General features: G+C 33.0%; 120 protein-coding genes and 1 tRNA gene (2 of these 121 running past the window's edge). 47 read left to right on the forward strand and 74 right to left on the reverse strand.

The window, feature by feature from the left end; all coding sequences use genetic code 11:
* From ACT53I_RS11285 to ACT53I_RS11295, 3 genes are all read right to left on the reverse strand, one after another.
* Window positions 1–485: the 5' portion of a type III pantothenate kinase gene (locus ACT53I_RS11285; RefSeq protein ID WP_476079731.1), read on the reverse strand. 274 nt of this gene lie to the left of the window's left edge; 485 of the gene's 759 nt are visible here — the first part of the coding sequence; the start codon lies at window positions 483–485; its stop codon lies off the left edge, out of view.
* Window positions 486–560: 75 nt separating this feature from the next.
* Window positions 561–2,402, reverse strand: coding sequence for a M1 family metallopeptidase (locus tag ACT53I_RS11290; RefSeq protein ID WP_476079732.1), 1,842 nt, complete (start codon window positions 2,400–2,402; stop codon window positions 561–563).
* 104 nt (window positions 2,403–2,506) lie between these two features.
* Window positions 2,507–4,195, reverse strand: a complete 1,689-nt coding sequence (locus tag ACT53I_RS11295) for a DUF6909 family protein (protein WP_476079733.1) — start codon at window positions 4,193–4,195, stop codon at window positions 2,507–2,509.
* A gap of 307 nt (window positions 4,196–4,502) precedes the next feature.
* Between ACT53I_RS11295 and ACT53I_RS11300 the strand changes: the two genes are divergently transcribed.
* The 3 genes from ACT53I_RS11300 (at window position 4,503) to ACT53I_RS11310 (ending at window position 8,171) form a co-directional block, all read left to right on the forward strand.
* On the forward strand, window positions 4,503–6,698 hold the full coding sequence (locus ACT53I_RS11300; RefSeq protein WP_104792967.1) for a glutamine synthetase III family protein: 2,196 nt from the start codon (window positions 4,503–4,505) through the stop codon (window positions 6,696–6,698).
* A 47-nt stretch (window positions 6,699–6,745) separates the two neighbouring features.
* Window positions 6,746–7,204, forward strand: a complete 459-nt coding sequence (locus tag ACT53I_RS11305; RefSeq protein WP_104792966.1) for a GNAT family N-acetyltransferase — start codon at window positions 6,746–6,748, stop codon at window positions 7,202–7,204.
* Window positions 7,205–7,508: 304 nt separating this feature from the next.
* Window positions 7,509–8,171, forward strand: a complete 663-nt coding sequence (locus tag ACT53I_RS11310; protein ID WP_476079734.1) for a C40 family peptidase — start codon at window positions 7,509–7,511, stop codon at window positions 8,169–8,171.
* 52 nt (window positions 8,172–8,223) lie between these two features.
* On the opposite strand, the gene rodA is transcribed toward ACT53I_RS11310, so the two are convergent.
* From rodA to ACT53I_RS11335, 5 genes are read right to left on the reverse strand one after another with little or no spacing between them, the layout of a single operon-like run.
* Window positions 8,224–9,453 (reverse strand): rod shape-determining protein RodA, encoded by a 1,230-nt coding sequence (gene rodA / locus ACT53I_RS11315; RefSeq protein WP_476079735.1) that lies wholly within the window; start codon window positions 9,451–9,453, stop codon window positions 8,224–8,226.
* Window positions 9,454–9,456: 3 nt separating this feature from the next.
* Window positions 9,457–11,454: a peptidoglycan D,D-transpeptidase FtsI family protein gene (locus tag ACT53I_RS11320; protein WP_476079736.1), complete on the reverse strand. Its 1,998-nt coding sequence runs from the start codon at window positions 11,452–11,454 to the stop codon at window positions 9,457–9,459.
* The gene (locus ACT53I_RS11325; protein ID WP_069797432.1) at window positions 11,451–11,957 is read right to left on the reverse strand and encodes a rod shape-determining protein MreD; all 507 of its coding nucleotides are present in this window, start codon (window positions 11,955–11,957) and stop codon (window positions 11,451–11,453) included. The genes ACT53I_RS11320 and ACT53I_RS11325 overlap by 4 nt, the downstream gene beginning before the upstream one ends.
* The gene (gene mreC, locus ACT53I_RS11330; protein ID WP_069797430.1) at window positions 11,947–12,798 is read right to left on the reverse strand and encodes a rod shape-determining protein MreC; all 852 of its coding nucleotides are present in this window, start codon (window positions 12,796–12,798) and stop codon (window positions 11,947–11,949) included. Before mreC ends, ACT53I_RS11325 begins: the two co-directional genes overlap by 11 nt.
* A gap of 19 nt (window positions 12,799–12,817) precedes the next feature.
* Complete coding sequence (locus ACT53I_RS11335) at window positions 12,818–13,843, reverse strand: rod shape-determining protein (protein ID WP_213197195.1); 1,026 nt, start codon at window positions 13,841–13,843, stop codon at window positions 12,818–12,820.
* Window positions 13,844–14,044: 201 nt separating this feature from the next.
* On the opposite strand from ACT53I_RS11335, the gene ACT53I_RS11340 reads away from it, so the two are divergent.
* From ACT53I_RS11340 to hemE, 5 genes are all read left to right on the forward strand, one after another.
* Window positions 14,045–14,461: a GNAT family N-acetyltransferase gene (locus tag ACT53I_RS11340; protein ID WP_476079737.1), complete on the forward strand. Its 417-nt coding sequence runs from the start codon at window positions 14,045–14,047 to the stop codon at window positions 14,459–14,461.
* Between the two features lie 68 nt (window positions 14,462–14,529).
* Window positions 14,530–15,807, forward strand: coding sequence for a glutamyl-tRNA reductase (gene hemA / locus ACT53I_RS11345; protein ID WP_476079738.1), 1,278 nt, complete (start codon window positions 14,530–14,532; stop codon window positions 15,805–15,807).
* A gap of 55 nt (window positions 15,808–15,862) precedes the next feature.
* Window positions 15,863–16,771, forward strand: coding sequence for a hydroxymethylbilane synthase (hemC, locus tag ACT53I_RS11350; RefSeq protein WP_476079739.1), 909 nt, complete (start codon window positions 15,863–15,865; stop codon window positions 16,769–16,771).
* A gap of 7 nt (window positions 16,772–16,778) precedes the next feature.
* Window positions 16,779–17,456: a uroporphyrinogen-III synthase gene (locus ACT53I_RS11355; protein WP_476079740.1), complete on the forward strand. Its 678-nt coding sequence runs from the start codon at window positions 16,779–16,781 to the stop codon at window positions 17,454–17,456.
* A 22-nt stretch (window positions 17,457–17,478) separates the two neighbouring features.
* The gene (gene hemE, locus ACT53I_RS11360; protein ID WP_476079741.1) at window positions 17,479–18,504 is read left to right on the forward strand and encodes a uroporphyrinogen decarboxylase; all 1,026 of its coding nucleotides are present in this window, start codon (window positions 17,479–17,481) and stop codon (window positions 18,502–18,504) included.
* A gap of 52 nt (window positions 18,505–18,556) precedes the next feature.
* Here hemE and ACT53I_RS11365 read toward each other — a convergent pair whose 3' ends face one another.
* The 21 genes from ACT53I_RS11365 to mraZ form a co-directional block, all read right to left on the reverse strand.
* Complete coding sequence (locus tag ACT53I_RS11365) at window positions 18,557–19,189, reverse strand: nitroreductase family protein (RefSeq protein WP_069797415.1); 633 nt, start codon at window positions 19,187–19,189, stop codon at window positions 18,557–18,559.
* 106 nt (window positions 19,190–19,295) lie between these two features.
* Entirely contained in the window at window positions 19,296–19,619 is a 324-nt protein-coding gene (locus tag ACT53I_RS11370) for a type II toxin-antitoxin system PemK/MazF family toxin (RefSeq protein ID WP_476079742.1), read from the reverse strand.
* The gene (locus ACT53I_RS11375) at window positions 19,610–19,855 is read right to left on the reverse strand and encodes an AbrB/MazE/SpoVT family DNA-binding domain-containing protein (protein ID WP_461376267.1); all 246 of its coding nucleotides are present in this window, start codon (window positions 19,853–19,855) and stop codon (window positions 19,610–19,612) included. Before ACT53I_RS11375 ends, ACT53I_RS11370 begins: the two co-directional genes overlap by 10 nt.
* Before the next feature lie 254 nt (window positions 19,856–20,109).
* Window positions 20,110–20,613, reverse strand: a complete 504-nt coding sequence (locus tag ACT53I_RS11380) for a hypothetical protein (RefSeq protein WP_476079743.1) — start codon at window positions 20,611–20,613, stop codon at window positions 20,110–20,112.
* Window positions 20,613–22,130, reverse strand: a complete 1,518-nt coding sequence (locus ACT53I_RS11385) for a GH3 auxin-responsive promoter family protein (RefSeq protein WP_476079744.1) — start codon at window positions 22,128–22,130, stop codon at window positions 20,613–20,615. The genes ACT53I_RS11380 and ACT53I_RS11385 overlap by 1 nt, the downstream gene beginning before the upstream one ends.
* A 101-nt stretch (window positions 22,131–22,231) precedes the next feature.
* Complete coding sequence (locus ACT53I_RS11390) at window positions 22,232–22,642, reverse strand: BrxA/BrxB family bacilliredoxin (RefSeq protein ID WP_069797407.1); 411 nt, start codon at window positions 22,640–22,642, stop codon at window positions 22,232–22,234.
* Window positions 22,643–22,834: 192 nt separating this feature from the next.
* Window positions 22,835–23,281: a GatB/YqeY domain-containing protein gene (locus ACT53I_RS11395; protein ID WP_476079745.1), complete on the reverse strand. Its 447-nt coding sequence runs from the start codon at window positions 23,279–23,281 to the stop codon at window positions 22,835–22,837.
* 21 nt (window positions 23,282–23,302) lie between these two features.
* Window positions 23,303–25,222, reverse strand: a complete 1,920-nt coding sequence (gene ftsZ / locus ACT53I_RS11400) for a cell division protein FtsZ (protein ID WP_476079746.1) — start codon at window positions 25,220–25,222, stop codon at window positions 23,303–23,305.
* 52 nt (window positions 25,223–25,274) lie between these two features.
* The gene (ftsA, locus tag ACT53I_RS11405; protein WP_104792953.1) at window positions 25,275–26,630 is read right to left on the reverse strand and encodes a cell division protein FtsA; all 1,356 of its coding nucleotides are present in this window, start codon (window positions 26,628–26,630) and stop codon (window positions 25,275–25,277) included.
* A 20-nt stretch (window positions 26,631–26,650) separates the two neighbouring features.
* The gene (locus ACT53I_RS11410; RefSeq protein ID WP_476079747.1) at window positions 26,651–27,472 is read right to left on the reverse strand and encodes a cell division protein FtsQ/DivIB; all 822 of its coding nucleotides are present in this window, start codon (window positions 27,470–27,472) and stop codon (window positions 26,651–26,653) included.
* A gap of 28 nt (window positions 27,473–27,500) precedes the next feature.
* Window positions 27,501–28,853 (reverse strand): UDP-N-acetylmuramate--L-alanine ligase, encoded by a 1,353-nt coding sequence (gene murC / locus ACT53I_RS11415; RefSeq protein WP_476079748.1) that lies wholly within the window; start codon window positions 28,851–28,853, stop codon window positions 27,501–27,503.
* Between the two features lie 104 nt (window positions 28,854–28,957).
* Window positions 28,958–30,070, reverse strand: coding sequence for an undecaprenyldiphospho-muramoylpentapeptide beta-N-acetylglucosaminyltransferase (murG, locus tag ACT53I_RS11420; RefSeq protein ID WP_476079749.1), 1,113 nt, complete (start codon window positions 30,068–30,070; stop codon window positions 28,958–28,960).
* A 36-nt stretch (window positions 30,071–30,106) separates the two neighbouring features.
* Window positions 30,107–31,336, reverse strand: coding sequence for an FtsW/RodA/SpoVE family cell cycle protein (locus tag ACT53I_RS11425; RefSeq protein WP_476079750.1), 1,230 nt, complete (start codon window positions 31,334–31,336; stop codon window positions 30,107–30,109).
* Window positions 31,337–31,395: 59 nt separating this feature from the next.
* Window positions 31,396–32,727 carry a UDP-N-acetylmuramoyl-L-alanine--D-glutamate ligase gene (murD, locus tag ACT53I_RS11430; RefSeq protein WP_476079751.1) on the reverse strand — a complete coding sequence of 444 codons (1,332 nt, stop codon included), beginning with the start codon at window positions 32,725–32,727 and terminating at the stop codon, window positions 31,396–31,398.
* Between the two features lie 92 nt (window positions 32,728–32,819).
* The gene (gene mraY / locus ACT53I_RS11435; RefSeq protein ID WP_371460724.1) at window positions 32,820–34,058 is read right to left on the reverse strand and encodes a phospho-N-acetylmuramoyl-pentapeptide-transferase; all 1,239 of its coding nucleotides are present in this window, start codon (window positions 34,056–34,058) and stop codon (window positions 32,820–32,822) included.
* A 17-nt stretch (window positions 34,059–34,075) separates the two neighbouring features.
* Entirely contained in the window at window positions 34,076–34,453 is a 378-nt protein-coding gene (locus ACT53I_RS11440) for a hypothetical protein (protein WP_476079752.1), read from the reverse strand.
* 4 nt (window positions 34,454–34,457) lie between these two features.
* Window positions 34,458–35,918, reverse strand: a complete 1,461-nt coding sequence (locus tag ACT53I_RS11445; protein ID WP_476079753.1) for a UDP-N-acetylmuramoyl-L-alanyl-D-glutamate--2,6-diaminopimelate ligase — start codon at window positions 35,916–35,918, stop codon at window positions 34,458–34,460.
* Window positions 35,919–36,100: 182 nt separating this feature from the next.
* Window positions 36,101–38,116, reverse strand: coding sequence for a penicillin-binding transpeptidase domain-containing protein (locus ACT53I_RS11450; RefSeq protein WP_213190299.1), 2,016 nt, complete (start codon window positions 38,114–38,116; stop codon window positions 36,101–36,103).
* Complete coding sequence (locus tag ACT53I_RS11455) at window positions 38,103–38,471, reverse strand: FtsL-like putative cell division protein (protein WP_069797387.1); 369 nt, start codon at window positions 38,469–38,471, stop codon at window positions 38,103–38,105. The genes ACT53I_RS11450 and ACT53I_RS11455 overlap by 14 nt, the downstream gene beginning before the upstream one ends.
* Before the next feature lie 19 nt (window positions 38,472–38,490).
* Window positions 38,491–39,384, reverse strand: a complete 894-nt coding sequence (rsmH, locus tag ACT53I_RS11460; protein ID WP_476079754.1) for a 16S rRNA (cytosine(1402)-N(4))-methyltransferase RsmH — start codon at window positions 39,382–39,384, stop codon at window positions 38,491–38,493.
* A 41-nt stretch (window positions 39,385–39,425) separates the two neighbouring features.
* Complete coding sequence (gene mraZ, locus ACT53I_RS11465; RefSeq protein WP_371460718.1) at window positions 39,426–39,890, reverse strand: division/cell wall cluster transcriptional repressor MraZ; 465 nt, start codon at window positions 39,888–39,890, stop codon at window positions 39,426–39,428.
* A 245-nt stretch (window positions 39,891–40,135) separates the two neighbouring features.
* On the opposite strand from mraZ, the gene ACT53I_RS11470 reads away from it, so the two are divergent.
* From ACT53I_RS11470 to ACT53I_RS11485, 4 genes are read left to right on the forward strand one after another with little or no spacing between them, the layout of a single operon-like run.
* Complete coding sequence (locus ACT53I_RS11470; protein WP_476079755.1) at window positions 40,136–40,897, forward strand: alpha/beta fold hydrolase; 762 nt, start codon at window positions 40,136–40,138, stop codon at window positions 40,895–40,897.
* A 52-nt stretch (window positions 40,898–40,949) separates the two neighbouring features.
* Window positions 40,950–41,570: a ribosome biogenesis GTP-binding protein YihA/YsxC gene (gene yihA / locus ACT53I_RS11475; protein ID WP_104792942.1), complete on the forward strand. Its 621-nt coding sequence runs from the start codon at window positions 40,950–40,952 to the stop codon at window positions 41,568–41,570.
* 2 nt (window positions 41,571–41,572) lie between these two features.
* On the forward strand, window positions 41,573–42,088 hold the full coding sequence (locus ACT53I_RS11480; RefSeq protein ID WP_104792941.1) for a hypothetical protein: 516 nt from the start codon (window positions 41,573–41,575) through the stop codon (window positions 42,086–42,088).
* On the forward strand, window positions 42,081–42,539 hold the full coding sequence (locus ACT53I_RS11485; protein WP_476079756.1) for a GNAT family N-acetyltransferase: 459 nt from the start codon (window positions 42,081–42,083) through the stop codon (window positions 42,537–42,539). Before ACT53I_RS11480 ends, ACT53I_RS11485 begins: the two co-directional genes overlap by 8 nt.
* Before the next feature lie 318 nt (window positions 42,540–42,857).
* Here ACT53I_RS11485 and ACT53I_RS11490 read toward each other — a convergent pair whose 3' ends face one another.
* From ACT53I_RS11490 to ACT53I_RS11525, 8 genes are all read right to left on the reverse strand, one after another.
* Window positions 42,858–43,070, reverse strand: a complete 213-nt coding sequence (locus ACT53I_RS11490; RefSeq protein ID WP_374450489.1) for a hypothetical protein — start codon at window positions 43,068–43,070, stop codon at window positions 42,858–42,860.
* A 135-nt stretch (window positions 43,071–43,205) separates the two neighbouring features.
* Window positions 43,206–43,871 (reverse strand): response regulator, encoded by a 666-nt coding sequence (locus tag ACT53I_RS11495; RefSeq protein WP_476079757.1) that lies wholly within the window; start codon window positions 43,869–43,871, stop codon window positions 43,206–43,208.
* A gap of 3 nt (window positions 43,872–43,874) precedes the next feature.
* Window positions 43,875–45,518: a tetratricopeptide repeat-containing sensor histidine kinase gene (locus ACT53I_RS11500; RefSeq protein WP_476079758.1), complete on the reverse strand. Its 1,644-nt coding sequence runs from the start codon at window positions 45,516–45,518 to the stop codon at window positions 43,875–43,877.
* Window positions 45,519–45,594: 76 nt separating this feature from the next.
* Complete coding sequence (gene msrA / locus ACT53I_RS11505) at window positions 45,595–46,233, reverse strand: peptide-methionine (S)-S-oxide reductase MsrA (RefSeq protein WP_476079759.1); 639 nt, start codon at window positions 46,231–46,233, stop codon at window positions 45,595–45,597.
* A gap of 42 nt (window positions 46,234–46,275) precedes the next feature.
* The gene (locus ACT53I_RS11510; protein ID WP_476079760.1) at window positions 46,276–46,770 is read right to left on the reverse strand and encodes a DUF3575 domain-containing protein; all 495 of its coding nucleotides are present in this window, start codon (window positions 46,768–46,770) and stop codon (window positions 46,276–46,278) included.
* A 124-nt stretch (window positions 46,771–46,894) separates the two neighbouring features.
* On the reverse strand, window positions 46,895–49,969 hold the full coding sequence (secA, locus tag ACT53I_RS11515; RefSeq protein ID WP_476079761.1) for a preprotein translocase subunit SecA: 3,075 nt from the start codon (window positions 49,967–49,969) through the stop codon (window positions 46,895–46,897).
* 107 nt (window positions 49,970–50,076) lie between these two features.
* On the reverse strand, window positions 50,077–50,298 hold the full coding sequence (locus ACT53I_RS11520) for a DUF2795 domain-containing protein (protein WP_002662059.1): 222 nt from the start codon (window positions 50,296–50,298) through the stop codon (window positions 50,077–50,079).
* A 120-nt stretch (window positions 50,299–50,418) separates the two neighbouring features.
* The gene (locus ACT53I_RS11525) at window positions 50,419–51,444 is read right to left on the reverse strand and encodes a GDP-mannose 4,6-dehydratase (protein ID WP_476079762.1); all 1,026 of its coding nucleotides are present in this window, start codon (window positions 51,442–51,444) and stop codon (window positions 50,419–50,421) included.
* A 177-nt stretch (window positions 51,445–51,621) separates the two neighbouring features.
* On the opposite strand from ACT53I_RS11525, the gene ACT53I_RS11530 reads away from it, so the two are divergent.
* Window positions 51,622–52,416 (forward strand): DUF2797 domain-containing protein, encoded by a 795-nt coding sequence (locus tag ACT53I_RS11530; protein WP_476079763.1) that lies wholly within the window; start codon window positions 51,622–51,624, stop codon window positions 52,414–52,416.
* 87 nt (window positions 52,417–52,503) lie between these two features.
* Entirely contained in the window at window positions 52,504–54,621 is a 2,118-nt protein-coding gene (locus ACT53I_RS11535; RefSeq protein ID WP_476079764.1) for a hypothetical protein, read from the forward strand.
* A 43-nt stretch (window positions 54,622–54,664) separates the two neighbouring features.
* On the opposite strand, the gene ACT53I_RS11540 is transcribed toward ACT53I_RS11535, so the two are convergent.
* The 4 genes from ACT53I_RS11540 to rplU all read right to left on the reverse strand — a co-directional run bounded on the left by ACT53I_RS11540 (window position 54,665) and on the right by rplU (window position 58,871).
* Window positions 54,665–56,779, reverse strand: a complete 2,115-nt coding sequence (locus tag ACT53I_RS11540; protein ID WP_476079765.1) for a prolyl oligopeptidase family serine peptidase — start codon at window positions 56,777–56,779, stop codon at window positions 54,665–54,667.
* A gap of 63 nt (window positions 56,780–56,842) precedes the next feature.
* Window positions 56,843–58,021, reverse strand: coding sequence for a T9SS type A sorting domain-containing protein (locus ACT53I_RS11545; RefSeq protein WP_476079766.1), 1,179 nt, complete (start codon window positions 58,019–58,021; stop codon window positions 56,843–56,845).
* A 134-nt stretch (window positions 58,022–58,155) separates the two neighbouring features.
* Window positions 58,156–58,413 carry a 50S ribosomal protein L27 gene (gene rpmA / locus ACT53I_RS11550; protein ID WP_069800488.1) on the reverse strand — a complete coding sequence of 86 codons (258 nt, stop codon included), beginning with the start codon at window positions 58,411–58,413 and terminating at the stop codon, window positions 58,156–58,158.
* Window positions 58,414–58,442: 29 nt separating this feature from the next.
* Entirely contained in the window at window positions 58,443–58,871 is a 429-nt protein-coding gene (rplU, locus tag ACT53I_RS11555) for a 50S ribosomal protein L21 (RefSeq protein WP_104792930.1), read from the reverse strand.
* A 126-nt stretch (window positions 58,872–58,997) separates the two neighbouring features.
* Here rplU and ACT53I_RS11560 point away from each other — a divergent pair, with 126 nt between their 5' ends.
* Window positions 58,998–60,110, forward strand: coding sequence for an acyltransferase family protein (locus ACT53I_RS11560; RefSeq protein ID WP_476079767.1), 1,113 nt, complete (start codon window positions 58,998–59,000; stop codon window positions 60,108–60,110).
* A 28-nt stretch (window positions 60,111–60,138) separates the two neighbouring features.
* Window positions 60,139–60,717: a MiaE family protein gene (locus ACT53I_RS11565; RefSeq protein ID WP_476079768.1), complete on the forward strand. Its 579-nt coding sequence runs from the start codon at window positions 60,139–60,141 to the stop codon at window positions 60,715–60,717.
* 54 nt (window positions 60,718–60,771) lie between these two features.
* Here the strand turns inward: ACT53I_RS11565 and ACT53I_RS11570 are convergent, their stop codons facing one another.
* Complete coding sequence (locus ACT53I_RS11570) at window positions 60,772–60,978, reverse strand: hypothetical protein (RefSeq protein ID WP_476079769.1); 207 nt, start codon at window positions 60,976–60,978, stop codon at window positions 60,772–60,774.
* 135 nt (window positions 60,979–61,113) lie between these two features.
* On the opposite strand from ACT53I_RS11570, the gene ACT53I_RS11575 reads away from it, so the two are divergent.
* Both ACT53I_RS11575 and ACT53I_RS11580 read left to right on the forward strand, forming a co-directional pair.
* Window positions 61,114–61,743, forward strand: a complete 630-nt coding sequence (locus ACT53I_RS11575) for a DUF502 domain-containing protein (RefSeq protein WP_104793209.1) — start codon at window positions 61,114–61,116, stop codon at window positions 61,741–61,743.
* Window positions 61,744–61,835: 92 nt separating this feature from the next.
* The gene (locus ACT53I_RS11580) at window positions 61,836–63,212 is read left to right on the forward strand and encodes a tryptophanase (protein ID WP_476079770.1); all 1,377 of its coding nucleotides are present in this window, start codon (window positions 61,836–61,838) and stop codon (window positions 63,210–63,212) included.
* A gap of 45 nt (window positions 63,213–63,257) precedes the next feature.
* Here the strand turns inward: ACT53I_RS11580 and ACT53I_RS11585 are convergent, their stop codons facing one another.
* Together ACT53I_RS11585 and ACT53I_RS11590 are read right to left on the reverse strand one after the other, a co-directional pair.
* Window positions 63,258–63,764 carry a DUF6646 family protein gene (locus ACT53I_RS11585; protein ID WP_069800475.1) on the reverse strand — a complete coding sequence of 169 codons (507 nt, stop codon included), beginning with the start codon at window positions 63,762–63,764 and terminating at the stop codon, window positions 63,258–63,260.
* A 45-nt stretch (window positions 63,765–63,809) separates the two neighbouring features.
* Entirely contained in the window at window positions 63,810–64,184 is a 375-nt protein-coding gene (locus ACT53I_RS11590) for a hypothetical protein (protein ID WP_476079771.1), read from the reverse strand.
* A 39-nt stretch (window positions 64,185–64,223) separates the two neighbouring features.
* On the opposite strand from ACT53I_RS11590, the gene ACT53I_RS11595 reads away from it, so the two are divergent.
* The 4 genes from ACT53I_RS11595 (at window position 64,224) to uvrB (ending at window position 69,646) form a co-directional block, all read left to right on the forward strand.
* A complete protein-coding gene (locus ACT53I_RS11595) occupies window positions 64,224–65,705 on the forward strand; it encodes a S41 family peptidase (protein ID WP_476079772.1) in 1,482 nt (493 codons plus the stop codon).
* 126 nt (window positions 65,706–65,831) lie between these two features.
* Window positions 65,832–66,206 (forward strand): BlaI/MecI/CopY family transcriptional regulator, encoded by a 375-nt coding sequence (locus ACT53I_RS11600; protein ID WP_104792923.1) that lies wholly within the window; start codon window positions 65,832–65,834, stop codon window positions 66,204–66,206.
* A complete protein-coding gene (locus tag ACT53I_RS11605; RefSeq protein ID WP_476079773.1) occupies window positions 66,206–67,582 on the forward strand; it encodes a M56 family metallopeptidase in 1,377 nt (458 codons plus the stop codon). The genes ACT53I_RS11600 and ACT53I_RS11605 overlap by 1 nt, the downstream gene beginning before the upstream one ends.
* Window positions 67,583–67,654: 72 nt before the next feature.
* A complete protein-coding gene (gene uvrB, locus ACT53I_RS11610; protein ID WP_476079774.1) occupies window positions 67,655–69,646 on the forward strand; it encodes an excinuclease ABC subunit UvrB in 1,992 nt (663 codons plus the stop codon).
* Between the two features lie 209 nt (window positions 69,647–69,855).
* Here the strand turns inward: uvrB and tnpA are convergent, their stop codons facing one another.
* The 6 genes from tnpA to ACT53I_RS11640 all read right to left on the reverse strand — a co-directional run bounded on the left by tnpA (window position 69,856) and on the right by ACT53I_RS11640 (window position 73,643).
* The gene (gene tnpA / locus ACT53I_RS11615; RefSeq protein WP_476079775.1) at window positions 69,856–70,320 is read right to left on the reverse strand and encodes an IS200/IS605 family transposase; all 465 of its coding nucleotides are present in this window, start codon (window positions 70,318–70,320) and stop codon (window positions 69,856–69,858) included.
* Window positions 70,321–70,408: 88 nt separating this feature from the next.
* A complete protein-coding gene (locus tag ACT53I_RS11620; protein ID WP_476079776.1) occupies window positions 70,409–70,627 on the reverse strand; it encodes a hypothetical protein in 219 nt (72 codons plus the stop codon).
* 3 nt (window positions 70,628–70,630) lie between these two features.
* On the reverse strand, window positions 70,631–70,882 hold the full coding sequence (locus ACT53I_RS11625; protein WP_476079893.1) for a DUF3820 family protein: 252 nt from the start codon (window positions 70,880–70,882) through the stop codon (window positions 70,631–70,633).
* A 13-nt stretch (window positions 70,883–70,895) separates the two neighbouring features.
* Window positions 70,896–71,987: an AI-2E family transporter gene (locus ACT53I_RS11630; RefSeq protein WP_476079777.1), complete on the reverse strand. Its 1,092-nt coding sequence runs from the start codon at window positions 71,985–71,987 to the stop codon at window positions 70,896–70,898.
* A 77-nt stretch (window positions 71,988–72,064) separates the two neighbouring features.
* Window positions 72,065–72,850, reverse strand: coding sequence for a DUF2189 domain-containing protein (locus tag ACT53I_RS11635; RefSeq protein ID WP_476079778.1), 786 nt, complete (start codon window positions 72,848–72,850; stop codon window positions 72,065–72,067).
* 58 nt (window positions 72,851–72,908) lie between these two features.
* The gene (locus ACT53I_RS11640; RefSeq protein WP_476079779.1) at window positions 72,909–73,643 is read right to left on the reverse strand and encodes a hypothetical protein; all 735 of its coding nucleotides are present in this window, start codon (window positions 73,641–73,643) and stop codon (window positions 72,909–72,911) included.
* Window positions 73,644–73,761: 118 nt separating this feature from the next.
* On the opposite strand from ACT53I_RS11640, the gene ACT53I_RS11645 reads away from it, so the two are divergent.
* Both ACT53I_RS11645 and ACT53I_RS11650 read left to right on the forward strand, forming a co-directional pair.
* The gene (locus ACT53I_RS11645) at window positions 73,762–74,739 is read left to right on the forward strand and encodes an aminodeoxychorismate synthase component I (protein WP_476079780.1); all 978 of its coding nucleotides are present in this window, start codon (window positions 73,762–73,764) and stop codon (window positions 74,737–74,739) included.
* Window positions 74,723–75,349, forward strand: a complete 627-nt coding sequence (locus tag ACT53I_RS11650; RefSeq protein WP_371488170.1) for an aminotransferase class IV — start codon at window positions 74,723–74,725, stop codon at window positions 75,347–75,349. Before ACT53I_RS11645 ends, ACT53I_RS11650 begins: the two co-directional genes overlap by 17 nt.
* Before the next feature lie 13 nt (window positions 75,350–75,362).
* On the opposite strand, the gene menD is transcribed toward ACT53I_RS11650, so the two are convergent.
* The 4 genes from menD to ACT53I_RS11670 form a co-directional block, all read right to left on the reverse strand.
* Window positions 75,363–77,030, reverse strand: coding sequence for a 2-succinyl-5-enolpyruvyl-6-hydroxy-3-cyclohexene-1-carboxylic-acid synthase (gene menD / locus ACT53I_RS11655; RefSeq protein ID WP_476079781.1), 1,668 nt, complete (start codon window positions 77,028–77,030; stop codon window positions 75,363–75,365).
* Window positions 77,031–77,287: 257 nt separating this feature from the next.
* Window positions 77,288–77,364: transfer RNA gene (locus ACT53I_RS11660), tRNA-Asn, on the reverse strand.
* A 77-nt stretch (window positions 77,365–77,441) separates the two neighbouring features.
* Window positions 77,442–78,785, reverse strand: a complete 1,344-nt coding sequence (gene rseP / locus ACT53I_RS11665) for an RIP metalloprotease RseP (RefSeq protein ID WP_476079782.1) — start codon at window positions 78,783–78,785, stop codon at window positions 77,442–77,444.
* 117 nt (window positions 78,786–78,902) lie between these two features.
* The gene (locus ACT53I_RS11670; protein ID WP_069800447.1) at window positions 78,903–79,343 is read right to left on the reverse strand and encodes a DUF6646 family protein; all 441 of its coding nucleotides are present in this window, start codon (window positions 79,341–79,343) and stop codon (window positions 78,903–78,905) included.
* 122 nt (window positions 79,344–79,465) lie between these two features.
* Here ACT53I_RS11670 and ACT53I_RS11675 point away from each other — a divergent pair, with 122 nt between their 5' ends.
* Entirely contained in the window at window positions 79,466–80,233 is a 768-nt protein-coding gene (locus tag ACT53I_RS11675; RefSeq protein WP_476079894.1) for an amidohydrolase, read from the forward strand.
* Here ACT53I_RS11675 and ACT53I_RS11680 read toward each other — a convergent pair.
* A complete protein-coding gene (locus ACT53I_RS11680; RefSeq protein WP_476079783.1) occupies window positions 80,211–80,624 on the reverse strand; it encodes a YybH family protein in 414 nt (137 codons plus the stop codon). The genes ACT53I_RS11675 and ACT53I_RS11680 overlap by 23 nt on opposite strands.
* A 77-nt stretch (window positions 80,625–80,701) precedes the next feature.
* On the opposite strand from ACT53I_RS11680, the gene ACT53I_RS11685 reads away from it, so the two are divergent.
* Window positions 80,702–81,280: a Tll0287-like domain-containing protein gene (locus ACT53I_RS11685; RefSeq protein ID WP_476079784.1), complete on the forward strand. Its 579-nt coding sequence runs from the start codon at window positions 80,702–80,704 to the stop codon at window positions 81,278–81,280.
* Window positions 81,281–81,359: 79 nt separating this feature from the next.
* Here ACT53I_RS11685 and ACT53I_RS11690 read toward each other — a convergent pair whose 3' ends face one another.
* From ACT53I_RS11690 to ACT53I_RS11760, 15 genes are all read right to left on the reverse strand, one after another.
* Complete coding sequence (locus tag ACT53I_RS11690) at window positions 81,360–82,265, reverse strand: DUF4476 domain-containing protein (RefSeq protein ID WP_476079785.1); 906 nt, start codon at window positions 82,263–82,265, stop codon at window positions 81,360–81,362.
* A 282-nt stretch (window positions 82,266–82,547) separates the two neighbouring features.
* Entirely contained in the window at window positions 82,548–83,429 is an 882-nt protein-coding gene (locus ACT53I_RS11695) for a helix-turn-helix domain-containing protein (protein WP_213190336.1), read from the reverse strand.
* Between the two features lie 8 nt (window positions 83,430–83,437).
* Window positions 83,438–83,737 (reverse strand): thioredoxin family protein, encoded by a 300-nt coding sequence (locus tag ACT53I_RS11700; protein ID WP_069800441.1) that lies wholly within the window; start codon window positions 83,735–83,737, stop codon window positions 83,438–83,440.
* Between the two features lie 54 nt (window positions 83,738–83,791).
* Entirely contained in the window at window positions 83,792–83,989 is a 198-nt protein-coding gene (locus ACT53I_RS11705) for a hypothetical protein (protein ID WP_069800439.1), read from the reverse strand.
* A gap of 1 nt (window position 83,990) precedes the next feature.
* Window positions 83,991–84,302: a rhodanese-like domain-containing protein gene (locus ACT53I_RS11710; protein WP_476079786.1), complete on the reverse strand. Its 312-nt coding sequence runs from the start codon at window positions 84,300–84,302 to the stop codon at window positions 83,991–83,993.
* Between the two features lie 3 nt (window positions 84,303–84,305).
* Window positions 84,306–84,509, reverse strand: a complete 204-nt coding sequence (locus tag ACT53I_RS11715) for a DUF6132 family protein (protein WP_476079787.1) — start codon at window positions 84,507–84,509, stop codon at window positions 84,306–84,308.
* A gap of 59 nt (window positions 84,510–84,568) precedes the next feature.
* Window positions 84,569–84,772: a YgaP family membrane protein gene (locus ACT53I_RS11720; protein ID WP_476079788.1), complete on the reverse strand. Its 204-nt coding sequence runs from the start codon at window positions 84,770–84,772 to the stop codon at window positions 84,569–84,571.
* A gap of 23 nt (window positions 84,773–84,795) precedes the next feature.
* Window positions 84,796–85,377: a methyltransferase gene (locus tag ACT53I_RS11725; RefSeq protein WP_476079789.1), complete on the reverse strand. Its 582-nt coding sequence runs from the start codon at window positions 85,375–85,377 to the stop codon at window positions 84,796–84,798.
* A 2-nt stretch (window positions 85,378–85,379) separates the two neighbouring features.
* Window positions 85,380–85,676 carry a cupin domain-containing protein gene (locus ACT53I_RS11730; protein WP_476079790.1) on the reverse strand — a complete coding sequence of 99 codons (297 nt, stop codon included), beginning with the start codon at window positions 85,674–85,676 and terminating at the stop codon, window positions 85,380–85,382.
* Entirely contained in the window at window positions 85,676–87,088 is a 1,413-nt protein-coding gene (locus ACT53I_RS11735) for an MBL fold metallo-hydrolase (RefSeq protein WP_476079791.1), read from the reverse strand. The genes ACT53I_RS11730 and ACT53I_RS11735 overlap by 1 nt, the downstream gene beginning before the upstream one ends.
* A gap of 154 nt (window positions 87,089–87,242) precedes the next feature.
* Window positions 87,243–88,028, reverse strand: a complete 786-nt coding sequence (locus ACT53I_RS11740) for a sulfite exporter TauE/SafE family protein (RefSeq protein WP_476079792.1) — start codon at window positions 88,026–88,028, stop codon at window positions 87,243–87,245.
* A gap of 62 nt (window positions 88,029–88,090) precedes the next feature.
* Window positions 88,091–88,708, reverse strand: a complete 618-nt coding sequence (locus ACT53I_RS11745) for a Crp/Fnr family transcriptional regulator (RefSeq protein ID WP_104792901.1) — start codon at window positions 88,706–88,708, stop codon at window positions 88,091–88,093.
* A complete protein-coding gene (locus tag ACT53I_RS11750) occupies window positions 88,709–89,152 on the reverse strand; it encodes a hypothetical protein (protein ID WP_476079794.1) in 444 nt (147 codons plus the stop codon).
* 182 nt (window positions 89,153–89,334) lie between these two features.
* The gene (locus ACT53I_RS11755; protein ID WP_476079795.1) at window positions 89,335–91,335 is read right to left on the reverse strand and encodes a TonB-dependent receptor domain-containing protein; all 2,001 of its coding nucleotides are present in this window, start codon (window positions 91,333–91,335) and stop codon (window positions 89,335–89,337) included.
* Window positions 91,336–91,428: 93 nt separating this feature from the next.
* Window positions 91,429–91,797, reverse strand: coding sequence for a hypothetical protein (locus ACT53I_RS11760; RefSeq protein ID WP_476079796.1), 369 nt, complete (start codon window positions 91,795–91,797; stop codon window positions 91,429–91,431).
* Window positions 91,798–91,930: 133 nt separating this feature from the next.
* Between ACT53I_RS11760 and ACT53I_RS11765 the strand changes: the two genes are divergently transcribed.
* The 15 genes from ACT53I_RS11765 to ACT53I_RS11835 all read left to right on the forward strand — a co-directional run bounded on the left by ACT53I_RS11765 (window position 91,931) and on the right by ACT53I_RS11835 (window position 107,580).
* Window positions 91,931–93,466: a helicase HerA-like domain-containing protein gene (locus ACT53I_RS11765; protein WP_476079797.1), complete on the forward strand. Its 1,536-nt coding sequence runs from the start codon at window positions 91,931–91,933 to the stop codon at window positions 93,464–93,466.
* An 82-nt stretch (window positions 93,467–93,548) separates the two neighbouring features.
* Window positions 93,549–94,034, forward strand: a complete 486-nt coding sequence (locus ACT53I_RS11770) for a hypothetical protein (protein ID WP_374361991.1) — start codon at window positions 93,549–93,551, stop codon at window positions 94,032–94,034.
* A gap of 456 nt (window positions 94,035–94,490) precedes the next feature.
* Window positions 94,491–94,850, forward strand: coding sequence for a transcriptional regulator (locus tag ACT53I_RS11775; RefSeq protein ID WP_476079798.1), 360 nt, complete (start codon window positions 94,491–94,493; stop codon window positions 94,848–94,850).
* A 39-nt stretch (window positions 94,851–94,889) separates the two neighbouring features.
* Complete coding sequence (locus ACT53I_RS11780) at window positions 94,890–96,914, forward strand: HsdM family class I SAM-dependent methyltransferase (RefSeq protein WP_476079799.1); 2,025 nt, start codon at window positions 94,890–94,892, stop codon at window positions 96,912–96,914.
* A gap of 59 nt (window positions 96,915–96,973) precedes the next feature.
* A complete protein-coding gene (locus tag ACT53I_RS11785; RefSeq protein WP_476079800.1) occupies window positions 96,974–97,585 on the forward strand; it encodes a restriction endonuclease subunit S in 612 nt (203 codons plus the stop codon).
* Between the two features lie 31 nt (window positions 97,586–97,616).
* The gene (locus tag ACT53I_RS11790; RefSeq protein WP_476079801.1) at window positions 97,617–98,117 is read left to right on the forward strand and encodes a restriction endonuclease subunit S; all 501 of its coding nucleotides are present in this window, start codon (window positions 97,617–97,619) and stop codon (window positions 98,115–98,117) included.
* Between the two features lie 62 nt (window positions 98,118–98,179).
* Entirely contained in the window at window positions 98,180–99,400 is a 1,221-nt protein-coding gene (locus ACT53I_RS11795; RefSeq protein ID WP_476079895.1) for a 3'-5' exonuclease, read from the forward strand.
* 98 nt (window positions 99,401–99,498) lie between these two features.
* Complete coding sequence (gene lysA, locus ACT53I_RS11800) at window positions 99,499–100,698, forward strand: diaminopimelate decarboxylase (protein ID WP_476079802.1); 1,200 nt, start codon at window positions 99,499–99,501, stop codon at window positions 100,696–100,698.
* Between the two features lie 67 nt (window positions 100,699–100,765).
* A complete protein-coding gene (locus ACT53I_RS11805) occupies window positions 100,766–101,254 on the forward strand; it encodes an energy transducer TonB (RefSeq protein WP_104792895.1) in 489 nt (162 codons plus the stop codon).
* A gap of 64 nt (window positions 101,255–101,318) precedes the next feature.
* A complete protein-coding gene (locus ACT53I_RS11810; protein ID WP_476079803.1) occupies window positions 101,319–101,738 on the forward strand; it encodes an energy transducer TonB in 420 nt (139 codons plus the stop codon).
* A 1-nt stretch (window position 101,739) separates the two neighbouring features.
* Entirely contained in the window at window positions 101,740–102,513 is a 774-nt protein-coding gene (locus ACT53I_RS11815) for an energy transducer TonB (RefSeq protein ID WP_476079805.1), read from the forward strand.
* A gap of 55 nt (window positions 102,514–102,568) precedes the next feature.
* Window positions 102,569–104,002 carry a tRNA (N6-isopentenyl adenosine(37)-C2)-methylthiotransferase MiaB gene (gene miaB, locus ACT53I_RS11820; RefSeq protein ID WP_374450416.1) on the forward strand — a complete coding sequence of 478 codons (1,434 nt, stop codon included), beginning with the start codon at window positions 102,569–102,571 and terminating at the stop codon, window positions 104,000–104,002.
* A 57-nt stretch (window positions 104,003–104,059) separates the two neighbouring features.
* Window positions 104,060–105,343: a sigma-54 interaction domain-containing protein gene (locus tag ACT53I_RS11825; protein ID WP_374450418.1), complete on the forward strand. Its 1,284-nt coding sequence runs from the start codon at window positions 104,060–104,062 to the stop codon at window positions 105,341–105,343.
* A complete protein-coding gene (locus tag ACT53I_RS11830) occupies window positions 105,343–105,909 on the forward strand; it encodes an LptE family protein (protein ID WP_104792890.1) in 567 nt (188 codons plus the stop codon). The genes ACT53I_RS11825 and ACT53I_RS11830 overlap by 1 nt, the downstream gene beginning before the upstream one ends.
* A gap of 3 nt (window positions 105,910–105,912) precedes the next feature.
* The gene (locus tag ACT53I_RS11835) at window positions 105,913–107,580 is read left to right on the forward strand and encodes a hypothetical protein (RefSeq protein WP_476079806.1); all 1,668 of its coding nucleotides are present in this window, start codon (window positions 105,913–105,915) and stop codon (window positions 107,578–107,580) included.
* Between the two features lie 58 nt (window positions 107,581–107,638).
* Here ACT53I_RS11835 and ACT53I_RS11840 read toward each other — a convergent pair whose 3' ends face one another.
* The 4 genes from ACT53I_RS11840 to ACT53I_RS11855 are packed head-to-tail and all read right to left on the reverse strand — an operon-like array spanning window position 107,639 to window position 110,121.
* Entirely contained in the window at window positions 107,639–108,247 is a 609-nt protein-coding gene (locus ACT53I_RS11840; RefSeq protein WP_476079807.1) for a DUF4126 domain-containing protein, read from the reverse strand.
* Window positions 108,248–108,305: 58 nt separating this feature from the next.
* Entirely contained in the window at window positions 108,306–108,674 is a 369-nt protein-coding gene (rnpA, locus tag ACT53I_RS11845) for a ribonuclease P protein component (RefSeq protein ID WP_476079808.1), read from the reverse strand.
* Between the two features lie 16 nt (window positions 108,675–108,690).
* The gene (locus ACT53I_RS11850; protein ID WP_213190358.1) at window positions 108,691–109,437 is read right to left on the reverse strand and encodes a tRNA threonylcarbamoyladenosine dehydratase; all 747 of its coding nucleotides are present in this window, start codon (window positions 109,435–109,437) and stop codon (window positions 108,691–108,693) included.
* A 54-nt stretch (window positions 109,438–109,491) separates the two neighbouring features.
* Window positions 109,492–110,121: a TatD family hydrolase gene (locus ACT53I_RS11855; protein ID WP_476079809.1), complete on the reverse strand. Its 630-nt coding sequence runs from the start codon at window positions 110,119–110,121 to the stop codon at window positions 109,492–109,494.
* Window positions 110,122–110,222: 101 nt separating this feature from the next.
* On the opposite strand from ACT53I_RS11855, the gene ACT53I_RS11860 reads away from it, so the two are divergent.
* From ACT53I_RS11860 to recN, 6 genes are all read left to right on the forward strand, one after another.
* Window positions 110,223–110,846, forward strand: a complete 624-nt coding sequence (locus ACT53I_RS11860; protein ID WP_104792886.1) for a TetR/AcrR family transcriptional regulator — start codon at window positions 110,223–110,225, stop codon at window positions 110,844–110,846.
* A gap of 106 nt (window positions 110,847–110,952) precedes the next feature.
* Window positions 110,953–111,927: an outer membrane protein assembly factor BamD gene (locus ACT53I_RS11865; protein WP_461375983.1), complete on the forward strand. Its 975-nt coding sequence runs from the start codon at window positions 110,953–110,955 to the stop codon at window positions 111,925–111,927.
* 38 nt (window positions 111,928–111,965) lie between these two features.
* Window positions 111,966–112,286, forward strand: a complete 321-nt coding sequence (locus ACT53I_RS11870) for a DNA-directed RNA polymerase subunit omega (RefSeq protein WP_476079810.1) — start codon at window positions 111,966–111,968, stop codon at window positions 112,284–112,286.
* Between the two features lie 212 nt (window positions 112,287–112,498).
* Window positions 112,499–113,707, forward strand: coding sequence for a bifunctional phosphopantothenoylcysteine decarboxylase/phosphopantothenate--cysteine ligase CoaBC (gene coaBC / locus ACT53I_RS11875; protein WP_476079811.1), 1,209 nt, complete (start codon window positions 112,499–112,501; stop codon window positions 113,705–113,707).
* 27 nt (window positions 113,708–113,734) lie between these two features.
* A complete protein-coding gene (porD, locus tag ACT53I_RS11880) occupies window positions 113,735–114,637 on the forward strand; it encodes a type IX secretion system protein PorD (protein WP_476079812.1) in 903 nt (300 codons plus the stop codon).
* A 100-nt stretch (window positions 114,638–114,737) separates the two neighbouring features.
* Window positions 114,738–115,343, forward strand: partial view of a DNA repair protein RecN gene (recN, locus tag ACT53I_RS11885; RefSeq protein WP_476079813.1) — the 5' portion only. Its footprint extends 1,044 nt past the window's final position; 606 of the gene's 1,650 nt are visible here — the first part of the coding sequence; the start codon lies at window positions 114,738–114,740; its stop codon lies beyond the right edge, outside the window.

Genomic DNA, 115,343 nt, shown 5'->3' on the forward strand with positions numbered 1-115,343 from the left:
TTTACCAAAGAATTAAGAGAAGTGATAATTCCTGGAGCGATGATTACTCCCAAAACTTCTCCATCTTCGGCTACACAACTTGCAGTAAGCGCAGTTCCGAAATCTAAAATAATTTTCTTTTTGTTGGGATAGAGAAAATGAGCTGCCACTAAATTGGCAAAAATATCAGTTCCCATTTGATTGGACTTGTGATGAATAGGAGAGTGCGTTTTTCTATCTACCACTATGGCTTCTATTCCGTGAATTTTATACAAAGCACTGCTGATAATGTGTGTAAGCTGAGGTACCACAGAACCAATAATGATTTTATCTACCTTTTCTACATCTACATTGTACGTTTGGTACAGCATAGAAAATTGGGCGAAAAGTTCGTCTCGGGTTCCGTAAGGTTTGGTGTTAATAATCCAAGAAACATCACATTTACCATCAATAAAATGGCCAAATCTAATATTGGTGTTGCCAATGTTTATTACAATGCTCGTCATTGATTTTTAAAAGAAAAATTAGAGCCGAAAGTTAAGCATTTTCTGCATAAAAAAAGTTGAGAAATTTCTCAACTTTTATTTCACTTCTAAAAAATTATTTTCGGGGTTTACATCTGCCAATCTTTGTGAGAAATCTATTCCTAAAATATGTAAATCAGATTTTTTGTAAGGAATGGTCAAAGTGTATTCTTTGGTAGTCCAGTTCCAATAATTTAAGGTTTGGAAATCTCCAAAATAATCTTTGGTTTTAGGAGTTCTCATCATATTCAGCGGAATCTGATAGTTCACCGTTTTTTTGTCTTTGGTAAAAATGCTAAAATCAATTGGCATAGGAACTTCACCGTTGTTTACGAGCGTAATTGTAGTAGAATCGTCATTGTATTTTACATCTTTTATCGCGTAATCAATGGTTTTGGTCGTGTTGATCCAATAATGATGGAACCATTTCAAATCCATGCCAGAAATTTGCTGTGCAATATGGATAAAATCTCTATCTGTAGGATGTTTAAGGTTCCAGTCTTGGTAATATTTTTTCAAAATTTTAGATAAATTTTCTTCGCCCACAATGTAGCCTAGTTCTACTAAGAATAATTCGCCTTTGGTGTAAGAAGCTACGGTATAAGCCGTTCCGTTATCGTGATGGTCTGCTAACCAAACTGCTGGTTCTTCTTTGCCAGATTTTACGAATCTTACATAAGACTGAATTGCATTGTAAAAAGGATTTGGCATATCATCTTTCGGGAAAAGTGCATTCATCACGAAATCTTCTGCATAACTGGTAAAGCCTTCATCTAACCAAGGTTTTGTGCTTTCATTGGTGGCAAGCATTTGCTGATACCAAGAGTGCGCTCCTTCGTGAATCATCAATCCTAATAAATTTTCTAAACTTCTAGCTTCGCCTAGAATCATGGTACACATTCCGTATTCCATTCCGCCATCTCCACCTTGTACAAAACTGTAGGTAGGATAAACGTATCTGCCAAAAGTGGCATTCATCAGTTGGAAATATTTGGTAATGTAGGGTTGTGCTTCGCTCCAAAATTGTGTTCTTTCAGATTTTTGGTAGACAAAATTCACTTTTGGTCCATCTGGAACGATGAAGGTTTCTACGGAATAGTCTTTATCTGCAGCCCAAGCAAAATCTAAAATATTTTTTGCGGTAAAACGCCAAGTTGCCTTGTCGTTTTTATCTGTTTTTATCGTAGGATTTTCTGTGTAGCCTTTTACTTCTGTAGGATTTTCTAAAACGCCACCTGCGCCAATTACGTAATTTTTATCAATCTTTATGGTCACATCAAAATTGGAAAAAGGAGCGTGAAATTCTCTACCGATGTAATCAAAAGTTGCCCAACCATCATAATCATATTCTGCTAGTTTTGGGAACCATTGCGTCATAGTCATGTCTACACCTTCTCTGTTATTTCTTCCGCTTCTACGGATTTGTTTAGGAACTACAGAATCCCAATCCATCGTAAAAGTAGTGGTAGAGTTTGGTTTTATTTTTTCGTTGAGGTAAACCTTCATAATGGTTTCTTGAACTTCAAATTTTATAATTTTTCCGTTTTGTTTAATCCAGTTTACGGTTTGTGAGCCTTCTTCGTTTTTAGGAATAGTAGCTAATTTAGAATTTCCGAATTCAGTTAATCTTCCGTCTGCATTTTTTCCTTGGTTTTGCACTCTTTGATCCATCAAAGAATTGGGTTTAAAAGCATTCCAATACAAGTGAAAGTACACTACTGAAAGTTCATCAGGAGAATTATTGGTATATTTTATTTCTTGGTTACCGTGATAAGAAAAATTAGCAGCATCTACATCGATTTCCATTTTGTAAGAAGCTTCTTGTTGGTAGTAAGCTTGTTGTTGTGCTGTAATTAATCCTACGATTAAAGAAAATATAGCAACGAGTCTATTCTTCATATCATAAATTTTTTCAAAGATAAATCAAATTTTAGACTGCTATATTAAATAAAAATCCTTCCAAAAGCAAAGTTTGAAAGGATTTTATTAAAAGTTTATGATTTTTACTTCTTTGTCTTGTTTTTAGCAGAAGATTGTAAAATCTTTTCTAAAATTCTTAACGTGATTAAATAAGTTGGTTTTACACCCGTTAATCCTAATCCGCCTGAAGAAAGGGTAGAACCTGTTTCTAAAGGGTTATCAGAAGCGTAATATGCATACATTACAAATAAATCTTCTGAAATGTGTTTTCTGATTTTAGAAGCTACTTGAATCGCTTTTTGGTAATGAGCTCCTTCCATTTCTAGACCGATGGATTTCCAAGAAGTAGTCATGAAATAGGTTAAAATATCTTTATTCTGAAGAGAAGTTCCTAGAACCGTAATCATGCTTCCTTCAAAAGCTCTTAATTCATCATCTTGGAAATCTTCTAATTTCAAAGCGTTTTCAAATGGATAATTATCTGCAGTTCCTTCGAAAATGTGAGAAGTAGGAATCATAATGTCTCCTTTTTCACCGGTAAGAATCCCTGCTTTACCCATGATAGAAACAGATTTTACATTCATGGTGTACACATTTCCTTCGTATTCGAATGGTCTTAATAACTCATCCATCACTTCATAAGCTTGTTCACCGAAAGCGTAATCGAAAACCATTAAAACATCATCTCCTTTGTAACCAGAATTAGCAAATGGAGAGTTTTTAAGGTCAACTTTTGATAAATCAATTAACTGAACGTCTATATTACTTCCAGAATTATCGTCTATGTAAATCATTTCTTTAGAAATTGCATAGTCTAGAACTTTGTCTCTAAGTTCCTTTTTGTTAGAAATTTCTTCGTAAAGTGAATAATCTACATCTTTAGTATTCTTTTTCTTCAATGCGTCATTGGCAAAAAGCATGTTTTTCACCGAGTGCATATTCGCAGAAATAATATGTAAAGGTCTGTTTAATAAATTGTTATCTCCTAAAACTTGTTTTACGTGATTCGCCCATTTTTCACCGAAATAATGGTGACCAACTCTTTCTTTTAGAATAGCACTGAAATGAATTTCTCTTTCTCTCACTTGTTTCAAGTCGTCAAAACTTACTTTTCCTAAGTGATAAATAATTTTGAAAAGTCTATCAGGATTATTGTCTTCGCCGAAATTATTATAAGCATTAAGCGTTTCTTCAAAAGTTCTTCCCAAAAGCGAAGAAAGATGAATAAGGGCTACTTCTTTTTCTTTTCTACTGAATTTTTTCTCACCTTTTGCTACTTGTTCTATAATTTTCCAAGAGCGTTTTGGTTCTCCGTCTTCATCTATTAAGAAAGCAATGTTTCTTATTTTGTCTGCTTCTATATATAAAAAAGTAAGGTGAGTTAGAATATCATAAATTTCTGAACGACCGAGTAGAACTTCTATGTTCATTTGGTGTTCGTCTATTCTATAGCAATTTCTTCTACGTTTTTTAGGAACTATAGGTTCAAAACTTCCTTTGTCAAAACCTTCGTCTGAAGTAAGGTGAATAAATGCGCATTCTTCTATACCTTCTGGTAATCTGTCTAATACATATAATAAACCATCTAGTTCTACTTTATTAGGAACATTCATGGTTCCGTAGATTTCTGGATTGATGATTTTTAGAAGGCTTCTAATGCTATCCCCTGAAACTCCTGAAGGTTTAAAAAATCCTCTGTAAAACAAATGTCTCATAGAGACATAAATTCTTTCGATTGCTTCTGTTGTTTCTCTTGCTCTAGAGTTTGCCATATATATTTTGTTTTTAAAAAAGTCTACAAAGATACAACTTTTATTTTGAATTTATAATAAGAGTACTTAATTGTATTGATTTTGAGACGTTTAAGTTCCTTTTTGTTCACTTGATTTTGCTTCTCTAAAATATGAAAAATAGCCTAAACTCAAATTAATTTTATATTAAAATAGATTTAAGTTATCGGTTTTATCAATTTTCTACTTTAAAATCTATATAAAATTTATGAATACCCTTAAAATTTTAGGGGTGTTTTATAAAAGTTTCGATTTTTTACTTAAATTTGCTGAAAATTTTAACACCTATATGTCAACATTAAGATTTAAAGCGTTAGAAACGCTTCCTTTTAAAAACTTTAGAAAAGATAATCACGTAGAAGTTCCTGCGAAATTATCAGAATTGTATTGCGAAAATGTTTTCTCTGAAGAAACCATGAGAGAATATTTAACGAAAGAAGCATTTCAGTCTATCTTAGATGCTATAAGAAAAGGAACAAAAATCCAAAGACATATTGCAGATCAGGTTGCTGTAGCAATGAAAGATTGGGCTTTGTCTAAAGGAGTGACTCACTACACTCACTGGTTTCAGCCATTAACAGGAGCTACTGCAGAAAAGCACGATTCATTTTTTACTCCAATTGAAGGGGGAAGAGCTATCGAAAGATTTAATGGTGGGATGCTAATTCAGCAAGAACCAGACGCTTCTTCTTTCCCGAATGGTGGAATTAGAAATACTTTTGAAGCGAGAGGTTATACAGCTTGGGATCCTACTTCTCCAGCTTTTATAATGGGAACTACACTTTGTATTCCTTCTATTTTTATTTCTTATACAGGTGAAACATTAGATTACAAAGCACCATTATTAAGAGCTTTACATGCTGTAGACGAAGCCGCAACAGAAGTAATGCAATATTTTGACAAAAATGTAACGAAAGTGGTTCCTACTCTAGGTTGGGAACAAGAATACTTTTTAGTTGATTCTGCATTATATCAATCAAGACCAGACTTAGTATTAACTGGTAAAACGTTATTAGGACATTCTCCTGCAAAAGGTCAACAGTTAGATGATCATTATTTCGGTTCTATTCCTACTAGAGTGATGAATTTTATGAAGGAGCTAGAAATAGAATGTATGAAATTGGGAATTCCTGTTACAACTAGACATAATGAAGTTGCTCCAAACCAGTTTGAGTTGGCTCCAATGTTTGAAGAAGCAAACGTAGCAGTAGACCACAATTCACTTTTGATGGATGTAATGGCAAGAGTAGCTCACAAACATCATTTCCATATTTTACTACACGAAAAACCATTTGCTGGAGTAAACGGAAGTGGAAAACACAATAACTGGTCACTTTCTACAGATACTGGCGAAAATTTACTAAGCCCAGGGAAAAATCCTAAGAAAAACTTACAGTTTTTGACTTTCTTCGTGAATACGATTAAAGCAGTTCATGAATATGCAGATTTATTAAGAGCAAGTATTGCTTCTGCAAGTAATGACCACAGATTAGGAGCAAACGAAGCGCCACCAGCAATTATCTCTGTTTTCATCGGTTCTCAATTATACAGTGTACTTTCTGAATTAGAAAAAGTGACTAATGGAAAACTTTCTCCAGAAGAAAAGACAGAACTAAAACTAAATGTAGTAGGTAAAATTCCAGAAATTTTATTAGACAATACAGATAGAAACAGAACTTCGCCTTTTGCATTTACAGGAAATAAATTTGAAATTAGAGCAGTAGGTTCTTCTGCAAACTGTGCAGAATCTATGACGGTAATGAACACCATCGCTGCAAAACAATTAAAAGAATTTAAAAAAGAAGTAGATGCTTTAATTGAAAAAGGTCTTAAAAAAGATGAAGCTATTTTCAATGTGTTAAGAGAATACATTAAGCAATCGAAAAACATTATGTTTGAAGGAGATGGATATTCTGATGACTGGGCAAAAGAAGCTCAGAAAAGAGGTTTATCTAACCTTAAAACTACTCCAGAAGCTTTAGAAAGAGAAATGGACAAAAAGTTCGTGAAACTTTACGAAGAAATGGGCGTTTTCTCTCATGTAGAAGTAGAAGCTAGAAACGAAATTAAGTTAGAAAAATATTCTACTGTAATTGATATTGAAGCTAGAGTTTTGGCAGATATTGCTAGAAATCACATCATTCCAGCTGCATTAAACTATCAGAACAGATTGATAGACAATGTAAAAGGATTAAAAGAAATTTTCGGAGATAAAGAATTCAAAGCTTTGGCAAAAGAACAAATGAGTTTAATTACTCAGATTTCTGAAAACGTTTCTATTATTAAGTTAGGAGTAGAAGAGTTGTTAAAAGCGAAAGATAAAGCAAAATCCACTACCAACTCACAGAAACAGGCAGAAGCCTATTGTAACGAAGTGAAGCCATTGTTTGATAAAATTAGGGAAGCATCAGACGCATTAGAAATGATGGTAGATGATGAGCTTTGGCCACTCACAAAATACAGAGAATTATTATTCACCAGATAATCACCACTTCCCTCTCCTTTTCGAGAGGGATTTTTTTTAATATAAATATGAAAATAGATATCCTAAAAACCGAATCGCATCACAAAGATTTCCAAAAATTAGTTTACGAATTAGATCTTTATCTTGCAGAAATAGATGGAGAAGACCATTCTTTTTATGCTCAATATAATAAGCTAGACGCGATTAAAAACTGTATTATTATTTATATAGACAAAGAACCCATTGCTTGTGGAGCATATAAAAAATATGATGACCAAACCATCGAAGTTAAAAGAATGTTTACCAAAGAACACTATAGAGGAAAAGGATATGCTAAAATGGTTCTATTGCTTCTTGAAAAATGGGCAAAAGAAGAAGGTTACAATTTTTCTGTTTTAGAAACTGGAGTTCAGCAAGTTTCGGCGGTTCATCTTTATGAAAAGTCTGGCTATTCACGTATTCCTAATTATGAACCTTATGAAAATGTAGAAAATAGCATTTGTTTTCTAAAACAGTTAGTGTATTGATTTTAAGAAATTTACATAATAAATTTAATAATAAAGAATTTCCTTCGTTAAAGTTTACATCATTATAGACTAGCGTTATATAATTTATAGATTTTGACAATATTTTGTTAAAAAGTCTTAAAAAAAAATTCCGCAGGATTTCCAAAATAGGAGCCTCGCGGAAATTTTTTTTTAACATATGAAAGACAAATGTTAAAAAATGTTAAATTTTTTGATTAGCTGACAATTATCAAGTCCTAAAAAACTTGTATGATATACTTTTGTCTTGTCTAAAAAAGAAATCTACACAGATAATCAAATAAATATGAAGAAAAGAGTTTTGCTAAGTTTGGTTGCAATTATTTCCATCTTCTCGATGCAATCTTGTGTAACAAACTACGTTGTTTCTACACCTACAAAATACAAATCTAGTACCAAACTAGATAAAATAAATACTAGAAATCTAAATTCTGCAAGCAAAAGTTCTTATGATAGCTATAATGCAACTTTTGAAATGGCAAAAAAATCAGAAATGGCTGCTTTGATTACAGGAGCGATTTCTCATGCTAAAACGATTGATGATATTCTAAGTGAAGCGAATACTTATTTAGGAACTCCTTACAGATTTGGTGGTTCTACCAGAAGTGGAATAGATTGTTCAGCATTCGTTTTAAATGTTTATGAAGAAACTACAGGTTTAGAATTGCCAAGAGTTGCTGCAGAACAAGCTGAGCTAGGAGAAAGAGTAGAGAGACAGCAATTGCAAAAAGGAGATTTAGTTTTCTTTGCGCACAACAGAAGAATCTCTCACGTAGGAATAGTACAAGAAGTTACACCAGAAGGAGAAATTAAATTTATTCATGCAGCTACATCTAAAGGCGTTATGGTTTCTTCACTTAATGATTCTTATTGGGGACCAAAATATAGATTTGCCAAAAGAATTTTAAAAGAAGATCAAAATATTGCTACAGCAGAAGCAACGAATTAATATTTAAATAGTGATAAAAAACCTCCGCAACTAGTTGCGGAGGTTTTTTTATTTATACGAGTGAATTCTTATCTGCGTAATTTAATTTAAAGAAAATAGCGGTCATAATAGAGAAAGCTAAAAGAGAACTCCCTCCATAACTGAAATAAGGCAGTGGAATTCCCACTGTAGGAAATAGTCCCATTACCATTCCTAAATTGATGGAAAAGTGCATGAGTAATATTCCAGCAAAACAATAACCGAAAACTCTATTAAAAGTATTTTTTTGAGTTTCGGCTAAGTAAAATATTCTGCCAATATAAATAGCATAAAATAACACCAAAAGAAAACTCCCGAAGAAACCCCATTCTTCTCCCACTGTACAGAAAATGTAATCTGTCTCTTGTTCAGGAACGAATTTTCCTTGAGTTACCGAACCTTGTTTATAACCTTTTCCCCAAAATCCGCCAGAACCAATTGCCGTTTTAGAATACAATAAGTTATAACCAGAAGTATCTCGGAAAGCTTTTTCACCTTTGTAGAGAACTTCTATTCTTTCTCTCTGGTGATTTGGCAATTTCTCCATGATTTTTGGAGTTCCAAAACTGATTCCGGCTAAAATTCCTAAGCTTCCGACAATGGTGACTATAGTAGGAACGCTCCAATGAATTTTTTGATAATTAAAGAGAATAAAAATGAGGACTAAACCTACTAGAACTCCAGTTATGTATAGAGGATTAAAAGCAATCGACAAAAGAAAAACAGCTGCTAAAACAAATCCTACTATAAATAACCAACCATTTAATCCTTCTCTGTATAAAGCAATCGCAAACGCAGTAAATACTAATAATGAACCTACATCTGGAATGGATAAAACAACTAAAGCTGGCACTCCAATAATTGCCAGAACTGTCAACTGTGATTTTCTCATTTTCAGATTAAAATCTGGTCCAGAAACGTAATTGGCAAGCATAAGTGCTGTTCCGATTTTGGCAAATTCTACGGGTTGCATGGTAAAACCGCCAAACTTGTACCAGTTTTTTTGACCTAAAATTTCAGTTCCAAAAACATGTAAACCTGCTAATGAAAGGACGCCCAATATGAAAAAAATTCCCGCAAAGTTTTCAAAAAACTTTGTTCTCATGGTGAAAATTACAAGTCCTACCACGAGTGAAATTCCAAAAAATATAAATTGTTTGGTTCCTAATCCTTCATCTACACTATAAATATTTGCTATTGCAAAAAGTGAAATAGCCAAGTATAGAAAAATGCCAAGTTTATCAATTCCTTCTGCCCATTTCATCTTTTACGTTTTATTATTTTTAGTGGTGTCTTTTAATTTTTTTGGATTTTGTGCTGCCTTTTTTTCATTGAGTAATCTTAGGCTGTCTTCTAGTTTTTTCAATTGAATAGGGTCTGGTTTAGGCGCGGTATACCAACCTTTTTTGGTAAGATGATTGATGTACATACGCTTGTATTCTCCCATAAAACTAGATTGTATCATTCTATCGTAGAGATAAGTTCTCTTAATATCTCCTAACAAATATTTTTCGGCGATGATGGTAGAAGCTGGACCTGCCCAAGTTGCACCAAAACCAGCGTGTTCTATAACCGCAACCACCACAATTTTTGGTTTATCAGCAGGTGCTGCCATTACAAAAATAGAGTTATCTCTTCCTCCTGGAACCTGAGCCGTTCCTGTTTTTCCGAGTTGTGTGAATTCTTTAGAAGCAAGTCCTCTAGCTGTTCCGCCAATGAAAACGTCTTTCATTCCTTTTAGAACCACATCAAAATATCTAGGTTCTACTTTGGTCACATGTTTTTTCTTAAATCTTTCGTCTGGATTAGGTTTTCCGTCAATAGATTTTACAATATGTGGCGTAAAGTACCAACCTCTATTAACAATAGCGGCAGTAAAATTTGCCATTTGAAGCGGAGTAAGTAAAACGTCTCCTTGTCCCATTCCATTAAAAATAGCAGATTGATATGGATGCCATTTTTCTCCTAATCTTTTGGTGTAAAATTCTCCAGAAGGAATTTTTCCTTTAGCACCAACTGCTAAGTCATTATTCATGAATTCTCCTAAACCGAAGCTATTCATGATTTCTTTCCATTCGTCTATGGCTCTGTTTCTTCCTTTTGGACCATATTTTTCGGTGATTTTATAATAAACACTAGAAAAATAATTGTTGCAAGATTTTTCTATGGCTTTTTCCATTCCGATTGGCCAAAAAGTTCCACAGTGACAACCGATGGTGTGTCTTCCCATTCTATAACCATGTCTACAAGTAAATTTTGTAGAATCACTGATGACTTTCATCTGATAGCCAGCTAGTGCAGTCAATAATTTAAATGGCGAACCTGGAGGATAAGCTGCTTGAACTGAACGGTCATAGGTAGGTTTGTTATCATAGATGGTGTCATTTGCTAATCTATAAATATTTCTTTTTTTGTTAGGTCCTGTAAAAAGATTTGGATCTATGTCTGGCCCAGTTGCGAGCGCTAAAATTTCTCCATTATTTGGGTCAAGTGCTACAATTGCACCATGCTTATTCACGAGCATTTCTTCGGCGATTCTTTGCAAATCATAGTCTATGGTAAGCGTTAAATCTTTACCAGAAACCACTTCTTTATCTAACTCACCGTTTTTATAAGGGCCTACATTTCTCAGTTTAATGTCTTTCTGAATGTAGCGCATTCCTTTTTCACCACGCAATTGTTTTTCGTAGGCGCGCTCTATTCCTGTAATTCCAGCAATATCACCAGGCAAATAATAAAGAGAATCTTTTTTGATGTAATTTTCGTTGACCTGATTTGTATAGCCAAGTAAATTTCCTGAAGTAGAAACTTCATACTTACGTTGAGGTCTTTCTACAATGTTAAAAGCAGGGTATTTGAAGATAATTTCTTGAATTCTAGCGATTTCTTCTCTACTCATATCACTTTTGAAAGTCATAGGAGTCAGCTTAGAGTAATATTTTTCCTTTTTAATGGACTCTATTTTTTTGATGAAATCTTTTTTGTTGATTTTTAATAAATTACAAAAACCCAAAGTGTCAAAATCTGGCGTCATTTGACTTTGGGTAAAAGAAATTTCATAAGAAGGCTGGTTACCTACTAAAATTTTTCCGTTTCGGTCAAAGATAATTCCGCGTTGGGGAATAACATAGTCTATTTTGATAGATGTATTGGCTGCATTGAGCGCATATCTATCTGTAAGCAACTGTAAATAGACCAATCTTGCCACAAAAATTGCGGCAATGAGAAAGAGAAATAAGGTAATTTTATAATAGGCTGTTTTCAAACTTTTTCTTTGATTTTAAATGCTAACGAATAGAGGAGTACAAATATTATAGAAATAACACTGGTTACTAAAATATTAAGTATTACTTCAAAAAACCTGTCGAATTTAAAAAATTCTATACTCTGAACTAATAGTTGATGCACAAAAATACTTGAAAAAATATAAAATAGAAACTGTGACCACTGAAGATTATGGAAAGAAAATACATCCGAAGAGACTTCTGTGGAAGTTTTGAAAATAATGGTTCTAAAATAGGCGATAAGTGTAGTTGCAAATGCATTGATACCCCAAGTTCCTAAAAATGCGTCTATAGATAATCCTAAAATAAAACTAGCCGATAGGAAAATGTAGAGATTTCTGTAAAAAGGATAAAACAAAACAAAAATAATGTAGATGACAGGAGTATATTTACCAGCAATATCTATTCTGTTAAATAAAAATATTTGCAATGTGACTAACATTGCGATTAATAAAACATCTGTAAATAAATTTCTACTGATCATTGTTTATTGTGGCGTCAAGGGTATCTTGAATTTGTTTTACTTCTAATTTTTTTAAATTTCTTACAACATAAACCTTGTTAAGTTGTCCCATTTTTTGGCTTAATTCTACAGAAATATCCCAATATCCTGTTTTAGAATCTACTTCGTAGCCAGCGACTCTACCAATCATAATTCCTTGTGGGAAAATTGCAGATTTGCCATCTGTAACTACGGTGTCGCCAACTTTTATCGGCACATATTTCGGAATGTCTGATAAATGCATGGTTCTAGAATTTTCGCCTCTCCAAGTAAGCGTCCCGAAAAATCCAGAATCTTTGAGCGATGCATTAATTCTAATTTTGTTCATGCTGAGTACAGATTGTACCAATGCATAATTATTAGTGGTATTGATCACAATTCCTGCAATTCCTTGCGGTGCAATTACACCCATTTTTGGGAAAACACCATGTCGTTTTCCTCTGTTAATGGTAAAATAATTATCTTTTCTAATAATAGAATTATTTACAATTTCACCATCTACGAAAGTGTAAATTTGTCCACCACCAATCGTGTCTGTAACTCTTACAAAACTTGGATTTTTAATTTTTTCTTTACCGTATAATTCTTGCATCAGCGTTTTGTTCTGAGCAACTAATTCTTCATTAATTTGCTTCAGTTTTAAGTAGCTGGTTCCTTCGTCTATGTAACCAGAAACCCAAGCATTAAACGCGGTAGTCTGTGCTGCAATAAAAGATTGTTGCATTGAGTTTCTACTGAAAATCAATGTTACGGCAATTATTTGTAAAAAAAGAAAGAACAGAAATAATCCGTTCTTGCTAAATAATCTTATCAAAAACCCCATTCTATAACTAGGTTTTTACTTATTTTATAAGGAAGTTAAATTTATCCATGTTTTTAAGAGCAATACCTGTTCCACGAACAACTGCTCTTAATGGGTCTTCTGCTACGAAAACTGGTAATCCTGTTTTCTTGTGAAGTCTGTCGGCTAAACCTCTTAATAAAGCACCACCACCAGCTAAATAAATACCAGTTTTGTAAATATCTGCTGCTAATTCTGGAGGAGTAAGAGAAAGCGTTTCCATTACTGCATCTTCTATTCTGATGATAGATTTATCTAGAGCTCTTGCGATTTCTTTATAACCTACCATAATTTCTTTTGGCTTACCAGTAATTAAATCTCTACCTTGTACTGGAATATCTTCCACCTCTACATCTAAATCTTCTACTGCAGAACCTACTTCTATTTTCACTCTTTCTGCTGTTCTTTCTCCGATGTATAAGTTGTGATGCGTTCTTAAGTAATAAGCAATATCATTCGTGAAAACATCACCTGCAATTTTCACAGATTTATCACAAACAATACCACCAAGTGCAACTACTGCAATTTCTGTAGTACCACCACCTATATCGATAATCATGTTACCTTCAGGTTTTTGTACATCAATTCCTACACCTATTGCTGCAGCCATTGGTTCATAAATTAATCTTACTTCTTTAGCATTTACTTTTTGAGCAGAATCTCTTACCGCTCTTTTTTCTACTTCTGTAATACCAGAAGGAATACAAATTACAATTCTAAGAGAAGGCTGAATTAATTTTCCTTTGATACCCGGAATTTGTTTAATAAATTCCTTAATCATGTGTTCAGATGCAGCAAAATCTGCAATTACACCATCTTTTAGCGGACGAATCGTTTTAATATCTTCGTGCGTTTTTCCTTGCATGTGTTTCGCTTGTTCTCCTACAGCAATTGCCTTTCCAGTTGAACGCTCGATAGCCACGATTGACGGCTGGTCAATCACGATTTTATTATTATGTATGATAAGTGTGTTCGCTGTTCCTAAGTCTATCGCAATTTCTTGCGTGAACATATCAAATAACCCCATTTTCTTCTATAAATTTTTAAGTGACAAAGATATAAATTTCAGAGCATTTAAAAATAATGAAAAACAAAAAATATCGTTAAAATTTTATTAATTTTTAAATGCTTGTTGTAACTTTAAACTCGAAACGTTAAAAATTATTTTTCTCTGTTGAGAATTTAATGAATTTCAATTCTTAAAACAATTTAACGTTCAGATTTTCAAATGATTAAAAGAATTAGCCCACAAGAGACCTATCTTCTTAGGCGAGAAATCCTTAGAAAAAATCTTCCTCAAGAATCTCATGAGTTCAGTGGTGATTTTGATGACCAAACTTTTCATCTAGGGTATTTCGTGGAAGATAGAATTGTGGGAATTATCACGGTCTTGAAAAATGGAGAAATTGCTCAAATTAGAGGAATGGCAGTTTCAGAAGATTATCAAGGAAAAGGAATAGGGAAAAAATTGGTAGAAAAAGCTGAGGGAATTTTGAGAGAAGCTCAAATTCAAAAAATTTGGATGAATGCCAGAGAAACAGCTGCCGAATTTTATGAAAAATTAGGGTATAAAATTGAAGGTGAATTGTTTAACATAAACCCTATCGGGTTTCATTATGTAATGACTAAATATTTCAATTCATAACATCTATTAAAATATGATGAAAATTAGAAATTTTATATCATAATAATGATTAAATTTGCAGACCTGAAATGAATTCTCTTGCGAAGACATATAATACACAGAACTTCACTGTTTTAAGCATTAGTTTTGAAAAAGCCAATGCCGAAATCAGAGGGAAATTTGCGTTTTTTGATGAACACGTAAAACAGTTCGTAAAAGAAATTCATGAAAAGAAACTCGGTGATGCATTTGTAGTTTCTACTTGTAACAGAACCGAAATCTACACTACTTCTCATAATTATATTGCGATTGCAGAGATGTATTGCAAGAGTGTAGACGTAAGTTTGATGGATTTCATGCAGTTTGTGAATGTGATGAAAAACGAAGAAGCGCTTTATCATCTCTTCAGGGTTTCTGCAGGTTTAGAAAGTCAGATTTTAGGAGACTTCGAAATTATTGGTCAGATAAAAAATGCTTACCATCGATTCAAAAAACATAAAAGTTTTAGCAATCCTTACTTAGAAAGAGCCATCAACTCGGCGATTCAGATTTCTAAAAGAATTAAAAACGAAACCGCACTTTCAAACGGAGCAGCTTCCGTTTCTTATGCAGCGGTTCATTATATCTTAAAAACTCAAAAACAGATTTCAGAAAAGAATATTCTTCTTTTGGGAACTGGCGAAATCGGTCAAAATACTGTAGAAAATTTGGTGAAACATGTTTATCAGCCAAAAGTAAAAATCGCCAACCGTTCTTATGAAAAAGCAGAGAAAATTGCAGAAAAGTACAGCATTCCACAAATTGCTTTTGAAAATTTTGAAGAAGAACTAAAATCTACAGATATTCTTATCGTTGCAACTGGCGCTTCGCACCCGATTATTCACCGAAAACATTTTCCAAATGGAAAAGAAACATTGGTGATAGACCTTTCTATTCCGAATAATGTAGATAAAAAAGTGGCGGAAAATAAAGCGGTGCAATTGGTAGATGTAGACGAATTGTCTAAGCATATTCAGGAAACCATTGAGCAACGCAAGAAAGAAATTCCTAAAGCGGAGAAAATCATCAAGGAAATGACCAAAGAATTTTTGGCTTGGGAAAGAAAAAGAAAATTCGCACCGAATATTCATCAGTTCAAAGCTGCACTGAAACATATAGAAGACCATGAAATGCATAATTTCCACAGAAAACATAGATATGTGGATATAGAAGACATGGAACTCACCGAAAAATTGATTCAAAAAATCACCAATAGATTTGCGAAATATATCATCGAAAATCCGCTTCGTGCCGAAGAAGTTACTAAGTTGATGAACGAAATTTTGGTAGAACAACCTAAAGAAGAGTTCAACAAAAAACATCAGTAATTTTAGAATTTACGATTTAGGATTTATGAAGTTTTCAAGAAAATAAATTTTTATAATGATTAGAATAGGTACCAGAAATTCGCCTCTTGCAATGTGGCAAGCAAAAGAAGTAGAACAGAAATTACAAAATTTAGGCTACGAAACAGTACTGGTTCCTGTGCTTTCTTCTGGTGATAAAAATCTTAATCAACCGCTTTATTCTCTAGGAATTACTGGCGTTTTTACCAAAGATTTAGATATCGCTTTACTCAATAATGAAATAGATATTGCAGTACATTCTCTGAAAGATGTTCCTACTATTTTACCTCAAAATATAGAAGTTTCTGCCGTTTTGGAAAGAGATTTCCCACAAGATGTTTTGGTGAGAAAATCTTCTTCTAAAAATAAAGATTTAGCAGAACTTAAAATCGCAACCAGCAGTTTAAGAAGAAGAGCTTTTTGGTCAGAAAAATTCCCGAACACTCAGTTTTCAGATATCAGAGGAAACGTACAAACGCGTTTAAAGAAATTAGAGGAAGGAGATTTTGATGCTACGCTTTTTTCTTTGGCAGGTATTAAAAGAATGGAAATGGAGTTGGAGTATGAAATGCTTGATTTTATGATTTCTGCACCTAGTCAGGGAGTTGTGGCGATTTCGAGTAGAGTAGATGATGTAGAAACCAAAGCAATTTTGCAAAAAATCAATCATAAAACCACTCAAATTTGCGTTGAAATAGAACGTAATTTCCTCAGAACTTTAGAAGGTGGATGTACTGCGCCAATTGGAGCAATAGCTATTTTTGAAGAAAATAAAATCAAATTTTCGGGAAGATTAAATTCTTTAGACGGAAGTAAAACGATAAATGTAGTTGAAGAATTTGAATATGATGATTCTGAAAATTACGGTAAAAAATTTGCAGAATTTGTGCTTGAAAACGGAGGCAAAGAAATGATGGAGGAGATTAAGAAACAAATAAAGGAATAGAGTCATCATGAAAATCCTTTTCACTAAAACAGGAATCGAACATGAGGTTTCAGAGAAATTAGAAACCGGTTTTTCTTGTGATTTTAAGGATTTTATCGCGATTGAAAAAATTAAAACCAAACCTTTTCCACTTAAGAATTCTTCACTTATTTTCACGAGCGTAAATGCTGTAAAAGCTTTCTTTGACAATGGCTTTAAGCCAAATGAAAACTTTCAAGAAGCCCATTATAATAAAATCTACGCAGTAGGTCTTAAAACCAAAAAAGAATTGAGAAATAATGGTTTTGGAACCTTTAAAGTGAAGAAACATCTTAATGATTTGTCTGAATTTATTCTCAAGCATAGCCAAAAAGAAAATTTTATTCACTTCTGTGGAAATTTAGCACTTGATATTTTAGATAAAGCATTACCACTTCAGAATATTTCTTACAAAAAAGTGGTGCTTTACAATACTAAAATTCTCTACCCAGAAATTCATGAAAAATATGAGGCTATAGTTTTTTTTAGTCCAAGTGGAGTTCGTAGTTTTGCAAAGTTTAATTCTTTAGAAAATTTGAAAATCTTTTCTATCGGACAAACCACAGAAAAGGAACTGAGAAAATTTACACAAAATAAAATTTTTACCAGTGAAGAAAGCAATTTAGAAGATTTGTTAACCATTATAAAGCAAAACGCTCATTCTTAAAAGCCGATTGCAAACAAGAAAAATGATAAAAAACGACCTATATTTAAGAGCATTACGTGGCGAAACTGTTGAAAGACCACCAGTTTGGATGATGAGACAAGCCGGGAGATATTTGCCGGAATTTATCGCACTTCGTGATCAGTACGATTTTTTTACCCGTTGTCAAACTCCAGAATTGGCAGCAGAAATTACAGTTCAACCGATTAGAAGATTTCCGCTAGATGCAGCGATTTTATTTTCAGATATTTTGGTAGTTCCACAAGCGATGGGAATTGATTTCAAAATGAAAGAATCCGTTGGTCCTTGGTTAGATACACCCATCAGAACTTTAGAACAAGTTGAAAATCTGCAAGTTTCTGGTGCGGAAGAAAATCTAAAATACGTTTATGATGCGATTGACATCACTTTACAAAAATTAGAAAACGAAATTCCTTTGATTGGCTTTGCTGGTTCACCTTGGACTTTGCTTTGCTATTGTGTTGAAGGGAAAGGCTCTAAATCTTTTGACATTGCGAAGTCATTTTGCTTTACTCAACCAGAAGCAGCACATTTGCTTTTACAAAAAATTACAGACGTAACTATTGCCTATTTAAAGAGAAAAGTACAAAGCGGAGTTTCTGCGGTACAAATTTTTGATTCTTGGGGCGGAATGCTTTCTCCAGAAGATTATCAAGAATTTTCTTGGAAATACATTAACCAAATTGTAGAATCTCTAGCTCCAGAAGCTCACGTTGTAGTTTTTGCGAAAGGTTGTTGGTATGCTCTAGAAGAAATGACGAAATCTAAAGTTTCTGCTCTTGGTGTAGATTGGACGATTACACCAGAATTGGCAAGAAAATTTACCAATAATTCTATAACTTTACAAGGAAATTTTGATCCTGCAAGATTACATTCTTCACCAGAAGTGATTAGAAAAATGGTTCATGAAATGATTGATAGATTTGGCAAAGACAAATACATTGCTAATCTAGGTCACGGAATTTTGCCAAACATTCCTTTAGAAAACGCCGAAGCTTTTATTAGAGCGGTGGTAGAATGGAAAGGTTAAAATCCTTCTTTATATCAACTAAAAATCCTCAGAATTTTCTGAGGATTTTTTATTATTTCACTTCTGTGATAAATTTATCTTTTGGTTTTCTTACTTTTTCAAGTTTTTCTAACCAGTCTTTTTCAGTGTCTCTGTAACCAAGAGGTAAAAGTAAAACACTTCTTAATCCTTTTTCTCTTAAACCTAGAATTTCGTCTACTTTTTCTGGGCTGAAACCTTCCATTGGAGTAGCGTCTACACCTTCGAAAGCAGCTGCAATAATTGCAGCACCGAAAGCAATGTACGCTTGTTTTGCAGTGTGTACGAAGTTTTCTTCAGCAGATTTAGGAACATAAGTGTTCAATAAAAATTGTCTGTAGTTTTCCCAACCATCATTAGTAAAACCTCTTACTTCATTCGTTAAATCAAACATATAGTTGATTCTTTCTGCAGTATAAGTGTCCCAAGCTGCGAAAACCAAAACATGAGAAGCATCTGCAACTTGCGGTTGATTACTTGCTGCTTCTTTCAATTGATTTTTAACCTCTTGATTAGACACCACGAAAATTTCGAAAGGCTGTAAACCGCTAGAAGTAGGAGCAAGACGTGCTGCTTCTAAAATTCTTTCAAGTTTTTCATCACTTACTTTTTCTCCGTTCATCGCTTTTGCAGCGTATCTCCACTTTAATTTATCTAATAATTCCATATTATAAAAATTTTTTACAAAGATAAGTTATCATGAGCGGTTTTGTCATTGATTTATGTTAAGAAAAGCATAGAAAAAATAAACCGCTCAATTGTTTTGAACGGTTTTAATCTACGAAAGTTTCTTTTAGAACCTCCTTTATTTTTAAAATTTCTTTTTCTGAAATCTTTCCAAAATTTTTAGTAATTCTTCTTCTATCAACCGTTCTTATTTGATCTATAACTACCCAACCTTTTGTTTCTTTTCCTTTTATTTCAATTCTTGTAGGATAAGGTTTTGATGTATTTGTGATGGGAGCAATGATAATGGTTTGGAGAAATTTATTCATTTCGTTGGGAGAAATGATAAGACAAGGTCTGGTTTTTTTAATCTCACTTCCTATAGTTGGGTCAAGATTTACCAAAACAATTTCGTATTGATTTAGTTCCATTCTTCAAAATTTTCGTCATCAAAAACATCATCAATAAGCAATTGGTCATCACCGTTTTTGTGCATTTCTTGGAAGGCTTTTTCCCAATCTTTTCTTGGTTCTGCTTTAGGTTTTAAAACAATGAAGTCTTTATCTAAAATTAATTCTATTTTATCTTGAATATTATATTTCTCTAGAATAGTTTTAGAAAGTCTTATTCCTTTAGAATTTCCTATATTGATGATTGATAGTTCCATGAGCTAAATTTTGTAATTACAAAGTAATAACAAAAATCATTCCTTTCCAAAAATTATTGATTATATTTTTTATAAATTTTGAAAGCAAGAAAAATTAAAAAGGCAATAAAAACAAAAATTAAAGTTTGTATCAAAAACAAACTAGAACTAAATTCTGATATTTCCATAGTTATATTTTTAGTTTTTATTCAACTCCAAAAGTGAGAAACAATATATGTTAAGAAAGAAATAGAAAAATAATTAAAAAATGTGATTTAAAATTCTAACCTATCTGTTTTACAATACCAATTTGGCATACAATAAGAAAGTTCGCAGCCAGCAAAATGATATTTTTTCTTATTTTTCTTCATGAAATCTAAAGTCGTTAATCCATAAAATATAGGAACGACTTTTTCGGAAGATTTACATTTTGGGCAAACAGAAGTTTTATTTTCATGATATTGGCAGAACTTTTTGACAAAAATATTTAAAGAGGTGTCTCCGTTTATTTTGATGAGAAAAAGATTTTTGTCGTAAAATTCATTGTTGATTGTGAATTGATAATCCCCATTTTCAATATTTGAAAATCTGAAATTTCCATCCATATCAGAGGTTGAAAAGTATTCTTTTTCAGAATTGATTTTTTTAAGTTTTATTTCAAATAGAACTCGGTCATACTTTCTACTAATGATAGTATCACGTATTTTTCCGCTTAAACTTTGCGCATAAGAATTTATTGAGAATAGGCTTAAAACAAAAATTAGAAGAAGTCTTTTCATTAGTTTTTATTCAACTCCAAAAGTGGATCAATGTATTCTCTGTCGTTGCTCAATCGTGGCACTTTGTTTTGTCCGCCCAGTTTTCCTCTAGATTCCATCCATTGATAGAAAAGTTTTTCTTTTGCCATGTGAATAATTGGCGGATTCAGCGTCATGTTGAGGTAACGCTTCGCTTCGTAATCTGAATTGATAGATTTCAAAGTATCATCAAAAATTTTAGAAAACGCTTCGAAATTATTCGGATGTTTGGCAAATTCAATCAACCATTCATGTGCTCCAGATTTTCCTTCGCTCATAAAAACGGGGGCTCCTGTATAATCTAAAACGTGAGCTTCTGTAGCTTCACAGGCTTTTTTAAGCGCAGTTTCTACATTGTCTATCATTAATTCTTCGCCAAAAGCATTGATATAATGTTTAGTTCTGCCAGAAATCTGAATTCTATGCGGAGAAAGAGATGTAAATTTTACGGTATCACCGATTAAGTAACGCCAAAGTCCACCATTGGTAGAAATAACGACTGCATAATTTTTGCCGAGTTCTACTTCTTCCAAAGGAATCGCTTGAAGGTTATTGCGGTCAAATTTATCCATCGGAATAAATTCGTAGAAAATTCCGTAATCCAGCATCAGAAGCATTTCGTCACTACCACTTCTGTCTTGAATCCCGAAGAAACCTTCAGAAGCGTTGTAAATTTCGTAGTAATTAATGTCTTTACCGATGATTTTTTTATACTGTTCTCTGTAAGGCTTAAAACTGATTCCGCCATGGAAAAATACTTCTAAATTTGGGAAAATTTCAGAAATATTGCCTTTTCCTGTTTCGGTTAAAATTCTTTGAAGCAAAACCATCATCCAACTTGGAACACCGGTTAAACTTCCTACATCTTGGTTTTTAACTTCTGAAACGATGGCTTTCAGTTTGGTTTCCCATTCTGACATTAGGGAAGTTTTTTTGCTGGGAACCGTGGTAATTTCTACCCAAAAAGGAAGGTTTTCTATCAAAATAGCAGATAAATCTCCGAACTTAGTATTGAAACTTTCGTACAATTCTGCACTTCCGCCTAATCTTAAATTTTTATTGAGAAATAATTGATTATCAGGATGATTGTTTGCATAAATGGAAATTAAATCCTTTCCTGCTTTGTAATGGCACTCTTCTAAACTTTCGTCTGAAATAGGGATGAATTTGCTTTTGGCATTGGTCGTTCCAGAAGATTTCGCAAACTGACGAATAACTCCTGGCCAAGAAATATCTTTTTGACCTTGTCTTGCTTTTTCAATGTAAGGCTCGAACTCTTCATAGTTTACGATAGGAACTTGTTGTTGAAAATCTCGGTAAGAAGAAATGTCTTTGAACCCGAATTTTTTGCCGTATTCTGTTTCTTCTGCATGAAAAAGTTGAGAAAATAAAACTCCGTTTTGAGTTTCAATAGGATGTTTCATAAAATTCTGAATTTGGTCTATTCTTTGTCGAATAAACCAATTTACAGCCATATTGAAGAGAGCTTTTGTTGCCATTGCTCAAATTTAATAAATTTTTTGAGAATTTTGTAATTTGAATGCAACAAAAATCCGCTCTAAAAATTTAGAACGGATTGAGGATTATTTTAGAGAAAATTTTAGCAAAATTCTTCGTAAGCTGCTTGTAAATTCGCTGCAATAGCACCTGCAGGATTTCCTTCGATGTGGTGTCTTTCTAACATGTGAACTAATTCGCCATCTTTGAAAAGTGCTACACAAGGTGAACTTGGTGGGAACGGCGCAAAATGTTTTCTAGCTTCTGCTACCGCTTCTGTGTCAAAACCTGCAAAAACAGTAGTCAAATGGTCTGGTTTTTTATCACCAGTTAAAGAATAAATAACGCCTGGTCTTGCTGCTCCTGCTGCGCAACCACAAACCGAATTTACCATAACTAGGGTAGTTCCCGGTTGTTTAAGTGCATCATTTACTTGTTCTGCTGAGGTAAGGTCTTGGAAACCTTTATCTGTGAGTTCTGCCTTCATTGGCATTACTAAATCTGCTGGATACATAATATATATTTTATTTAATGATTAGAAAATTCAAGATTTTGTAGTGCAAATTTATAATTAAAATTTGGAAAATTCTATTTAATTCTATTATCAAAAATATGCCAAAAATCTATTAAGACAAAATGACTCCTTTTTAATGAAAAAAGCCGATGAATTTTTCATCGGCTCTTTATCGTTAATATGAAAATTTAATTATGATAATAGTTTTTTCACCATTTCAGAGATGGATTTTCCATCTGATTTTCCTGCCAAAGCTTTAGAAGCAGTTCCCATAACTTTTCCTAAGTCTTTAAGAGATTCTGCGCCTACTTCGGCAATAATTTTTTTAATTTCTGCTTCCAATTCTTCCGCAGAAAGTTGAGCAGGTAAAAATTGTTCAATCACTTTCATTTGTGCCAATTCTACCTCTGCCAAATCATTTCTATTTTGAGCAACAAATTGTTCGTAAGAATCTTTTCTTTGCTTAATCATTCTTTGAAGAATGGCAATTTCTTGTTCTGCAGAAACATCAGCTCCTTTTGCTTCAGTTTTGAGCAGGAGAATTTGAGATTTTACGGCTCTTAGAGAGTCAAGAGCAACTTTGTCTTTTTCTCTCATTGCGGTTTTAATCGCTTCGTTTATGGTAAGTTCTAAACTCATTTTTTTTAAATTTTAAAAATTTTAATCTACGTCTTTGTTTAAAAACTTGTTTTCTCTAAGTTGTACTCTTCCGTTGTTTTCAGAAAGGAAACTAGAAATCTGCTGTTGAGAAGCATTTTCGTGACCAATATTGATGTTTTTTCTTCTGAAAGCAGGAATGTTTTCGAATTCATTTTCGTTTTCTATCGTCTGATAACGAGAGTTGAACTCTTTTAATTTATCTCTTCTTGCCTGAACTTTTTCTGTAGCAGTATTTTTTTCGATAAATTTAAATTCCTCTTCAATTTTAGTTTCTGTAAAAGTGATTTTTTCTTCAGTGTGATTTTCAAACACGGTTTTTACTTCTTCTATTTCTTCTGCAATTTTAAAGGTAAACTCAATTGGTTTTTCTTCAACTAAAGTTTTCGTTTCTGATTTTGGTCTATACGTTTCTACCGTTTTTTCCTCTACAATGAAAGAAATTTCTTCTTTGGTTTCTTCCACAGAAAGTTTCATATTTTCTACTTCTTGTGCAGCATTAAACTGAGTTTCTTCAATAATAGTTGTTTTCTTTTCTTCTGTTTCAAAAGTGAAAGATTGAGATTCTAAAACGTCTTCATCATCAAATGAAAATAATTCTAAAACATTATTTTCTTGTTCTTCCACTTCAAAAGTTTGATGACTGCTTTCGATGCTTAAACTTTCGTCTTCAAAAAATCTAAGTTCCTCAATTCTTTCTTCCATTACAGCTGCTTGTGTTTCTGCAAATTGATTTACAGAATTGCTAGGAAAGTCTGGAGTGTTGTTATCATTAGAATCATCTAAGAAAAACATGCTTTTTGATGAATTTTGCATTGGATTTTCTTGAGATTTCTCAGAAGAAGTTCTACCAAAAGGAGATTCTCTCTTAGGTTTTGGAGAAGAAGGAGTGTCTTCTAATGAATATCTGATTTTTTCAGTCGGACCTGCATATTTTTGATCATCCGCTGCAAAACCAGTGGCAATAACCAATACACTGATAGAATCTCCCAATTCTGCATCTGTTCCTACACCGAAAATAATATCTGCAGTGTTTCCTGCTTCGCGCTGAATGTGGTCATTAATTAAGCCGATTTCATCCATAGTAGCTTCTTCGTTTCCACTTCTGATCAAGAGAAGAACGTTTTTAGCGCCTGTGATTTTATTATCATTTAATAATGGAGAATCGAGTGCTTTTTTCACGGCTTCTTCAGCTTTGTTTTCGCCAGAAGCGGTTCCTGTAGACATGAGAGCGGTTCCTGAATTTTGTAAAACTGAACGCGCATCACGGAAGTCTATATTTACATCGAAATAACCAGTAATCACTTCTGCCATACCTTTTGCAGCATTGGCTAACACTTCATCTGCCTTAGCAAAACCAGATTTGAAGCCTAGGTTACCAAATTGCTGACGAAGTTTATCGTTATTAATAACAATTAAGGAATCTACATTATTGCGAAGTTTTTCTAAGCCATTTTCGGCTTGCTCTAGTCTTCTTTTTCCTTCAAAACTAAAAGGAACGGTAACTATACCAATGGTTAAAATTCCCATTTCTTTGGCAATTTTTGCAATAACAGGAGCAGCACCAGTACCAGTTCCGCCACCCATTCCTGCGGTTATGAAAACCATTTTGGTATTATGACCTAGAACAGCTTTGATTTCATCAATACTTTCTAAGGCAGATTTTTCTCCAACTTCTGGGTCTGCTCCAGCTCCTAAACCTTCTGTAATGGCAGCTCCTAACTGAACTTTTGTAGAAATTGGGTTATTATCTAGTGTTTGTGCATCGGTGTTACAAATGATAAAATCTACTCCATGAATTCCTTTCTCGTACATGTGTTTCAACGCATTATTACCTCCACCACCTACACCAATTACTTTTATGATAGATGAATTTCCTTTTGGTAAATCGAATGAAAACCCTGTATTTAATGTATTTTCCATATATTTTCGATGTATAAAAGTTACTTACTTATTTTAGTGTTATTCGTTTTAATTATTCTACTTCTTCGAAGAATTTTTTTACTTTTTCAAGGATGGATTGTCCAAAAGTAGGTTTGTTCTTCTTCACTTCCTCGATGTGTTGTGTAATTTCTTGCTCCTCAGTTTTTACTTCTTCTACTGTATTTTCTGTTTGAGGAACTTCTATAACTTTTGGCTCTTCTACAGGTTTTTCTACAGGTTTTTTATCATGAATTTTTAAACTTTCCATCAATAAACCAATTGAAGTGGCAAACTCTGGAGATTTCAAATATTGGTTTTTGTCATTGGCAATATATTCATTGGCAAAACCAATTCTTGCATCAAATCCTGTTACATAATTGGCTAACTGGCGAAGGTTTTTAAGATTAGAACCGCCACCTGTTAACACAATTCCTGCGATGAGTTTGCGTTTTTGTTCATAAGCTCCATAGGCTTTTAATTCTGTATTTACCATTTCGAGAATTTCTTCTACTCTTGCATTGATAATACTTGCCAAAGATTTAAGAGAAATTTCTTTGTCTGGTCTTCCGTGTAAACCTGGAATGGTAACAAACGTAGAGTCTTTTTCTAAATCTGGAACGGCAGATCCGAATTTTACTTTCAGTTGCTCTGCGTGTTTTTCTATAATAGAACAGCCTTCTTTAATATCATCTGTAATAATACCGCCACCATAAGGAATAACGCAAGTATGACGAATGATGTTATCTTTAAAAATAGCAATATCTGTAGTACCACCACCTATGTCTACGATGGCAACTCCTGCTTCTTTTTCTTCAGTAGTAAGAACAGCTTCTGAAGAGGCAAGAGGTTCTAGTGTAAGTGCTTCCATTTCTAAACCAGCTTCGCGAACGCAACGTGCGATATTTCTGATGCTTCCCATTTGACCAACAACAACATGGAAATTTGCTTCCAGACGTTTTCCGTGCATACCGATTGGTTCTTGGATTTCGCCTTCAGAATCTACTTTGTACTCTTGTGGAAGCACGTGAATGATTTCTTCACCAGGAAGCATGACCAGTTTTTTTACTTGGTCTTTTAAGATTTCTATATCTTCATCTGTGATATATTTATCTGGGTTTTCTCTCATGATGTAATCTGAGTGTTGCAGACTACGAATGTGTTTGCCTGCGATACCTACGGTTACTCTATGAATAGGAACTCCTGAAGATTTTTCTGCTTCTGAAATAGCAGCTTTGATAGAGCTTATTGTTTGAGAAATATTATTCACAATTCCTTTGTGAACGCCCAAACTTTTGGCTTTACCTACGCCTAAAACTTCAATTTTTCCGTGGGCATTTTTTCTGCCTACAATGGCAACAATTTTCGTGGTACCAATGTCTAAACCTACTGAATAATCATGTGTTTCCATATATTGCTGTTCTCTTTTTTTTAATTAATTGTTTTTTCTTCGGGTTTTTGTGTTCCTGTTACGGTGTTTATTGGGGTTTGTTCATTTGTTTGTAAACTATCTTCTTCGGGTTTATAACCAGAATTAAGAGTGGTTACGATTTGGTTATCATATTTCACAGAAATTTTAGAATATTTTTCTGGAGCTTGATATACCAAATATTTTTCAACAAATGTTTTAAAACCTTTTACTTTAAAATCTATTCTATCTAAATCACCGATTTCTACTTTATAATTTCCATCGCTGGTTGCAAGATTGAAGTTTCCGTTTTCTTTTGTAATGCCTACAAAGAAATTTTTGCAGAAACTGTCTTTGTTTATTTTTTCTATTAACTCAATGAGTTTTTTATACTCTTTCTTCTTCACGTCGCCAGAAACGAGCATGCAAGGATGAGAGTATGTTTTAGAAATTGGGAATTCTATTCCTTTTTTGTCTACATAAAATCCTTTTCCGCCATTATTTAATCTAAAAACAGGAACTCTTTGTTTGATGTCTACATTCAGTTTTCCGTTCAGATTGAGGTAAACGTTTGCGCTATCTACAGCAGGCAATTCGTTTAATTTTTTTTCTAAACTCGGGATATCTACATCGCCCACTTTTTTTGTAGTATTATATCTTTCTACAATGGTTCTAATGTCTTTTTCGTCTACAAAATAAACAGGAGAGGAGCTATCATTTAATTTTACGATGATAGATTGCTCATCAATTTTTCGGTCATTGAATCTCTTCAAAGAGAAGCTCAATAGAAATCCGAAGATGACTACTGTGACAAAAATTTTGAGAATTCTCCACTTGTTTTTCATAAACTTACGTCCGAGTTTTTTTCTAATTTTAATGTTTCAATGTACCAATCCAATTCATAATTGGGTCATACAAAGTGTCTATGTTTCCAGCACCTACTGTAAGCAAAATATCAAAATCTTTTTCTTTGATTTTGTCAAAAGCTTCGCTCAAACTGCACACTTCTTTTTTTTCTAACTGTACTTTTTCTAGTAACCAATCAGAATTTACCCCTTCAAAATCTTTTTGTAATTCTCTTGCTGGATAAATGTCTAATAATAACAATTCATCTGCTGCCGCTAAACTTTCTGCAAAACCATCTGCAAAATCTCTGGTTCTGCTGAATAAATGTGGCTGAAACGCTACCAACAGTTTTTTATTTGGGTTAAAAGTTCTGATGGAACCAATTACCGCATTCAGTTCTGTAGGATGGTGCGCATAATCATCTACATAAATCTTACCGTTTTCAAAAGTATGTTTGGTATAACGTCTTTTAATTCCTTTAAAGCTAGAAATCCCTTCTTGTAATGCTGTAAAATCTGCTCCTAAATTGTGCAAAACAGCAATCGCAGCAGTTGCATTTTCCACATTATGCGTTCCCGGAATTTGCCATGCAAATTCTACGGTTTGTTCGCCCGCATGAAAATCAAACATCATCCAACCGTCTACAATGTGTAGATTATCAGAATAATAATCAGCTTCTTCATTCACTGCATACGTTTTACAAGGTCTCCCAATATTTACGCCTTTTCTCACGAAAAGTTGGTCGTTTTCCGGTACTAAATCTGCAAAATCTCTGAATCCTTGTTCTATGGTTTCTGTATCGCCATAAATATCAAGATGGTCTGCATCAATAGAAGTAATAATCGCCCAATCTGGTGAAAGATTTAGGAAACTTCTGTCATATTCATCAGCTTCTAAAACAGACATTTCTGTTCCGTTAAAGATGAAATTTGACTTGTAATTTTCTGCAATTCCACCTAAAAATCCTGAAAATGGAAGATCAGCCACTTTGCAAAGATGTGCTACCAAACTAGAAGTTGTGGTTTTGCCATGTGTTCCAGCTACTGCAATACAATTGGTATCTTCGGTAATCATGCCGAGAACTTTTGCGCGTTTTAGAACTTCAAAGCCATTTTCATTAAAATAATCTAAAATTCCCAAAACTTTAATCGCAGGTGTATAAATCACTAATGTTTCTTCTTTCTTCAAAGACGAAATTTTCTCATCTACCACATCTTCAAAAGTGATAGAAATTCCTTCCTTTTGAAGCTCTGTAGTGAGTTTGGTTTCGGTTTTATCATAGCCCAAAACATTTTTCCCGGCAGCATGGAAATATCTTGCCAAAGCAGACATCCCGATTCCACCGATTCCTACGAAGTAAAAGTTTTGATAGTTTTTCATTTCTTTTATGTTTTACGTTTTGTCATTTTGAATGGAGTGAAACGGAATGAAAAATCTTTAGTAGATTTTTCACTACACTTTGTTTCGTTCAGAATGACAGACGTTTACTCTTTAATATTCAAATTCTTAAAAATCTCATTCACAATTTCTTCTGTCGCTTTTGGTTTTGCAAAAAAGTCTAAATTTTGAGACATTTCTTTTCTCAAACCTTCGTTTTCGCAAATTTCTGAAAGCGTGTTCCAGAATTTCTCTTTCATCTCAGTGTCTTTCACCATTTTAGCAGCGTTTTTTTCAACCAAGGTCTGAGCGTTTTTGGTTTGATGATCTTCTGCCGCAAAAGGAAAAGGAACCAGCAAAACTGGCTTTTTAGCAATGGCTAATTCAGAAATCGCAATCGCTCCAGCTCTAGAAACAATTACATCTGCCGCAGAATAAGCCATTTCCATGTTTTTAATGAATTCTACAATTTGCAAGTTTCTGCTGCTAATATCTTTTGTTTCTTCTAAAATATTTTTATAATCTAGTTTACCCGTTTGCCAAATGAGTTGGTAATCTTTTTCTAAAACTTGATTAATGTTTTCTTTCCAGCCGTTATTCAAAGTTCTAGAACCTAATGAACCGCCAACAGAAAGTATTGTTAATTTTCCTCTTTCTAAACCTAATTTTTCTTTCGCTAAATCGCTGTCAATGATATCAGTAATAATGTTTTTTCTGATAGGATTTCCTAAAAATAATGTTTTCGTTCCGTTGAAGAATTTTTCCATATTTGGATAGGCGGTGAAAACAGTTTTTGCCTTTTTAGCATTGAAAATATTGGTTTTCCCAGGAAGAGAATTCTGTTCCTGAATAAAAGTAGGAATTCCCATTCTCGCAGCGATGAATAAAGCGGGACCGCTTGCAAAACCTCCTGTTCCTACCGCAAAATCTGGTTGGAATTCTTTAATGATTTTTCTAGCTTTAAGCAAACTAGAAATCACCTTAAACGGTAAATTAATATTAGCCAAAAGATTTCCTCTGTCAAATCCTGCAATGTTTAATCCTTCAATTTTGAAGCCAGCTTGCGGAACTTTTTCCATCTCCATTTTTCCATTGGCACCCATGAACAAAAATTCTGCATCAGGAAAACGTTTTTGTATTTCCTGCGCAATGGCAACAGCAGGAAAGATGTGACCACCAGTTCCACCACCACTCATTAAAACTTTTATTTTTTTGCTCATATTTTTATCATTTTTTTGACAAGTCGAGACTTGTCACTACGCTATATCATTTATTTCTTCTACATTTTGTTTTTTGCCCATTCCTTCTTCTTCGAAAGTGAGAATCCTTGAACTTACATTCAGAATAATTCCTAATTGAAGATAAGTCACCAACATTGAAGTTCCTCCATAACTTATTAAAGGCAAAGGTTGTCCTGTTACGGGAATTAAATTCACCGCAACTGCAATATTTACTGCCAGTTGCACGAAAATCATAATTCCTAAACTCAGCACCAATAGACTCCCGAAAAATGCTCGCATTTTACTGGCAATCATCACGATTCTAATCATCATAATCATGTATAAAGTGATGAGTGCGAATGCTCCAAAAAAACCATATTCTTCTACAATAATGGCGAAAATAAAATCTGAAGCGGACTGAGGAAGCATTTGTTTTAATGCAGATTTTCCTGGTCCCATTCCTGTAATTCCGCCATGAACTATGGCTGCTTTTGCTTGGTTGACTTGGTAATTTTTTGCTTTTACAGTTTCGTCTTCTACATTGGCATTTTTCTTAGAATTGGCAAAAGTTTCTATTCTACTTACCCAAGTATGAACACGATTGCTGCCAATTAAATCTGTTTTTAAAGCCAAAAACAAGAAAATTCCCACAAAAAGTCCTGAAATTCCTAAAAATCCTAAAATGTATTTTGCGGAAAGTTGACCAACCAACATTACTGCTAATGAAACCATTAGAATCATCAAAGCAGTAGAACCATTGTCTTTAGCAACCAAAATGAAAACCAATAAAACTGGCCCGAAAATGTAAAATATGTTTTCTATCGGAAGTCTTTCTCTTTTAATTTTTTTAGTTAAATATCTGCACAAATAGATAATTAACATGAGGTATGCAAAGCTTGATGGCTGAAAAGAAATAGGGGTTCCTGGAATTTTTAACCAACGAGAAGCAGACGCTCCGTCGATTTTTTGTCCTGTAAACATTGTGACAATCAGTAAAATCACCATAAATCCGAGAAGGATACTGCTCAGTTTTCCGATATGTTCGTATTTTACTGTTCCTACAGCTCTCATAATGGCTAAACCTAAGAAAACAAAAAACATGTGCTTGATAACGTGTCCCGTAGTTGTACCATTCTGCACAATGTATTCTAAGTTAGAACTTGCAGAATATACAGGGAACACGGAAAAGAAGGAGATTAAAATAATCACCATCCAAAGCACTTTGTCGCCTTTTAAAAGTTCAAATTTGTTTTCTTGTTGTTCCATTCTTTATTTATAGGATTGAAATCCTATTTTATTTCTTATCGCCACTTCGTGGCTTTTTTTTAATTGTTTTTTAAAACTTCTTCTTTAAATAATTGTCCTCTGTGTTCATAGTTATTGAATAAATCAAAACTTGCACAACAAGGAGAAAGTAAAACGGTATCACCTTTTTCTGATAGAGATTTCGCAGTTTTCACCGCTTCTTCCATGCTAGAAGTATCTACGATAATGTCTTTTTTGTCTTTGAAAAATTCTATAATTTTAGAATTATCTAATCCAAGACAAACAATCGCTTTTACTTTTCTTTTTACTAAATCTTCTATTTCTGTATAATCATTTCCTTTGTCTGTTCCACCTACAATCCAAACCGTTGGTGTTTTCATGCTTTCTAAAGCATAGTACGTAGCGTTTACATTGGTTGCTTTAGAATCGTTAATGAATTTTACACCATTAATTTCTGCCACACCTTCTAATCTGTGTTCTACCGCTTGAAAAGTCATCAAAGAATTTCTAATACTTTCATTGCTGATATTCAATAATTTACTAGCGATAGAGGCAGCTAAACTATTGGCAACATTATGCGTTCCCATCAGAGATAAATCTTCAATTTTCATAGAAAACTCATCGTGAAGTTTTACCACAATTTTTTCCTCTTCTGTATAACCTCCTTCTTCAAGTTTTTCCTTCATTGAGAAAGGAATTTGCTTCACTCGCAAATCTAATTCTTGAAGCAGTTTTTGACTCATTTCATCATCTTTATTGTAGATGAAATAGTTGTCATTTTCTTGATTTTCGGCAATTCTAAATTTTGCCAATGCATATTCTTCGTAGTTGTAATTGTATTGGTCAAGATGGTCTGGACTCAAATTCAACAATAAAGAAATATATGGTCTAAAATTCTGAATGTCATCTAATTGGAAGCTGCTTACTTCTAACACATAATAGTCAAAATTCTCTTGCGCAACTTGCATTGCGAAACTTTTGCCGATGTTTCCACCTAAACCTACATTCAAATTGTCATTTTTCAGAATGTGATAAATGAGCGATGTAGTAGTGGTTTTCCCATTACTTCCTGTGATGGCGATGATTTTGGCATTGGTAAATTCTGCACCGAATTCTATCTCCGAAGAAAGTCTGATTCCTTTTGCTTTGATTTTTTGAACCATTTCAGCTTTTTTAGGAACTCCTGGAGATTTTATGACCCAATCTGCAGCAAGAATTCTTTCTTCATCGTGGTTTTTTTCTTCAAACTCGATACCGTTTTCTACCAAAACTTTTTTGTAATTCTCTTTAATTTCGCCTTTGTCTGAAAGAAAAACTTCCAAACCTTTAGTTTTAGCCAAAATTGCAGCTCCCACTCCACTTTCTCCTCCTCCTAGAATTACGACTTTCATTTTTTCCATTTCGATTTTTATTTCAAACCTTTTTATTTTGTTGGATTAAATTCCAACGTTCTCATATCTTTCGTTCCTGCTGAACTTAATTTTTATCTAATTTTCAGTGTTATTAAACAAACAATTGCCAACATAACTCCTATGATAATCATTCTGTTAACAATTTTGCTTTCATGGAAACCACTTTTCTGATAATGGTGATGAAGTGGAGACATTTTAAACAATCTGTTATTCTGAGCGTACTCTAATCCGTACTTTTTCTTTCTGTATTTAAAAACTGCTACTTGCAGCATTACTGAAAGATTTTCGATTAAGAAAATCCCGCATAAAACTGGAATCAATAATTCTTTTCTTAAGATAATTGCCAAAACTGCAATTACACCTCCTAACATTAAACTACCAGTGTCGCCCATAAAAACTTGAGCTGGATAAGTGTTGTACCAGAAAAATCCTATGGTTGCTCCAATTAGAGCAACTGCGAAAATGGTGGTTTCTCCCATGTTCGGAAGGAACATAATGTTCAGATAATCAGCGAAAATGATGTTTCCAGATAGATAGGCAAAAAATGCAAGTGTTCCTAAAATTACCACACTCGTTCCTGCAGCAAGTCCATCAATTCCGTCTGTAATATTGGCTCCATTAGAAACAGCGGTCACAATGAAAATTACCAGTGGAATAAAAATAATCCAAGCCCATTCTTCTTGCGAAGCTTCGTCCATCCAGAAAAGAATTTTACTGTAATCAAATTCATTATTTTTCATAAATGGAACGGTAGAAATGGTTTCTCTTTCGGCTGGAGCGAAGTTTTGAGAAACACTGGTTCTATTGATTTCGTGAGCATCAGCATATTTTCTTTTGATGGTAATGTCTGGATGAAAATACATGGTAACTCCTACGATTAAACCTAAACCAACTTGCCCTATAATTTTAAATATTCCGCTTAAACCGTCTTTATTTTTCTTTATTTTTTTGAGATAATCGTCTATAAAACCGATGGCGCCCATCCAAAGCATAGAAACAATTAACAGAAGAACATAAATATTAAATTTTGTAAATAAAAGCACAGGAATAATGGTGGCAAAAATGATGATTAAACCTCCCATTGTTGGTGTTCCTTCTTTTTGTTTTTGTCCTTCTAACCCAAGATCTCTTACCAATTCGCCCATCTGTTTGTTGCGCAGATAATTGATGATTTTTTTACCATAAACTAGAGCAATCAGCAATGACAAAAGCACAGCAAAAGCCGCTCTGAAAGAGATGTATTTCAGTAAGTTTAATCCAGGAATGTGAATTCCGTGATTGGTAAGATATTCGTATAGATAGTATAGCATTTGTTTAATTTTAATGTTTACAAGTCAAAGGCTTGGATAAATATTTGACCTCTATATTTACATATTGTATCAGCATTAATATTTGGCTTTTCATATTTTTCCCATTTTAGCCCAATGTTATCATATAATTTTATTATTTCTTTTTTGTAAGTCGTATCTTTATTTTTAATGTATTTTTCACAAAGACAGTTTGCAATATCTACTTTAGCATTATTTTCCGAAAAATCTAAATATCCAGGTTTTGGTTTTTCAAATAATCCTTTGTAATAAATACCTTCACAATCTAAAATATTTAACTTTCTTTCAAACTTGTTTGTAAATAGATACAACATCAAAACTCCTACAACAAGGATTGAAATGACAGCTAATAATATTTTAAATATTTTTTTCATCATCAAATTACTTCGACATCAATTTATATAGTTCTATAATCGTCTCTTTGTCATCAAAATGATGTCTCACTCCATTGATTTCCTGATACGTTTCGTGACCTTTTCCTGCTACGAGAACAATATCTTTGGGCTCAGCGAATTTTATCGCCATTTTTATCGCTTCTCTTCTGTCTGGAATAGAAGTGTATTTGCTGAAATTCTGCGGTTCTACACCTGCTTCAATTTCTTTGATAATATCTTGAGGATTTTCAGTTCTCGGATTATCTGTGGTAATGATGGCCAAAGTAGATTTTCTGGTAGCAATTTTTCCCATTTCTGGTCTCTTTGCATGGTCTCTGTCTCCGCCACAACCGAAAACAGTGATTAATCTTTCGTTTTTGGTTCTGATTTCGTTGATGGAATCTAAAACATTTTCCAAAGCATCAGGAGTGTGAGCATAATCTACGATGAAGAAAATTCCACCATCAGATTTTATGGTTTCAAATCTGCCATTCACTCTTTTTAGAGTTGAAATCGCTTGTAAAACTTCTTCATCATTAAATCCTAATTCTACTGAAATAGCAAAAGCTAGAAGTAAATTATAAACATTGAATTTCCCAGTTAAAGTCGTCCAGAATTCTTTTCCGTTGAAATTTAGAAGCATTCCATTGAAATCAACTTCTAAAATTTTTCCGTGATAATCTGCCAAAGTTTTCAAAGCGTAATCTTTCTTTTTCGCTTTGGTATTTTGTAGCATTACATCACCATTTTTATCATCAGCATTGGTAATCGCTACTGCAGTTTCTGGTAATTCGTCGAAGAATCTCTTTTTGGTTTTAAGATATTCATCAAACGTTTTATGATAATCAAGATGATCATGCGTAAGATTGGTGAAACCAGCTACAGTAAAGTGTAAACCTTCAATTCTGTCTTGATGAATTCCGTGTGAAGAAACTTCCATGAAAGCATATTCGCAACCGTTTTCTACAGCTTTTGCTAACATTTGGTTCAAACGAATTACATCTGGAGTAGTGTGAGTTGAAGGAATAATTTCATCTCCAATTCTGTACTCTACGGTAGAAATGAGTGCGCTTTGGTAACCTAAATTTTTGAAAATATCAAAAAGTAGAGTAGAAGCGGTGGTTTTTCCGTTGGTTCCTGTAATTCCTATTAACTTTAGATTTTCAGAAGGATTTCCATAAAAATTAGAAGCAAGTTTGCCTAAAGTTTTAGATGAATTTTTAACTTGAATAAAATTAATTCCTTCTGGTAAATTTTCTGGTAAATCTTCACAAACAATGGTTTTTGCTCCCTTTTCGATTGCCGAAGAAATATAAGAATGTCCGTCTGAAACTGTCCCTTTTACAGCAACATAAAGTGAACCTTCGGTAACTTTTCTGCTATCGAAAACGATTTCTGACACTTCTGAATTGAGATTTCCAAAAGTTTCTAAAACTAGGATTTTATGTAATAATTCTGATAAAATCATTTTAATTAAATATCAAATACAAAAAAGTTATAAATAAAACTATGAGTAAAATGTAGCTTTGAAAAATTCTCAAATTATTCATAGGGTTATTATCTTCTTTGCTTTTCTTTTTTTCATATTTTAAAATCAAATAAACAAATCCCATTAAAATTATTGGAACTATAGGATAATATTTTTCCATATTAATTCTGTAATTCCAAATAAATTCTTTGGTTTTTATTAATGACAGTTCCAGCCATTGGGAACTGATTTTTTATTTTCCCAACACCTTTGTAATCAACTCGGTAACCTTGGTTTTCTAATTGTGGAATAATGTTTTTCCCCATTAAACCTTTTAGATTTGGTAGAACTCCGTTTTTCACGTTTACCTTTACATTGGGTTCTAGCATTTTATTAAGGTTCACCTTTTTATCAACTAAAAGTTCTTTTTCTACATTAAGCGGTGTTTTAAGGAAGACTTTTCCTGCAATTTCTTTAAAAACTGGCGCCGAAACCACTGAACCATAATATCCTTTTGATGTTTTTGGTTGGTTCACCATCACAATACAAGTATATTTAGGATTATCTGCTGGGAAAAATCCTGCAAAACTCGCTTGATATTTTGTTGGTCCCGGTTTCCAATATTCAAATCTCGCGGTTCCAGTTTTTCCCGCCAATTTGATGTTTGGAGTGAAAATACTTTTTGCGGTTCCTTTTTCTACCGCTTTGGTAAGCATCGCTGTCATTAGATTAATCGCCTCAGTTGAAGCCATTTTATCCACCAAAACTTGAGGTTCCGCTTCGTATGAAGTTTTACCATCTTTCATGATTTTTTCTATGAAAAGTGGTTTCACCATTTTTCCTTTATTGGCAATTCCGTTATAGAATGTAGTGAGCTGTAATAAATTGAGGCTCACGCTATAACCATATCCTAGAGAAGCCAATGTTGCTTTATTCCATCTTTTATTTTCTGGAGTAACAATTGAAGGTTTGGTAACACCTGGAAGTTCAATTTCTAATTTTTCAAAAAGTTTCCATCTTTTCAGATGCTTTAAGAAAACATCTGGCTTATCTGCATAATGCTGTGTGATGATTTTAGCTGCACCAATGTTACTAGATTGTGCTAAAATATCACTGATGTCATAGGTTCCACCTGCGTGAGAATCTGTAATTTTTTGGCTGAAATAAGTCCAAGAAATTCCACCAATGTTGATTTTGGTATTTTCATCTATGAAACCATCGTCCATTGCAGCTAAAAGTGAAACCGTCTTAAATGTAGAACCTGGTTCTGTAGCATCTTTCAGTGCATAATTGTAAGCATCTATATAATTTCCTTCTTCATTTCTTCTAAGGTTTACCATAGCTCTTACTTTTCCCGTAGCGGTTTCCATCACGAGAACAGAACCATGATCTGCTTCGAAATGTAGCAGTTGTTTTTCTAAAGCAGAATGGGCAATATCTTGAATTCTTAAATCTATCGTGGTATAAACATCTTGACCATCAATTGGGTCTTGAACTTTCCAGTAATCAATTGGTTTCCACTGAGATGAATTGATTCTTTGCTCTAATCTTTTGCCATCTGTACCAGTAAGATATTTAGAAAAAGCACCTTCTAATCCAGATTTTCCAATCTCGTTATCCATTCCTATGGTTCCTGCGCCAATTTGAGCAGTTGCCAATTCTCTGCGGAATTTTCTATCGATAATGAGACATCTATTTTTCTTAAATTTCCCTGTTTTTTTATCTTTTTTACTGAAAATTGGGAATTTTTTAATTCTGTCATATTGGTCGAAGTCTAAACCTCTTACCAAAGAAAAATATTGATTTTTTTTCTTTTTTTGTTCGTCAAAGATTTTTCGGTAATGAACTCTTGGTTTACCAAACATTTGGCTCAATGAATCAGTCAATGCGCCAATATTATTGTCGTAAACAGAATCTTTGATGGTTTTAAAATCGATATACGCATCGTATCTCATTACGGTGGTTGCTAAAATAGAACCATCTGATGCAAAAAGGTTTCCACGAGCAGCTTTTAAGGTGGCTTCTCTGTAATTTTTACTGATATAATTGTCTTCAAATTCTTCTACATTGGTATTTTGTAGAAAAAGAATTCTCGCCAAAAACATAATAAATACGATGAAAGCTACCCCTGCAAAAAGGTAACCCCATTTTAACGCTTTACCGCGTTTGATATCATATTCATTACTATTTATCGCCATTTTCTAAACTGTCTACTTTTATTAAAAGTTTATGTGGATGGTTTTCTAAAGACATCAAAGAATCTCCTTCCATTTCTTTGCTTAGCTCACTTTCCATTCTTACTTTAATCAATCTGCTTTGTGCATAAGCATTTCTAGATTTATATTCTTCTGCCTGTTCTTTAAGTTGGTTTACGGTTTCTATTTTTTTGTTGACCAAGTGATTGCTGTAAATCATAATCATCAACAAGGAAAAAATGAGTAAAAAATATTTGTAATGAACTTTTACTTCATCACGGTTTAAGAAGTTTCCCTTCATGATATCCATGAAAGTAAGTTTCTTCGGTTTTTTATTATATGTTACTCTTTTTGCCACAGACTTTGTCTGATTTTAATTATATTTTTATTCCCACTCGCATTTTTGCGCTTCTTGCTCTAGAATTTTCTTCTATTTCTTCTTCTGTTGGAATGATGGCTTTGCTTTTTAACAATTCAAAAGCTTTAGCATAATTTCCATAAATATCTCGTTCTGGTTCTCCTTCGAACATTCCATTTTTTAGGAATCGTTTTACCAATCTGTCTTCTAGTGAATGATAAGAAATCACGACTAATCTTCCTTCTTTTTTCAAGATTTTATAAGATTGTAACAGCATTTCTTTTAAAACTTCTAGCTCTTGATTTACCTCTATTCTAATCGCTTGGAACAACTGTGCAAAAAATTTATTCTGCTTAAAATGAGGAATATAACTAAAGACTTTTTTCAAATCTTCGGTGGTTACAATTTCCTTTGATTTCCTAGCATGAACAATTTCTCTCGCAAGTTTTCTGGCTTCTCTTATCTCGCCATAGTAGTAGAAAATATCGGCCAAATGTTCTTCTTCATATTCATTCACTACTTTTCTCGCGTCTAGATGTTGCATCACGTTCATTCTCATGTCTAGAGGTGCATCACTTCTGGTGGAAAAACCACGTTCTGCAGCATCAAACTGATGAGAAGAAACGCCTAAATCTCCTAAAATTCCATCAACTTCAGTTACGCCGTACATCAACAATGAATTTTCTAAAAATCTGAAATTCTGATTGATTAATGTAAATCTCTCATCATCAATTGAATTGTTGAGCGCGTCTAAATCTTGATCGAAGCTGTATAATTTTCCTTTGCTAGAGAGTCTTTTTAATATTTCACGAGAATGGCCACCTCCACCGAAAGTTACATCTACGTAAACTCCATCAGGATTAGTGATGAGAGCGTCTATACTTTCCTTTAATAATACAGGATTGTGATACATTCTATTAGATTTAAAAAATTATAAAAATTGAGGTGTAGAGATTATTCTTCGTCAAAATTGATGTCGCCCATCACTTCTTCGGTTAGTTTCCCGAAATCAACTTCGTTAGTAGCAATTACTTTTTCATACGCTTCTTTGTCCCAAATTTCAAACAGTTCACCCGCTCCTGAAATCACTATTTCTTTATGAAGATTGGCAAATTGTTTCAAATCTTTTGGAATAAGAATTCTCTCAGAAGAATCCAGCTCTACGTTTTTTACACCGGCGGTAAACATTCTGATGAAATCTGCATTCTTTTTCACGAAACGGTTCAGTCCGTTTATCTTTTTCATCAGTTTTTCCCAAGGCTGCATTGGGTAAACTTCTAAGCAATTCTGAAACACAGCACGCTTAATTACAAAGTTCTTATCCTCAGAACTTTGCAATAGTTTTACTAGTGACGAAGGAAGCTTTATTCTGCCTTTGTCATCAATCTTGCATTCGTATGTTTCGTAGAAATGAATCATTTGGAGCAAATTTATTTATTATTTTCTAAAATTTCCCACTTTTTCCCACTTTTTAACTTAATGTTGATAACTTTTTGCCTGTAGAGCTTTATGTAGCTAACTTGTTGATTAATAAAATGTTAATAAATGAGTGTGATATGAGGGTAGATGTATGCCCAATTGACATACTTTAAATGAAATTAACATAACAAAAACCGGTCAAAATTCTATTTTTTTTGTATTTTTGCGTTTGACAGATACGTTATATGATTTTTAATACCAAAAAGGAGAAGAAATATACATTTATAGAAAGCGGAGAAGGTCATCCTATGGTACTTCTACATGGATTGATGGGAGGCTTAAGTAATTTTGATAAAATGATTACTTATTTCTCAGAAAGAGGCTATAAAGTTTATGTTCCGCAACTTCCTATTTATGATTTGCCAGTGCTGAATACTAATCTTACCAGCATCGCAAAATATGTGGCAAGATTTATAAAAGATAAAATAGGACAACCTGTTACTTTAATGGGGAATTCTATGGGAGGTCATATTGGCCTTATTCTAACATTAGCTAATCCAGAGTTAGTGCATTCTTTAGTTTTAACAGGAAGTTCTGGTTTGTACGAAAAAAGTTTTGGAGAAACTTTCCCAAGAAGAGGCGACAGAGACTATATCAAAAAGAAAACAGAAGAAGTTTTCTTTGACCCGAAAGTAGCTACAGATGAATTAGTAGACGAGGTTTTCTCGGTGGTAAATGATAGAATGAAAGGCATTAAAACAGTGCTTTTAGCGAAAAGTGCCATCAAACATAACATGCTCCATGATTTGCCAAAAATAAAACAACCAACTTGTATTATTTGGGGAAAACAAGATGGAGTAACTCCACCAGATGTAGCAGAAGAAATGGATAGACAAATTCCTAATTCAGATTTGTTCTGGTTAGATGAATGCGGTCACGCTGCGATGATGGAAAAACCAGAAGAGTTTAATGAAATTCTTTACAACTGGTTAAAAGATAAAATTTAGAATTAAGTTGAAAAAATAATGATGGAAGTTGAAAAGCTTCCATTTTTTGAATATGATAGTAAAGACTGTAAACTTTGTAAAATCTAGTGGGAAATGGCAAGAATGCCCAGAACCTACGATTCCTGAATATGCTTTTATCGGGAGAAGTAACGTGGGGAAATCTTCGTTAATCAATGCCATTATGAATCATAAAGATTTGGCAAAAACTTCGCAAACTCCTGGTAAAACACAATTGATTAATCATTTTTTGGTGAATGAAAATTGGTATCTCACCGATTTACCTGGCTATGGTTATGCTAAGGTTTCTAAAAGTTTGAGAAAAGATTTTGAAAAACTCATCACCAATTATATTCTGAATAGAAAAAATTTGGTAAACCTTTTTGTTTTAGTTGATATAAGACATACTCCCCAAAAAATAGATTTAGAATTTATGGAATGGTGCGGAGAAAATGGGGTGCCGTTTTCTATCGTTTTTACCAAGCAGGATAAGCTAAAACCAGGAGCTGCCGACAGAAATGTAGAAGTATATAAAACCAAACTTCTAGAAACTTGGGAAGATTTACCAGATATTTATATTACTTCTGCCGAAAAGAAAATGGGTGGCGATGAAATTCTGAAATTTATTGAAAAAACCAATGCTTATTTGGTTAAAAATAAAGTGAAGTTCGTGTAGTTATGTCAACAAAGTTTTATAAAATTTTTGTTTATAGTTTTTTGTTTATTTTTCTATTAATTGTTTCTATATCATATTATTTCATCATTAATTCGGAAAAAATTAAATATGATTCAAGTTTAGCAGATCATAAATTTTTAAACCAAAGAAGCACGGAAATAATTTTTGAAGATGAGGAAAAAGTAAATTATGATGTTGTTTTTTTTGATTTTTGTAAAGTTTTAAAGAATAATGACCACTCATATTATTTTATTATAGGAAAAGAAGATAAACCCTTTAATGGATTTTCACTGTTCACCTTGAAGCATAAATTTTCTAAAATAAAATATTATTTTCCAAACAATAAAAAATATTATAAAGTTGATCTGGAAGAATTAACAATTAGTAAGCCTTATTTAAAAATTGGAGATTCGATATTTGGAAAATTAAAAGTTGAAATCGAGCCACAATATATTGGTGCAAATAAAAAATATAAAGGAACTATTTTTTTCAAAACAGTTGTAAAGAGATATGAGTGATGTTTTTAATATAACATGGAAAATAAAATCATTGGAAGAGTTATCAATTCATGAATTGTATGAGATTTTGAAAGTGAGACAAGAGGTTTTCGTGGTAGAGCAAACTTGTTATTACTTAGACGCCGATGGTTATGACCAGAAAGCCCTTCATCTTTTTGCAGAAAAAGAAGGAAAAGTGGTTGCATATTGCAGAATTTTTCCTGAAGGCGTAAAATATCCAGAAACTTCCATCGGAAGAGTTCTTACCCATCCTGATTTTAGAAATTTAAAATTAGGAAAAACTCTTATCCAATTTGCTTTAGAAGCTATAAAAACCAGATTTAACACCACTGAATGTAGAATTTCTGCACAAGATTATCTCATTAAATTTTACAGTGATTTTGGGTTTCAAGACACAGGGAAAAAATATCTGGAAGATGATATTCCACATACAGAAATGGCGAGAAAATAATTTATCGCCATTCATGTTTTCGCTTGTGTTTTCTTCTTTGATTTAAAAAATCTATAATTTTAAAAGTACTGATAAAAATAAATGGTGAGATTTCTCTCACCATTCCCCGTTTAAAACTTACTCTACTCTTGATGCAAGTGTGTTGTTATATAAAAAGTTATTAGTCTAATAAAAATTTTTTATACTTGCATCTGCTAAAAATCGAGTATGAAGAAGATTACTTCTGCAAATGTATTCTGATAAAAATTTGTTTCATTACGGTTTTCCGTAATTGGGTTTTATTTTTTGTTTTTATATTACAAAATTTATGAAATTTGACTAGTTTTCTTCTGATTTTAAATACATTTTAATCATAAAAAATGTGATAATAAGGCTCATAAAAAAGAAATACAAAATATTTTCTTGAAAATTTTTCTGAACTTTCAGCACATATAAAATGATTTCCGTTACCAGAAGGAAATTAGCAGCAAATAATAAAATATAACTGCAAGTTGCCAATGTTTTAAGCGTAGATTTGTTATAAAGATTCATAATCATTGGTTTTTAGTTTATCTGTTTGGTAAATTTACAATAGGGTGAATTCATTTCCTTACGGAAAACCGTAAAACAGGAAAACTCTTCCAAAAATTATTCCAAATGAGTTTTTATAAGTTGATTTAATTCATTTTAAATAATCCCCAAATCTTTACAAAGTACCACCATTTCTGTGTTATTTTTGGCGCTTAAACTTTCGCGGAGTTCACTTAATCTCTTTTCTATAGAACTTCTGCTGTCTGGTTTTATATTGGTGTTTTTAAAATGGTCTTCTATTTCTTGTTGACGCCAACCTTTAGCCAAAAGTTCTACCAAATACACATCATAATTGGTAAATTCAAATGAGTTATTTCTGATGGAATTAATGATTTCCTGAGGAATCACAATTTTATTTTCAAAAACTTTTTTGATGGCACTTTTCAGTTCTTTACCATCATTTCTACCTTTGTTTACAAAACCATTGATGTGATGTTTTTTGAAAAGTTCATCAATAATAGAAGGTTTTTTCTCGATAGAAAAAGCGATGATTTTAATATTGGGTTGCAATTGTCTCACTTCAGCGATGAGTTCTTGTCCAGAAGTCAATTTTTGCTCACGGAAATCGGTGTCAAAAGATAAATCCGTAATGAGTAAATCATAAGGTTTTTCTTCTGAAATGGCAATTTTTAGTTTAGAAACAGCATCATCGCAATAACTTACAAACTCATAATCCGTAATTTGCAATTCTTCTAGAGTTTTGATGACTCCTAGATTTCTGATTTCGTGGTCTTCGGCTATTAGTACTTTATTAAACATCATTTTTTAATGAATTGGAATAGACATATTTACGTGTAATCCTTTCTGTAGATTTTTTTCAAAATTAATATCTCCGCCAATGTTCTCAATACGGTTTTCCGTATTTTTGATTCCAGAAAGTTTTTTATTTTCTGCATTGCCCATTCCAAGGCCGTTATCGGTGTATTTTATTTTTAAAATATTTTCAATTTTTTCAAATTTTACCAAAACTAATGTCGCTTGACTGTGTTTTTTCATGTTAATCATGAGTTCTCTAAGCGCATAGAAAATTTCTGATTGTATATTCTGAGAAACATTTTGCCAAATATTCTGCTCGTTTCCTATCACTAAAACTTTTTGCTGAGGTGAAGAATATGAAGAAATCATTTCAAAAAGCTTAACCGAAAATTCCTTTTCTATTTGTTCATTAAGGTCTTCATGAGCAATGTCTCTTGATTCTTCGTACATTTTTTCTAGTTTATCAAGGAGTTTTTCTTTGTCCAGTTCTTCTTGATTTTCTACTTCTACCATGGTTTGGTATAAACCATTGGCTACTACATCATGTATTTTTTTAGAATATTTAATTTGAGTGTTTTTTACCTCAATTTCTTTTTCTTGTTCCAGTCTTTTTTTTCTTCTTAAATACCAAAATAAACCTACCAATAAACCAGTGAATAGAAATGCAATCGCTACTCTTTGTCTAAAGATGTGATTTTCTTTTTCTATGTTTTCGGTTTTGGCTTTTTCGGTTTCGTAGCGAATCAGTGCAAATTGGTTTCTGGCTTTTGCTCTTGCTGTTTGCAAACTGTCATTCAGTTTTTGATATTCGGAAAAATATTTTTTAGAATTTTCTGATTTTTCTAAAGCGATTAATTTTTCTAGCGCTTCTAATCTATCATCTGGACTTTCTATTTTTTGAGCGATGTCATACATTTTTCCTGCATAGAAAAGGGCTTTTTGAGGTTCTTTTTCTTTATAATAATCAGCTAGCGTAGCGTAACTAGAATTCATACCCCAATAATCTTGTTTCGATTCTCTGATTTTGAGAGATTGCAGAAAATAATTTAAAACATGTATGTTTTTATTTTCGGCGAATAAACATCTGCCAAAATTATTCAATGTTCTTGCATATGCAATACTATCTTCAGTTTTTAGGGCTTTTTTGTAAAATTCTTTTGCTTTACCGAAATCCTTTAAATCTAAATAGTTATTCGCAATATTATTATAATAAATGTATTGAGACTCTGGCTCTGATGAATTTTGAAGAGCTAAATCATAATATTTTTCGGCATTTTTATAGTTTTCTTGTTTTGCACTTGCTAAGGCCAAGTTATTATAATTGGATGATTTCAGTTGTTTGGTAATGCTGTCATTTTTTTTTAGCATTTTTTCGGCTTCTAATGAAGTTTCTATTCCTCCAAAATGATCGCCTTGATCGGTCTGTATAATTGCCATATTAATTAAGCATTTTGCCATAAAAAGTGAATCGTTAGTTTTTAAAAATTCATCTTTTGCTAATGCATAATAAATATAAGCAGAGTCTTTTTCGCCTGCATCTCTAAAGTCTGCGGCTTTTAAATATGTTTTATTTTTTGCAGAATCAGATTCTACAGTGTTTTTAGTGCACGAAAATATAATGGTTAAAAATAAAAGTGGAATTAGTTTTTTCAATGGTTTAATTTTTATTCTAAATTACAAAAAAAGAGCAGACTAAAAAGTCTGCTCAAAAGTTAAATTTTTCAATTCTTTATTTCAATAACCCAAGTTCGCCGAAATGTTTTTTGAATTTGGCCACTTTTGGACCTACTACAGCGCTGCAATAAGGCTGATTAGGATTGATTTCAAAATAATTTTGGTGATATTTCTCTGCGACCCAGAATTTTTCAAAAGGAACGATTTGAGTAACATATTTGCCGTTCCATTTTCCAGATTTTTCTGAATTTTCCATAGAAACTTGTGCTTCTTCTTTTTGTTTTTCAGAATGATAGAAAATTACGGAACGGTATTGTGTGCCGATGTCTTCACCTTGTCTGTTTAATTGTGTAGGATCGTGCAGGAACCAAAAAGATTCTAATAATTGTGAAAAAGAAATGACAGAAGGATCAAAGGCGATTTGTACCACTTCTGCATGACCCGTTTCACCTGTACAAACTTCTTCGTAAGTAGGATTTTCTTTATGACCACCAGAATAGCCAGAAGTTACAGATTCTACACCTTTTAACATGTCAAAACATGCTTCTACACACCAAAAACACCCGCCACCAAACGTAGCATATTCTAGATTTTTGTTTTCCATTTTAAGATTTTTTTTCTTTGAAACTTTATTTTCTTGTCCGTTACAAGAAATCAGTAAAATACTCATCAAAAATATAAAAAACTTTTTCATTTAGAAATAACGTTGTTGTTTTAATTTTTATTTTAATAATAGTTAAAATCTTTTGCCTAGAGTAATCCCGAATCTTGGATAAGCACCTAAAGAATTATCTCCGAAAACTCTTCCTACTCCGCCATAAACTTCACCGATGAGATTGTTTTTGGTAAGAAATTTCGCTCCAGCGGCAGCTCCTAAACCGAAACCAGTTCTGGTTTCATATTTACTTGATGTTCCATCGAAATAAATAGTGTCTACATAATTAAGAACGATAGAATTGGCTTCTATAAAGAAGCCTGCAGCTTTCTTTTGTCCAAAAAACATTCTATAATAAGGAGTGAAACTGAATCTCAAATCCATATCTTCTTTTTTATCAAGAGAAAATGCTACAGATGCACCAAGGGATGAATTGTCAGAAATCAATCTTTCGTAAGACAGTTCAGGCATTCCGATGGCTGTGTAAAGAATATTTACTTTAAATTCATTGTTTTCTGATTGAGAAAATGCAAGGGTGCTGCAGATAACAGCTAAAGTTGTAATCAGTTTTTTCATTGTATTGTTTTTAATTATTGCTAAAGTATTAAAATTTTTCTCAGAAAATCTTGATTGTAATCAATTTCATAAAAAAATCCGAAGAAAAACTCTTCGGATTCTAATGTATATAATGTTGAGTAGATTAAGAAGTAGGAATTTCTCCTTTGAATAAGAAAGAAATAATTTCTTTGTTTACTTTATCCATCATTTCACTGAACAAATGGAAAGACTCTTGTTTGTAAATTACTAATGGGTCTTTTTGTTCATAAACTGCACCTTGTGAAGATTTACGTAAATCATCCATTTCTTTAAGGTGATGTTTCCAGTTTTCGTCTATAATGGTTAAACAGATATTCTTCTCGAAATCATTAATCATAGATTCGCACTGTGTTTCATAAGCTTGCTTAAGATCAGTAACAATGGTAAGCGTTTTGGTTCCGTCAGAGAAGGGTACTTGTACGTTTTTGAACATGTGACCTTGTTGTTTGAACACATTTTCAATAATTGGGAAAGAGTTTTCTTTCAATAAAACCAATCTGTTTTTGTAATCTTCTTCTGCTTTTTTGAAAACCATATCCGTGATTTCTCTTTCAGTTTTTGCTTTGAATTCAGCTTCAGTAAGTGGAGCTTCCATCGTGAAGAATTTGATGATTTCGTATTCAAATTCTTTGAATTGGTTGCCCCCTTTTGTATTGCTTACGATAGATGCTGCTACATCATAAATGGTATTAATTATGTCATATTTTAAATGGTCGCCAAACAATGCATTTTTTCTACGTTTGTAGATTACATCACGTTGTTTGTTCATTACATCATCATATTCTAGCAATCTTTTTCTGATACCGAAGTTGTTTTCTTCTACTTTTTTCTGAGCTCTTTCGATAGATTTGGTAATCATAGAGTGCTGAATAACTTCGCCTTCTTTGTGTCCCATTTTATCCATCATTTTTGCGATTCTTTCAGAACCGAAAAGTCTCATTAAGTTATCTTCCAGAGAAACATAGAATTGAGAACTTCCTGGGTCTCCTTGTCTACCAGCTCTACCTCTTAACTGTCTGTCTACACGTCTAGAATCGTGTCTTTCTGTACCTATAATTGCTAAACCTCCGTTTGCTTTTACGTCTCCTTGAAGTTTAATATCGGTACCACGACCAGCCATGTTGGTAGCAATGGTTACTACACCAGCTCTACCAGCTTCAGCTACGATGTCTGCTTCTTTCTTGTGCAATTTCGCATTCAATACATTATGCGGGATTTTTCTTAATTGAAGCGCTTTTGACAAGAACTGAGAAATTTCTACAGAAGTTGTACCTACTAGTACTGGTCTTCCTGCTGCGGTAAGTCTTTCGATTTCGTCAATTACAGCATTGAATTTTTCTCTGTTAGTTTTATAAACTAAATCTTGTCTATCGTCTCTGATGATAGGTCTGTTGGTAGGAATTACTACTACGTCTAATTTATAAATTTGCCAGAATTCGCCTGCTTCAGTTTCTGCAGTACCTGTCATCCCAGCTAATTTATTATACATTCTGAAGTAGTTCTGTAACGTAATGGTAGCGAAAGTTTGAGTAGCTGCTTCGATTTTTACATTTTCTTTAGCTTCAATCGCTTGGTGAAGTCCGTCTGAATAACGTCTTCCTTCCATGATACGACCAGTTTGCTCGTCTACGATTTTTACTTCTCCATCGATGACTACATATTCATCATCTTTTTCAAATAATGTATATGCTTTTAACAACTGGCTTAAAGTATGAATTCTTTCAGATTTTACAGCATAATTTCTGAAAAGTTCTTCTTTTTGAGCAAATTCTTCTTCTTTGGTAAGATTTTTTGCCTCTAGTTCAGCAATCAAGGTTCCGATGTCTTCTAAAACAAAGAAATTGGCATCTTGGTTCCCTTGAGACATATATTCTACACCTTTGTCTGTAAGGTCTATTTGATTATTTTTCTCGTCGATTACAAAATAAAGGTCTTTGTCTACAATACGCATTCTCTTGCTATTGTCTTGCATGTATTCTCCTTCTGTTTTTTGTAAAAGCACTCTTATTCCTTCTTCTGAAAGGAATTTGATGAGGTGTTTGTTTTTAGGTAAACCTCTGTAAGCTTGCAAAAGTTTAAAACCGCCGTCTGTTTTATTACCTGCAGCAATTAATTTCTTTGCTTCGGTTAATAAATTAGAAACGATTTGTTTCTGAACGGCAACAATTCTATCTACAGATGGTTTTAACACATCGAATTCTTGTCTGTCTCCTTGAGGAATTGGTCCAGAAATAATGAGTGGAGTTCTCGCGTCATCAATTAATACAGAGTCTACTTCGTCTACAATTGCAAAATTTAATTCACCTTGAACTAATTCTTCAGGCGAAGAAACCATGTTGTCTCTTAAATAGTCAAAACCGAACTCATTATTGGTTCCATAAGTGATATCTGCTTGATAAGCTTTTCTTCTCGCATCTGTATTCGGTTGATGTAAATCGATACAATCGATGCTTAAACCGTGGAACTGATAAATTGGACCCATCCAAGCCGAGTCTCTTTTTGCCAAGTAATCATTCACAGTAACTACGTGAACACCACGACCAGGAAGTGCATTTAAGTAAATAGGTAGCGTTCCTACTAAAGTTTTACCTTCACCAGTTGCCATTTCGGCGATTCTACCACTGTGAAGTGCAACCCCACCGATAAATTGGGTGTCATAGTGAACCATGTCCCAAACTACTTCTTTACCAGCAGCATCCCATTTATTTTTCCAGAAAGCTTTGTCTCCTTTAATTTCTACAAAATCTTTAGCAGCAGCTAATTCTTGGTCATGCTCAGATGCTGTAACGGTAAGTCCACCATTTTGAGCCAATCTTCTTGCAGTTTCTTTGATAACCGCAAAAGCTTCTGGAAGAATATCGTTCAAAACTTTTTCTTCAATTTGATAAGAATCCTTTTTCAGCGTTTCAATTTGCCCAAAAAGTTTTTCTTTTTCGTCTACGTCAGAAGATTTTGCAATTTGCTCATGAACTTCTACTACCTGATTGGTAATGTGTTCTGTAGCTGCATCAATTTTATCTTTGAATTCTTGAGTTTTTGCTCTCAATTCATCATCCGAAAGCTCGGCAATTGCTGGCTCTACTTTCTTAATTTTGTCTACAACTTTTTTGATTTCTTTGAGGTCTTTAGCGTTTTTGTCGCCTAAGAATCCTTGAAGAACTTTATTTAAAAAACTCATAATAATTACTTTTGGCTAGTAGCAAAATGCTTCAGCCATATTAATGTTAAATTTATAAAAATTCAAAAAAAAGCCGATTGCCGATTGCCGACAGCCGACTGCATTTTTTAGTATTCGTCTTCGTTCCAGAGGAAGTCTTCGTCTGTAGGATAATCACTCCAGACTTCTTCTATGCTTTCATAGATTTCTCCTTCGTCTTCAATGGCTTGAAGATTTTCTACTACTTCCATTGGTGCACCTGTTCTAATAGCATAATCGATAAGCTCTGCTTTAGTCATCGGCCAAGGTGCGTCGCTTAAATATGAAGCTAATTCTAATGTCCAATACATAATATTTAAATTTTTTGCAAAAGTATAAAATTAGGTGAGATTTCAAAATTTTTCTATCTGATTTTCAACAGATTTATAAAATCTAAACTTAATTTTTAATAATGTTCTAATATAATTGTTTTATCTGTTTCTCAAAAACCATTCCACAAAAATTTTTATGCCATTTTGGTATTTTGTTTTGGGGGAATAGTTGATAAGGTTTTTCGCTTTTTGTATATCTGCGTTGGTTTTTTCTACATCTCCAGGCTGCATTGGCAGATTTTTTTTGATGGCAGGTTTTCCAAGTTCTTGTTCTATTCCTGTCACCATTTCGTTTAGATTTACCACTTCGCTTTCGCCTAAGTTGATGGTTTCGTATACGTTATGATGGTTTTCTACATATTTTACAGATTTTACCACGCCATCGATGATGTCTTCTATAAAAGTATAATCTCTAGCGGTAGAACCATCGCCATAGAAAGGAATTTCTTGGTTTTCAGAAATCAATTTTGTGAATTTATGAATGGCTAAATCTGGTCTTTGTCTTGGACCGAAAACCGTGAAAAATCTCAAGAAAATCATGTCTATTCCGTACAGATGATGATAAACATGACCTAGAATTTCTGTACATTTTTTAGTGGCAGCATAAGGCGAAATAGGTCTGTCTACATTATCGGTTTCAGAGAAAGGAATTTTCTCGTTATTGCCATACACGCTTGATGATGATGCAATTACGTTTTTCTTTACGCCGAATTCCTTGCACAATTCCCAAAGATGCATGGTTCCTTTTATATTCACTTCTTCATAATCTATAGGCCTTTCTATAGAAGGACGAACTCCAGCCAAAGCTGCAAGATGAACTAAAACATCTATTTTGTGATTTTTAAAAATTTGAGCTAAAGATTCTTTGTCACGAATGTCGGTATAGTAAAGAATGTAATTTTCTGATTTAGTTTGATTTACAAGTTTTTTAATGTCATTTTCTTTATCGGAAAATTCAAAATCAGTAGATTGTTGAACAGATTCTAAAGTATTTTTGATTTTAACCTGATAATCATAGAAATCATCAAAATTGTCAACGTTAATGACAAAATGTCCATCTTTCAACAAATGTTCTACCAAATGTGAACCAATAAATCCAGAACCGCCTGTTACTAAATAATTCATTTGTGCGTTTTACAAAGAATAGCAAATTTAAGAATTTGGAAATGATTATGGTCAAATATAAAATAAATTTTCGTGCAGATTGAACAAATTAGGCTGATTCTTTATAAATATGCTCAATCAATAAAATCAGCGAAACATTTAATATCTTTTTCCTTATTTTTACTCAAAATTTTCGCAATGCAATTTAAAGGACAAATTCTCAAAATGTCTTCCGTTCTCGGAAATCCAATTCAGTATTACCTCAATCTTTCAGGAGATTTAATTTCTATGAATCAGCTATTTGGTAAAAATTTCAACATAAAACATATTGGTTATCAGTGTGTAGAATGTGGTAAAGATGAAAAAATCTATAGAATGGGATTTTGTAAAAAATGTTTTTTCGAAAGTCCTTATGCAAGTGATACGATTTTGAAGCCAGAACTTTCTACAGCGCATCTCGGCATTGAAGAGCGTGATTTAGAAATAGAAAAAGAAATACAATTGCAGCCTCACATTGTTTATTTGGCTTATACAGGTGATGTAAAAGTTGGGGTAACGCGTGAAAGTCAAATTCCGACTCGTTGGATTGATCAAGGTGCGACTTTTGCCTTGCCGATTGCAAAAACCGAAAACCGCTATGAAGCGGGAATGATAGAAGTAGAGCTCAAAAAACATATTGCAGATAAAACCAATTGGAGAAAAATGCTTCAAGACGACCGCGAAAGTGATGTAGATTTATTGGATTTTCGTAACCAGATTGCGGAACTTTTTCCTAAAGATTTTAAAAATTTTGCGATTGATGGTCAAGAAATGGTGCGTTTAGACTTTCCGTATGAAGCGCCTTCGAAAATTAATTCTTTCACGCTAGATTCTAAACCAGAGTTTGAAGGGGTGTTAAAAGGAATTAAAGGACAGTATTTGTATTTCAATGAAGGAGATTTTATCAATGTGAGAAGCCACGAAGGTTATGTGATTGAAATTGATATTCAATGATATAACTGAATTATAAAACTTAAAATAAAACAAGAAAATGCTGTAATCTTGTAACCCCAAAAGCTAATAACCAAATACTTTTGCTCTATGAAGAGAGCTTTAAGAATTCTATTTTCCGTTATTTTTGGGTTTGCTGTGCTTTTGGTTTCGGCAAATCTGTATTTCCATTATTGGTTGCAACATCATTTGCCGCAGTATATTGAAAAAAAATCTCCGTATTATATTCATTATCAGGATTTAAACATAGAATTTCTAAGCGGAAAAATTTCTGCTAGCAAAGTTAAAATTTCCCCAAAACATATAGATAATCGAAAATTTTTACAGCTCAATGGAACTGTAGATTCTCTTTTTATTTCAAATCTAGGAATTTATGATGCCATTCTAAATAAAAAAATCAATGCTAAATACATAAAGCTTTTTCGTCCAAATCTTCAGATTGTTCTGCCTGAAAATCAACAAGGTGATAAGAAAAATAAGCGACCATTAATTTCTAGAAATTTGATGATTGAAAATGGCAATATTGAGATTTTAAAATTTGATAAAAGTAAATTTTTGTCAATCAAAAATTTAAGTTTAAATATTGAAAATCTTAAACTTACAGAGAAAGAAGTGTCGCGTAAATTGCCCATTGTTTTTGACCAATATTCTATAAAAAGTAAAGCATTTCATTTTTATCCAGACGAAGTGTATCACATTTCTGCCACCGAAATTAATACAGAAAATGGACAAATGTCTGTGACAGATTTTTCAATGAAACCTTTGATGAATTTTTCTGAATTTTCGAGAAAGTTTCCAAGAAAATCACTTTTGGATATTTCTTCTCAAAAAATGAATTTCAAAGATATTGTGCTGAAGAAGAACAAGATTAGTTTGTCTGAAGTTCGGTTTTCTGAGCCTGATTTAACGGTGTATTCTTCTGGAAATCAAAATAAAAATAAAAATAAGCCTTTTACTTATATTGTTGAATTACAAAATGTTTTCTTTGAAAATGGAAAAGCAAATATTATCAAAAACGGACAAAATAAGTTTTCCGTAGACAATGTGAATGCACATTTTGAACAATTGGTTTTAGATGGAAAAAATCCCAAAAACGAATTGCCTTTTCGATATGATAATTACCAAATTTCAGGAAGAAATATTTTTTTAGATGCTGGAAAATTCTATCAGTTTTTCATTAAGAATGCTGATTTTCAGAAAAATTCTATGGATTTCCGAGGATTGCATTTACAGCCCAAGTTTACTAAAACCCAGTTTACTTCTAAAATTTCTACCGAAAAAGATTGGTATAATGTAAAAATTGCACAAACGAGAATTACTGATTTTCATTGGAAATTAAAAGATAGTCAACCGAAAATAAATGTTGGTAATGTATTGATTAACAATTTACAAGCTCAAATTTACAGAAGTAAAAGTCCTAAAGATGATTTGACTAGAAAAAAACTTTACAGTGAATTGCTCCGTTCCATAAAATTTCCTCTTTTGGTGAAAAATTTGAACATCAGAAATTCAAATTTAATTTATGAAGAAGATTTGCCAAATGGAAATAAACCTGGAAAATTGACGTTTAGTCAATTTAATTTAAATGCACAAAATCTTAATTCAAATAAAGGTTTCAAAAACACAGTTGTTCCGATTAAAATTCACACACAATTTATGAATGTTGCGCCTATGAAAGTAAACTGGAGTTTTGATACGGCAAATCTTCAGGATGACTTTTCGATTTCAGGGCAAATTAATGATTTACCAGCTGAAAGTATCAACGCTTTTGTTACGCCCTATTCTCATAAAAAAGTAGAGGGTAGTATTCACGAAGTACGGTTTAATTTTAAAGGAAACAGAAATGAAATTTCTGGAAATTACACGATGAAACATGAAAATGTGAAAGTGAAAGTTTTAGATGAAAAGACGAAAAAAGAGAAAAAAGTATTGAGTGCCGTTACAAATTTAATCGTCCGAACGAATTCTAAATCCGAAACTGAAAATGTAGTAGTTCACACAACTAGAAATCCTACGAAATCTTTTTTTAATTTACTTTGGAAAGGAGTAGAAGAAGGTCTAAAGAAAACTTTGGTGGGTAAAAATGTAGAAAAAACTGAGAAAACGGTAAAACAGGTAAAGCAAAAGTTGGGTTTGCAAGATTCTGTAAATCAAAAAGAAAAGCCTAAAAAAGAAAAAGGATTTTTTAAAAATTTATTCAAAAAATAAACCGCAGAAATTTCTGCGGTTTGATTGTATGGTACATTAGAAATTATTTTTTCAATTCTTTAATTCCCATTTCATAGAGTGCAAAACTCATCAAATCTGTGTTTTCTCCGATGACTTGGTCTGTACTTCTACCAGCTCCATGTCCTGCATTTACTTCGATTCTGATTAAAGCAGGGTTGTTACAACTTTGTTTTTCCTGTAATTCTGCCCCGAATTTGAAAGAGTGTGCCGGAACTACTCTGTCATCATGATCGCTCGTGATAATCATTGTAGAAGGATAACAAACGCCTTTTCTCACATTGTGAACTGGTGAATATGATTTTAAATATTCGAACATTTCTTTTGAATCTTCCGCAGTTCCGTAATCGAATGACCAACCAGCTCCTGCTGTAAATTTATTGTATCTGAGCATATCAAGAACGCCAACTCCAGGGAAAGCCACTTTCGCTAAATCAGGTCTCATTGTCATGGTTGCGCCAACTAATAAACCACCGTTTGAACGGCCAGAAAGTGCCATAAATTCTGGCGAAGTGTAACCGTTTTTCTGCAAATATTCACCTGCAGCTATAAAATCTTCGAAAACGTTTTTCTTTTGCATTTGTGTTCCTGCAACGTGCCATTTTTTGCCATATTCACCGCCTCCTCTGAGATTTGGAACGGCATAAATCCCGCCGTTTTCCATCCAGATTGCATTCACTACGGAGAAATTTGGGGTAACAGAAATATTGAAACCGCCGTAACCATATAAAATAGTAGGGTTTTTACCGTTTAGTTTAATTCCTTTTTTATAAGAAATCATCATCGGCACTTTTGTTCCATCTTTTGAAGTGAAAAATACTTGCTCAGAAACATAATCTTCAGAATTGAATTTTACGTTTGGTTTTTGGTAAATTTCAGAAGTTCCATTTTCTACATTGAATTTATATGTAGTTCCCGGCGTGATATAATTGCTGAAAGAGTAATACAATTCTTTTGCAGTTTCTTTGCCGCCAATATTAGAAGCGGTGCCAATTCCAGGAAGAGTGATTTCTCTGATTAATTTACCGTTGTAATCGAACTGTTTCATGTAAGAGACAGCGTCTTTCATGTATTTAGCGAAGATATAACCGCCACCAGTTGAAGCACTTAGAACGTTTTCGGTTTCTGGAATAACGTCTGTCCAAACAGAAGGATTTTTAATGTCAAATTTCTGCAATTTCATGTTTGGAGCATTTTTATCGGTCATAATGTAGATAAAATCTCCTTTGGTGTCTAAAACATCGGTATTGTAATCATATCCTTTTTGAATCGCAATCCAATCGGTATTGTTTTTAAGGTCTTTTACGTATAACTCATTTCCGTTGGTTGCAGTTGCAGCATTTAGAATCAAGAATCTTTCGTCATCTGAAACGCCAATGTTCATATATCTGCGTTTAAAATTTTCATCTCCGATGATATGTCTGTCTTCAGATTGCTTGGTTCCTAATTTATGGAAATAAACTTTGTGCATGTCTGTTTTCACAGAAAGTTCAGAGCCTTGTACTTTTCCGTAACTAGAGTAGAAAAAACCTTCGTCTCCCAACCAAGAAGCGCCAGAAAATTTAACATCGGTAATGGTTTCGTCTATTTTTTCTTTGGTAATTGCATTGATGATGACAATTTTTTGCCAATCACTTCCTCCTTCAGAAATATTGTAGGCAGCAAGCGTTCCTTTTTTGTTAAAAGACAAGCCAGACATAGAAGTAGTTCCTTTTTCTGAAAATTTATTCGGGTCAAGGAAAACTTCGGTGGTGCCATTTTTATCCGTTCTGTAGAGTACAGATTGTGCTTGTAAACCGTCATTTTTGTAGAAATATGTATAATCTCCTTCTTTAAATGGAGCAGAAATTTTCTCGTAGTTCCAAATGTTTTTTAACTGTGCACGAATTTCTTCACGAAACGGAATTTGATTAAGATAATTTTGTGTAAAAGCCACTTCACGCTGAACCCAATCTTTAGTATCTGCTGCACGATCGTCTTCTAACCAACGATAAGGATCTGCTACTTTAGTCCCAAAATATTCGTCCGTATGTTCTACTTTTTTGGTTTCAGGATAGTTCAATGAATTTTTCATAACTTGTGATGAGCACGAGGCGAGGAATAATCCCGCTAATGCCATAGTGAATGTATTGATTTTCATTTGTTGAGAATTTTCTCAAAAATAAATAAAAAAAACCGAAGAACTTCTTCGGTTGGTGTGGAATTATTTTTTTTCGACTTTAAAGTTTTTAAAACCTTTATCATTTTTTATGACTAAGTAGTAAATTCCTTTAGGATAAGAGGTTATGCTGATTTTATCTGTATTAGGAATACTTTGCAAAACTTTTCCAGATGAGTCCATTAAGGTTAAGTGATATTTTTCTAAGGTTTTGCTCTGTACATAAACATAATCACTACTTGGATTAGGATAAATATTTACCGAAAGTTCTGGTTTCATAATGTCATCTGTGGCTAATCCTGAAGATGTAGCTAACCAAATTACAGAATTAATTAAAAGAGGTCTATGATTTCCTGAAGCATCTGTGAAATAGCCATCATACAATGTGTCTCCAGTGTCTCCAGTTCCATCATCAGGAACGGAACTGTCTCCTAATGCGCAAACTTTCCCAGCTCCGTAAGTTGCAGTAGCAAACATTACATTGGTGGTTCCTGTGGTTGAAGCTCCTGTTTTAAAAACCAAACCTTGAACGGAAGGATTAGCGGTTTTATTAAGCGTCATACTTGCACCCGCAGAAAACTGCATAGCTCTAGGAGCTCCAGCGCTTCCATTTAAAATAGTATTAGAAGGAATATTCGCAAAATTAGTAGTAGTTTGTGAGAAACTAACTACATCAAAAGTAATTCCGAAAGGATTGGCAACTACAGAATTGGTAGAAACTAAATCGTTCCAAATAGCTGGAGAATCCCAACCGTCACCATTTCTATCGCTATTGTCATGGTCGGCAATCATATAAAGTCCGCCTCCGTTTTTTACGAAATTAATAATAGCGTCTTTTTCTGCCATCGTAAATTGGCTATTTGGTTCGGTAACGATAAATACTTTGTAATTAGATAAATCTTGGTCGTTATTTGGATTTCCATAAGAAATTACACCTCCTGTTCTTGGGAGTGTTTCTACGTAGTATCCTTGTTTTACTAAATCAATTGCCCATGCACTTATTCCGCCAGTCCAATAAGTTTCTGAGGTAGTAGCGGTAATTCCGCTTTGTGCGGGAGTAGGAATTCTTTGTGGATTAGATTCTCCACCAGATTTAGAATCTGCATCAATTACCCAATCTGCGTTTCCTGCCATTTCGGCTTTTGTGGCATCAAATAAAATTTTGGTTTGGGCATTGCTTGATAAAAATACAATTAAGGTGAAAACGGATAATATTTTTTTCATAAATAAAATTGCTATAAAAAAGGGTAGCGAAGTTACAGATTTTCAAGGCAATGACAAAGAATTTTTTTGATGAATAATAACATAAAAAAACCTCAGCGAAAAACTGAGGTTTCTAAATTTTTATAACGCTTAAATTATGCGTTTGGTTCTACAGATACAAAAGATCTGTTGTTTGCTTTCTTAGTAAAAACTACTTTACCGTCTACTAATGCATGCAAAGTGTGGTCTTTACCCATTCCCACGTTTTCACCTGGGTGGTGTTGAGTACCTCTTTGTCTTACAATAATATTACCAGCAATAGCGCTTTGTCCACCGAAAATCTTCACACCTAATCTTTTAGAGTGAGATTCTCTACCGTTTTTGGAACTACCAACTCCTTTCTTGTGTGCCATTTTATTTTAAGGTTTTTTGGTTTTTAAAATTAATCTTCAGTGTCTTTTTTTGCAGTTTTCTTAGCAGCTGGTTTCTTAGCTGGTTTTTCTTCTGCTACTACTTCTTCAGTTGTTTCTTTTTTGGTAGCTTTTTTAGCTTTTGGAGCATCTGCACCACCAATTGATACAATTTGAATTTGAGTTAATTGTTGTCTGTGACCATTTTTCACTTTGTAACCTTTTCTTCTTTTCTTTTTGAAAACGATTACTTTATCTGCTTGTACATGGTCTAGGATTTCTGCTTGAACAGAAACACCCTCTACAGCTGGGGCACCTACAGTGATTGCTCCGTCAATAGTAAGAAGAACTTTGTCAAAAGAAACTTTGTCTCCTTTTTCTCCTTTTAGACGGTTTACAAACAACTTTTGGTTTTGCTCAACTTTGTATTGAAGCCCTGCTATCTCTACGATTGCTAACATTGTTTATAATTTTTTTAGTTAATTCAGGGTGCAAAAGTAAGAAATATTTTTGAGTTATCCACAATAATGCTAAAATTTTTTATTTACACTGATAAATTGTAAATTTGAAATTACTTAATAAACTATATGAAACGAGACCTCTACATTGATTTTGCCAAAGGCTTGGCTACTCTTTCCATTATTTTTATTCATACTGCTTTTTGGAGTGGTCAACTTTATCTTCCTTCGGAAGTGAGAACGTTGAGTTTACTCATAGACGTTCCCGTATTTTTTGCTTTAAGTGGTTTAACTTCTGGGAATAATGTAGAGAAAACCTTGTACAGATTGCTGAAACTTCAGGTGACGTATATGATTTTCGTGACGTTTTTGTTTTTCCTTGATGGATTTATGAAACTCGGAATCTTCAATATTTTTGGATCAGAAGGAATGCAGTCCTATTATACGGTTTTCGGGACTAAATATGGTGTGCCAAATTTAGATTCAGCATTTAATTGGGATATGCTTGGCAATTGGTGGCTTCACAGTTATAGTAATTGTGATAGTTTTCCTGTAGTGATGGGAAGTTTTTGGTATCTTAAAGTCTATTACATCGTAACCGTTTTTGGAGTTTTAGCCTTGAAATTTTTCCCAAAACACATCAAATGGTTAATAGGAGTTTGTTTAGCGCTCACGATTTATTTCAATATTGATAATGATGTGATGAAAAACTTTGCACCGTATTATCCGAGCGGACAAGTTGGTTATGTTGCTTTTTATCTTGCCATTTTCTTAATTGCTACTCAATTGAAAGGAAAAAGAATTAAAAATGTTTTTGTTCCTGTTTTGTATGGATTGGTAGCTTTGAGTTTGGTTTTGGTTTTCTGGTATTTCGGGAGCGAAGTTTTCTATAAATTTAATAAGCAGAAATTCCCACCAAAAATTCCTTACATCATGTGGAGTTTACTTTCTTTGGTGACCATTTTTGTATTGTATAACCGATTGAAAATCACCAAAGACAATTTCATTAACTATATTGGTAAAAACGCCATTTTCTATTATTTTGCGCAAGGAATGAGTTCTTCAGTAGTGTATTTTTTAATTCCGCCTCTTAAAGACAGCGTAAATATTTGGGTTTTGATGGTGATTGTATATGTTTTGAATGTGATTTTAGCCATCCTTTTCGCAGAAGTTTTGAAGAAAGTAGACGATTACGGCTGGAAAATTTTAGAATTTCTAAGAAAGAAAACTGCCGAGAATTAATGTAAATTTGCAAAAAATTAGAAATAAAATGTTCAAATTAAAATTACCTACAGATCCACGTTGGGCAAATATAGCAGAAGGAAATTTAGAAGAAATCCTTACAGATCACGCTTGGTGCGAACAAAAAGCTGCCACTAATGCGATTGGTTTAATCACCATGATTCCTGAACATACAGAAATTGTGACCGAACTTTTGGCAATTGCACAAGAAGAAATGGACCATTTCAATCAAGTTCACGAAATCATTAAAAAAAGAGGTTATATTTTAGGAAGAACCAGAAAAGACGATTATGTAAATCAACTTTTTAAATTTATTATTCAAGGAAGTAGAGAAGATTTAATTATAGACAAAATGCTTTTTGCAGCGATGATTGAAGCGAGAAGTTGTGAACGTTTTAAAGTTTTGACAGAAAACATAAAAGACGAAGAACTGAAAGAATTCTACAAAGAGCTCATGATTTCTGAAGCCAATCATTACACTACTTTCATCGGTTTTGCAAGACAATTAGGCGACTCAGAAAAAGTAAACAAACGCTGGGAAGAATGGTTAGAATATGAAGGAGAAATCATAAAATCTTACGGAAATAAAGAAACCATTCATGGTTAAAAATAAAAAAGCTCATCAAAAATTGATGAGCTTTTTTGGTAAAATTAAAGGGGATTAATCTTTGTTGCCACTTCTTGATACAATCGCGATAATTGCAATAAGAACTACTGCTCCTATAACCCAATAAAGTGGATTAGTGTACCATTCTTCTGTGGTGGTAGTGGTAGAAGTGGTTACTTCTACTGCTTTTTCCTGTGCAAATGCTAAAAAGCTTACCAATAATGCAAATAAACTTGCACTCATTTTCTGTAAATTTTTCATAGGTTTTGTGATTTAATAGTTGTTAATATTTTGGTGTGGTAAAAGTAGAATGAAACATTAAAATTTAGTTTACATTTTTTATCAGAAAGTTTATGAAATTATTATCTTTACTGCGATATTTTTAAGAAAGTGAGAATTAAAAAGCCAAAACCCGAAGACTACTTAAATCTTTTCGTGAAATCTTTCTTGAAAGGACTGATTATCATTGGTCCTATTGCGGCGACTTTGTATCTCATTTTTTTGGTTTTTGACACTATTGATAACATCATTCCGTTTGAAAAATTCTTTCCTTTCCTCAATAGAACTGGCGTTGGTTTTTTGTCTTTGATTCTATTTATTTCTGGAGTAGGTTATTTCTTTAACAAATTTGTTTTTGGGAAAGTCGTTTTCGAGAGTTTAGACCATTTTTTAGAAAAAACACCAGGAGTAAAACATATTTACACACCTACTAAAGATGTAATGTCTTCATTTGTAGGAGATAAGAAAAAATTTAACACGCCAGTTTGGGTAAAAACCAATGAAAATCCAGAAATCTGGAGAATAGGATTTTTGACTCAAAAAGAAATGGGAGAAGTTGAAAAACATAATTTCGTGGCGGTGTATTTGCCTCATTCTTACGCTATTTCTGGTTGGGTAATTGTCACCGAAGAAAAAAACATAAAACCTGTAGTGGGAATGAACGCTGCCGAAGCGATGAAATTTGCCGTTTCTGGTGGAGTAGCAGGTTTCCACAGTGATAAAAACGTCTTCAAGGCACCGGAATGAGATTTAGGTAAAGACAAAGGTTTAGAAATTTAAAATTTTGTCAAAAAATGGTAGTGTAATTCACTCAACCTTAACCTTAATCTTAATCTAAAATGAAACTTCCTTACGCAGAACCCTTCCGCATAAAAATGGTGGAAGAAATTTCGCAGTCTACACGCGAACAAAGAGAAATTTGGCTTCAAGAAGCGCACTATAACTTATTTAATTTAAAATCTTCTCAGGTTTTTATCGATTTGCTTACCGATTCAGGAACGGGAGCAATGAGTGATAAACAATGGGGAGAACTCATGACTGGAGATGAATCTTATGCAGGTTCTCGCTCTTTCGAAAAACTCCAAAAACAAGTCGAAAAATTAACGGGATTTCAGTTTCTTTTACCCGTTCATCAAGGTAGAGCTGCAGAAAATGTACTTTTTTCTACGATGATTAAAGAAAATGACATCATTCCTGGGAATTCTCATTTTGACACGACTAAAGGTCATATAGAATTCAGAAAAGCTCATGCAGTAGATTGTACGATTGATGAGGCTTTTGATATAGAAAATCTTCATCCTTTCAAAGGGAATTTAGATATTCAAAAATTAGAAAAAGTTTATCAGTCTTATCCAAAAGAACAAATTCCGTTTTGTTTGATTACCATTACTTGTAATACTTCTGGCGGGCAACCTGTTTCTTTGGAAAATATAAAAGCGGTTAAAAATCTCTCGGATCAATACGGAATTCCGGTGATTTTTGATGCTGCGAGATTTGCCGAAAATGCTTATTTCATCAAACAAAGAGAAGAAAATTACAAAAATTGGAGCATCAAAGAAATCTGTAAAGAAATGTTTTCTTACGGAATTGGGATGACCATGAGTTCTAAAAAAGATGGTTTGGTAAATATTGGTGGTTTTATCGCTTTAAATGACGAGGAAATTTTCAGAAAAGCGTCTAATTTCACTATTATTTATGAGGGTTTTATCACTTACGGAGGAATGGCGGGGAGAGATATGGCTGCACTTGCGCAAGGTTTAGACGAAGCAACCGAATTTCCTTACTTAGAAAGCAGAATTTCTCAAGTAGAACTTTTGGGAAATCTCTTGATAGAATACGGAATTCCTGTTCAGAAACCAATTGGCGGTCACGCTGTTTTCTTAGACGCGCTTAAGTTTCTACCAAATATAAAAAGAGAAGAATTTCCTGCGCAAACATTAGCTTTAGAAATCTATAAAGAAGCGGGAATTAGAGGGGTGGAAATAGGAACTATTTTGGCAGATAGAGATCCAGAAACCAGAGAAAATCGTTATCCGAAGCTGGAATTGGTAAGATTGGCATTGCCAAGAAGAACCTATACGGATAATCATATTCGCTATATTGCAGCAGCGCTTAAAAATGTTTTTGACCGAAGAGATGAAATTACGAAAGGGTATAAAATTACTTGGGAATCAGAGATTTTAAGACATTTTACAGTAAAATTAGAACAAGCATAAAAAATGCCGAGAATTTTCTCGGCATTTTATTTTTTATAAAGTTTTTTAGTTGTCGATATCAAAAGACACTCCAATATTTACTGCAAATTGATTATTTAAATCGTCAAAAGCAATTTCAGATTTTTTGTATTTCGCGATTGGGAATTGCATTTCTGTATAGAGTCCAAAGCCTTTATCGAAGAAATATCTTGCTCCAAGATGTCCACCGAAATTTTTAAGTCCAAGGTTTAAACCAGGATATACATCTACATTTGAAGGAAGTTTCAAAACGCTTCCAAGGTTGGCATTTAATCTTACTTTTAAGTCAAATCTATCTCCGAATTTTGGAATTTCTCCACCGATTTCTTTTACGCCAAGAAGATATCCAGCTTGTGCACCAATTGAGAAACTCTCGCCTAAACCATAATCTACAGAAGAAACAATACCTGTTCCTCCATCTTGTAAATTAGCACCTAAATTTACTTTTACATCACCTGCTCCTTTATAAGCAACAGTTTGAGCGCTTGCAAAACCTACGGCAAATATCATTGCGCTTGCAAAAATTTTTTTCATAATTTATATTTTTATAACGTTATAAAACGGGCGCAAAGATAAAATTTATTTTAATTTGAAATCTACAGCCCTGAAAACATCTGCCGTATCTGTAACAAAATAAATGCCATTTTCTTTCTCTACCAACTTCGGTTTGAACCCGAAAATTGCGGTAGATTGAGCTATTACATTGACTTTAAATTTTTTATCGGTTTTATTTTCTGGAGTAATTTCTTGTAAAATATTATTGAGCACTACAGATTTTGGTGCAATAGAATCATGACTTAGTTCAAATTCTACCCAATATCCTTTTTGGTCAGCATTAGAATAAGAAGAATAAGTGGCGTTTTTTACCTTTGGCAAAACGTTTGATTGACAAGAAATTGCGAGGCTTGCCATAAAGATTGCTCCAAAAAATGATTTTATTATACTAATTTTCATAAATTTATCGTTAAGTTTATTACAAATCTATTCAAAAAAATGAAACTTAAATATCTATTTAACGCACTATTTTTAACATTAGTATTTGTCTCTTGTTCTAGAGATGACAATAATGATACTGGTTCTACCACGAAGCCTGATGAAATCAATAATTTTGTTTGGAAGGCGATGAACTCTTGGTATTATTGGCAACCGAATGTACCTAATTTGGCAGATTCTTTTGATGATAATCCAACCACGTACGCTAATTTTTTAAATGGAAAAACTCCAGACAAGCTTTTCTATTCTTTGCTTTATCAAAGAGGTACCATTGATAGATTTTCATGGATTGAAAACAATAATGAAGTAGTATATTCTTCTAAAATTGCCGAAGTTGAAAAAAGTGGAGGTTTTGATATAGGAATTTATCCGAAAGACAATACCAATACTACCGCAGTTGCTCTTGTAAATTATGTGGTTCCTAATTCTCCTGCAGCTTTAGCAGGTTTAAAACGTGGTGATGTAATTACCAAAGTAAATGGTTCTCCTTTGACGCTTAATAATTCTGACTTATTGTATAACAATCAAGTAACTGTTACTCTGGCTGCAACGGTACAATTAACGAGTGCAGGACTTATTACCACAGATAAAACTTCTTCTATTTCGATTACTCAAGCAGATATTGACGAAAATCCAATCGCTTATTATGAGAAAAAAGTGTACGGAACTAAAAATATTGGATATTTGGTATTCAATGCTTTCAAAGCAGATTATAATGATGAATTGAATGCTGCTTTTGCTCAAATGAAAGCAGATGGAATTAATGAATTGGTTTTAGATTTAAGATATAATGGAGGTGGTTCTCTGGAAACGGCAGTTGCTTTAGCAGGAATGATTAACGGCAATTATAGCGGAAGTCCGTATGTTTTTTTAGATTTTAATAATAAACATAATAGCGAAGACGGCTTTGATTACTTGAGCAATCAAATGAATACTTACAGTTTAGTGAATAACAGACCCGAAAAATCTGGTACACAAACCATTAATAGTCTTAATCTGACTAAAGTTTATGTTTTGGTAAATTTCCAAACTGCTTCGGCAAGTGAACTTACGGTTCAGTGTCTTAAAAAATATGTAAATGTGGTAACGATTGGTTATGATACGGTAGGGAAATTTGTAGGTTCTATCACTTTATATGATTCTCCTGCTCAAGATTACACTTCTTATACCAATAGAAATACGAAGCACAACTGGCAACTACAACCGATTACTTTTTCTTATTACAACAAAGACAAAGATGTGAATCCAGAATTTATCGCTCCGAATTATGAAGTAAATCCTTATTCTATTTTCAATAATTTAACTGCTTTTGGCGATGTAAGAGACCCGTTTTTGAAAAAGGCTTTAGAGCTTATTACAGGTCAGACTTTCAGAATGGGTAATACCACTAACAGCAGTTTTGAAAATAAAAATCTGCAAAAATTCAATCCTACTAATGCTGCAAAAGGACTCTATATTCAAGATTTTCAGAATTTTAGATAGAATTTCAAGTAAAAAAATAATTTGATTATACAGAATCGCTAAAATTTTTAGCGATTTTTTTTGTGAAAAGTTTGTGTGTTTGAAAAATTATTCTACATTTGTAGAGTAAATTTTATTTTTGTAGAAATGAATAAGCTAACCGAAGCCGAAAAAGAATTAATGGAAATACTTTGGGACAAAGAAAAAGCTTTTATGAAAGATATTATAGAAGCTTTCCCAGAACCAAAACCTGCGACAACTACTATTGCAACATTGCTCAAAAGGATGCAAAATAAAAATTTGATAGATTATAAAACTTTTGGCAACTCTAGAGAATATTTTCCTTTGGTAGAAAAAGGAAATTATTTTGCCAAAGAAATGCAAGGTATGATTGGTAAATTTTTCAATAATTCTGTAACGCAATTCGCGTCATTCTTTACAGCTAATTCTAAATTAAGCGAAAAAGAACTGATTGAAATAAAGAAAATTATAGAAGCAGAAATTCAGAAAAAGAAAGACTAATGGAAACGTATATTTATAAAATGATTGCACTTTCTGCAATTTTCATTTTACTTTATTTTGTTTTTTTAGAAAAAGAAAAAAATCATGATTTCAAAAGATTTTATCTTTTAATTAGCGCTTTATTTTCTGTGTTAGTACCTTTATTATCAATTCCTTACGGAAGTATTGAAGTGGTAGAAAGGATTAATCAAAATAATTCTGAACTCATGATTTTACCAGAAACTAAATTGGTAGAATCATCCATTTTTACTACAGAAAATATGCTTTGGGCAATTTACATTGTAGGATTTTCACTTCTGTTTCTAAAATTTTCTTGGGGAATTTTTAAACTTATAAAAGAAATTAAATTTTCAGAAAAAATAAAACAAGACCATTATCAATTCATTTTAAAGCAAAATAAATTTACACCTTACAGTTTTTGGAACGCTATTTTTCTTAATAAAAGTGATTTTTTAGAAGGGAAAATAGATTATAAAATTATTCTTCACGAGAAAGCTCATGTGAATCAAAAACACAGCATTGATGTGATTTTTACAGAAATTATGCTTTGCGTATTTTGGTTCAATCCTACATTCTATTTTTATAGAAAAGCAATTGTTACCAATCATGAATTTCTTGCAGATGAAGCGGTTTTAAGCCAAAATAAAGATATAATTAGTTACCAAAAGCTCATACTGAACGAACTTATTTCGGAGAAAATATTATTTACACATCCATTTAATTTACACAACACTAAAAAAAGAATCGTTATGATGACCAATAAGTTAACTAAAATAGCCAAACTGAAGTCTTACTTGACTTTACCAATATCTGCATTATTATTTTTTGCTTTTGTTGAAAAAGTGCCTGCAAAAATTGAAAATACAGTAAACAAGTCTCTTCAAAAAATTGTTAAAAAAGGAGAGGCGCAATTTTCAGAAACTCAAGTTTCAAATGTTGAAAAAAGCGCATTTAAAAATGAAATAATCTCAATTAAAAAAGATACCATTAAACCTAAAAAGCAAAAGGTAGAAAAAGTTAAGGAAGAAAATACAGAAATGATTCCACCTCCACCTCCTGTAAAAGAAATTTCTTCTCAAACAGAACCAGAATTTCCTGGAGGACTTGCAGCATTAAGAAATAAATTAGCTGAAAATTTTGATGTGAGTAAAATGAAAAATTCTAAAGGAACATTAAAAGGTGTCCTTATAATAATTGTTTCTGAAGATGGGAAAAGTTATAATGCTAATTATCAATTTGATGATGAAAATTTCAAAACAGCAGCCAAAGATGCTCTAGAAAAAACCTTAAAAGGAGTCGAGTGGAAGCCAGGTACGCTAAATGGAAAGCCAGTCGCATCTCAATTTAAAATGCCAATAACCATGAATTTTAATTAAATCATTAAAGAGCAGAAATTTCTGCTCTTTTTTTTGTCTTTATTCTTTTATCTTTGTTCTTTATTCTAAAATATGAATTTCAAACTCCATTCAGAATTTGCGCCAACTGGTGATCAACCTACAGCTATAGAAAAACTCTCCGAAGGTTTACAAAACGGAGAGAAATATCAGACTTTGCTAGGTGTTACTGGTTCTGGTAAGACTTTTACCATTGCAAATGTGGTAGAAAAAGTTCAAAAACCGACTTTAGTTTTAGCGCATAATAAAACTTTGGCGGCTCAACTTTTTATGGAATTCAAGGAGTTTTTCCCAGATAATGCGGTAGAATATTTCGTTTCTTATTACGATTATTATCAGCCAGAAGCTTACATTGCTTCGTCTGGAACGTATATTGAAAAAGACTTGTCTATCAATGAAGAAGTAGAAAAACTGAGACTTTCCGCTACTGCAAGTTTACTTTCCGGAAGAAGAGACGTTTTAATTGTGGCTTCAGTTTCATGTATTTACGGTATCGGAAATCCTACAGAGTTTAATAAATCTTTGATTGAGCTAGAAGTTAATTCTAAAATTTCTAGAACGGCTTTTCTTCATAAGTTGGTAAATGCATTGTATTCTAGGAGTGTAAACGAATTTGCGAGAGGTACATTTCGAGTAAAAGGAGATGTAATAGATGTTTATCCAGCTTATGCTGATAACGGAATTAGAGTGCAATTTTTCGGAGATGAAATCGAAAAAATTCAAAGTTTTGATGTCATTTCAGGAAACGTAACTTCTAGTTTTGACCGAATTAATATTTATCCTGCCAATTTATTTGTGACCTCTAAAGAAACTTTAAACGGAGCGATTAGAGAAATTCAAGATGATTTGGTAAAACAAGTTGACTTTTTTAATTCTATTGAAAAACCAATTGAAGCCAAGCGTTTACAAGAACGTACCGAATTGGATTTGGAAATGATAAAAGAACTCGGTTATTGCTCTGGAATTGAGAATTATTCTCGTTATATGGACGGAAGAATGCCTGGTTCTAGACCTTTCTGTTTACTCGATTATTTTCCGAAAGATTATTTGATGGTGATTGATGAATCTCACGTAACCATTCCGCAAGTTCATGCAATGTATGGTGGCGATAGAAGTAGAAAAGAAGCTTTGGTAGAATACGGATTCAGACTTCCTGCTGCGATGGATAACAGACCTCTGAAGTTTCCAGAATTTGAGGAAATGCAGAATCAAGTGATTTATGTTTCGGCAACTCCTGCTGATTATGAATTGGAAAAATCTGGCGGAATTTACACCGAACAAATTATCAGACCGACTGGACTTCTTGACCCAATTATCGAAGTGAGACCTACCATGAATCAAATCGATGATTTAATCGAAGAAATTCAAAAAAGAGTAGAAGAAGACGAACGTGTTTTGGTGACGACTTTAACAAAGAAAATGGCAGAAGAATTGACCAAATATTTTACCAGATTTGGTATTAGAACAAGATATATTCACTCAGATGTAGAAACTTTGGAGCGTATCCAAATTATGCAAGATTTAAGAACAGGATTATTTGATGTTTTGGTGGGTGTAAATTTGTTGAGAGAAGGTTTAGATTTACCAGAAGTTTCGCTGGTAGCAATTCTCGATGCAGATAAAGAAGGAATGTTGCGTTCTCGTCGTTCTTTGGTTCAAACCATTGGTAGAGCTGCGAGAAACGTGAACGGAAAAGCAATTATGTACGCCGATAAAATCACCAATTCTATGCAAAAAGCGATTGATGAAACCAATTATCGTCGCGTAAAACAAACGCAGTACAATTTAGAACACAATAAGGTTCCGACTCCGCTCAATAAGAAAATTTCTGAAAATTTAGTGGGAAGAAGCAAAGATTTCCCAGATTCTCAATACACGCAGAAAGAAATTATTCGTCAAGTTGCAGAAGAACGCGAAACTTACGGAAGCGTAGATGTAGAAAAACTCATCGCCGAAAAACAAAAAGCGATGGAAGCCGCTGCGAAAAATCTAGATTTTATTACTGCAGCTAAATTGCGAGATGAGATTGCTGCGTTGAAAGGGTGAAAAATTTAAAAAAGACATTGCGTTCCTACGGAACGCTTTTTTAATGTCTGAATTTTGCTACACATATTACATTCCTAAGGAATGTTAAAAAAATATAAAGTAACAATTTCAAGAGGTTCCGTAGGAACCAAATGTGTGTAAGAATATATAGCGCAAATTTGGGGCGTTCCGTAGGAACGCAATGTCTTTTAATTCTACTTTTATGGAAATCAATCATAAAACTCAAACAAATATCTTTCATCATATTCTATCTCAAAAACTTTTAGAAATTTCAAATATTCTGTCCTAAAATTTTCTTTTTTATGATGCTCTTTTTGATTTTCAATGTAATGAACTACTGTGTCTTTTTGACTTTTAGCATAAGAAAAGCAGCCATAACCTTCTTGCCAATGAAATCTTCCTAAAACGAATCTTTTTTCATTAATGAAACTTGTAGAAGAAGTTTTAATTTCTTTTACAAATTGAGAAACAGAAATATCTAATTTTTTGAAACTAACAAAAAAATGTATGTGATCTGGATTTGCGTAGATTGATAGAAGTTTCTGTCCTTTATTATGAATAATTCCTGTGATGTATTTTTGTAATTCTTCTCTGAAACTTTCTTTGATAAGGTTTTCCCTTCCTTTTACTACAAATATAAATTGTAGATAAATTTGTGAGTAAGTGTTTGGCATATTAGTTTTTTTTGACATTGCGTTCCTACGGAACGCTTTTCTTGGTTTAGTTTTTTTACACACATTTTGTTCCTACGGAACCTTTGATTTATAATTGCTTTATTATAAAAGACGTAATTCCCCAAAAACCTGTTAACATTATTAATATACTGATTATTCTTAAAGTTAAAACTGTTGTATATTTTGCTAAAAATTTTCTTAAAAAATTGTTTGCTTCTTTTTTTTCAATTTCTAAAATTTCTGGACTATATTTATAGAAATAGAGCCCAATAATCAGCATTAAAAAACTTATAAATAAAATTTTCATATCCTAAAACTTATAAACCCTTTTCTTTGGTTTTTCATAATTCACTTCGCCGCGAATTGGAGTGAGTAAATCCATTAAACCATTGATTTTTATTTCATAAATCGTAGAAAGTTGCATGCCGAGTTTTCCTTTTGGCATTCCTTGTCGGTGAAACCATTCTAAATAATTGATAGGTAAATCTGCTAAAACAATTCCAGCATGTTTTCCGAAAGGCATTTTTACCTCGCAGATTTCTTCTAGTATTTCGGGGTTAATTCCTTGCATTTTTTTAAATATCAATGTCAATTTTTGGTTGAAGTGGAGTTTCGCTTTCGGGAAGAACAATGTCATTCGGAGAATCTTCTGTTTCTTCAGAAAATTCGTCTCCATAAATTTGCATCAGCAAAATAGTGATAGAAACTAAAATCGGCCCAAATATTAAACCAAAAAAGCCGAAAATCTTTAGTCCTAAAATAATTCCAAAAACGGTATTTAATGGATGGATATTTTCTAATTTTTTCAAAAAAGTAAATCTGAAAACATTATCTACCAATCCCACTACTAAAAATCCGTAAGCTAGAATGCCGAGTCCACCAAAAGTGTCACCACTTGCGAGCATAAATAAACCAACAGGTACATAAATAATAGCAGCTCCCACAATCGGAATCATACTGCCAATAAAAGTAAGGATAAACAATAATAAAGGACTTGGAGCACCAAAAATAAAATAACTAATTAAGGAAACTAATGCCTGAACAAGTGCTACAACTGGAATTCCTACCGCATTGGCAATCACCATTCTTGTGAATTTTTCGCCAATTTTTTGGTCATTCGCTTTCTTTAGAGGAGAAATTGAAGTAAGAATTCTTTCGAATAATCTTCCTTTAGTAAGCATAAAGTACAAGATGAAAAACATTCCCACAATTATACTAATCATATTAACTGTTGTATTCAGAATAGCAGTGGAAGCTTGCGTAGCAAATCCTGTGATTTTTTCTAGATTTCCGCCACTTAATATTTCAAACCCTGTTTTGGCACGAATATAAGTTTCTATTTTTTCAAAAAATTGAGTAATACTATCTGTATAAGCTTTTGCATCACTTATTTTATTGACTAAAACTTCAATGGTGAAATACGTGGGAATCACAATGATGACCAGACAAATTAAGATAATGACCAATGCAGCAATCCAAGGTTTCCAGCCCTTTTCTTCGACGAGTTTAAAATTCCAACTTCTAGAAATAATATATAACGTGATGGCTCCCAATAAGGAAGGCAAAAAATCACTAAGATTGTATAATATTATCGCTGAAAGAATGATAATAACCGCCAACATGAAAACTTGACGGATTTTGTTATTGCTGATTTGGTCTGGGTGCATTTGTTTTGTTTTAATGCGAATTTAATAAAAAAAGCAACAGTAAAATCTGTTGCTTTCTGTAAATTGTTTATAAAATTTTAAGATTTTACTTCGTAAGGTGCTCCGCAAATCGCCGAATAGATAGAATATCTTGCGGTAAAGAAAAATGGAAAGGTAAATAGAACTCCAACTAAGCAAAATAAAAATCCTGCACAAGCAATAATTCCTGCTAAAAGCCACAATACTAATACGGTGATAAAATTAGCATGAACGAGAGAAAATGATTTTCTAATACCTTCTATTGCTGAGGTATTTTCAAAAAATACAATCGGTAATCCTATAAAAAAAGCAAAAGAAAGATACATGCCAATCAGCATATTGATTTCTAAGCCAGCTTGAATAAGCGCTGTAGTAATGAATCCGTAAATAATGATTTGTGCGGTATTTTGTCTGAAACCAATGAATAAATCACCGAATTCTACCTCTTTTTTGGCATTGAACTGATAAGAAATGTAAATAATTCCTACCACTAATGGGGCTAATAACGCCGAAGTAATACTTTTAGAAATCACTTCAGAAATCATTACGGCAGTAGTTCTGGCCGCTTCTAAACTGTTTTGTAATTCTGTAATAGCATTAAGGTCATACTTTTTGTCTTCTACAAAATCATTCATGACTCTCATCACTTCATTTTGATAATCTCCACCGCCTGGAATCAAGAAAGACAACAGACCATTAAAAATAAAATACGCTAGAAGGTAAATGACTACAAAGACTAATGCATATAAAAAAGTTCCCGTAAAATTTTCGAATGCATGAGAAAGAATACTTCCTATTTCCTTTTTGGGGGTAATAGGTTGGTTTACTTCGGTAAAATTTTCCATAATTTTTTCAATTGAGTTCTACCAAAATTAGTTATTTTTCTCAAAGTTTTGTTACATTTTATACAAATTTAATGCTGAAGAATCTTTTGAATAAAGTATAAATAATAGCATTCCAAAAAGGATAAGTGAATAAAAATCCTACAAAAAATAAGATAAATCCGCTATAACTAAATAAAAATGCGATGATAGCACATGGTAAAACAATTTTCCAATTTGCCCAAGCTACTTTTGCGCTGATATTGATGGATTCTAGCATTTTCATAGGAGTAAAATACAATAACGGACCTACAAAAACAGTAAGAAACACCCATAAAAATGAAGCTGGGAAAAAATATTTTTTTAGAAAATAATTAAAAGTTCCCCAAAAAAGAAAATATCCCAATAGCTTAAAAAAAGTTGAACCTTTAAAACCATCAAAAATTTCATTTGTTGATATATACTTTTTTTCATCAAACAATGTATAAACCCTAAAAAAACCAATGTTTAATGGGTAGATTAATGACATTGAAGCAATCAATGATATTTCATAAATTTTGTAATTATTACTAGAAATTAAAATTTCAAATTTCTTAATGAACATTTCAAAATCTTTAAACGCCAGAGCTATTATATTATTTAATTCTTCATTAATTCCAAAGTATTTTAGAAGAAAAGAATTCAAAATATAAGCAATAGATAAATATAAAACACTGAAGATCAATTGAAATTTAAGCGTAGCTTTCCAATATTTAAAAGACTGATTAATCACCTCGTCTAAAGTAATTTTTGCCTTTGGTAAATTTTCTTGACTCATGCTGCAAAAGTAATGTTTTTAATGCTAATTTACTAAACCGTAAGATAGTGATTTGTTTTATAAATCACAGTAGGATTTTGCGATGTGAAACTCTCATCTAAATTTGTAAATTTGCGCGATGTTAAAAATCAACGAACAGAAATTTTTAGAAATGGACGAGCTTTCTCTGCAGAAAGTTCCTTTCTTTTTTGTGATTGATTTTTTAATGGAAAATGTGCTTATTTTTAGTCAAGAAGATTTAGAAGCGCAAAAAATATTGGTTGATTTTCCAAATTTTAAAAATATTCAACCATTTACGTTTGAAACGAAAGAAGTAACTTGGAAATCTTTCCCTCAATCCAAAGAAGATTACCAAAAAGGCTTCGAAATCGTGCAAAATCATTTGAAATTGGGAGATTCTTATTTAATCAATTACACTTGCGAAACGCCCATAGAAACTAATCTTTCTTTAGAAGAAATTTTCTACAGATCTGAAGCAAAATATAAAGTTTTACTCCCAGATAATTTTACTTTTTTTTCGCCAGAAACTTTTGTGGAAATTAAAAATCAAGAGATTTTTACGCATCCTATGAAAGGAACTATTGAAGCATCTGTTCCAAATGCTGTAGATGAACTAAAAAATTCGGTGAAAGAAAAAGCAGAGCATTACACCGTGGTAGACTTGCTCAGAAACGACTTGAGTATGGTTGCAGATTGGGTTCAATTAGATGAATTCCAGAGAATAGATTTCTTAAAAACCAGAAACAAGAATCTTTATGCGATGAGTTCTGAAATTTCGGGAAAAGTAAAACCAGAGTTTCAAAATAAAATAGGAAGATTAATGAAAACCCTACTTCCTGCAGGAAGTATTTTGGGCGCACCAAAACCCAAAACCTTAGAAATTATCTTAGAATCCGAAACTTATGAAAGAGGCTTTTATACAGGAGTTTGCGGTTGTTTTGATGGAGAAAATTTAGATTCTTGTGTGATGATTCGGTTTATTCAACAAAACGGTGAAAATTTAACATTCAGAAGTGGCGGTGGAATTACACATTTGAGTAAATTAGCAGATGAATACCAAGAAATGAAAAACAAAATTTATGTCCCGATTCATTGAAAGCATTAAAATAGAAGACCAAAAAGCCTTTTTGCTAGACTTACATCAAAAACGAGTGAACCAAACTTTTGCACATTTTGGCAAAGAAGGTTCTATAGATTTGGCTAAAATTTTTAAAAATTTAGAACATGATGAAGATGGTTTGTACAAACTGCGCATCGTGTATGATTTAGATAAAAAATTCACTACACAACTCATTCCTTATGCGATTCCCGAAATAGAAAATTTTCAGTTGGTGGAAAATAATTCTTACGATTATTCTTTCAAGTTTGAGGATAGAAAGGAGTTTGAACGCATGAAAGCCAAAGCTAAAACAGAAGAAATCATTGTGGTGAAAAACAATCACATTACGGATACTTCTTATACCAATATTCTTTTCTTGAAAGGCAAAGAATGGTTTACGCCGACGACTTATCTGTTAAATGGTGTGATGCGCCAGCATTTGCTTCACGAAAAGAAAATAAAAGAAACCGAAATTACGCTTCAAAACATTAAGGAGTTTTCTCATTTTCAGTTGATTAACGCCATGAATGATTTTGATGATATGTTTATTTATCCCATCGAGAGAATTGTAAATTTACCAGAAAGTTCTGATTATCTTGATGTTTAAACTTCGAAAGACCTTACTTCAAAAACTTAAAATATTCTTTCAAAACTTCTGCATTTTGAATGTCAGCTGTGTTGATTTCTAAAATTTTTGGTTTAGCTTCTGGCTTGAAGAAATTATCTAAAACTCTTAACAGAGTATCTTCGTCTTCCACTTTAAAATATCCAAAACCGAAATGTTTGGCTAGATTTTCGCAGTTTTTCTGATGTTTGGTCGCTATAAATTCGTCTATTGCATTAGAAGTTGTAGGTCCGGGAATAATTCTAAAAATATTTCCTTCACCGTTATTCATCACGATAATTCTAGTGTACGGCGGAATGTAATTGTTCCAAAGTCCATTAATATCATAGAAAAATCCAAGTTCGCCAGAAATCAAAATTGTAGGATTTTTGTTCATCATCGCAAAACCCATCGCAGTAGAAGTAGAGCCGTCTATTCCACTGGTTCCACGGTTGCAATAAATGTTGTGATTTTGTGAATATGGGAACAATTCTGCATAGCGAATCGCTGAAGAATTAGAAATATGAATGTTATAGTTATTTGGAATTTTTTGTTCTAAAATCTGGAAAATTTTAAAGTCTGAAAAATCTATTGTTTTGCAATATTCATCGTGTTTTGCATCTTTTTTATCACGAAGAACATCCCAAAGATTGAAATAAGCTGATGGTTCTAACTTGGCAAATTTCAACAACTGACTGAAGAAAATCTCTGGTTTTGTTTTGATTTCTTGAGTTAATGCAAAATAAGTATTCGGTTGCCAAAATTCATCAATATGCCAATGATTTTGAGGTTTTGCTTTTCTCAAAAATTCTTTCACTTTTTTAGAAACCACATTTTGCCCAATCGTGATCAGTAAATCTGGAGCGTAGGTTCTAAAATCTTCTTCGGTGAAATTAAAAACATATCGGTCAATATGATTGAAAAATTTGTCATGATAGAGGTTAGAATTCGCTTCTGTAAGCACAACCACCGAATGATTTTTCACAAATTGCGACAATAAACTTTGGAGTTCAGTATTTTTGTCAAGCGTTCCTGCTAAAATCAAAATTCTTTTAGCCACGTTAAATTCAGAAACTAGGGTAGAAGAAATCTCGAAATCTCTTTTCTGAATGGTTTTCTCTATACTAGGGAAAACTGGCAATTCTGTAGCGTATTGGTATAAAGGTTCTGTAAGCGGAATATTGATATGAACTGGACCTTGTTTCTCGAAACACAATTCTATCGCGGTTTTTACGATTTTTAAGTTCTCTTCTTCTGCATTTTCCTTATCGTCTTCCAAAAGCTGAAAATCTCCGTAGGAATGCTGTTGAAACAAATCTTTTTGACGAATGGTTTGTCCGTCAAATAAATCTACAAAATCTGTAGGTCTGTCTGCGGTAAGTACCAAAAGCGGAACGTTTTGATAAAACGCTTCTACTACAGCTGGATAATAATTGGTAGCAGCAGAACCAGAGGTACAAGAAATCGCAACGGGTTGCTTAAGAGATTTTGCCATTCCCATCGCTACAAAAGCAGCGCTTCTTTCATCTATGATGCTGAAACATTCAAAAGAATCTAGTTCTGAAAAATGAATAGCAAGTGGAGCATTTCTGCTTCCTGGTGAAATCACCATTTTGTCTATTCCATATTGCTGAAGAACGTGTCCTAAAATCTGAATACTGCGTTTTGATGAGAATTGTTTCATAAATACAAAGGTATGAGATTTTTTGGAGTTTTTTAAATTTCAGAATAAGTTCGAGAGATGATATTTGATATATCTCATTTTAATTTTCTCAAATTCTAGAAAGGAATATGATTTTAAAAAGCTATTTCGAGTTTGCCGAAAAGTATGCCTTTTTTAACCAAAAAGACCACTGACTTGAGAAATTTTACAGGAATAGCTTTTATAAAATATTGAAAATGAAATAAAAACAAAAAACCACCACATTACTGTGATGGTTTTGGCGCCTTTTGCTGGGCTCGAACCAGCGACCCTCTGATTAACAGTCAGATGCTCTAACCGACTGAGCTAAAAAGGCTACTCTTGTTGTTTTGAGTGGTGCAAATATAATACGTTTTTTCTATTTGCGCAAAATATTTTTTGAAAAAATTTACATTATTTTAAAAATGGTGAAATGATAAATTTGTAAATATCTGATCCAAAGATTAATAGCATTAATCCCATTAAAAAGATTACTCCAATCATTTGTGCATTTTCTAAAACTTTTTGAGGAACTGGTTTGCCTGTGATGAGTTCCCAAGTCGTAAATAAGGCGTGACCACCGTCTAATCCTGGAATTGGAAGTATGTTTAAAAATGCTAACCAAGCAGAAAACATAGCCGTAAAACTCCAAAATGCAACCCAATCGATTTCTTTAGGCATCATTTTCACAATTGCAATTGGTCCGCCTACATTTTTGTAACCTTTGATTTTTTTGTTGAACATTAATTTAAACTGCTTAATCTGCATGGTAAGAGATTCTACAGTTCTCTCAAAACCTCTGCCAATTGCTGGTAAAAAGCTGTATTCTTGATTGGTTACTGTATTGTTGAAAGCAGCTTCAGCTTCTTTAAAATCTGGTCTGAAACCTATTTTTCCTTCTTTGTTTGTATTGAAAGTAAATCTTTTTAATTCATTATTTCTAAAAACATCTACAGTAATCGGTTGGTTTTTCTTTCCAGCTAGTCCATCAGAAAATTCATCAAAAAATCTAATCGTTTTACCATTAAGAGCTACAATTTTATCTCCTTTTTGTAATCCAGCTTGTTTTGCAGGACCTTCTATTAAAGAATCCACTACTGGTGCAAATCTGTTTTGTATATAAAGTTTTGCAGTTTTTGAACCTAAAATATGTGCAATTCCGTCTTCTTTTGGTGCGAAAGAAACTTCTTTACCGTTTCTAAGTACTGTGATTTCATTAGCAAGAAGCATATTAATCATAGAGTTTTCCATTCTTACGGCAGGTTTTCCATCTATTTTTAAGATTTTGTCGCCGTTCATCAATCCCATTTTTGCACCTTCTTCAGAAACTGCAATTCCATTCTCGAATTTTGCTAAATCATGGTATTTTTCACCTACAGATAAATTCAATCCCGTGTAAATAGCCCAAGCTAAAATAAGATTCACGAAAATACCACCTAACATGATGATAAGTCTTTGCCAAGCTGGTTTGCTTCTGAATTCCCAAGGTTGAGCAGGTTGTTTCAGTTGTTCTGTATCCATGCTTTCGTCTACCATTCCTGCGATTTTTACATAACCACCAAATGGTAACCAACCGATTCCGTATTCGGTTTCACCAATTTTTTTCTTCGCTAATGAAAACCATGGGTCAAAGAATAAGTAGAATTTATCTACTCTGCATTTAAACCATTTTGCAGGTAAAAAATGCCCTAATTCGTGTAGAATAACGAGAATTGAAATACTTAATATAAACTGAAATATCTGCGTTGCTAATTCCATTAAATTTTAATTTTTTTAAAGTTATGCAAATGTAATAATTCTCTCTCACTAAAACTGTACCAAATAAAAAAAGACGCCAAAAAGCGTCTTTTCCATTAAATATTGTTGAATTTTTTATTAGAAGTTAAATGATAAACCTATGCTACCATTGTTACCAGCTTCTATAAATGCACCTACATTATTGTTGAAGAAATATCTTACACCTAAGTGTGCACCTAGTCCGAATGTATTTCCTAATAAACCTACGTCTAAACCAGGATATAAATCCCATTTGCTCGGCATATTAAGAGCGTCTTGAAGGTGGAAATTAACTCTACCAAAAACAAAAACGTTATTGTCTTCATTATTGTCTCTGTATCCGTCGAAATAGAAATTTGCTCCTGCTCCTAAAGAAACTACATTAGAAACTCCATAATCGTACGTTGCTGTAACGCCAGTTCCGTTTCCGTAACCGTTAAAACCAACTTGTAATTTTTGGTCGCCTTTACCTTGCCATGCTTGTGCAAATGCTAATTGTCCTGCGAACAACATTGTGCATGCTAATACTAATTTTTTCATAAGAATATTTATTTTTAAGTTTTATTTGAATTTCTGTTTTTCTAACGACAAATTTATAGTAATGTTGCCTAACGAAGATACTTTTGTGGTAATTTTGTAAAACATTTTAAAAATTCTGAAACATAAGCATTATGAAAATCATCGGTTTAAGTCAAAATATTATTTGGAAAGAAAAACATGAAAATTTTCTTTTGATAGAAGAAAAATTCAAAGATTTAGAAGCAGATTTGTTTTTGCTTCCTGAGATGTTTACTACAGGTTTCTACATGAAAGCTCAGGAAGTTGCAGATGAAGAAGAACTAGCTTTGACTTGGATGAAGAATTTTGCCAAAACTAAAAATGCTGCAATTGGCGGAAGCGTTTCTGTGAAGGATAATGGCAAATTCTATAACCGATTTTATTTTGTAAAACCAGACGGAACTTACCATCAATACGATAAAAGACATCTTTTTTCTTACACTGGCGAAGATAAAGTCTACACTGCAGGAACGGAAAGAGTAGTGGTGAAATATTTAGGATTCAGGTTTTTGTTACAAGTTTGTTTTGATGCAAGATTTCCAGTTTTTGCTAGAAACAGAAAAGATTATGATGTCATTCTAAATGTCGCGAATTGGCCAAAAACCAGAGTTTTGGCGTGGGAAACATTAAATAGAGCAAGAGCAATCGAAAATCAAGCCTATGTTTTTGCCTTAAATAGAACTGGCGAAGACGGGAATAACTTGAAATATCAAGAAAGCAGTCATTGTTTTTTTGCAGATGGAACAGACATTTCTACTAAAAATGGAGATTTAATCTTTGCAGAATTAGATTTGCAAAAATTAGAAGCTTTCAGAAAAGAGTTTCCATTTTTGAATGATGCAGATGATTTTAATTTGTATGGTCTGAAATAATTTTCCAGCCGTCATTAAATTTCTGGAAAACCAAAGTGTAAATTCCATGAGGAGTATCATTTGCACGGATAAGTTTCCACTTCCCAAAAACATAAGCGTGTTTTTTGCCTAGCATTTTCACTTGAATGTCAGAAAATTCTAGAATGCCCATCATTTCTTTGTTGGGATAAGTTTTTTTGTAATTGTCTAGTGTTTTTTGCCAACCGTAAGTTGGTCCTTTTGAACCGATAAAAAGCAGTGAATCATTTTTCCAATATCCTTTCATGAAATTTTCAATATCGCCATTATTCCAAGCGGTTTGTTGTGTATGCAAAACTTTCAAAATGTCTTTTTCTTGTGAGAAAAAGATACCGAAACTTGATAACAGAATAATTGTAAAAAGATTTTTCATAATTCATTAACTTTGGGTAAAAGTAACAAAAGTTACGCTCAGTCAAGCATTAAATTCACAAATTTGAAAAAACAATTATGAAAACAAGAATTTACTTAACGCTCGCAGTTTCAGGAAGATTTTTGATTCAATGTTCCAAGGAAACGGGAAATAAAGGTGTTTTGCCCAAGGAAATTATTCCGCAAAAACAATTAACGAAAGCTGATTTTAAAAAAATCGCCGAAGAAACCAAAAAGAATTTGGTGACCAATCTTACGCAGAAAATTTCTGAAAAAGGAGCTGAAAATGCTTTAGAATTTTGTAATGTAAACGCCATTCCGCTTACCAAACAGTTGGAAGACCAGCATAATGTGATGATAAAAAGAGTTTCTGATAAAAATAGAAATCCTGATAATGCGGCAAATGCTGCTGAATTGAAAATTATAGAACAGTTCAAAGCACAATTGGCCAAAAAAGAAGAACTAAAAGCAACGAAGGAAAACGGAGTTTTTTATGCGCCAATTACCACTAATAATATGTGTTTACAATGTCATGGCTCCGAAAAAGATGTAAAACCAGAAACCTTAGCTAAAATAAAATCACTCTATCCTAATGATAAAGCGACAGGTTATCAAGAAAATGAAATGCGAGGTTTGATGGTGATTAAACCGAACTAAATGAAGTGTTTTCCTATAAAGAAAGTTGGCTTCAGAATTTCTGAAACCGACTTTTTGTATATATGAATGAATGATTGGGTTATCTTTGGTTTTGAACAAATTTGTTCAATTCTCTGGCGTAACTTTCGAAGTCAAATGCGTCGTATAATTCGAAATAATTTCTTTTGTCTACACAATTTCTATAAGCCATCTTTGCAAATTCCAGTCTATTTTTATCAAAACTGAACTCTTTCATAATAGATTTGATTTGTCTCGTGTTGAAATCAGTTCTATTGAGTTGGCTTTTTAAGAAATCTAATCTTCTGTCATCAAAACTCTGTTTTTTAAGCATTTGTAAGAAAGAAGAGAATTCTCTTTCGCTCATTACATTTCCGTAAGCATCTCCGTATCCATAATCGTTTTGATAATCATCATAAGGATCCCAAGAGTTTCCGTTTCCATTTCCGTAAGGACTGTTCCAAGTGTCATTCCAAACATTTCCGTAGTTGTTTCTTAGGTTGTAGGTTCCTAGAAGATATAAACCTTGATGTGTAAAATAGTCTAAAACCAATCTGGTATTGTTTTTAATATTGATTCTGGTTCTGTACACTAGGAAATTTCTTTCATAGATAGAAATAACGTTGTTTCCTGGCATCAAGTCAAAAAATCTAAATTTTCCTGAAGCGTTAGAAATTTTTTGGTCACCAATTTCTATGCTAAAGTAACCTTGCTCTGGAATTCTTAAGAAAACTTCGGCGTAACCATAAGCGTAGTTTTGGTTCCAATTATAATTAGGTCTTGATTTTTCTGTAGAATTTCTAAAACCATTATCGTTTCTAAAAACTGAAGATTTATCTTGAGAATTATTTCTGCCAAAAGCTTCATTTTTTGCAGAAGTTTCGGTTTTGCTCGCTTCGTTTTTTAATAATTCTCCAGCTTTTCCTGCTTCTTGTGCACTAAATCCTAGTGCGATGAATGCGGCTAATAAAAAATAAAATTTTCTCATATTATATTTATTTAAATAAGTTTTTCTTGGCTGCTTCTAAAGTCTTGCCTCGAAAAACTTAGGGTTGCTGTTATGAGATATTCTATTTCCGTGCCAAAGTCAGAAAACGCTTTCTGGAAAGGCTTTATAAAGGAAAAACGCAACAAAATTTTATGATTTTAGTTGCGTTTTTATAAAAAATATGAAAAGTTTTGCGTTTGTTCTGTATGTAATTTTACAATACAAAGGTATGCTAAGAATTGCAATAAATTCTTGTAAAAAATCTTCGGAAAATGGTAATTTTTATTTATTAAGATGTTGTCTGAATTCAGAAGGCGAAATTCTAGCGTGGGTTTTAAAAAACTTGGTAAAATAAGAATTGTCTTCAAAACCTAATTGAAAAGAAATTTGAGAAATGCTTAATTCTGAGTTGATGAGCAACCTTTTGGCTTCTAGAATAATCCTGTTTCTAATGATTTCTCCAGCCTTTTTGCCTGCGAAAGTTCTACATACGAAATTGAGGTAATTTGCAGTAATCGCGAGCTTGTCTGCATAAAATTTGGGATAATGTTCAGCGGTATAGTTTTCTTCTACCAGCTTTTGGAATTTATTGATTAAAATTCTTTGATTGGTAATATTTATGTTTTCGTCTGTATTTTCTTCGTCGTTTAAAATGAAGTAAAACAATTCGAGAAGATAAATTCTGATTAAATCTTCGGATTTTCTTTTTTGTTGTTTGTATTCGAAATTAATTTTGTCAAAAATTTCTTTGAGTTCTTCAGCTTTGTCTTTTTTGATTTGATAAGAAGTAAAGTTTCCATTAATTCTGAAAAATGGCAATTTATCTATACAATGAGATTTTGCGAGAAATGAAGTGAAAAATTCTGCATTGAAATTAATCAAATAACCTTTGGTCACTTGTTTTTTGAAATTCAAATCATGCACTTGTCCCGCAGAAATAAAATAGATGATTGGAGAATCTATAGAATAGTCTTCGAAATCTATTTTATGAATTCCAGCGCCTTCTTCTACGTACAGAATCTGGTGAAAAGTGTGACGATGAGGTTTTTCTGGAATAAAACTTTTTTCTGTCAATAAATCTTGCAATTCATGAACTACGATTTCACTTTCTGAATTTTCAGTAGAAATCAAATCGCAAGCGCTATAAACAGGAAAATTACTCATGAATGAGATTATTTGTGTTGATTGATGAGGTTGACTAAAGTATTTACATCATGTACGCCACTTTCTCTCCAAAGCATTTCACCTTTTTTAAAAAGAGCAAGGGTAGGAACGCCTCTCACGTTATATTGAGCCGCAATATCAGGATATTGGTCTACATCTATTTTTATGATTCTGGCATTATCTCCTACTTGTTCTTTTACAGTGACTAATACAGAAGATTGTACTCTGCATGGTTGACACCACACTGCAAAAAAGTCTATTAACACTGGTTTTTCAGAACTGATGATTTCTTGAAATTTTTGTGACATATCTCTTTGTTTTATAAAAAGTTAAAACAAATTTACTAAAAAAAGACAGAGAAACTATGGTAGGTTTTTATGATTTGTGACAGTACAATTTCCTGAAGCGCAACCAAATTTAAATACAGACATGGCAACAAAATACAACCCAAATGGAATGAGAATCCACATTTTATCCATTACAGATTGCGCCACAATCCATATTCCACCAATCAAATAGACGATTCTTCTCAAATTCCAATCGCTAAAGAAATTTCTCATTTTATGATAATTTGTTTTTAAGGCTCATCCAACCACCGCCGTTATAAACTTCTATAAATCCACTGTTTTGTAAAATGCTTTTTGCAGCAGCACTTCTTGCGCCACTTGCACAACACGTGATTACAGGTTTGTTTTTATTGATTTTTCCTAAATTTTGACTTAGCGATTGTAGCGGAACGTTTTTAGCGCCTTTTACATGACCTCCATTAAATTCTGCAGGCGTTCTTACGTCTATAATTTGAGCTCCATTTTTTACCAATTCTGCGTAGTCTACACTTTTACCGCCAAATAAGTTTTTTAAAAATCCTAACATGTTTTATTTATTTTCTTTTGTTTTTTCGAAAGTTGAAAGAATAAGATAACCCATCACCATACCATAAACCGAACTGTTGATAGGTTTAGACGTAATGGCACAAGTTCCGGTATTGCACCCAATAAAATGGTAATAAGCGTAACCTAAAATTCCGCCTAATATGATTCCGATGAGTCCTAATTTGTATTTTTTAATAAAATTTTCCATAATTTTTGATGAATTTTGCCAAAGTTTTTAGAAACTCAACTTTGGCAAAATTTTAATTTTTACTCTCTTTTGCAAGTGTTAATGCCAAATAAAGTATAAAGCGGACAAAAGCCGATGGCTCCAGTTAATAGAAAAACGAATGCAACTGCAGTTGCCACGATTCCCCAAGTTCCTTCAATCACTTTTAGGTAAACCAAAACGGCTAAAATTAATGCAACGAAAAGTCTGATGTACTTGTCTGTTGCTCCCATGTTTTTTTTCATATTTTTTTGTTTTATGGTGAGTTTTATTTTTTAGTGAAGTTAATAAAAACTTCGGTGTTTTGTCTTGGTTTTATACTGTTGTAGCAGTTTTCTAATGTTTTAATCTCGAATTTTTCGCTGAAAAGAGATTTGTATTCTTCTATATTTCCACCAAATGGAGGGAATGGATTCCCGAAGTCTTTATTGAACATTACTCCAATGATTTTGCCATTTTCGGCAAGTAAATCGTGCATTTTTTCTACATATTTTGCTCTTAAAACTGGGTCAAGTGCGCAGAAAAATGTTTGTTCTACAATGATATCATATTTTCCTTGGTGTTCGAAAAAATCTTCGCAGATGACTTCTACTTCGTGGTGAGAAAACTTCTGAGAAATCACTTCGCAAGCTTTCTGAGCAATGTCCAGAAGCGTGATGTTTGTAAAACCTTCTTCTAAAAGTAATTCTGCTTCGTGAGCATTTCCGCAACCGGGAATTAATATTTTAACATCTTTATCTTCTACTTGCAAAAAATATTCTGCAATAGGTGAAGAGGCTTCGCCAATGTCCCAACCTGTTTCGCCATTTTCCCAACGAGAATTCCAAAAACTTTGATCGAATTGATTCAATTTTATAACTCTTTTACAATTAAGAATACATTTTCTATATCTCTTCCTACCACTTCGTGTTCTACATTTACAGGGATTTCGTAAACATCTCCTTCTCTTAAAACAGTTGTTTCTCCAGAGATGTTAAAATCTACTTTCCCTCTTAGCAAAACTAAAGTTGCAGGAATAGTTGTGATATGCTTTGCTAACACTTGTTTTTCTGATAAGCCTACAGTAAAAAGGTTGACTTTATCCGTTTTTTTGATGCTTACTACAGAAGGTTTGTCTCCTGTGAAGTTTGTTTTTTCGAAAATATTCATTACAATGCGGTTTTACTTTGACATACAAAATCTGTAGTAGGAACTTTTTCTGTTTTTTTAATTCCGTTAAAACCACCTTCTACTTCTGTGAAATTTCTATAACCTCTTGCTTGTAAAATACTTGCAGCAATCATGCTTCTGTAACCACCTGCGCAATGCAAGAAGAAATGTTCATCTGGATTGATGTTTCCTACCCAATCATTAATGTAAGCCAATGGTTTGCTATAAGCATCATTTACGTGTTCTGCCGCATATTCTCCTTCTTTTCTTACGTCGATAACCTTGCTGTTTTCATTGAATTTTTCTGCAAATTCTTCTGGCGAAATTCTATGAACGGTATCTATTTCTTTTCCTGAATTTTTCCAACTTTCAAAACCGCCTTTTAAGTATCCTAAAACATTATCAAACCCAACTCTAGAAAGTCTAGTAATGGTTTCTTCTTCAGTACAATCATCACATACCAAAAGAATAGGTTGTTGTACGTCTACAATCATGCTACCAACCCAAGGTGCAAAATCACCTTTCAAACCGATATTAATCGATTGAGGAATAAATCCTTTATAGAATTCTGCAGCATTTCTAGTGTCTAAAATTAAAGCTCCAGTTTCTTCGGCAGCGGTTTCAAATTCATCTACTGAAAGTGCGGTTTTACCTTTTGCTAAAACTTCATCAAAACTGGTATAGCCTTTTTTGTTCATTGCTACATTCATACCGAAATATTTCGGTGGAGCGGTTAAACCGTCTAAAACTGCAGCAATAAAACTTTCTTTAGAGGTTTGTTTTAGAGCATAATTGGTTTGTTTTTGATTTCCTAAAGTGTCTACAGTCTCTTTTTGCATGTTTTTTCCACATGCAGAACCAGCGCCATGAGCTGGATAAACGGTAATATCATCTTCTAAAGGAAGAATTTTATTGTATAATGAATCATAAAGCAAACCTGCTAATTCTTCTTGCGTAAGATTTGCTGCTTTTTGAGCTAAATCAGGTCTTCCTACATCTCCTAAGAATAAAGTGTCACCAGAGAAAATAGCATGGTTTTTACCATTTTCGTCTATCAATAAATAGGTAGAACTTTCCATGGTGTGACCAGGAGTATGTAGAACTTTGATTTTTATTTTTCCAATTTCGAAAACTTGATTATCTTCTGCTACGATGGCTTCAAATTCTGGAGCAGCAGTTGGTCCATATATAATAGGAGCTCCCGTTTTTTTAGATAAATCTACGTGACCAGATACAAAATCTGCATGGAAATGTGTCTCAAAAATGTATTTGAGTTTTACATTGTCTTTTGACAATCGATCAAGATAAGGCTGTACCTCTCTTAATGGATCAATGATGGCTGCTTCTCCTTCAGAAACGATGTAATAAGCTCCTTGAGCTAAACAACCAGTATAAATTTGTTCTATTTTCATCTTAATATTTTTATATGTTACTACACTACGAAGTTACAACAAAAAATCTATGACTTTTTTTCTTCGTAATTTGTAGTACAAAAATGGGGTAAATTTTAATAGATTTCTGTAACAAAAATCACATAGATTGATAGAGAATCACTATTAAAGAGATTTAGTGAAAAAAGATTTCTTTGATGATGATATAAATTCCCATTGTCAATACGAACCAACCGAAAACAGGTTTCAGCTTTTTACCATCTATTTTTTTTGCTAATTGAATTCCAATCAGCATTCCAACGACAGCAATAGAAGTGAAAATCAAAAGAAATTGCCAATTGATTTCTGTTTTTTGAGAGCTTAAAAAACCCAAAAGAGAATTCATAGAAATAATCATCATAGAGGTTCCGATGGCTTTTTTCATTTCTAAATTAAGCAGCATGACTAATGCAGGAACAATGAGAAAACCGCCACCAGCTCCAATCATTCCTGTAATCATACCTACAGCAATTCCTTGGGTGACCAACATAGGATATTGCGGATTTTGATTTGTAGTTTCTATTTTTTGATTTCCTACAATCATTTTAATGGATGAAATGAGCATTAAAGCAGCAAAAAGAACTAAAATGAATAGATTTTTCTCAATAGGAAATGTTCCTATGCTGAAAAGAGGATTAGGAAGATGAGGTAAAATGATTTTGCGAACAAAAATCACAGACAATACAGATGGAATCCCAAATAATAAAGCAGTTTTAAAATCTACATTTCCTTGTTTGGCATTTCCTGTAGCGCCAACTGCACTCGCAACACCTACTACAAAAAGAGAAAGAGTTGTTGCGGTTAATGCGTTCATGTCAAACAGATAGACAAAAATAGGAACTCCTAAAATACTGCCACCGCCGCCAATTATTCCCATAATTAGCCCGATGATAAGTGCGAAAAAGTATCCTAAGATTTCCATTAATTGAATTTTTGCAAAGTTCTGTTTTGTAAAAATAAAAAAATGCAACTTAAGTTGCATTTTTATGATAAAAGTTCAATTTTATTTCTGCCTAATTTCAATTTGCCGTCTTCTTCCAGCGATTTTAGTAGTCTGGAAACCACTACTCTGGCTGTTCCTAATTCATTGGCCAATTGTTCGTGTGTGGTATGAATAATTTTAGAATCGGTAAGTTCTGATTTTTTTTGAAGCAAAGAGAGTAATCTATCATCTACTTTTTTGAAAGTTACTTCATTTACCATTTCTAACAGTTCTTCAAAGCGTTTATGGTATAATTTGAAAATATAATCTAACCATTCTGGATGTGTTTTGATGAGTTGTGCTACTTTTTCCGTGGGCAAGAATAATATTTCTGCATCTTCTTCTACTTCGGCTTTTACTTTAGATGTTTCTCCGTGTAAACCACCAAGGAAAGACATTACGCAACTTTCGCCAGCTTTAATATAATAGAGTAGAATTTCTCTACCATCTTCTTCGGTTCGCATTACTTTTATGCTTCCTTTGGTAACGATAGGGATAGAACGAATTCTTGCGTTTTCGTCTAAAATAACATCGCCAGCTTCGTAATTTTTTATAATGCTGTATTCGTATAACTGTTTTAAAAGTTCTGGTGTTGCGCTAAATTCTGTAGTTTTTGACATTTAAAAAATATTTTTAATTTCAAAGTTATTATTGCCCATTTCTATGGTTTCGCCTGATGTTTTGCCTTTTACGTTTTTGTAAATAGGAGCGTCTTCTGAGAATGAAATCACATCCTTATCTCCCAATTTAAATGCTGGAACAGAAACTCCGATGAACAGATAATTCTTATCTGTCTCTAATAAAGCGCCAGCTTCTGCAATTTCCTTAGTTTCTGATTTAGAATCTTCTAAAAATTTCAGATTTTGTTTGGCTTCGTTCAGCATTTTTTCAAAGCGAAGTTGCATATCTTTGGCTTCTGTTTGTCTGGCGTAATCTTCTGGGTCTAACGTGTTATCTTCGTCAATATCAGATTCATGCTTATAGCGTTCCACCGAAGCTTTTAGGTTTGCAATAACTTTTTGATACTCATCTATAATGCTAGATAAAATAAATGCTTTATCCATGATTTTTTTATTTTTGATGATTAACAAATTTAAGCAAAAATATTGACATTCCTATGTGTAAAAAGAGATGAGGTTTGTCAATCTTCTAAAAGTAAAGCCTAGGAAAATTCGCTAGGCTTACTTAGACTAAAAAATAAAACTTTTGTGCCTAAAACATTTTAGACACAAAAGATAAAAAAGTATTAAAAATTATAGCTAAAACCAATGTTGAAGCTTCTACCAACGGCTAAAATTCTTTGTTTTTTATTGGTAGAAAGTGTTCTGTTTAAATGTTCTGCATAAGCACGGTCAAAAATGTTTAAAACATCAAAACTTAAAGTAGCATTTTTGAAAACATTGTATTTTGAGGTGAAATCAAACACTGAAAATTCTGGAGTAGTAAATTCACCAAAAGTAGGATTGATTCTGCTTTGTTTTGCTGAATATCTGTAATGAAGTCCCAAACTTACTGGCGAAAAATCTGCTAACACATTCCAGCGGAAATCTAGCGGAGCGATTTCTGGTAAAGGATTATTGGTGTTCATGTCTTCTGCATATGTATAAGCTGCAGCTAATTCTGTGCGGAATTTTGGTAAAAATTGCCAATTAAATCTGGTTTCCACTCCTGTTTTGAAGGCTTTTTCTATATTTTGGATTTGTCTGGTTCCTGGTGCCGTCATAGAATATGGTTTGATGGGAACAATCACTCCAGAAATATAATTTTCTAAATAAGAATAGAAAACATCTGCTTGAAAGAAAATATTATCTTTTTTATGAGTGAAAATAAGGTCGATTTGGTTGTTGGTTTCAGGTTTTAAATCAGGATTTCCTACCAATTCGTAAGCGTCTATTCCTACAGCAAATCTATTGATATATCTTTCGGTTAAACTTCCACTTCGTTGTGCTCTTCCTAGCCAAATTCCCAGCTGATTATGGTTGCACAAATTTTTATTATATCCTAAACTTAAGCTGTGGTTCAAGTTTTCTGCTTTTCCGTCTCCGTAAAGTGTTTTGAATAGATTAGAAAGTGCTTTCGCATCACCTTTATTGTAATCTAAACGAAGAGAAGCTACTAATTTTGAATTTTTAAAATTGATTTGATATTCATTAAACCAACCGATTTGGTCAGTAGAAGAATCTTGCCAAGAAGTTCCGTCTCTCATTGGCATCATTGCAGGCATAATCATTCTGATATTTTCCGCGCCTTCATGTTTATAATCTAAGCCAGTGTAGAAAGTGTTTTTTCCAAAAGCGAATTTAGATTCTAATCGGGCTCCATAAGTGGTAGATTGTACGTCAGAAACCATTTTTCTATCAGGAGTTCCCATAGAATGGTCTACGAAAGAGTAGTAAGAATTAAAATCTAAGTGTTTTAAATATTTTTGGTTGAATTCTGCCAAATGTTTTAACTGAAACATCCATGTTTTGTCATAGATTAAATCCATGTTTAGCGCAGCAAATTCTACATCTCTTCCTTGGTTGGTATTGATTTGTAATGTGGTTACATTTTGGTCATTCCATTTGAAATTTCCTTTGGTTCCCATGTTGTATCTTAGAAAAGCAGAACGCACTTCGTCACCATTTCCGTCTTTGTAGCGGTCTCCTTTTTGATAAGAACCGAATAAATCCCAAACAATTTTTTGGTGTGAAAGTTGAGAAAATAATTCATTTCTAAAAACGTTTCCGTTGCTTTCGTAGCCTGATGAAATTCTACCACCTAATTTTAAATTTTCTGTAAATTCAGGAGCAAGGGTTACGAAATTAATAGTTCCTCCGAAAGAATTTCCATAACGGAAATGATAAGGACCTTTGTAAATTTCAGCTTCTTGAACCATGTTCATATTCACTTGAGAAACTGCAGGATCCATTCTACTTGGGCACGCATTTACGGCATGAGCAGCACCGTCAATAACAATATTCAACTGCTCATATTTGAAACCTCTCAAAACAGGGTCTGTAGCATAATTTCCTGCTTTTTTAATTCCGTTAATTTCTGGAATAGAATTCAGGAATTTTCCCGCATCGTGATTCAGTAAATCAGATTGCTTGGTTTCTAAGTTTTGTTTGTTTTGAGATTTAGGTAAAACTTTGGTAATTTTTACGACCTCTATATTTCGGTAAGTGCTGTCTTGTTCTTGTTGAGCAAATAAAGTGTGAGTTGTTGCAAAAAATATTGCAGCAATGCTATAAAGTTTAATATTCATTGTTTTTAAAATTTAGATTAAATAATCATATGTCACTGCACTTCATCAAATCATGATAAAGAGAAATGTTCTGAACGAAAAAAGTGATTAGGTTTAAGCTAAATTTTTCGGAGGATCCGGGAGAATATGTGTATAACCATCTAAAGTGAAAATATGGTCATATGAAAACTTTTTAGTTTTGAGTTCCAAAGAAAAAGGATTTTTGATTTCCGTTTCTAAGGGTTTTGAAGGGAGAATGTTCAGTTCGAAAGCATATTTAATTTGTGAAGCTGGATTTTGAGATTGCTCTGTTGCTTTCTTAACCTGACATTTACCGTTACAGTCTAATTCTGGTTTTTGTTTGTTGATACAGTAGGTTTCGTAGAATTCTGTATTAATTTGATAATCTACATAGAAAAGTGAGTTCTGGAAACTTGCCAGAAATATGATAGAAGATAATATGAAAGAAATAGCACTTTTCATTGCATTACAAAAATAGGACAAATTTGTCTTATTATGCAAATGATTTTAATCAGGGCAAAAATACATTTAAAAAATAATTTCGCAGAAGTATTTCTAAATTTTTTAAATTTAAAGGTTGAAAAAAAAGAAAATAATGTCAGAAAAATCAAAATTTATAGAAGAACTGAATGCTAAATATCAACCAAAAGGAGAATATATCGTTCTGGGAAAAGGAATGCTAGACGGAGAAGTGATTACCGAAGTAGATGTTACCGTTCCTCTAAAAACAGTCAATAGACACGGCCTTATTGCAGGAGCTACAGGTACAGGAAAGACCAAAACGTTACAAGTTTTTGTAGAACAACTTTCGCATAAAGGTATTCCAACTTTAGTGATGGATATTAAAGGTGACCTTTCTGGAATTGCTGTAGAAGGCGAACAAAATGATAAAATCAACGAAAGATATGCGAAAACGCAATTGCCATATCAGCCGCAATCTTTTCCAGTAGAACTCATGACCATTTCTGCAGAAAAAGGTTTGAAATTAAGAGCTACTGTTACAGAATTTGGTCCGGTTTTGCTTTCTAAAATTTTAGGATTAAATGAAACGCAATCCAGCATTATGTCTATCGTTTTCAAATATGCAGATGATAAGGCATTGCCGCTCATTGATTTAGATGATTTGAAAAAAGTTTTGCAATATGTAACCGATAATGCTGATGGCAAAAAAGAATTAGCAGACAATTATGGCTCTATATCGCCAGCTTCTTTAGGAGCAATTCTTCGTTCGATTGTAGCGATGGAACAACAAGGAGCAACGAGTTTTTTCGGTGAACCAAGTTTTGATGTAGAAGATTTATTGCAAACCAGAGGCGGAAAAGGTGTAGTAAACGTTTTAAGAGTTGCTGATATTCAGAACCAGCCGCAATTGTTTTCTACATTTATGCTTTCGCTTTTTGCAGAAATTTACATGACTTTTCCAGAAGAAGGAGACAGCGGAAAACCAAAATTAGTTCTTTTTATAGACGAAGCGCATTTGATTTTCAATGAAGCAAGTAAAGCTTTGCTTTCGCAGATAGAAACAATGGTGAAACTCATTCGTTCAAAAGGAGTAGGAATTTATTTTATCACTCAAATTCCAGGGGATGTTCCAGAAAATGTACTTTCTCAGTTAGGGCTTAAAATTCAGCACGCTTTGCGTGGTTTCACGGCAAAAGACAGAAAAGAAATTGATAAAGCAGTAGAAAATTATCCGATTACCGAATATTATGACGCAGCCAATTTAATTCAGAATTTAGGAATTGGTGAAGCTTTCGTAACAGCGCTTGATGAGAAGGGAATTCCAACACCGCTGGTTCATACTTATTTGATTTCTCCAGAATCCAGAATGGATGTTTTGACTTCTGAAGAGATAGACGATTTGGTTAATTCTTCTGATTTGGTTAAAAAATATAAAAATGAGGTAGATAAAGAATCTGCCTACGAAATTTTAGCCAAACGCATGGAACAAGCTGCGGAAGTAGAAAAAGAAGTAGCACAAGAAAAATCTACGGCAAGACAACCCAAAGAAGAGCCTGGAATGTTCGAGCAAGTGATGAAATCTAGAGCCGGAAGAACATTCACCACAACTTTAGCCAGAGAAGGAGCCAAATTTGTCCTCGGAATGTTTGGTTTGAAGATGAGAAGGTAGGGCTTTCTCAATGTATTTAAAAGAGTAATAATCTTATTATAATATAAAACTAACAACTTAATTTTAAAAAAAAACTATTATTATGGCAAACTTACAAAACAACAGATTGAATGTAACCGCTACCGCTGAACAGATGACAGCAGTAAAAACAGCATTGCAAACCATTAATACAAATTTACCATTTTTGGTTGGGCTTACAGACGCAGAGCGTTCTTCGCTTTCTTCTATGGATGTTAATAACAAGACTTTTACAGAAGACGCACTTAATTCTGCGAACAATAATCCTACCTTAGTGCCAGCCTATATTAATGTGGCTAATTTACAAAACGACCTTACCCTCTTTTCTCAACTAGACGAAATTTTGCTATTGGCGCGCCAATTATGTGAACGAATAGAAGATACCAAAATACTTGCGGGGTCTGAAGCCTATGAAGCGGCAAGGCTATTTTACCAAGCCAGTAAAACCGCAGCCGAGGCAGGGGTGCCAGGAGCAGATGCTGTAGTTAGCCAATTAAGTGCTAGATTTTCTAACCAAGGCGGAAGCGGTCAGCAGCCAACCAATCCTTAAAATTATTTCTTTGATAAAATTCCTGCTTATGGCAGGATTTTTTTTGCCCTGTAATGGCAGTTGTCTTATACCAATATCAAGAACAAGGTTTTATATTCTGGGAGCAAAGCATAGGAATGTGGTTATGCTGTCAATATGAAGAAATCATCCCAATCTTGCTTTTTAAAATCACATTATTTCTGTTTAGCTTCTTATATTAGTTAAAGTTAATTATAAACTAACTTAGCATTAAGTATTAAATAAAATGTATTTTATTATAATTAATTTTAATGTTAATTTTTAGTTTAGTAAATATTAATAATAAGTAAAGATTAAAAAAAATAATATTTAGGTTTAGTATATATTTAAAATTTATAAAATGATAAATATAAATAAGTTAATAGTTATATATAAATTTTATGTTTTTTTATTGTAAACATATTGTATATTTGTGAACAAAAGACAATAATATATCACATGCCTATTATTAAAAAGTTTACCCAGACCAAAGCAGATGACCCTACGCCGATAGGTAATTTGGTGCATTGGTTTATTAAGGAAAAACACATCAAGAAAAAAGATGTGGCAGAGTCTTTAGGCGTATCGGGCATTACTCTTAACGGCTATTTCAAACAAAAATCTTTACAAACAGTTATTCTTTGGCGTATTGGCAAAGCCATCAATTATAATTTTTTTGCATTCCTCGCAGAACGCATCAATATACCCTACGAGACGCAAGCTGAAAAAGACCTAAAGGATCAATTGGAAAATTTACAACAAGAAAACCGGGACTTAAAAAAGGAAAACGATTTGCTAAAAGAGATAATGAAGAGATAAGTAATAATTTTTGAAAAAAGCATATAGATTTTATAAATTATGGTAAAAACTAATACATATAAACTAGAAGAACATATTAATGATTGGGTAAAAGCCCAATTCAAAAAACTAAAACTTACAAATCAAGCAGATTATTATACCGAATCGGCAATCCCCGAGTTTCTAAAAGAGGCATTGAGAGGCAGAGCCAAAACAGAAAATAAAACCAATTTTGGAAAGCCTGATTTCAGTCTTACCAAATATAAAATTCCTGTTGTTATAGAAAACAAATTAGGACGAGCTAAACTCATCAACGAAACCAAAGAGGGTGTAAAATTTGATGATAAAAGCATTGCTGGGTTTGCCGTAAATGGTGCTTTGCATTATGCCACTGGGATGATAGCATCAGGGAAATTTCATGAAGTAGTTGCCATAGGTATAGCAGGTGATAGTGAGGAGAGTATAACACTTAAGGTCTATTATGTATATGGTAGTGGAGAAAAGGCATTTAAACTTTTAGAGGAAGTGAAATCTCTTCATTTCCTAGAAAACCAACATACCTTTGAACTTTTTTATAAAGAAGCAGTACTGACGGAAGAGGAAAAACACGATATCTTAATCCGCTCACAAGCTGAACTGAAAACACAAGCCAAAGCTCTGAATAAACTGATGCATAATCATAATATTACCGCTCCGCAAAGAGTGCTTTATGTATCGGGCATGTTGCTATCTATGCAAAATATTATCAACAGCCAAGGCGAAAAAATACAAGATGGTCTTGTGCCTGATGACCTAAAAGGCATACAGACAGACAGTAAAAGAGATGGGATGCAGGTTCTTAATCAAATTAAAGAATTTTTAAACGCTAGAGAAATCCCTACAGATAAGCAAAATCTTATGTTGGCTAGTTTTAACGAAATTGCCAAAGATGCCCAACGAGATGAGCTTACCAGTCTTGATAAAGAAGTCGCTAAACTCATCAATGGAAAGGCAAGTGCCAATAAACAGATTTTTACCTTTATCTATCAAAACATTTTCCTATCTATTGAAGAGAATTTGGGGCATTTGGATATCATGGGCGAAATGTATTCTGAATTTCTAAAATATGCCTTAGGTGATGGGAAAGAAATAGGCATTGTACTCACTCCGCCTTATGTTACCAAGATGATGGCAGAAATACTAGGCGTAAACCAGCACAGCCGTGTGATGGATTTAGCTACGGGGTCCGCAGGTTTCCTTATCTCTGCAATGGAACTCATGATACAAGATGCCGAAAAAACTTATGGCAAAGCCACCACCGAAGCCGAAAAGAAAATAACCGAAATAAAACAAAACCAACTTTTAGGAGTAGAACTTAATGCCGAAATGTTTACCCTTGCTGCAACCAATATGATATTGCGTGGAGATGGTAGCAGTAACATACAAAAAGGCAACTCCTTTAGTACTCCAGAGCAATTATATACCAATTTCAAAGCCAATAGATTATTGCTCAATCCGCCTTTTAGTTATGACGAAAACGGAATGCCCTTCATTGCTTTTGGATTAGACAAAATGGAAAAAGGTGGTATTGCTGCCATCATTATACAAGATTCGGCAGGTAGTGGAAAAGCAACACGTACTAACCAAAGCCTTTTAAAAAAGCACCGTCTACTAGCTAGTATAAAAATGCCTACCGACTTATTTCAGCCAATGGCAGGAGTACAAACCAGTATTTATATAGTAGAAGCGCATGCGCCACACGACTTTGAGAAAACTGTGAAGTTTATAGACTTCCGTAATGATGGTTATAAACGCACCAGCCGTGCTCTGCAAGAAATAGACGAGCCTACAAAACGCTATGCCGATATTATAAAAATATACAAGGCAGGGCGTAATGCAAAAGTAGAAGCTCAATGGGACTTAGCAGAGATGTATGTAGAAGACTTTATTACGCCTAGCGGTGCTGATTGGAATTTTGACCAGCACAAAACCATAGACACCAAACCTAGTTTGGCAGACTTTAAAAAAACCGTTGCCGATTATCTGGCGTGGGAAGTGTCTAATTTATTAAAAAACCAAAGCCCAGCCGAAGCGTTGGGAAAGTAGATGCCCTACTCAGCAAAAAACTGCAACAAGTTGAGTGGGGAGAATTTACATTGGGAGAGTTGTTTGAGAAAATAAAAGTAAATTCATTAAAATATAAAACATCTGAAATACCAAGTATTCCAAAAGATGAATTTGTTTTACCTGCATTAACGGCAGGTGTTCAAAATCAAGGGTTGAATAATTATGTTCCAAAAGATAATGCTACAATACTTAAAAATGTAATTACTATTTCAGCGAATGGAGCTAATACAGGTGCTACATTTTTTCAAAATAAAGAATTTACTGTCTTACAAGATGCCTATGCGATTAAATGGATATATACAGATGATATTTTAACAGACAATAATTATCTCTTTTTAACGGGAGCAATTTCTAAAAGAATTTACGGTAATTATGAATGGACAAACAAAGCAGGATGGGAAAGAATAAAATCTGAAAAGATCTATATACCAACCCAAAATGGTAAAATAGATTTTGCTTTTATGGACCAATTTATATCGGAGCTGGAGGAAAGAAGAATACAAGAAATGGAAGCGGAGCGTATAGCGGAGCTGGAAGCGTATTTGCGTGTAACAGGACTTAGTGATTATATATTAACAGAAGAAGAAAGAGCAGTATTAGAGGCTTTTAGAAACGGTAAAATATCGTGGGGGGGGGGTAGAACTACTTGATAAACAGCGAGTTAAAGATATTGAATGGAGGGTGTTTAACCTTGAAAAACTTTTTGGTAAATCTACAAGAGGGAGAAGATTAAGAAGCCAGGATAGAATTTCTGGAAATTTACCATTTGTAACTGCTGGCGAAGCCAACGAAGGTATTTCAGATTTTATAGGAAATGATGTAATTGTTTTTTCAGAAAATACTACTACAATAGATATGTTTGGCTCTGCAAAATATAGAAATTACAAATACGGAGGAGATGACCACATTGCTGTTGTTCATACTGAAAACTTGCCTAAGTATGCAGCTATATATGTCACAACTGCTATTCATAAAGTTTCTTATGCAGGGCAATTTAGCTATTCTAGAAACTTTTACGCAAAAGATGCCGATAACTTAAATATTTCTCTTCCCTCCGTACAAGGGAAACCTATGTATGATTATATGGAGGTCTTTATTCGAGCGGTACAAAAGCTTGTTATAAAAGATGTGGTGCAGTATGCGGAAAGGAAAGTTGCTGCAACGAGGGCAGTAGTAAAATGATTTTTTTAAAAAACTCGCCGTAAATTTATTTATGTAAATTTGTGGGATATTTATTTTTCGTTTTGTATACCATAATAGACATAGAAGGAAACGGAGCGCCTTATAGAAAAGAAAGCATTATAGAGATTGCGATTTTCAGATATGATGGCCACGTTATCACAGACCAATTTATTTCACTTGTTAATCCAGAAAGTGAAATATCTCCATTTGTACAAAAACTGACAGGAATTACCCAAAAAATGGTAAAAACCGCTCCGAAATTTCATGAAATCGCGAAAAGAATCATAGAAATTACAGAAGGAACCATTTTAGTAGGGCATAATATAGATTTTGATTACAGAATGCTTCGTCAGAGTTTTAAGAGATTAGGTTTTGACTTTAAAATCAATACTTTAGATACCATTCCTTTGACGAAAAAACTGATTCCTCATGAGAAAAGTTATTCTCTGGGGAAATTATGTAAATCTATTGGGATTCCTTTGGTAGATGAACACAGAGCTTCTGGTGATGCAAGAGCTACTTTGGAACTTTTTAAATTGTTAAAAACCAAAGACAACAGCCACGAAATTATTCAACAACATCACGAAGAAAGCAACGCAAAATCTTATATCAATAAAATAAAAGAACTTACTCAGGATTTACCTTCGGAGAAAGGTTTTGTGTATTTTCAAAATGCTTCTGGAGCCATTCTTTTTGAAGATTATGTAGATGATATTTTTAGAGTTTCTAAAAAACTATTCAATTCTAAATCTGCTAAATGGCAAAGCATTCAGGAAGAAGTTGCCCAAATTAATTACGAACTTACGGGAACAGATACCATTGCGAGATTGATTTTGCTGAATCAGAATAAATCGAAGAAGCAGTTTTTACCTTACGGTTTGTTCTACATTGATGGAAAATTTAAGGTTGAAAAAAACTCTAGTCACTCAGAAAAGCCATTATTGAAATTCAAAAACTTTTCTCAAGGCAGTAAAGTGAAGCATTATATCACCGAAAATGAATCGCTTAGAGATTATAAAACGCTGAAAGAACTCATTACGCTGAAAGGTAGAAATGAACTTTGGATAGGAAAAGGAAGAAATCTCGGTGAGAAATCTTTTCTCATCATAGAAGAAGGAAAATTGATTTCATTCGGGTATTATGAATTGTTCCATCAGATTCAGTCTAGGAAGAAATTAAACAAATTGCAGATAGAAGTGAAGAAAGTTTCGCCAGAAATCATCAATGATTTAAAACTATCTTTACTGAAAAATGAATATAAGATAGAAAAATTGCCTAAATAAATCTAAATATATAATCAAAAATAGATATTTTTTACTGAATAATAATTTTGTTTGGTTTTAAAATCTAAAATTTATATTTTTGCAGTAAAATTTTTATTATGACAAATCAAGATTTGCTTCAGATTGCAGAAGAATTCGGAACGCCGGTTTATGTTTATGACGCCGATTCTATAAAATCTCAGTACGAGAAACTCACCACTTCTTTTGCAGAGAGCACTAAGTTTTTCTACGCTTGTAAATCACTCACCAATATCAACATCCTAAAATATGTAGAAAAATTAGGAGCGAATCTTGATTGTGTTTCTATAAACGAAGTTAAATTAGGTTTAAAAGCTGGTTTTTCGCCAGAGAGAATTTTATTTACACCCAATTGTGTAGACCTTGCCGAAATAGAAGAAGCAATGTCTCTGCAAGTGCATATTAATATTGATAACATCTCTATTTTAGAGCAATTCGGCACTAAATATGGTGATTCTTACCCTGTTTTTTTAAGAATTAATCCACATATTTTTGCAGGAGGAAATTATAAAATTTCTACAGGACACATTGATTCTAAATTTGGGATTTCTATTCACCAAATGCGTCATATAGAACGCGTGATGAAATCTACTAATCTTAACATCGAAGGTTTGCATATGCATACTGGTAGCGAGATTAAAGATCCAGAAGTTTTCTTACAAGGTTTAGAAATTATGTTTGAACTTTCAGAAAGTTTCCCAAATCTTAAATATATTGATATGGGAAGCGGTTTCAAAGTTCCTTACCAAAAAGGCGAGTTAGAAACTGATGTGAAAGCTTTGGGGAAAAAAGTAGAAAAAGCAGTGGCTCAGTTCAAAAAAGAAACAGGTAAAGATTTTGAATTGTGGTTTGAACCGGGGAAATATTTGGTTTCTAAATCTGGGCATTTTTTGGTAAAATCTAACGTGATTAAACAGACAACTGCTACAGTTTTTGTTGGGGTGAACTCTGGATTTAACCATTTAATCAGACCGATGTTCTATGATTCATATCACGTCATAGAAAACCTAACTAATCCTAAAGGGACTGAAAGAATTTACACCGTAGTTGGAAATATTTGTGAAACCGATACTTTTGCTTGGGACAGAAAATTACACGAAGTTAGAGAAGGAGATATTTTAGTGTTCAGAAATGCAGGAGCTTATGGTTTTGAGATGAGTTCAAATTTCAATTCTAGATTGAAACCAGCTGAAGTTTTATTCTTAGATGGAAAAGCGCATCTCATCAGAAAAAGAGAAGAATTCGATGATTTATTGAAAAATCAAATCGAAGTTTTATAAATTTTAAATCAGAGGTTGTAATTCATTTACAACCTTTTTTTGTAAATTTACTATCAAATTTTAAGTCATGAAAAAGTTTTTATTATTAGTGATGATGACGTTTTCTTTCGGTTTTGTGAGTGCACAATATTTGGTAGAAGACAATGATATTACAGAAAATTCTAAAGAATTTGGTAGAGCAGATATTTCATTAGACATGAATAATCCGCTAGAATTTTACAGACTAAAATGTGCGAATGCTACTTATGCACAATACATTGGAGGAGAAAATGGTTTTAAAGACAAATTATTTAAAAATTTAAAAGCCAGTCTTTCTAACAATTTATACTCTGTAAATGGAACTTTTGATTTCATTTTCTACATTGATAAAGAAGGAAATTTAAAGGATTTTGCGCTAAAACCAGAAGTTCCGAATAGTAATCTTTTGCAAACAGACATTAAGAATGCGGTAAAAGCAATGAATCAAAAATGGATGCCTGCAACTTGCGATGGCGCAAAAGTAGATTCTAAAATAAGACTGAAAGTCAATTTCAGGACAGATTTATTCGATATGTAAAAAATAAAAGTCGCTTTTCTCAAGCGACTTTTTTATTTATCTTTGAAGCACAAAACTAATAAACATGAGAAAATTATTTTTATTCTCACTATTCATTTCCAATATTTTTATTTTTTCTCAAGAGCAGAAAACCGAAATGAATACAGAAAGCACTAGCGTTATTTATAAAAAAGCAGAATTTCCGGGTGGTGATACAGCTTTTAGAAAAGAGTTGTTCAAAATGATCAATGCTTATATTGATATAAAAACTTATGCAGTAAATGGTGTGTTTACCTTTTCTTTTGATGTACAACCTGATGGAAAGATTAAAAATTTAGATGTAAATCCAAAAGTAAAAAACAGTGAACTTTTTATTGATGATATGCTATTTTGCATGAGAAAAGTTAAAACTAAATGGATTCCAGCTACTAAAGATGGAATGCCAGTTACTTCTAATTACACTATTAAAATTAATTTTATTACAGATCATACAGAACATGAATAAGATGTTGACAAGAATTACCCTTTTATTTTCATTTATTGCTATTTCTTTACAAGCTCAGATAGATGTCTATGATAAATATCCTATTGGACAAGACTTTTATAAGGGAGGCTTGAGCGATTTTTATAAAGACATCAGAAAAGTAATAAAAAAGAAAAATCTTAAGCCATGCGAAAATGAAAATGAAAAGTATTTAGTGAATTTGGTAATTTATGCTGATAAAAAGGTGAGTTTAGTTAAAGACTTTGACACCTTAAACATTCAAAAAAATAAATGTGCTTTTGATTTCTCTAAGAGTGTTTTGCCATATTTAGATAATTGGCAACCTGCAAAACTTGATGGGAAAGAAGTTAATGCGATTGCTCAATTCATGATAGATCCTTATTTTTTATTTTATCATAAATTTAAAAATCCAAATCCAGATGTAGAAAAACCTCCTGTTTTTGAAAAAAATATAAAATTATTTCAAAAGGAAGTAAGAAGGATAATTGAAAGTTATATTAAGGAAAATATTTCTGGTAGAAAAATTTCGTTGTCTTTTACAATTACTGAATTAGGAGCTCTAGAAGACTTGAGGATTACAAATCTACAAGTTGAAGAAATTGACAAAGAAGAAATAATAAAAGAAATCTTACGAATAAAGGGTAAGTGGAAACCAGGAACTAGAAATGGAAAGCCCGTTAAATTTAGAATGAATTTAACTTTTGAACAAGAATTTAATCTTGAGCTTGAAAATAAGGTCTATGAAGATTTGAAAAAAGGAAACTACAGTTTTTAACACCCTGCCATTTTGTCATAAAATTCCTTATCTTTGCACTCAAAATATTTGAAAAGTGCAAGAAAAATATATAGACGAAACTAAACAAGGCGAAGCTTTTGCTATTGCTGAAAAACCAGAAAATTCTAAAAAATTGTTTTTAGAAAGTTACGGTTGTCAAATGAATTTCTCAGACTCAGAAATCGTAGCCTCTATTCTTAACGAACAAGGTTATAATACCACCATGAAAGTAGAAGAAGCAGATTTAATTTTGCTGAATACTTGCTCTATCAGAGAAAGAGCAGAACAAACGGTGAGAATGCGACTTTCACAATTCAAAAATTTGAAAAAAGAAAGGCCTAACCTTACTGTTGGTGTTCTTGGTTGTATGGCAGAACGTCTTAAAACTAAATTTTTAGAAGAAGAACAATTGGTAGACTTAGTAGTTGGTCCAGATGCTTACAGAGATTTGCCAAATCTTTTGAAAGAAACAGAAGACGGAAGAGACGCCATCAATGTTATTTTATCTAAAGAAGAAACGTACGCAGATATTAATCCTGTTCGTTTAGGTGGAAACGGTGTTACAGCATTCGTAACCATTACCAGAGGTTGTGATAATATGTGTACCTTTTGCGTAGTTCCTTTTACCAGAGGTAGAGAAAGAAGTCGTGATCCGCATTCTATTATTGAAGAATGCAAAGCTTTGGCTGAAAATGGTTACAAAGAAATTACGCTTCTTGGGCAAAACGTGGACTCTTATCTTTGGTATGGAGGTGGTCCTAAAAAAGATTTTGATAAAGCTTCGGAAATGCAAAAAGCTACCGCTGTAAATTTTGCTCAATTGTTAGAAATGGTAGCAAAAGCAGTTCCTGCAATGAGAATTCGTTTTTCTACGTCTAATCCTCACGAAATGACGGAAGAAGTTTTCCGTGTGATTGCAAAATACGATAACGTTTGTAAATATATTCACCTTCCTGTACAAAGTGGAAGTGACAGAATTTTGCAGAAAATGAATCGTCAACATACACGTCAGGAATATTTAGATTTGATTAAAAAAGCGAAGGAAATAGTTCCCGAAATTGCTTTTTCTCAAGATATGATTGCTGGTTTCTGTGGTGAAACAGAAGAAGATCATCAATTAACTCTTGATTTAATGAGACAAGTAGAATACGATTACGGTTATATGTTTGCGTATTCTGAAAGACCAGGAACTCCAGCTCATAAAAAAATGGAAGATGATGTTCCTGCAGATGTGAAGCAAAGAAGATTAGCCGAAATCATTGCGTTACAAGGAGAATTATCCAGAAAAAGAATGAAATCTTACGTTGGCAAAAACTACGAAGTTCTAATCGAAGGAGAGTCTAAAAAAGATAAAAATCAATGGAAAGGAAGAACTTCTCAGAATGCAGTAGTGGTTTTTGATAAAGTAGAAGGGCAGAATATTGGTGACTTTGTGACTGTTTTTGTTCATGACAGCACTCAAGGCACACTTTTGGGGAAAGCGATTTAAGGAAATCGTTAAGTTTTCTAAATTTTTTAAAAACACTAAACCTCAAATCTCAAAATTATGAGCGACTTACAATCCATAAAAAACCGTTTCGGAATTATAGGGAATTTTCCCGCACTTAACCGTGCCATAGAAAAAGCAATTCAGGTGGCGCCTACAGATATTTCCGTTTTGGTTATCGGAGAATCTGGAGTTGGTAAAGAACATATCCCGAAAATTATTCATAGCGAATCTCGCAGAAAACACCAACCATATATTGTGGTAAACTGTGGTGCAATTCCAGAAGGAACTATAGATTCAGAGCTTTTTGGGCACGAAAAAGGAGCTTTTACAGGCGCAACTTCTACCAGGAAAGGTTATTTTGAAGTTGCAGACGGCGGAACTATTTTCTTAGATGAAGTAGGGGAATTGCCTTTGCAAACTCAAGTAAGACTTCTCAGAGTTTTAGAAAGTGGAGAATTTATGAAAGTGGGTTCTTCTCAGGTTCAAAAAACCAATGTGAGAATCGTAGCTGCGACTAATGTAAATATGATGAAAGCGATAGAAGATGGTAGATTTAGAGAAGATTTGTACTATCGTCTCAATACGGTTCAGATTGATATGCCACCTTTGAGAGAAAGAAAAGGAGATATTCATTTGCTTTTCAGAAAATTCGCCATTGATTTTGCCGAAAAATACAGAATGCCAGAGTTACAATTGACAGATGATGGCGTTAAATATTTAGAAAATTATACTTTTCCAGGGAATATTCGTCAGCTGAGAAATTTAGTAGAGCAAATGACAGTGGTAGAACAAAACAGAAGTGTGAATTCTACTAAATTATCAGAATATATTCCGATGAATGCTCAACTTCCAGCAGTGGTTTCCAGAGGTGGAAATTCAGGAAATTCAGGAGGAGATTTCGGTTCAGAAAGGGAAATCATGTACAAAATTCTTTTTGACATGAGAAATGATTTAAATGATTTAAAATCCTTAACTTCGGAACTGATTAAGAATAGAGGAAGTCAGAGTTTTTCGCATCATGAGCAAGATTTAATCGGTAGAGTTTTTAAAACTGAAACCCAACCGGTTAATACTAGTTCTATTTTGTATTACGAAGATCAACCAGCTGCGCCAACTCCTAATTTCTACAATGATACTGAGGAGTACGAGAATGGAGTAGAAGATATAGATTTAGAAGAAGAACCGAAAGAAGAGTCTCTTTCTTTAATCAATAATGAGAGAGATTTAATTGTAAAAGCGCTCGAAAAACACAAAGGCAGAAGAAATAAAGCGGCAGATGAATTGGGAATTTCTCAAAGAACGCTTTACAGAAAAATAAAACAATATAATTTAGAAGATTAATGAAAAGATTTCAGATTTTAAATTTCAGATTTCAAGCCAAAAATTTTAAAATTTTTGGAGTTTTATTCTTGGGTTTCTTTTCCTTGGCTTTTTTGTCTTCTTGTTATAGTTTTACAGGGAATTCTTTGAATCACGACGAAAAAACCATTCAGATTAAAAATTTCCCTAATAATGCAGCTTTGGTGAATGCTAATTTAAGTCAAGAATTTTCTATTGCTCTTCAAAATAGATTTTTACAAAGGTCTGGTTTAAAGGGAACTACGGAAAACCCTGATGTTCTTATTGAAGGAGAGATTACAGATTACAGCATTTCGCCTACCACTATTTCTACACCAGTTACTACAGACGGTGGAAATATTCAAGCAGCACAAAATAAGCTCACCATTACGGTAAAAGTTCATTACGAAAACAGTAAGTTTCCAGAAGCAAGTTTTGATAGAACGTATTCAGACGAAGCGGTTTTCAGTAGTGATTTAGATATTAATGCCATAGAAACTTCTCAAGTGAAATTGGTAAACGAAAGGATTATCAATAAAATTTTTAACGATATTGTAGCCAATTGGTAAAAGATGAATGCACGAGTTTTAGAATTGCTTCAGCGCCCAGAAAATATTTCTAAAGAAGATATTTCGCTTCTTCAGAATGAAATTTCTAAATTTCCTTATATGCAGAGTATCAGAACTTTGCATCTTTCGGCGATTTTTAATTTCGATGCTGAAAATTACCAAAAAGAACTAACCAAAACCGCAGCGTATACTACGGATAAAAAAATTCTCTACACTTTCATCAATAAAAAGAAGGAAGAAGAGAAAAAAGAATTGACGAAATTCAAGAAAATCGTACTCGCTAAAACTGAACATGAAGTTGAAAAAACCACTGAAGAACCTGTAAAAATCGTTGAGGTTCCAGAGCAAAATATCACTAAGAATTCTTCTGAAAATTTAACCGAAACGGTAGAAAAAATAGAGGCAGAAAAACCTGTAGTTACGCATCCGAAAAGTGTAGTAGGTGATACCGAATTAGAAGCGCCGATTCTTGACAAAAAAGAAAATGAGTTCGAAGTTTTGAAAGAATTAGAGATTTTAGAGGTTGAAAATCAATTGCTTGAGCAAGAGAAAGCGGAAGAGGAAAATGCAGAAATTGCGTTCAAAACGAGAGAAGAAGACCTTAATTTTAGTAAAGAAACGGTTTTAGAACATATTGATCAATCAGATGACAAGGAAATTACGTCTGTAAAACCTTCGGATATCAGTTTTAATGGTTTCGAAAGTTTCTTGCCAAACGTGAAATTTACTGTTCCTTCCGTTCAAAAAGAAGAACCGAAATCTGAACCAAAAGCAGAAATTTCTGCAACAATTATTGAAGAAAAACCAACCGAAGAAAAAATAAAACCTGAAGAAATTCCATCTGAAAAAACTCCAGAATTGAACATTTCAGAGCCAGAAAAAACAGAGATTATAGAGGAAAATACAGAAATGACGATTGAAAAAGAAGAGCCTCAAGTAATTAATACTCCTATTTTGACGGAAGAAAAAGAAGAAATTGTAGAAGAAATTCATACCGATTGGAAACCCATGAATTTTGTGATGAATCCACTGGATTCTATGATTCAAAAACCAGCAGTTTCTCAACCAAAAGCTACCGAAAAACCAGTTGAGGTAAAACCAGAAATTGCAACCAGAGATGAGAAGAAAATTGTAGAAGATGTTGCACCAATCGAATTGAAAAAAGAGGTTTTAGAAGAAGTTAAAATTGAAGAAAAACCTATTGAAAAATCTATTCTAAATACTTCTTTCTTAAAAACTAACGTTCAAGAAACTTCTGTTCAAACTATTGAAAATCAACCAAAAGAAGTGGAGGATGAAGAGAATAATAGTAACGTTCCAGATTTTGTAAATACTTGGCAAAGTTGGCTTAAAATTGACCGATCAATGGTTAAAACGCCTGAAAATATTCCGGTAAAAGTCATTGAGAAAAAAGCTGAAATCATCGATAAATTCATTGAAGAAAATCCTAAAATTTCTCAGTTGAAAGAAGAAGTAAGCTTTGTAGTAAAAGAAAGAAATGACGATATTTCACACTTGATGACCGAAACTTTGGCAAAACTTTATGCCGAACAAAGACTGTACACCAAAGCAATTAAAGCTTACGAAATTCTACAAAATAAGCATCCGGAAAGAGCCGAAGATTTCAAGGCTAAAATTCAAGAAATCAAAGATTTAAAACAAGGTAAATAAAACAAAAACTCCAAGAATTTCTTGGAGTTTTTTTTATTGAATTAGACTAAGGATTGGTTTATAAAGTTTCTTCAGATTTTAGATTTCCTCTTAATTTATTCCAGATTTTTCTTCCTAAAATAAAAACCACAATAACAAGGGCAATTGCTACTAAAAACGCAATTACGGGAGCGGCTAAAGCTAAAAAAGTCATCATTCCTGCTCCTGCTGTTTCGGTGGTAGCTACTACAGAATTTCCTAGACCGCCAGTTGTAGCGGTAGATGCGGCTCGTGTTCCTGCAAATCCAGAACTAATTGCGGCGGCAGTTCCACCACCTGCAATTAATGCAAGTGCCCAAGTTGGAAACGTTCCTAAATCTGTGAATTGCGCAGCAAACATGATAGAACCTGCAATTGTAGCTAGTGGAACAGAAGCGGTGTCTAATAAATGGTCAAAGAACGGAATATAATATGCTAAAATTTCTACCACAGTGGCAATTCCTGTAGTGATGAGCGTAGGTAAACCAGCCAACCATTGAAAATTTTCGTTCATGGGAATCCAACCCATATAAGAAGCGAGACTTACAGCAAACATAGGCAAGAAAACTCTAAAGCCAGAAGCTGCAGCTAAACCAATGCCAATAAATGCACTGATGAAGTAAGGAAGATAAGGAATGTTGTCTAACATTTTGTGTAATAGTTTATTATTTGTGCAAACTAAATTACAAAAAACGTGCTATTGATTTTTATTTTTTGAGAAGTTTTAAAAATTCTTCTTCTATTTCTTGATAATTTTTCGGAAGAGTAGGTGAAACGTAGAACAACATGGTTAAGGAATTGTCGCCAAATTTTTCTAAAAATTGAACTTTATTGAGTCTATAAACTTCGCGCAAAAGTCTTTTGATTCTATTTCTGTGAACTGCTTTTTTAAAATATCTCTTAGAAACAGAAACGCCTACTTTATGTTGAGTTGTCATGCTGAGCGAAGTTGAAGCATCAAATTGGTAAGAAATCACTCTCAAATTTCCACAAGTTTTCCATTTTCCTTTCTCAAAAAGTAAGGAAATGTCATTTTTTTGTTTGAGTTTTTCTTCTCGGGGATATTTGTAGTTCAAAATATTAAGTATAAAATTAATTTTGCTCTTGATTCTTTTTACTTGGCTCTTTCAACAAGTAATTAATCACTTCTGCAGCAGCATTTAAACCAAAAAGTGCAGGCATAAAACTGATGGTTCCGTAAAAAGATTTCTTAAAATTGCTTCCATCGGTGAGTTTTAAACTTTCTTCTTTTTGAATTTCTGTAGAAAAAACACATCTGAAACCTTTGGTAATCCCTTCTTTTTTTAATCTTTTTCTGATTTGTTTGGCAAGATAACAATTATTGGTTTTGCTTAAATCTCTTACCAAAACTTTACTTGGGTCGGTTTTTCCGCCAGCTCCCATCGATGAAACGAGTTTTATTTTTCTTCTTCTACAAGCTTTAATCAAGGCTAATTTTGGCGAAACACTGTCTATGCAATCTAATACGTAATCAAATTGATGTTCTTCTAGAATTTCGTCCATTCTTTCTGGTGAAAGAAATTCATTGATTTTAACCAAATTAATTTCAGGATTGATGTCTAAAATTCTCTCGGCAACGATTTCTACTTTATCCTTTCCTACAGTAGAATGTAAAGCAGGTAACTGTCTGTTTATGTTGGTGATATCTACAATGTCTCCATCTACAATCGTCATGTTTCCTACTCCTGCTCTTGCCAAAAATTCTGCTGCAAAAGAACCCACTCCACCTAAACCTACCACTAAAACTTTAGCGTTTTTCAAGGTTTCTAAGCCTTCTTTTTTTACGAGCAGTTCCGAACGTTGTAACCAATCTGTCATTTTCTAATTTTATTTTTTCACGCAAAAAGCGCAAAGATTTTCTTAATCACTTAATTAAAACCGAATGTTTAAAATTTCTAAATTTTTAGAAATCTGTTCTTGTAATTTTTCTACAGAAATTTCCTTGATTTCAGCTACTTTTTGATACAATTCCGTCAGGTTAAAATCTGTATCATCTGTTTCTAAAAATATTTTTTCTAAAGGAATTTCTTTCAAAGAAGTTTGCAAAGATAAGTTGTGAAGTACAGATTTTCCAAAACTTAAGTAAAAACCATGTTTCAACATTTCATCAGCAATCGCTTTTTTCTTATTAAAACCATGAATAATCAATGGAACTTTTGCAATTTTTTGAAAAGGAATTAATTCTTGAAATTTCCTTACGCAATGAATGATAACCGGTTTTTGAATTTGATTTGCCCAAAGGATTTGCGCTTCGAAAACTTTTTTCTGAAGATTTTCATCGATGTTTACCAAAGCATCCAAACCACATTCGCCAATAGCTAAACATTTTGGATCTTGAGAAATGATTTTTAGGTTTTCTAAATCATTTTCCCATTGTTCATTGATGTTTTGCGGATGAATTCCTACCGAAAAATAATGCTCAGGAATCTTTTCTTCTGGCGTAGAATTATAAATTCCGTAAGAGATTTGTGGGTTATGATGATGGAAGTTGAAAAAATTCATATTCAAAGATATGAAATCGGTTAAAAAATTAAACAAAGTATTAAACATTTGTTTGTTTGAGAAAAAGTTTTTTATATCTTTACTTTTCAACAAATTAGAGAATGAAGAAAAAATTTACCGAAAAGCAAATTCATATTCTAGACATCGCGGAAGAGCTTATTGCGCAGAAAGGTTTTGAAGGGACTTCCGTTCGTGATATCTCTGCTAAAGCGAATATCAACGTGGCGATGATTTCTTATTACTTCGGCTCTAAAGAGAAAATGATGGTAAATCTTTACCAATATAGAGTACAGAAAACCAGAGAAACATTTGCTGAATTTACCCAAACCATAAAAGACGGAAAACCAGAGATGCAACTCAAAGAAATTATTAATTTCGTAACTAAACAGTTATTTAAATTCAATTATTTTCATGGTTTTGTGACTCAAGAACTCAGACATCAAGATAGAGTGAAAGATACATTGCTAGAATTTTACCAAACGTTTACCAAAGTTCTGGAAGATGTAGTGCAAAAAGGTATTGTAAGTGGCGTTTTTAAAAGAGCTGCAAAATCTGAAGATATTGTTTCTACCATCATTGGAACCATCGTATTTACCATTAGAAATAAAAATTATTACGAAATTTATCTAAAAGGTAACGACGAAGATTACCTAGCAAATGCCGAAAAAAAACTGAAAAACCATCTCAATCTTTGTGTTTTCTCGCTTTTAGGATATCAAATTTAACCTTATTTGCGTTAAAGTATCTTAAAATAAATCTTTTGACAAAAAAAGTTTTATTTTTGCAAACTGATAAAGGGAACATTATAGAAAGATTTCCTTACTTTTATTTATGAAAAAAATATTCTCATTATTCGCAATCGCTTTTTTGCTTTTGTCTTGTAACAAACAATATGATTTGGCAATGAAATCTGCTGATAAAGATTTTATCATGAAAGTTGCCAATGAAAAATACGAAAAAAAGAAATGGACAGACGCTCTTGCGCTTTACGAAAGATTAACCAATCTCGTTGCAGGAACAGATGACGCTCCAGAAGTAGTTTATAAATCTGCGTATGCTAATTACTACGACAAAAACTATAAACTAGCGGCGCATCAATTCAAGAATTTTTCGGTTACATTTACCAATGATCCTAGAAAAGAAGAAGCAGCTTATATGTCTGCATTGTGTTACTATGAAGGTTCTATGGATTATAACTTAGACCAGAGCAATACAACTTCGGCGATTAATGAATTACAAGAATTTTTAAATAATTATCCAAATTCAGAAAAAGCAAAAAACATCAATGATTTAATTGATGAACTGAACTATAAATTAGAGTTCAAAGCTTATGAAAATGCAAGACAATATTTTAAAATGGCAGATTACAAAGCAGCTACCATTGCTTTTGAAAACGTTTTAAATGATTTTCCTGCAACTAAACTGAAATCAAAAATCTACGCTTATATTTTAAAATCTAAATCAGAATTGGGTATCAACTCTATTTATGACCTTAAAAAAGAAAGATTAGAAAGTGCAATCGCATTTACCAGACAGGTAGAAAGAGAATATCCAAACTCAGATTTAAGCAAAGAAGCTCTTGATATCAGAGGGAAACTAGAAAAAGAAGTTGTAGAATTTGCGAAACTTCAAAAAGAAGTAGAAGCTAGAAAAGCTGAATTTACAGAAAAACAAAAAGCAGCTGAAGCCAAGGAAGACGCTAAAAAACAAGTTAAAGATCAGCAAGAAGCGAATAAAATTAAAATTGATAGTGCAAAAATTAGCACACCAGAACCAGGTGCTACTTTCAAGATTAGAAGAAATTAATTATCTTTGCAAACTAAAATAAAAATAAATCACTCAAAATGAGCGTAAAAGATACAAAAGCAGAAGTAAACACCATTACATACGATAAAGATAAAATCGAAGAAAAAGTAGGTTCTATCTACGAAGCTATCGTAATTATGGGAAAAAGAGCAGAACAAATTAATGCTGAAATTAGAACTGAACTTCACCAAAAATTAGACGAATTTGCGGTGCACAATTCTACTCTGGAAGAAGTTTTCGAAAACAGAGAGCAAATTGAAATTTCTAAAAACTACGAAAGATTACCGAAGCCTACATCTATTGCTATTAGAGAATGGTTAGATGACGAAGTTTACTTCCGTAGAACCGAAGAAAAATAAACGATATTCGTTAGGATAAAAAACAAAGTCACAGAATTTCTGTGGCTTTTTTGTTGAGTTTATGTTTGAAAATCTTTAGATTTTCAACTTTTAAAGCTTTGTTAAATGAAATGCCTTTAATAACGGTAAATGATGCAGATTCTTTGCGTTTAAAATAACCAATAAAAATTCAAAAAAAAACCATAAATTCGTTCAGTTAAAATTCTAATCATATGGCTCTAAAAGGTAAAAAAATTCTATTGGCAATTTCTGGCGGAATTGCAGCCTACAAAATGAATTACCTTGCAAGAGATTTTGTAAAAAAAGGTGCAGAAGTAAAGGTTATTTTAACACCTTCTGCTGAAAATTTCGTTACAAAAGTCACGCTTTCTACGCTTTCTAAAAATGCAGTGTATTCTGATTTTTATGACCAAAACGGAACATGGAATTCTCATGTAGAACTCGCACTTTGGGCAGATGTATTATTGGTAGCACCTTGTACTGCAAATACTTTGGCTAAAATGGTTCATGGGATTTGTGATAATTTGGTTATTGCTACTTATATGTCTGCAAAATGCCCAGTTTTCATAGCTCCAGCAATGGATTTGGATATGTATGCACATCCTTCCACCAAAGAAAATTTAGAAAAAGCAGAAAGATTTGGTCATCACATTATTCCCGCAGAATTTGGCGAATTGGCTTCTGGTTTAGAAGGTCAAGGAAGATTAGCGGAGCCAGAAACTATTTTACAAAAAATAGAAGATTTTTTTACTCAACCTTTGCCTCAGTCTCATTCTTTAGATGGAAAAACCGTTCTCATCACAGCAGGACCTACCTATGAAGCAATAGACCCTGTTCGTTTTATTGGCAATCATTCTTCGGGAAAAATGGGATTTTCGCTTGCTGAGGAAGCGGTAAAACGTGGCGCAAAAGTGATTTTAATTTCTGGTCCTACTTCACAAAAAACGAGCACTAAAAATATAGAAATTCATAGAGTAACTTCGGCGAAAGAAATGTACGATGAGGTTTTTAAATACTATGAAAAGGTAGATATTGCTGTCGCAAGTGCTGCTGTTGCAGATTATGCCCCAAAAATCGTTGCCAAAGAAAAAATTAAAAAATCTGAAGAAGAGTTTGCCATAGAATTGGTTAAGAATCCAGATATTTTGAAAACGATGGGCGAGAAAAAAACACATCAGTTTTTGGTTGGTTTTGCCCTTGAAACTCAGAATGAAGAGGAAAATGCCAAAAGCAAATTGCAGAAAAAAAATCTGGATATGATTGTGCTTAATTCACTTCGTGATGAAGGTGCAGGTTTCCAAAAAGACACGAATAAGGTTAAAATTTTAACACATTCAGAACAAAAAGAATTTTCTCTGAAATCTAAAGACGAAGTGGCAAAAGACATTTTAGATTTTGTAGAAACTCAACTTAAGAAATAAATTTTTTAAAAATTCGTTTAGAATTCAATGAAAAAACTACTTTACATATTTGCGCTTTTACTGCTTTCTCAATTTAGTTTTGCACAAGAGCTGAATGCTCAAGTTCAGATTAATTACCAACAAATTGGCGGAAGTAACGTGCAATTATTCAGAACAATGGAGAAAAGTCTGAAAGATTTTATCAATAAAACTAGTTGGACTGGCAAAAAATTTCAGAACTACGAAAAAATAAAATGTAATTTTTCAATCATTCTTGCCGAAAAAAGTGGGAATAATTACAAAGGAACTTTGGTGGTTCAGTCGGTGCGTCCTGTTTATGGAACACAATATGAAACGCCGATTCTTAATGTTAATGACACCAATTTTTCTTTTGAATATTTAGAAAATCAGAACATGGTTTTTAACGAAAGACAATTTTCGGGAAAAAATTTGATTGACGTGATGAGTTTTTATGTCTACCTTATTTTAGGTTACGATGCAGATACGTATCAAATCAAAGGCGGAACTCCATGGTTTGATAAAGCGATGCAGATTACTCAAAATTCTCAAAATCAGAACTATATGGGTTGGTCTCAATTAGAAAGTCCAAGAAATAGAGGAGCGCTCATTGCTACGATTTTGTCTGAACAAAATTCTACGCTCAGAAATTTCTACTATAATTATCACAGAATGGGCTTAGATAATTTAGGAAAACAAGACCAATTTTCTACGAAACAAACCATTGCAAATGAGATTTTGAGACTTAAATTCTACGAAAGTAATTTCCAGATGAATTATCCTTTTAATCTCTTTGTAGAAAGCAAAAAAGACGAAATTTATAACATTTTCGATTCCAATAATAATGGAGGTGTAGATATGAATCAGCTCAAAAATTTGATGAGTTTATTCTCTCCAAAAGATATGGACACGAAATGGAATAAATGGAAGTAAAATGAATCTTAGAGCTACGCTTTTGTGGTTTGAATTTTCTGAAATTTACACTATTTTTACAGGCTCGAAAACGCAACTCAAAATAAGTATTCTTTAAATAATGTTATCAAGAATTTATATCCAAAATTTTGCATTGATAGACCAACTTGAAATCAATTTTAAGAAAGGTTTACAAGTGATTACCGGCGAAACAGGTGCTGGTAAATCTATTATTTTGGGTGCTTTGAGACTTATTTTAGGAGAGAGAGCAGATTCTAAAAGCATTTCTGATTTCTCAACGAAAAGTGTAGTTGAAGCGGAATTTAAAATTTCTGAATCTTTAAAGATTTTCTTTGAGGAAAATGATTTAGATTTTGAAGTAGATACCATTATCCGAAGAGAAATTTTGCCTTCTGGTAAGTCTAGAGCTTTTGTGAATGATGTTCCTGTTACTTTAGATGTTTTGAAAGAACTTTCCGAAAGATTGATTGATATTCATTCTCAGTTTGAAACTTCTCAATTGTTTAGCGAAGAATATCAGTTTAAAATTATCGATGGACTTTCTGAAAATAAAAATTTGATAGAAACCTATCAAAATGATTATTTTGAATTTCAAAGAAAGCAAAGAGAACTAGAAAAACTGAAAAATACACTTTCCGAAGGAAATAAAGAGAGCGATTACAAGTTGTTTTTATTGGAAGAATTAGAAGCAGCGCAATTAGAAACG

It is taken from the genome of Cloacibacterium sp. DMC96 (genome assembly GCF_056313765.1).

Excerpts from the sequence above, each read along its gene's own strand:
- ACT53I_RS11290 (WP_476079732.1), bottom strand. The coding sequence starts at position 2,402 with ATGAAGAATAGACTCGTTGCTATATTTTCTTTAATCGTAGGATTAATT.
- ACT53I_RS11295 (WP_476079733.1), bottom strand. The coding sequence starts at position 4,195 with ATGGCAAACTCTAGAGCAAGAGAAACAACAGAAGCAATCGAAAGAATT.
- ACT53I_RS11300 (WP_104792967.1), top strand. The coding sequence starts at position 4,503 with ATGTCAACATTAAGATTTAAAGCGTTAGAAACGCTTCCTTTTAAAAAC.
- ACT53I_RS11305 (WP_104792966.1), top strand. The coding sequence starts at position 6,746 with ATGAAAATAGATATCCTAAAAACCGAATCGCATCACAAAGATTTCCAA.
- ACT53I_RS11310 (WP_476079734.1), top strand. The coding sequence starts at position 7,509 with ATGAAGAAAAGAGTTTTGCTAAGTTTGGTTGCAATTATTTCCATCTTC.
- rodA (WP_476079735.1), bottom strand. The coding sequence starts at position 9,453 with ATGAAATGGGCAGAAGGAATTGATAAACTTGGCATTTTTCTATACTTG.
- ACT53I_RS11325 (WP_069797432.1), bottom strand. The coding sequence starts at position 11,957 with ATGATCAGTAGAAATTTATTTACAGATGTTTTATTAATCGCAATGTTA.
- mreC (WP_069797430.1), bottom strand. The coding sequence starts at position 12,798 with ATGGGGTTTTTGATAAGATTATTTAGCAAGAACGGATTATTTCTGTTC.
- ACT53I_RS11335 (WP_213197195.1), bottom strand. The coding sequence starts at position 13,843 with ATGGGGTTATTTGATATGTTCACGCAAGAAATTGCGATAGACTTAGGA.
- ACT53I_RS11340 (WP_476079737.1), top strand. The coding sequence starts at position 14,045 with ATGATTAAAAGAATTAGCCCACAAGAGACCTATCTTCTTAGGCGAGAA.
- hemA (WP_476079738.1), top strand. The coding sequence starts at position 14,530 with ATGAATTCTCTTGCGAAGACATATAATACACAGAACTTCACTGTTTTA.
- hemC (WP_476079739.1), top strand. The coding sequence starts at position 15,863 with ATGATTAGAATAGGTACCAGAAATTCGCCTCTTGCAATGTGGCAAGCA.
- ACT53I_RS11355 (WP_476079740.1), top strand. The coding sequence starts at position 16,779 with ATGAAAATCCTTTTCACTAAAACAGGAATCGAACATGAGGTTTCAGAG.
- hemE (WP_476079741.1), top strand. The coding sequence starts at position 17,479 with ATGATAAAAAACGACCTATATTTAAGAGCATTACGTGGCGAAACTGTT.
- ACT53I_RS11365 (WP_069797415.1), bottom strand. The coding sequence starts at position 19,189 with ATGGAATTATTAGATAAATTAAAGTGGAGATACGCTGCAAAAGCGATG.
- ACT53I_RS11370 (WP_476079742.1), bottom strand. The coding sequence starts at position 19,619 with ATGGAACTAAATCAATACGAAATTGTTTTGGTAAATCTTGACCCAACT.
- ACT53I_RS11375 (WP_461376267.1), bottom strand. The coding sequence starts at position 19,855 with ATGGAACTATCAATCATCAATATAGGAAATTCTAAAGGAATAAGACTT.
- ACT53I_RS11380 (WP_476079743.1), bottom strand. The coding sequence starts at position 20,613 with ATGAAAAGACTTCTTCTAATTTTTGTTTTAAGCCTATTCTCAATAAAT.
- ACT53I_RS11385 (WP_476079744.1), bottom strand. The coding sequence starts at position 22,130 with ATGGCAACAAAAGCTCTCTTCAATATGGCTGTAAATTGGTTTATTCGA.
- ACT53I_RS11390 (WP_069797407.1), bottom strand. The coding sequence starts at position 22,642 with ATGTATCCAGCAGATTTAGTAATGCCAATGAAGGCAGAACTCACAGAT.
- ACT53I_RS11395 (WP_476079745.1), bottom strand. The coding sequence starts at position 23,281 with ATGAGTTTAGAACTTACCATAAACGAAGCGATTAAAACCGCAATGAGA.
- ftsZ (WP_476079746.1), bottom strand. The coding sequence starts at position 25,222 with ATGGAAAATACATTAAATACAGGGTTTTCATTCGATTTACCAAAAGGA.
- ftsA (WP_104792953.1), bottom strand. The coding sequence starts at position 26,630 with ATGGAAACACATGATTATTCAGTAGGTTTAGACATTGGTACCACGAAA.
- ACT53I_RS11410 (WP_476079747.1), bottom strand. The coding sequence starts at position 27,472 with ATGAAAAACAAGTGGAGAATTCTCAAAATTTTTGTCACAGTAGTCATC.
- murC (WP_476079748.1), bottom strand. The coding sequence starts at position 28,853 with ATGAAAAACTATCAAAACTTTTACTTCGTAGGAATCGGTGGAATCGGG.
- murG (WP_476079749.1), bottom strand. The coding sequence starts at position 30,070 with ATGAGCAAAAAAATAAAAGTTTTAATGAGTGGTGGTGGAACTGGTGGT.
- ACT53I_RS11425 (WP_476079750.1), bottom strand. The coding sequence starts at position 31,336 with ATGGAACAACAAGAAAACAAATTTGAACTTTTAAAAGGCGACAAAGTG.
- murD (WP_476079751.1), bottom strand. The coding sequence starts at position 32,727 with ATGAAAGTCGTAATTCTAGGAGGAGGAGAAAGTGGAGTGGGAGCTGCA.
- mraY (WP_371460724.1), bottom strand. The coding sequence starts at position 34,058 with ATGCTATACTATCTATACGAATATCTTACCAATCACGGAATTCACATT.
- ACT53I_RS11440 (WP_476079752.1), bottom strand. The coding sequence starts at position 34,453 with ATGATGAAAAAAATATTTAAAATATTATTAGCTGTCATTTCAATCCTT.
- ACT53I_RS11445 (WP_476079753.1), bottom strand. The coding sequence starts at position 35,918 with ATGATTTTATCAGAATTATTACATAAAATCCTAGTTTTAGAAACTTTT.
- ACT53I_RS11450 (WP_213190299.1), bottom strand. The coding sequence starts at position 38,116 with ATGGCGATAAATAGTAATGAATATGATATCAAACGCGGTAAAGCGTTA.
- rsmH (WP_476079754.1), bottom strand. The coding sequence starts at position 39,384 with ATGTATCACAATCCTGTATTATTAAAGGAAAGTATAGACGCTCTCATC.
- mraZ (WP_371460718.1), bottom strand. The coding sequence starts at position 39,890 with ATGATTCATTTCTACGAAACATACGAATGCAAGATTGATGACAAAGGC.
- ACT53I_RS11470 (WP_476079755.1), top strand. The coding sequence starts at position 40,136 with ATGATTTTTAATACCAAAAAGGAGAAGAAATATACATTTATAGAAAGC.
- yihA (WP_104792942.1), top strand. The coding sequence starts at position 40,950 with ATGATAGTAAAGACTGTAAACTTTGTAAAATCTAGTGGGAAATGGCAA.
- ACT53I_RS11480 (WP_104792941.1), top strand. The coding sequence starts at position 41,573 with ATGTCAACAAAGTTTTATAAAATTTTTGTTTATAGTTTTTTGTTTATT.
- ACT53I_RS11485 (WP_476079756.1), top strand. The coding sequence starts at position 42,081 with ATGAGTGATGTTTTTAATATAACATGGAAAATAAAATCATTGGAAGAG.
- ACT53I_RS11490 (WP_374450489.1), bottom strand. The coding sequence starts at position 43,070 with ATGAATCTTTATAACAAATCTACGCTTAAAACATTGGCAACTTGCAGT.
- ACT53I_RS11495 (WP_476079757.1), bottom strand. The coding sequence starts at position 43,871 with ATGATGTTTAATAAAGTACTAATAGCCGAAGACCACGAAATCAGAAAT.
- msrA (WP_476079759.1), bottom strand. The coding sequence starts at position 46,233 with ATGAAAAAGTTTTTTATATTTTTGATGAGTATTTTACTGATTTCTTGT.
- ACT53I_RS11510 (WP_476079760.1), bottom strand. The coding sequence starts at position 46,770 with ATGAAAAAACTGATTACAACTTTAGCTGTTATCTGCAGCACCCTTGCA.
- secA (WP_476079761.1), bottom strand. The coding sequence starts at position 49,969 with ATGAGTTTTTTAAATAAAGTTCTTCAAGGATTCTTAGGCGACAAAAAC.
- ACT53I_RS11520 (WP_002662059.1), bottom strand. The coding sequence starts at position 50,298 with ATGTATTGGACATTAGAATTAGCTTCATATTTAAGCGACGCACCTTGG.
- ACT53I_RS11525 (WP_476079762.1), bottom strand. The coding sequence starts at position 51,444 with ATGAATTATTTAGTAACAGGCGGTTCTGGATTTATTGGTTCACATTTG.
- ACT53I_RS11530 (WP_476079763.1), top strand. The coding sequence starts at position 51,622 with ATGCAATTTAAAGGACAAATTCTCAAAATGTCTTCCGTTCTCGGAAAT.
- ACT53I_RS11535 (WP_476079764.1), top strand. The coding sequence starts at position 52,504 with ATGAAGAGAGCTTTAAGAATTCTATTTTCCGTTATTTTTGGGTTTGCT.
- ACT53I_RS11540 (WP_476079765.1), bottom strand. The coding sequence starts at position 56,779 with ATGAAAATCAATACATTCACTATGGCATTAGCGGGATTATTCCTCGCC.
- ACT53I_RS11545 (WP_476079766.1), bottom strand. The coding sequence starts at position 58,021 with ATGAAAAAAATATTATCCGTTTTCACCTTAATTGTATTTTTATCAAGC.
- rpmA (WP_069800488.1), bottom strand. The coding sequence starts at position 58,413 with ATGGCACACAAGAAAGGAGTTGGTAGTTCCAAAAACGGTAGAGAATCT.
- rplU (WP_104792930.1), bottom strand. The coding sequence starts at position 58,871 with ATGTTAGCAATCGTAGAGATAGCAGGGCTTCAATACAAAGTTGAGCAA.
- ACT53I_RS11560 (WP_476079767.1), top strand. The coding sequence starts at position 58,998 with ATGAAACGAGACCTCTACATTGATTTTGCCAAAGGCTTGGCTACTCTT.
- ACT53I_RS11565 (WP_476079768.1), top strand. The coding sequence starts at position 60,139 with ATGTTCAAATTAAAATTACCTACAGATCCACGTTGGGCAAATATAGCA.
- ACT53I_RS11570 (WP_476079769.1), bottom strand. The coding sequence starts at position 60,978 with ATGAAAAATTTACAGAAAATGAGTGCAAGTTTATTTGCATTATTGGTA.
- ACT53I_RS11580 (WP_476079770.1), top strand. The coding sequence starts at position 61,836 with ATGAAACTTCCTTACGCAGAACCCTTCCGCATAAAAATGGTGGAAGAA.
- ACT53I_RS11585 (WP_069800475.1), bottom strand. The coding sequence starts at position 63,764 with ATGAAAAAAATTTTTGCAAGCGCAATGATATTTGCCGTAGGTTTTGCA.
- ACT53I_RS11590 (WP_476079771.1), bottom strand. The coding sequence starts at position 64,184 with ATGAAAATTAGTATAATAAAATCATTTTTTGGAGCAATCTTTATGGCA.
- ACT53I_RS11595 (WP_476079772.1), top strand. The coding sequence starts at position 64,224 with ATGAAACTTAAATATCTATTTAACGCACTATTTTTAACATTAGTATTT.
- ACT53I_RS11600 (WP_104792923.1), top strand. The coding sequence starts at position 65,832 with ATGAATAAGCTAACCGAAGCCGAAAAAGAATTAATGGAAATACTTTGG.
- ACT53I_RS11605 (WP_476079773.1), top strand. The coding sequence starts at position 66,206 with ATGGAAACGTATATTTATAAAATGATTGCACTTTCTGCAATTTTCATT.
- uvrB (WP_476079774.1), top strand. The coding sequence starts at position 67,655 with ATGAATTTCAAACTCCATTCAGAATTTGCGCCAACTGGTGATCAACCT.
- tnpA (WP_476079775.1), bottom strand. The coding sequence starts at position 70,320 with ATGCCAAACACTTACTCACAAATTTATCTACAATTTATATTTGTAGTA.
- ACT53I_RS11620 (WP_476079776.1), bottom strand. The coding sequence starts at position 70,627 with ATGAAAATTTTATTTATAAGTTTTTTAATGCTGATTATTGGGCTCTAT.
- ACT53I_RS11630 (WP_476079777.1), bottom strand. The coding sequence starts at position 71,987 with ATGCACCCAGACCAAATCAGCAATAACAAAATCCGTCAAGTTTTCATG.
- ACT53I_RS11635 (WP_476079778.1), bottom strand. The coding sequence starts at position 72,850 with ATGGAAAATTTTACCGAAGTAAACCAACCTATTACCCCCAAAAAGGAA.
- ACT53I_RS11640 (WP_476079779.1), bottom strand. The coding sequence starts at position 73,643 with ATGAGTCAAGAAAATTTACCAAAGGCAAAAATTACTTTAGACGAGGTG.
- ACT53I_RS11645 (WP_476079780.1), top strand. The coding sequence starts at position 73,762 with ATGTTAAAAATCAACGAACAGAAATTTTTAGAAATGGACGAGCTTTCT.
- ACT53I_RS11650 (WP_371488170.1), top strand. The coding sequence starts at position 74,723 with ATGTCCCGATTCATTGAAAGCATTAAAATAGAAGACCAAAAAGCCTTT.
- menD (WP_476079781.1), bottom strand. The coding sequence starts at position 77,030 with ATGAAACAATTCTCATCAAAACGCAGTATTCAGATTTTAGGACACGTT.
- rseP (WP_476079782.1), bottom strand. The coding sequence starts at position 78,785 with ATGGAATTAGCAACGCAGATATTTCAGTTTATATTAAGTATTTCAATT.
- ACT53I_RS11670 (WP_069800447.1), bottom strand. The coding sequence starts at position 79,343 with ATGAAAAAATTAGTATTAGCATGCACAATGTTGTTCGCAGGACAATTA.
- ACT53I_RS11680 (WP_476079783.1), bottom strand. The coding sequence starts at position 80,624 with ATGAAAAATCTTTTTACAATTATTCTGTTATCAAGTTTCGGTATCTTT.
- ACT53I_RS11685 (WP_476079784.1), top strand. The coding sequence starts at position 80,702 with ATGAAAACAAGAATTTACTTAACGCTCGCAGTTTCAGGAAGATTTTTG.
- ACT53I_RS11690 (WP_476079785.1), bottom strand. The coding sequence starts at position 82,265 with ATGAGAAAATTTTATTTTTTATTAGCCGCATTCATCGCACTAGGATTT.
- ACT53I_RS11695 (WP_213190336.1), bottom strand. The coding sequence starts at position 83,429 with ATGAGTAATTTTCCTGTTTATAGCGCTTGCGATTTGATTTCTACTGAA.
- ACT53I_RS11700 (WP_069800441.1), bottom strand. The coding sequence starts at position 83,737 with ATGTCACAAAAATTTCAAGAAATCATCAGTTCTGAAAAACCAGTGTTA.
- ACT53I_RS11705 (WP_069800439.1), bottom strand. The coding sequence starts at position 83,989 with ATGAGAAATTTCTTTAGCGATTGGAATTTGAGAAGAATCGTCTATTTG.
- ACT53I_RS11710 (WP_476079786.1), bottom strand. The coding sequence starts at position 84,302 with ATGTTAGGATTTTTAAAAAACTTATTTGGCGGTAAAAGTGTAGACTAC.
- ACT53I_RS11715 (WP_476079787.1), bottom strand. The coding sequence starts at position 84,509 with ATGGAAAATTTTATTAAAAAATACAAATTAGGACTCATCGGAATCATA.
- ACT53I_RS11720 (WP_476079788.1), bottom strand. The coding sequence starts at position 84,772 with ATGAAAAAAAACATGGGAGCAACAGACAAGTACATCAGACTTTTCGTT.
- ACT53I_RS11730 (WP_476079790.1), bottom strand. The coding sequence starts at position 85,676 with ATGAATATTTTCGAAAAAACAAACTTCACAGGAGACAAACCTTCTGTA.
- ACT53I_RS11735 (WP_476079791.1), bottom strand. The coding sequence starts at position 87,088 with ATGAAAATAGAACAAATTTATACTGGTTGTTTAGCTCAAGGAGCTTAT.
- ACT53I_RS11740 (WP_476079792.1), bottom strand. The coding sequence starts at position 88,028 with ATGGAAATCTTAGGATACTTTTTCGCACTTATCATCGGGCTAATTATG.
- ACT53I_RS11745 (WP_104792901.1), bottom strand. The coding sequence starts at position 88,708 with ATGTCAAAAACTACAGAATTTAGCGCAACACCAGAACTTTTAAAACAG.
- ACT53I_RS11750 (WP_476079794.1), bottom strand. The coding sequence starts at position 89,152 with ATGGATAAAGCATTTATTTTATCTAGCATTATAGATGAGTATCAAAAA.
- ACT53I_RS11755 (WP_476079795.1), bottom strand. The coding sequence starts at position 91,335 with ATGAATATTAAACTTTATAGCATTGCTGCAATATTTTTTGCAACAACT.
- ACT53I_RS11760 (WP_476079796.1), bottom strand. The coding sequence starts at position 91,797 with ATGAAAAGTGCTATTTCTTTCATATTATCTTCTATCATATTTCTGGCA.
- ACT53I_RS11765 (WP_476079797.1), top strand. The coding sequence starts at position 91,931 with ATGTCAGAAAAATCAAAATTTATAGAAGAACTGAATGCTAAATATCAA.
- ACT53I_RS11770 (WP_374361991.1), top strand. The coding sequence starts at position 93,549 with ATGGCAAACTTACAAAACAACAGATTGAATGTAACCGCTACCGCTGAA.
- ACT53I_RS11775 (WP_476079798.1), top strand. The coding sequence starts at position 94,491 with ATGCCTATTATTAAAAAGTTTACCCAGACCAAAGCAGATGACCCTACG.
- ACT53I_RS11780 (WP_476079799.1), top strand. The coding sequence starts at position 94,890 with ATGGTAAAAACTAATACATATAAACTAGAAGAACATATTAATGATTGG.
- lysA (WP_476079802.1), top strand. The coding sequence starts at position 99,499 with ATGACAAATCAAGATTTGCTTCAGATTGCAGAAGAATTCGGAACGCCG.
- ACT53I_RS11805 (WP_104792895.1), top strand. The coding sequence starts at position 100,766 with ATGAAAAAGTTTTTATTATTAGTGATGATGACGTTTTCTTTCGGTTTT.
- ACT53I_RS11810 (WP_476079803.1), top strand. The coding sequence starts at position 101,319 with ATGAGAAAATTATTTTTATTCTCACTATTCATTTCCAATATTTTTATT.
- ACT53I_RS11815 (WP_476079805.1), top strand. The coding sequence starts at position 101,740 with ATGTTGACAAGAATTACCCTTTTATTTTCATTTATTGCTATTTCTTTA.
- ACT53I_RS11825 (WP_374450418.1), top strand. The coding sequence starts at position 104,060 with ATGAGCGACTTACAATCCATAAAAAACCGTTTCGGAATTATAGGGAAT.
- ACT53I_RS11830 (WP_104792890.1), top strand. The coding sequence starts at position 105,343 with ATGAAAAGATTTCAGATTTTAAATTTCAGATTTCAAGCCAAAAATTTT.
- ACT53I_RS11835 (WP_476079806.1), top strand. The coding sequence starts at position 105,913 with ATGAATGCACGAGTTTTAGAATTGCTTCAGCGCCCAGAAAATATTTCT.
- ACT53I_RS11840 (WP_476079807.1), bottom strand. The coding sequence starts at position 108,247 with ATGTTAGACAACATTCCTTATCTTCCTTACTTCATCAGTGCATTTATT.
- ACT53I_RS11850 (WP_213190358.1), bottom strand. The coding sequence starts at position 109,437 with ATGACAGATTGGTTACAACGTTCGGAACTGCTCGTAAAAAAAGAAGGC.
- ACT53I_RS11855 (WP_476079809.1), bottom strand. The coding sequence starts at position 110,121 with ATGAATTTTTTCAACTTCCATCATCATAACCCACAAATCTCTTACGGA.
- ACT53I_RS11860 (WP_104792886.1), top strand. The coding sequence starts at position 110,223 with ATGAAGAAAAAATTTACCGAAAAGCAAATTCATATTCTAGACATCGCG.
- ACT53I_RS11865 (WP_461375983.1), top strand. The coding sequence starts at position 110,953 with ATGAAAAAAATATTCTCATTATTCGCAATCGCTTTTTTGCTTTTGTCT.
- ACT53I_RS11870 (WP_476079810.1), top strand. The coding sequence starts at position 111,966 with ATGAGCGTAAAAGATACAAAAGCAGAAGTAAACACCATTACATACGAT.
- coaBC (WP_476079811.1), top strand. The coding sequence starts at position 112,499 with ATGGCTCTAAAAGGTAAAAAAATTCTATTGGCAATTTCTGGCGGAATT.
- porD (WP_476079812.1), top strand. The coding sequence starts at position 113,735 with ATGAAAAAACTACTTTACATATTTGCGCTTTTACTGCTTTCTCAATTT.